Origin of the sequence: Mesorhizobium sp. M1423 (assembly GCF_040317575.1) — a bacterium.
GTDB lineage: Bacteria > Pseudomonadota > Alphaproteobacteria > Rhizobiales > Rhizobiaceae > Mesorhizobium.
The window spans coordinates 113943-226949 of sequence record NZ_JAMYKU010000004.1; the positions used below are offsets into that span (position 1 = coordinate 113943).

The window sequence follows — 113007 nt, forward strand, 5'->3', positions numbered from 1 at the left end:
GCGCTTGGGCCAGGTCGCGACGGCGCTTGATTGGCTCGCGATCAGCTCGTTTTGAGACCCAGAATTTGTGAGCGGCAAAAATACGCGGATCGGGAACCACGAGCCGCAACGGTCCGCCTTTTTCATCGATGGCGATTGCTTCGAAAGCAGGGGCATTTTCCAACCATGCCAGGCCGGCGATCTCGGCGGGCACCAATTCGTCGTCGGCCTTCCCGACAGTTTCCCGGCTCGGCTTCCACGCCGGGTTTGCAAGCGGTTTGATCAGATCCACGAGGTATCCGTCGCGGTTCACCGCGCGGAACGTGGCGGATGAACGCTCGAAAGACCGATCGACCTTGCGCAAAAGGTTGATGAGCGCTCCATGTTCGACGTTGGCGCCAGACATGATCCGGAGGGACTGGCGCGAGTCCATGAGGAGATCGATATCTTGGGTCGATGTGATTCCGGGATCCACGAACACTCCGGCCGCCGCCTCATAGGCGTAGATCGCATTCGTGCCGGCAATACGAATGCCTTCCCCGAGAAGACCGGCGTTATCTATTGCCCTGATAATTCTTGCGGCGATCAGGGGAACACGTCCAAGTCGGAGCGCGCGATTGACAGCAGATTGGCGCTCCATCTGCTCCTGTCGCGCAGAGAGCGTTTCTTGGGCGGACGCGCGAGCTGTTTCCCAATCCGCCTTGACAGCTTCGCTCGCCGGCGAGCGCCGACCCTCTGCCTTTTGGTGTCGCACGCCAGCGGCGTCGTAGTAGCTTCGCATCAAGTGGTCAATGCCGTTCACGGTGTGCCAGACGAGGGATCCCCGAAAGCTCTTCGCCTTCCTTTGGGCCTCCTTGAGCGCAATGAAGCGTTGGTCGGAATTGACTTTTTCCCGACGCTGATCGTTATTTAATTCAACAAAATCAGCCAATTCAACAGTTACCCTGCATTTAGCTCCGAGCTGTTGCAATACACAATAGGCGGCGGAGCGGCCAGTTGCAACAGCTCTCACGTGATTCCATTGCGACTGTTGAAGTAGCTGTATTAATTAAAAAATATGACGACAGAGCAGCTTTTCTACGGCAACGCAGTCGAAGCAAAAGCGCCGCTCGGACACGGCCTTCGCTGGTTCCATTCGATCCGCAGACCGGGCCAGTGCAAACGGTGTGAGAAAGCCTACCAAAGTGGCGGAACAAATCATGATCATTTCTCATTGTGGTGATCATCAAGGGAGATTGATCATGGCCGACCGGCACAACCCAAAAATCGAGACATCGGCAAATGTCGAAAAGAACCCGGAAGATTGGGTCAGCGGAGATGACCCAATGACTCCCGCACAAGCCTCCTATTTGAAAACTCTGGCCGAACAGGCCGACGACCCTGACGCCTATGCTGACGGCCTCAGCAAGGCGGAAGCTTCTAAACGCATTGATGTACTCCGGGAGAAGTTAGGCCTGTAGCGTCCGCTTGTGGCTTTTCGTCTCCCGGCGAAGGACAGCCGATCGGGTCGGATTGGGACAGTTTTGCTGCAGGTTGTGACTCGCGCAATTAGTTTTTCTGAATTGAGCGCGTTGCTGCTCGACTTGCGATCGAGACGACAAAACGGCGGAAGGGAGCGGCTTATGGGGTGCAGCAGCCCGGCATCCCTCTACGCTCGCCAAGACCTCGCGCCCGCTGGTCCAATCCTGCAGTCGAAACAGATCAGGACGTCCCGATGAGGGATATGGCCAGCAGCGCCACAAAAAGGACAAGGGCGATTGCAGCGCCCCAGATGAGGACTTTTTCGGCGCCGCGTTGCTCTTCCTCGCGAGTATGTCTTTCGCCATTGCATGCATCCTTTGCGAAGGCAACGACTTAGCAACGTGCCGCGCCAAGGCTGAGTTCCCGGCAAAGCTCTCGGACTCAAACTTCGTGTTCTCCAACCGTCGGTTGGTGGACGCATTGCAACTGATGCATCTAAAGTTTCCTTGATCCGCGCGCACCGGGCATGCCCGACCCCGAGCCCCCGCCCTGCAACAGCGCTTGATCGGCCCCGCCGCATCAAACTGTGCGGCGGGTTTTTTTCCTCACGCGATGGAACACCGGCGCGCAGGGAAAGTTCTGCCCACGCAGCAAACTCTTTCCCTCATATTTTTGCTGCCAAATCGGATAGCTCCGATCGGCCCGCGTCGTTCTTTTCCTCCGGCGACGCGGGCTCGCCGTCCTCGCTATCGGTTGAGTAGCCACAGAACAAACGAGAGCACGATGCTGATCAGAATCCCGGTGCCGATCGGAGCATAAAACGTGAAGTTCTCACGTTGGATCACGATGTCAGCGGGCAATTTGCCCAGACCGACCCGCGACAACCAGGGCCACAATAGGCCGATGGCAACTATGATCAAACCAATGACAATCAGAGTTCTGGACATGGCGGCATCAGCTGTCGTCCTTGTAAGATTTGGCGGCTTCATCGATCTTACGCCAATCGTTTCCGTGGCGCCGCACAAGCTCCCGCGCCTGGACTGGCGATATACTTTGCGTTTCGACGATGTGGTTCACTTCCGTCTCCTCACCTTTCAAGGGACGCGAACGAGGGCTCGTTGGCTGTCTGGCCGCTGGGTTTTTTGCATCTCGTCTGGGCATGAATGGACCTCTCCTGGAGCAGAATAAACGGTCCGGCGCGGCGAAGGTTTCTCCACGCTGGCGCGTTGAGCAGTTCACCGATCGCCTCATTGGCTTCCCCTTGCGGGCAGAACATACGTTCTGGTGGTCTTGGACCCAAATGACCTGCACCGCGTTCTTTGCGAGCAGTGCTGTGCTTCGCAATCTGATGGAAAAATCTGACGCCCCTGCTGCACCGCAGACAGCTCCTGGTGCCGAAGCGCGCTTTCCGTACGATCGAGCGGCGGTTGAGCGGTTTCGACAGACATTCCCGCGCGCCAGGTGGGGCGACGAGCGCAGAAGCTGGTTCGTGCCGGGAAAGACTGCAGCGCGGCGGATCCAGCCGCTGGCTTGCGCAAGAGGCGGATCTACGAGGAGCACATGATGACAGGAAGGGACGGGATGCTTTCGCCTTCGATCCCCTGTCGAGCCGGTATCTGGAAATCGCGGACGACCTGCGCATCCGCACGCCATATTCGCGGACGGTCCTCGAGGAACTGCGAGCCGTTCCTGGGCGAGCTGGGACGACGAACTGCGGGCCTGGAGGGTGCCTTTCCGCTCATACGAGGAGTTGAGGCGCCATTGGCCTGCATCGAAAGGGCCGCAGGCCGCGCAGAACCGGACGAGAGGAAACGGCGACGGGAAGCGTCCAAAGACTCCGAGGAATATAAAGCCGCTAGATTGCGGTATGCCGAACGCAGGCGACGTCGCTATCCATTGCCTGCTGACGATTTACCCCGGCTTGGCCTTACGGTGGCGACGGAGCAATACGGCATCGTCGTCTTCACCGACATTTCGGGTGAACTCGTAGACGCCTCGGAATTAGCAGCGTTCTATCCGCATTTGATCGAGGCGGACGTCGACCATGTCTGGGGCAGATGGCGTCCGGCGACGTTGGCTGAATTGATTAGAACATGGCCCGCTCGGCGTGCTGCCGAGTTAGCGGAACGGCAACGAGGCTGGTGGCAGCCAACGCTGCCCGAGCTCAGGATCGCTCGCCAAAAAGCTCGAAGCCTGGCGCGAAGAAGGGCAAAGCTTGTGTCATCGTTCTAGCCTTTCAGGCCCGGCGCTTCCAGCGTCTGTCCGGTTGCCATTGTGATTGAAATGTCCCCCGATCGGAGCCTCCCATGTGCAACGATAGCGAACAACATATGGCCTGGCTGAATATTACCGGATGATAGCGCCGCTGGCCTTGAATATCCCGAGCCTGAAAACGAATTTGACTTGCGCTTAGGCGCACGACACCCGCATTGACTATTCGGCTCCAATAACCAGCGTGGCAGGTAAAGCCGTCGAGCGGCTTCTATGACGTTTGGAAGCCGGACCTAACGGCGGGCCTGTGTTCAACTTCCGCTCCGAGGGAGCCGTCACTTTGGGAACAGCACGCGATACCTATTTCCGGCGTCGGCGTTCCTCCGCTCCACGCACCCTTTATGGCCATCGCCGGACCGAGAGGAAGTCCGTCGCTCCGCTAACACGTGGTTGGGCAAGCGCGCCAAGGTCATCGCTGAAATGTTAAACCATTTCTGCAGAATTTGACGCACACAAAGGCCGATCCGAGGCCAACTGGGAGTGCATACCCCAGCTTGGAATTGTGCGGAACCGTACGAAGTCGATTGCAAGCAACCAACCTGGTTGGCCGGGCATTAATTTAGCAAAGCGTGAATTAGGAAAGCATCGGGAGGAACACCATGCTGCACGTTAACATGCCTGGTGAATTTGAGGTCGGCGATGAGGTTGCGCTAGCAGGTATCGTCATCGCGATTCTCCCCAGCGGGCGCGCCAGGGTGAGCATTCCTTCGTATGACCATCCTTATACGATTGATCCGCCACCGAAAGTCCGGGCCGGCGACCGAGTGGTTCTTGTTGGGGACGTCACCCGCATCGATTGCGGAGGGAACAAACTCACTGTGCGCATTGACTGCGGCGGGGTGATTACTGTCGACAAGTCGGCGATCACTAGGCTGAGAAAGCCCCGCCGGGCTTCAACGGGTTAACGCTCCGGCGAGACAACAGCCGGTGTCGGCGCGGGGAAGATGCAAGCGCCTTTGAACAGCCCAAGGGTGCCGCGCTGTCCAGTCGGATATGGAGCGGACGAACGGATAAATGGGAGCTCGACGCTAGGGCAGGCGCCCAGCGTAGCGCGTTCCTGGCGCTTTCGGATTACCGGTGAAGCAAGTCAGATCTTCGCATTCGCGATCGTCGCTCTCGGCAACAGCCGGCGCGCCCGTCCAGGACGCGTGGCACGTGTGCGCTGTGGAAGGAGACGACCAGCACATCCCGTGTGAAGGCAACCCGGCATCCCGCTCGACGGGAACTTTTCTCTGCAGCGAGCGCTTGGTCGCCGGTCAGACGCGATGGGCGCCGGCTCGTATCCATTATGGAGATCACATGTTCGTCCCGCCACCGATGCCCGCAAAAAGTCTGCTTCGGTGCGTCGCGACGGAACTGGACGACATGGTTGCGGTGGAGTAAGCGCCCTCCCCTGGGTTAACAACCGGTCGGTGACAGCCACGGCCACATCGACAACAACCGCAACGGCAATCAAGTCGTCGCTGAAAGCCTGCAAGGTGTCTGTCACGACACAGCGTGCCGGCAAAGCTACGCCCTCGCGACAGGGATTCGTTGTAAGCTGACCCGACGGCAACGCCGGCGACTACGAGTCGAGGTCGTAGGGCTGATGGCCCAGCTCGTTGTGATGAAGCGCCTCTGCCATACACCTGATGTCGAACGCCTGGCCGCACGCCGGGCAGACGACGAAATACTCCTCCTCCCGAAGTGGCAATGCGTCGTGGTCTTGGGGGATGACGATGTCATTGTATTCGTCGGGCATTGGGTCCTCCGGAAACCCGCCCGCTATGCTGGAACGCCTGCCAGCAGGATTTGTTTCAAAGTTATTGCGCCAAGGAAAGACCTGATGTCCGGTTCGGCAGCGATACCGTGCCACCGGGCAGTTTCAAAGTGGTTATCAATCTTTGGTACGGCGCGGGCAAGAACCTGTTCCTCGGGGCGGCGAGGCTCGAATTCAACCAAGCATGCGCGGTCGAAAGAACTCCAATCCGGCAAGGCACACTGCTAGCCGAGATCGACTGTGGAGACGAATGCCGAGGTCCGCCGCTCCGATGAAAGGTGATCTGATGGGTATCAGCTGCGCAAAATAGCTCCGCAATCGGGCACCGGGGTTGGGCTTTTGAAGCGCCTGTCTTGCCGGCAGCTCATCCAGTTGCCGGCGGCGCTGGCGGAACATCGTCGGCTATCTCCTGCCTGAGCCTTGGTCCTTTGCTGAGCCGGCGACCGAGCGCATCGACGAAATTGTCGTAGCGCTGCAAGCCCTTGGCGCGCGCCTCCGCTTGCGCCGATTCCGGCAAGGCTGGAGTCGAGTTGAGCCAAAACCGGACGAACAATGCTAGCGTCTCAATAGCAATTCCGACGTCACGCTCGACCCGCTGCACGCGTCGATCGATCTGGTCGAGGCGGCGAGTGATCGCCGCTTGCTTTCGTTCTTCGGCGTCCGGCGACAGGAACGACGCGAGCGCAGCCTCGGCGACCAGTGACAGCGAGACCTCGCGCCGCCCAGCGTAATCTGCCAGTGCCCTCATTACGTCAGGGTCGAGATAGGCAGACAGACGTCTTTTCTTGGCGTTCTTCATGCGCTCAAAGCTCAATGCCATCATTGGGGTCAAGGGCGGCCTGACGAGCTGCGCGTCTCATGGCTTGATCGACACTGCGGCGACGAACGGCGTCATCATCGGGCTCGTCCCTGTCGAGGTCGAACTCATCGTCGCAGCGTGGCGTTCGTTCCGGCGCGATGTCTTCGTGTTCGGGAAGCTCGGGCTGGCGGCGAATGCCGCCATTGGCCGGATCCTCGTCCTGCTGATCCCTGGCAAGCCTCAGCTTGCGAGATTTGCCTTCCGGCTCAGCAAGAAGTGTCGTGTCGGTCCAGTCCTCAGAGCGAGCGTTCTGCATTGTCCCTCCGGTCCTTGGCGGCGGCAAGACACGCTCGGCAAGACGCGGGTCGGCAAAGTAGCGTGCCTTCGTCGCACGGATTGGGAACTGGCCCGAGATCATAATGATCGCCTCGGTCGGGGGCAGCTGCATGATCTCGCCCGGCGTCATTAGTGCACGCGCCGTTTCCTGCCGCGAGACCATCAGATGCCCGAGCCAGGGCGACAATCTGTGCCCCGCATAGTTTTTCATGGCGCGCAACTCGGTCGCGGTCCCCAGAGAGTCTGAGACGCGCTTGGCCGTCCTCTCGTCATTCGTGGCGAAGCTCACCCGCACATGACAATTGTCGAGGATGGAATTGTTCGGTCCGTAGGCCTTCTCGATCTGATTGAGCGATTGTGCAATCAGGAACGACTTGATGCCATACCCGGCCATGAAGGCCAGCACGCTTTCGAAGAAATCGAGCCTGCCGAGCGCGGGAAACTCGTCCAGCAGCATCAAAAGACGCTGCCGGTGATCCTTCGCGTGAAGATCTTCGGTGAGCCTGCGGCCGATCTGGTTAAGCACGAGTCGCATCAGCGGCTTTGTGCGACTGATGTCCGATGGCGGCACGACCAGATAGAGCGTCGTCGGCCGTGCCTCCTCGACAAGGTCTGCGATCCGCCAGTCACAGCATGACGTCACCTTGGCCACAACTGGATCGCGGTAGAGGCCCAGAAAACTCATGGCCGTCGAGAGCACGCCGGAACGCTCGTTCTCGGACTTGTTAAGCAGTTCCCGAGCAGCCGACGCCACGACGGGATGCGGGCCTGCATCACCCAAATGCCGCGTCAGCATCATGGCGCGCAGCGTTGCCTCGATTGGCCGCTCTGGATCGGAAAGGAAGTTCGCCACGCCTGCGAGGGTCTTGTCTTTCTCCGCATAGAGCACGTGCAGTATTGCGCCGACCAGCAACGCATGGCTGGTCTTCTCCCAGTGGTTGCGGCGTTCCAATGTGCCTTCTGGGTCGACCAGGACATCCGCCACGTTCTGCACATCTCGAACTTCCCACTCGCCCCGTCGCACCTCCAGCAGAGGATTGTAGGCTGCGGATCCAGCATTGGTCGGGTCGAACAGAAGCACCTGGCCGAAACGGGCCCGCCATCCGGCCGTCAGTTCCCAGTTTTCGCCTTTGATGTCGTGGACGATTGCCGAACCCGGCCAGGTCAGTAGTGACGGCACGACCAGGCCGACGCCTTTGCCGCTTCGGGTCGGTGCGAAACATAGCACGTGTTCCGGACCGTCGTGGCGCAGATAGTGTCGGCCCAACATACCCAGGATCACCCCATCCTGACCGATCATCCCAGCGGCCTTGATTTCGTCTCGCGTCGCCCAGCGCGCCGAGCCGTAAGTCGTGGTATCCTTTGCCTCGCGCGCCCGCCACAGCGACGTCCCGATCGCTGCGACGATAGCCATGAGGCTTCCGCTCGCCGCAATCGCCGCGCCCTCCAGGAAGACGTTCGGCGCGTAGGCGTCGTAGAAAAACCACCACCAGAAAAAGGCTGGCGGCGGATAAACGGGGTGTCCAGCCAATTCGAACCACGGCGGACCGAGTTGGCTTTGAAAGCCGAGCCGCCCTGCCGTCCACTGTGTTGCTCCCCATGTTGTCGCGACGACGATCAGAAAGGCGGTGAGGATCTGGCCCCATAAAACCTTGCTTGCCGGCATCGGTCGTTTCCCAAATGGATGATCGGAACAACCGAAAAGCTCGAATCCTAAATCCGCAAGAAAAAAGGGGCGGTCGAAGCAGCATGGCGTACCCGGACGTGGAAAGACTTGCCCGATGCGATCTCGAATGTTGAACGAGCATAGGGGGGCTGCTTTCTTCTGGAGCGTTGAGCCGCTACTTGCCCAATGATAGTTAGTTGTCTCGGCTCAGATGGCATTTGACGAGATGGACGGGTTCTTGGAGAACCACGGATTGCGCATGACCAAATGAACAAGAGTCCTCAGCGGCGCGCCGAGCCGGAGAACACTCTAGTCCCGGCAAGTGGTGGTCAGCCGTTCTGCTGAGCTCGAATCTTACCGCCTCCCTGATCGGTAGCGCGATAGATCCAGAGCCGACTCGATGAGCAGACCCATCAAGTCTGTTCAATTTTGTTAATCAATTCAGTCCATCAACTATTGCCATGGACTTTCGTTGGAACTGTTGCAAGCCGCGCCGGCCTCACGGATCGCGGAATCTATTGGGCCGCACCTAAGTTCCAGATGTCCCGATGCAGGCGCCATGTCCCGTCGCCCCCTTTTTTCCAAACGACAATGTACTTGCCCGCAACGGTGGAAGGGGCACCGCCTTTGCTCGGCACACTGAGCGTAAATGCGCCAACTTCGTAGGCGAGATTCCCGCTCCCTTCCACTTCCAGCGCCTTCAGGGTGAGATTCTTCATCCCGGCCTTGATTGCGCCCTGCCAGAATTCTTCCACGCCCTTGCCCGCCGCGGCGTTCGATGGCTAGGCGCGGATTATATTAGACTTATCTGATATGACGGCGCAAGCGCAGCTGCGACCCTCTGAACGACCAGCGTAGCAGCTGCCGGAGAGCTTCAAAGCGGCGGCTACCGCCTCACTGCCCTCCTCGTCTCGACGAAAGAGTTCGTTCGAATGATGCTTTTCCGTGGCTTTGCTCGCAAGTTTTCGTCAGCCAGCGCATGGCCTCCTCTTACGCTCGCTGGTCGTCAAGGCCCAGCCTAGCTGACAGTCCCCCCGCAGCCAAGCCGCTGGGCCCTCGACGTGGGGAACGAGCATTGGAGACGATGTCGCGCTTTCCGTTACAGCCCGAAGGCGGGTGACAGATGACCGTGTCAGCCTCTCCACCCCGAGCTACGATTTCACGCATTCGATCAGGCACAGCTCTCTCGGGCTAGCGCGCCAAGCATGAGTTAGCTCCCGAATGAGCAGGTGCCACCCAGTTCAGCTTCGGCCCTTGCGCGCGCAAAGTATTGGGCGAGATCGATCGGCAGTCCGGTCGGCAAATTGGGGCAGCGATGGCGAGAATGAATGCCAGGAACTTCCCTTCGGTGCCGCTTCGTCGATCTGTTTGCCGAGAAGACGCGCGCGCTGCGTGCCGTCCCCCATACCGCAGAGAACTCACTTCAGGTCACACACACACGACGCCACCGAGATCCTGCATCAGTTTTCTACTCCGACGCCGCCACGTCACCAAGATCAGCCGCGAGCGTGATCGCGGCTATCAAATCGGGATCGCGCGCCGGAGCGCTCTATGAGTGAGCCCCGAACGGCGCGGTTCTCCTCGAGCAATCCGGCTCGACGTAAGGCGGGCCATCCGTGCCGGCCTCGTGACTAAGAGACGGGCGAATGGCGGTTCCTGGACTCACCTTTTTGTCTGAAGTCGCTTCCTTTAGCCGGTGGCGGAGTTCTTGCTTCATGACTCCAGCACCGTTTAGAATCGGTTTTCGAAAAATTTGTCTTGTGGCATCAATTTTCATGGAATAGGATCATTTTTCATAGGTGTTGGCCCAACTGGACCAAAATTCGATGAAAGGATTCGCTTTTCATGCCTGCGGTGCAAGAGCACCAATTTTCAGGTCCTGTTACCGTTTTTCAGGAAATCCGCCTTCCTGAAACGGCGACCCCGGCCGGGTACAGCGCCCTGGTCGGAGCCTACAGGCTCGCCGTGCCCTTGCCCCGTAGGTTGTTCGCCACGGGCGAGCATCATCGCATTACCGAACGGGATGGCTGGCGGATCATGACCCCCCGCCACGCCCCAAATCCTACCCTCGAAGGCCACCTGACCTTTGCGCTCAAGTACGAGGGACTGGACCTTGCCGTCCTCAAGCGGCTGTTCCAAGTGACCGGTCCCGCGCCGATCGAGGCGCTGGTCCGTGAAAGCCCGACCGGCAGTTATGCCCGCCGCATCTGGTTTTTATATGAATGGCTGAGGGGCGCCCGTATCGATCTGCCGGACGCGGCGGCCGGACGATACATTCCGGTTGTCGATCCCGAGCTGCAGTGGCCCGGACCCGACAAGACCGCTTCGCGCTACCGCGTAAGGGACAATCTCCCCGGCACGCGTGAGTTCTGCCCTCTGGTGTTCCGCACCAAGATTCTCGAAAAATTCATCGGCCTTGAACTACCGCGGCGCGCGGAGGCAATCGTAGCGGACGTGCCGCGCGACCTTCTTGCTCGGACCGCCGCCTTTCTTTTGCTCAAAGACTCGCGATCAAGCTATGCGATCGAGGGCGAGCACCCGCCGCAAGATCGCATCCAGCGCTGGGGCCGCGCCATCGGCGAAGCCGGCCGCTGGCCGATCGATCGCGATGAGCTGCTGCGTCTGCAAAGAATTGTACTTGGCGACGCCCGTTTCGTAAGACTTGGCTTCCGAAAAGAAGGAGGTTTCGTCGGTGAGCATGACCGAGACAACGGCACGCCCTTGCCCGATCACATCAGCGCTCGGCCCGAGGACCTGCCGCGGCTAATCGATGGAATGGCGGCGTTCGATCAGGGCCCCGCGCAAAACCTTGATGCAGTCGTAGCCGCCGCAATCCTCGCCTTCGGCTTTGTCTACATTCACCCGTTCGAGGACGGAAACGGCCGCATTCACCGCTACCTAATCCACCACGTCCTTGCCATGCGCGGCTTCAATCCGCCGGGAGTGGTCTTTCCCGTCTCGGCCGCGATCCTGGACCAGATCAACGAGTACAGGGGCGTGCTCGAGAGCTATTCGCAGCGCCTTCTGCCGTTGGTGGAATGGGAACCGACGCCGCAATTCAACGTCCGGGTGCTGAATGACACCGGTGATTTCTACCGGTTCTTCGATGCAACCCCGCACGCCGAATTCCTCTATGCCTGCGTTCAGCGGACGATCGAACGGGACCTTCCCGAGGAAACCGCATTTCTGCAGCGCTACGATCAGTTCCGGCAGCAGGTGGACGCCTTTATTGACATGCCCGAGCGGTTGACCGATCTGCTCTTCCGTTTTCTTCACCAGAATGATGGACATCTATCGAACCGCGCGCGCGAAAAGGAATTCGCCACGCTGACCAGTGACGAGGCAGGAAGAATCGAGGCGATCTACGCGCAAACCTTTGGTGCCCATTGAAGGTGTGATCATCAGGATCGATTTTTAGTCCGACGGTTTGGGATTCCCTTGTCCCTGCCTTCATCTCCGAGGCTTGACTTGTCGCCGAGACATGCACGATTTTTTCCGCACGGTCTGACCGGCCGCCGATCAGCCGCGGCCAGAACGCGCTTGACAAACCGGAGCCGTCCCGTCCAACCTCACGCATTCACCAGGGGAGTCCCGGCAAGGGGCTGAGATACTGCTGGCTTTCGCGGCGCAGTGACCCGTTGAACCTGATCCAGTTCATACTGGCGTAGGGACGGTGCAAGCGCTTTGCGGGAGTTTACGCCCGAGGTCCTGTTTCGGCAGGTCGACAGAAGCGTCTTTTCATCCTTCCGGCACAGAACTGGGTCTCCAATGCAACGAGCAAAGGAGCCTCAAGATGAATGCCCTCACTCCCGCCGTCTCGACGGGACCGTTGCCTGCCTCACGGAAAATCCACAAGCCCGGTGCCATCCACCCGCAGATCAGGGTGCCGATGCGCGAAATCTCCGTCCATCCGACGGCCGGCGAGCCGCCCGTCACCGTCTACGATCCGTCCGGCCCATATACCGACCCGACTGTCGAAACCAGCATCGAAAAAGGCCTAGCCCGGCTTCGCCATGAATGGATTGCAGCACGCGGCGACGTTGAAGCCTATGACGGCCGCCATGTCCGGCCGGAAGACAATGGAGTTGCGGCGGGCGAGCGCCTGACACCGGAATTTCCCATTCGCAACCGGCCACTCAGGGCCAAGGCACGCAAGGCGGTGACCCAGCTTGGCTATGCGCGCGCCGGCATCATCACCCCCGAGATGGAGTTCGTCGCCATCCGCGAGAACCTCGGCCGTCAGATGTCGCGCGGCAAGCTGCAGCGCGACGGCGAAGCCTTCGGCGCGGCCATCCCCGATTTCGTAACGCCGGAGTTCGTGCGGGACGAGGTGGCGCGCGGACGGGCAATCATTCCCGCCAACATTAATCATCCCGAGAGCGAGCCGATGATCATCGGCCGCAATTTCCTGGTCAAGATCAACGCCAATATCGGCAATTCAGCGGTCACCTCCTCGATGGCCGAGGAAGTGGAAAAGATGGTGTGGGCGATCCGCTGGGGCGCCGACACGGTGATGGACCTGTCGACCGGTCGCAACATCCACAACATCCGCGAATGGATCGTGCGCAATGCGCCGGTGCCGATCGGCACGGTGCCGCTCTATCAGGCGCTGGAGAAGGTGGGCGGCATCGCCGAGGATCTGAGCTGGGAGGTCTATCGAGACACGCTGATCGAACAGGCCGAACAAGGCGTCGACTATTTCACCATCCACGCCGGCGTGCGGCTCCACTATATTCCGATGACTGTTGACCGGGTCACGGGCATCGTCTCGCGCGGTGGCTCGATCATGGCCAAATGGTGCCTGCACCATCACAGGGAGAGCTTTCTTTACGAGCATTTCGCGGAGATATGCGACATCTGCCGGGCCTATGACGTGTCCTTCTCGCTCGGTGACGGGCTTCGTCCGGGCTCCATCGCCGATGCCAATGATGCGGCGCAATTCGCCGAACTGGAAACGCTGGGCGAGCTGACGCAGATCGCCTGGGCCAAGGATTGCCAGGTGATGATCGAGGGGCCCGGCCACGTGCCGATGCACAAGATCAAACAGAACATGGACAAGCAGCTCGCTGTCTGCGGCGAGGCGCCGTTCTATACGCTTGGACCGCTGACCACCGACATTGCGCCGGGCTACGACCACATCACCTCAGGCATCGGCGCCGCCATGATCGGCTGGTTCGGCACGGCCATGCTCTGCTACGTCACGCCGAAGGAGCATCTCGGCCTTCCCGATCGCAACGACGTCAAGACCGGCGTGATCACCTACAAGATCGCGGCGCATGCCGCCGACCTGGCGAAGGGCCATCCGGCAGCGAAAGCCAGAGATGATGCCCTTTCCCGCGCGCGCTTCGAGTTTCGCTGGGAAGACCAGTTCAACCTGTCGCTCGATCCCGAAACCGCGCGGTCCTTCCACGACCAGACCTTGCCCAAGGAAGCGCATAAGGTGGCGCATTTCTGCTCGATGTGCGGGCCGAAATTCTGCTCCATGCGTATCTCCCACGACATCCGCGCCGAGGCACAGAAAGAAGGCATGGCGGCGATGGCGGCGAAATACCGTGAAGGCGGCGATCTCTACATGCCAGCTGACGAGACCGGCGCACCGCTCGTGCCGGAGGCGCACGAGCGACCATGAGGATGCTGGTAAAAGGGGCCGGCGTCGCCGGCCTCACCGCGGCCTTCGAACTCGCCGTCCGCGGCGCGACGGTCACAGTCGCCGAGACAAGACATGCCCTCGGCGGCAATGCGTCGTGGTTCGCCGGCGGCATGCTGGCGCCATGGTGCGAGTGTGAAAGCGCGGAGCAGCCGGTGCTGGATCTCGGACGTGACGCCGCCGACTGGTGGGATGCGGTACTGCCGGGTCAGGTGACACGGGCCGGAACACTGGTCGTGGCCGCGCCGCGTGATGCCGGTGAGCTTGACCGGTTCGCCAGTCGCACGTCAGGGCATCGGCGTGTCGATGAAGACGAAATTGCGCTCCTGGAACCCGACCTCGTCGGCCGCTTCCGGCGCGGATTGCTCTTCCCCGATGAGGCTCATCTCGACCCGCGTCAGGCGATGGCAGCACTTCATGACAAGCTTGCAGCCATGGGTGTCGAATTCCGCTTCGGCGCCGATGCCCGGCACATTTCCGGCTTCGATCGTCAGATCGATTGCACGGGGATGGCGGCAGAAGACGACGGGCTGCGCGGCGTTCGCGGCGAGATGCTGATCCTGCGCACGCCGGACATTTCGCTGTCACGCCCGGTCCGGCTGCTTCATCCGCGCTTTCCGCTCTACGTGGTACCGCGTACCGATCACCGTTTCATGGTTGGCGCGACGATGATCGAAAGCCAGTCCACAGAACCGGTCACGGCGCGTTCGATGATGGAGTTGCTCAGCGCCGCCTGCGCGCTCCATCCGGCATTCGGCGAGGCCGAGATCGTTGAGGCTGGTGTCGGCGTTCGTCCGGCCTTTCCAGACAACCTGCCGCGCATCGAAACAAGCGGAAACACCGTCGCGATCAACGGCCTCTATCGCCATGGCTTTCTGCTCGCCCCAGCCATGGCCCGCCAGGCGGCCGAACTGTTTTTTAATCAGGTCAGAACCAAGGAGCTTGCTCATGAAACTGATGGTCAACGGCGAGGCGCATGAGGTTGCCGCCACCACGCTGGCTGAGCTGCTTGCCGCGCTCGACTATGAGGGCGACTGGCTCGCCACCGCCGTCAACAGCGACCTCGTGCACAAAGCCAACCGGGCAGAATTCCGTTTAAGCGACGGCGACCGAATCGAAATCTTGTCGCCTATGCAGGGAGGTTAGAGCATGTTCGACTTTCTCGGGACGACGCTTCCTTCCCGCCTGCTTCTCGGCACGGCACAATATCCTTCGCCCGCCATCCTTGCCGATGCGGTCCAGGCATCGGGCACGTCGGTGGTGACCGTGTCCCTGCGGCGTGAGATGGCGGGCGGCAGGGCTGGCGAAAAATTCTGGTCGCTGATCCGCTCGCATGGCACAAGAATCCTGCCCAACACGGCCGGCTGCCACTCGGTCAAGGAAGCGGTCACAACCGCGAAAATGGCGCGTGAGGTGTTCGGGACGACCTGGATCAAACTCGAGGTGATCGGCAACGACGACACTCTGCAACCTGATGTGTTCGGCCTGGTCGAAGCCGCCCGCATCCTGTGCGAGGACGGCTTTTCGGTGTTCCCCTATACGACCGACGACCTTGTCGTCGCCGAGCGGCTGCTGGAGGCGGGCTGCAAGGTCCTAATGCCGTGGTGCGCACCGATCGGTTCCGCCCTCGGACCGATCAACATAACGGCGCTGTGCTCGATGCGCAGTCATTTCCCCGAAGTCCCACTGATTGTGGATGCAGGCCTCGGGCGCCCATCGCACGCGGCAACGGTCATGGAACTCGGCTTTGACGCCGTGCTCCTGAATACCGCAGTCGCCAAGGCGGGCGATCCGGTCGGCATGGCGCGCGCATTCGGCAAGGCGGTCGAAGCCGGCCGTGAAGCCTTTCGTTCCGGAATGCTCGAACCGCGCGAGGTCGCGGTGCCGTCGACGCCGACATTCGGCAGGGCGGTTTTTTCATGAAGCTCGATCCCTTCTACCTGATCGTCGACAGCGCCGCCTGGATCGAAAGGTTGGCGCCGCTCGGCGTCAAGCTGGTTCAGCTTCGCATCAAAAGCATGAATGAGACCGGGTTGCGCGCCGAGATCCGGAAGTCGAAGGCCTTGTGTGCCCAACACAAAAGCCAGCTCATCGTCAACGATCATTGGCGCCTGGCAATCGAGGAGGGTTGCGACTTCGTGCATCTCGGCCAGGAGAATCTGCAAACCGCCGACCTCTCCAGGATACGGTCAGCCGGTGTCAGGCTCGGGTTGAGCACGCATGATCATGTCGAGCTGGAAACGGCCATGTTTGCCGAGCCCGACTATGTTGCGCTCGGTCCGATCTATCCCACCATCTTGAAGAAGATGAAGTGGGCGCCGCAAGGACTAGAGCGGATCGGCGAGTGGAACCGTCGGGTGGCGCCGATCCCATTAGTCACTATCGGCGGCCTCAACCTTGACCGCCTCGACGGCGTCTTTGAAGCCGGCGCCAACAGCGCCGCAGTGGTCACCGACATCACGTTGAGCTCCGATCCCGAAGCACGCACGCGAGAATGGATCGAAAAGACGGACCGATGGCGATGAGACGAGAACCGCATGTGCTTGTCGTTGGCGGATCAGATTCCAGCGGGGGTGCTGGAATAGCACGCGATATCGAAACGATCGCTTCCATTGGCGTACGCACCTGTCTGGCCGTGACAGCGCTAACGGTGCAAACGCACGACGCCGTGATGGAAATTCATCGTTCGCCACCAAGCCTGGTGGCCGATCAGATGCGCGTCGCGCTGCAGGCCAACGAAGTGGCGGCAATCAAGATCGGCATGTTGGCGAGTGCCGATATCATTGTTGCCGTTGCCACTGTGCTGCGCAAATGCCCGCAAGTGCCGGCAGTATTCGACCCTGTGCTGGCCTCCACCTCAGGCCGGGCGCTCCTAGAAGCAGACGCTATCGCTGTCATGAAGCACGATCTGATGCCGCTTTGCTGCCTTGTCACGCCTAACCTTCCTGAATTGGCGCTCCTTATTGGCTCAGAACTGGCAATGGATGAGGACGGTGCGCTCCTACAGGGACAAAGACTGCTGGCCGCCGGCCCTCAGGCCTTGCTGATCAAGGGAGGCCACGCATCAGGACCTCGATCAACCGATATTCTGTTGCATTCCGATCAAGAACCAATCCGCTTCGACGCACCGCGCCTTGCCGGATCAATGCGCGGGACGGGTTGCATTCTGGCCAGCGCGATTGCGGCCCATCTGGCGAAGGCGAAGTCGCTCGAAGACAGCGTGCGCGAAGGCAAGCGGCTTGTCTTCGATACGTTTCAGAAGAATGGAGCAGAATGAACCCGGTTAAGCGGTACAAGCAGCTTTGGCTGCTGTTACGCTGCATCCTGAGCGTCTTGCTCGCTGGCGCAAACTATCCGATGAAACATCGCAACAACACGACAGGTCAACCCGAGCTCGTGGCAGTAATTTCACCAGGGATCGCGCCAAAATGCGTTAAACGACAAGGCTTGAGCTCTAAATCGGCTGGCCGTGCTCTTCGCTCCTCCCGGAAGGTGATGATCTCGCCGCCTTAATAGAGTCGGGACGGAACCGAGTAGACGGCCATATTGGAACAGTCGTCTGGCCCTCTGCATAACCTTCAGATGCGTCTTTGATCATTGCTTGAGGAACGCGCCCGTGTAGGTCTGGCCGGCAAGCGTAACGGTTCCGGCCAGTGCTCCGTCGGGGGCCATGACAAAACTGACGTCCGCGCCATTCGGTAGGCGCTCAAGCTTCAACGTGCTCCCTACAATTCTTCCAGCGCCGGCGGCCTCTCCCGGATAGTTGTCGCCCAGATTTCCCCACGCATAGGTGACCGTCACCTTCCCATTGGAAGAACCGTTTGAACAGCGAGTTTGGCGTCATACATCCCCTCCAATCGACCGGCCCATAGTCCGGAAAAAGCAGCGTACTTCGGTGGAACGCCCTTGCCAGGTGGAGTGACCACTCCGGATTGGTCATTGATTGCCGAGCCAGAAGGAACAGCGGCAGGAACCAAGGCAGGTTCTGGAGGAATGATACCAGGTTCTGACGCACGTTCGCGAGTGGCGGGTTGCGGCGTTTCAGGAGCCGATTGGCACGCGCTTAAGGCAAGCGCCGCGAAGCCAAGCACTGCGTTGCGCGTTCGGCGTGCCATCTTCTGGTGCCCTGCCATTTTTGAGTCTAGCGCAGGCCGACCTTATCACGCGTTTTCACAATATGTGTCCATGAAAGGTATGGCGTTCACGCCAGCGGCTCGTCGAAGAACCCGCCGCGGCGGTCGTGAGTGAATGCCTCCCTTGGTCGCCCAAGTAGCCGCCTGGAGCGCCAGTCGCCCGCACCCGATGATTCTTCCAGTGGGTCGAACGGGAGGATCAGCAGTTGACCTTGTTGGAGGCTCCAGATCAGATTGTGAGCCAGTTGCGACTGTATCCTGAACCTTCGAACAAACGAGTACACGCTGGACGACGGATCGAACAAGCTGCTGAATGAACCGCTCTAAATGAAATCGACAGGCCTTGACCGACGACAGCTTGAGCTTTGGCGAGGATAGACGGTTCAGCGAATTCTCACGCCTCGGCGATGCGCGCGCATCCCGGCAGGAACCGAAGCGTGATGGTCTCACCGAAGCGGGGCACCTCACACCGTTCAGCGCTCAGCAGCAAGGCGAAATCACTCGCCGTGATGCCCTCTCTGATGGACGGCAGGTCAAACGCGCTCGGATAACATCGGGGATCCGCATGCCACCGTCAAGCCAAGCATCACGACCTTTGCCTCTAATCCTCCGACACTCAATGTCGCTTTCGGGACCCGGCAAACCGATCCACGGCACGGCTGGGAGCACGCGCCCCGGGAGCCGGAGTAGACCTTTTAGCGGGTGCGGATGGCAGTTTTGAACGTGCGATCCCATCGTCCCGAACGATGTGGATTTACCAGCAAGCCGCTATGTTTTTGGGCTCCTTCGCCACGTTCGCTCACGACTGGTCACGTTTCCTTTCGCCGTCTCTGTGGGAAACCTGTGGGATGAGCACACCGCGTTCGTGTCTTGCGATTTGAGTTATACTGGGAACGGTTTGCGGCGACTTGGAGAAAACCGGCTTCTTCGTGATCTTCTCGGCGGCGTCTGCCAAGAAATTAGGATGATGATGACCGTAAGTTTCGATCAGGACATCCACCGTAATGCCAAGAAAGCCCGCAGCCTGCCACATATCGGTGCCGGCCTGCATCAACCAAGTCGCCGCGGTGTGGCGGAACACGTGCGGAGTGACGTCGGGCCTCAGGCCGGCGATTTCGCGCGCCGTCTTGAAGCTCTTGTCTATCGACTGCACCGGCTTTCCATTCCATTCCACGACAAAATCCTGCGATATCTTGCGACCGATGTTCGCACTTTTGCCGCGCGATTTGGTCTCGATGTGGAGATCAGTGCGCGCCCAGCGCCGGAGGTGCGCCAGCAGCCGCTCCGGCAAGGGTACGGGGGGTTGCCGCTTCTTGGTCTTCCTAGCGCCGGTGGCACCGCGATAGAAGATACCGCGGTCTAGGTCCACATGACCGCGCCCTTTGGTTGGACGCATGGCGGCACCGCAGATTGCGGCCGAGCGCGTTCCTGTATAAAGCGCGACGAGGATGAAGCGCGCGAGATGTCGTCCAGTTCGCCGGCCACTCTCTTGGCCCTTCCATGTCTGCTTCATACGCCAAGCGGCCCAGATCAGTGCGGCCGCCTCACTGCGGGTCAACCAGCGTTCGCGTGCGGCGGCCTTGTCAGGCAGGATGATGGTCGGTGCGGCGGTTGTATAACCCTCCTTGCGGTAGTAGTTGATGGCGGCACGAAGATCCTCGAGTTGGCGGCGCGCCGCGGCTTCGGTGGGGCGCGACGCAACGTATTCGCGGCAGAGTTTGCCATTGATGGCGGCGAGAGTCTTTTCCCCGAAGAAATCAAGGACCTTGTCCAGCCGAGCCGCCGTCTCTTCTGGTGTGGCGTGCTTCGGTGCAACCTCTTTAAGGTAGAGGTTGACCACATCGGCAATTAAGACGTCCTCGGCTCCCCGCGCTCGGTGGTATTTGCTTCCGATGTAGGCGGCGAGCGCCTTCTCAGCTTCAGTTCCCGGACGGCCTTTTTCGCCGCCGCCAGCGCTGATGAAGCTGGTTCCATCGCGGATAAACCATCCAGCTTTGTTTCGGCGCGTTCCATCTTTTTTCCAGCTTTCGTCACGCCATACCAGGCGTGGCCCTTTCGACGTCCGCGGCATAGTTCCCTCATCCTCGCGATTGCCATCAAGCTCACGTATTCCTTTCCGGCGATTAGCTCCGTTTCAAGTCGACCGGCGTCACGTTCCTTGCGTAGGCCTGCTGCGCTCATCGAGCCGTCGGGAAAGGCAATTCGCGCAGCGATTTCGACGCGCAGTGGCGTGGTCTCGTCGAATTGGTCGGGGATTTTCAATAGGAAGTCCTCAGCAGTTCTTAGGTCCGAGCTGTTCGCGGACCTCGTTGAGCACTCCGTCCTGTCTCGCCGTTCTGGACATGGTCCTGCCGGAGGACTCTTCTCCAAAAAACCGGCTGCGAAAACCGCCCGCCGGAGGTGCTGCGGCGAAGGGGCGCCTTCGACCTGTCAATCGGAGTGGTTGCGCCAACAAGTCTTTGGCTGGCCTCTGCTTCCAGTCCGGCCAGACACACTCCTAAGGGGATTCGACCATCGTTTCAGTATCGATACTGCCGGCAGGGCCTATTGCGTCGCAACGCCCGCGCGCCCCGCGCCGCCTTTCAGGCGAGCAGGGCAGCGGAGTATCTCCTTCGCTTCTTGGCTGGCAACGTCATTGCTGGCGACGATTGGCGGTAGGCCGCGCGTGATGACTACCCACGTCCAAATCGATTACCCGTCGCAAAAAGCGCTCTGTTCGCCATCGAACTCAGCCGCATGCCCTCGGTGTCGCACGCCACAGCGCCGAAGGCGTGATGAAGAACGGAGATGCTTCCAATGGGGGCGACCGGCCGCGCTCGTCGTTCATCGCCGCGCTGTGGTCCTTAATTGCCACTGCTGCACGTTTGTATGTTGCAGCCGCGTTTGTAAACAGGAACGCCGTGACTGAGTTGCTATCCCGCGACAACCTCGGTTGGCTGGCAAGCACAAGAGGACGAGGAGTGCCGGAATCTCCATGACGGGTTTGAAAATCGAGAGAGAGGCTCTCGACTGCCCGTCTCGGAGTACATCCCCATGGCGACTACCGTTCAGAAAATTACCCTTCTGTCCTCGCGAGACTTCGCCTTCAAGAAGGTGGCGTTCTCCACGTCCCAGGCCCGCGTCAAAGCTGACATCTGGATCGAGGACCGACCTGACCTCATAGCTGAAGTGACGACCCACTCGCACCTCATGGTGCGCGAGACCACCAGTGGACGCATCGCGCGCCTTGCCGTCGAGATTCGCGCAGGGTCGGCCACTCCCACTGAGCCGCAGGCGCTCGGACCCGCAATTCTGGGCAAGCTGCTGGAGCGCTATCCCGTGCGCCGCATCGAGACGCGGGAGGATGCATGATGCCCCGGCACGACGCGTCCAACCTGGCGCAACGCTTGGGCCGGCAGGCCGAGGCGGTTTGTCGCCACTATCTATCTAACGGACATCGCGAGGGCCGCTACTGGTTTGTCGGCGATGTCCGAAACACGCCGGGCCGCTCGATGTTCGTGCGGCTCGTCGGCCCGCAGAGCGGAAAGGGCGCAGCCGGCAAGTGGACTGACGCGGCGACCGGGGAGCATGGCGATCTTCTCGATATCATCCGCGAAAGCCGCGGCTTGAGCGACTTCAGGGACGTTGCCCATGAGGCAATAGCGTTTCTCGGGTTACCGCATCCCGAACCAGAGCAGACATCAACCCGGTCGAAGTTGGTGGCCGCGCCGTCGGAAACGTCGGAGAAAGCGCGTCGGCTGTTTGCGGTGTCGCGGCCGATTGCGGGCACGGTCGTAGAGACGTATCTGCGCAACCGCAGTATTACTGCTTTGCATGGGACTGAATGCCTGCGTTTTCACCCCCACTGCTATTATCGGTCCGACCAACACTCGCCGACTGAGACCTGGCCGGCGATGATCGCTTCCGTCACCGATGTCTGCGGTCATTTGACCGGCGCACATCGCACCTGGATTGACCCTTCCGGCAAGGGCAAGGCACCAGTAGATACCCCGAGGCGCGCTATGGGCGACCTTCTCGGGCATGCGGTTCGCTTTGGTCGGCCCGGCGAAGTCATGGCGGCCGGCGAGGGCATCGAGACGGTCCTGTCGCTTCGGTGTATCTTGCCCGACATGGCCATGGCCGCAGCACTCTCGGCCGCGCATCTTGCTGCCATCCTGTTCCCCGTCACCCTCAGACGGCTCTACATTGTCCATGACCCCGATCCAGCCGGTGACGGCGCGCGTGATGTCTTGATCGAAAGAGCAAATGCTGCCGGGATCGAGGCGATCGTGCTCTCGCCGGCATTTGGCGATTTCAACGAAGATCTCTGTAAGTTCGGCATTACTGATCTTCGAGCGCGCGCGCGGGTCCAACTCGCCCCGCAGGACATCGCCCGATTTATGCCAGTGGCGGCATAGCCCGGAACCGGCAGCTCCCCGCGTCGTGGCATTGCTCGGGTGCTCCTGAGATCGGAGAGAAACCGCGCCTCCGGCCTTCAAGAGGGCGATCGGCCAGCAAACGACCCGGCCTCGCAATGTCTTCGGCCGACTATTTTCCGGCGCGCTCCCAAGGGAGCGCTTTCCATCGCGAAGCAAAATAGCCGGCCTGCGCCCTCCTCCGCTGACGCTCCGGCCCTCCGCTTCGCTGCGGGTGCAGGACCGTCCCGCCCGCCGGCTTTCGTCGCCATGAAGGCCGCGAGGGTCGCGGTCCAACCGACGGAGCATCCAAATGAGCGAGCATGACGACTACGAACCGCAGCATGCGTCTTCACCGATCGACCACGCTCTCACCGAACTCCAGCTCTATGGCTACCGGCCCTTCGCGAATGAGCCGGATCCCCGACCGCTTCCGGACGGCCACCGCGTCGCCGGCGCGATTGCAGACATCTTCGACGCGTTCGTCGCCACCCTGCAAGATACCCGCCTCGAGCCCGACCTCGACGATCTCCTTTGGTCGACCGTCAACGTCTTTCACCGCGCCGCAGATCGGATTGAGCGTGAACTTGACCATAACCAGCAGGCGCAGCGCCGCAGCCAGCGTGAGCAGGACGGCAGCGAAGTGAAATCGGTCGAGCTGGAACGCCTGACGGCCGAAGGACAGACTCTCATCGAACGCCAGAACGCCTTGGAACTGATGCGCGATCAGGCCGCCGAGCACTATGAGCGCCACACCGGATCGAGCTGGCGACCGCGCAGCGGATCAATGGTCAACCACCGCAACCTGACCTCTGCGGTGGTCGACAGCCGCGATTTTCTCAGCGCCAAGAAACGCGCCTCGCAGGAAGTCCTTTTGCCACCAGGCCCGAAAATCGCCTTCACCGCCGGTCTCGACTTCAATGATCACCAGTTGATCTGGGCCAAGCTCGACCAGGTCCACGCCAGGCATCCTGATATGGTCTTGATGCACGGGAAATCGCCGAAAGGTGGCGAAAAGATCGCCTCCTGCTGGGCCGACCATCGTAAGGTACCGCAAATCGGCTTTGCCCCCGATTGGACGAAGCATGGGAAGGCCGCCCCGTTCAAGCGCAATGACGCAATGCTGGACGTGCTGCCGATCGGCGTCATCGTCTTTCCCGGGACTGGAATTCAGGACAATCTTGCCGACAAGGCCAAGAAGCTCGGCATCCCAGTCCTCGACTTCCGCCCCAAGGGAGGCGGCGCATAGCGCCGCTCTCCTATCTTTTTGTCCGTTGCACGACACGGCCGCGGTCGGGCCGGGCGGCTTCTTTCCAATTCGGTGGATTGCGTGGGTTCGGGATGGCGGATTTTCCGCTCCCGGCGCCCCCCGTCTGTTGGGGTATTCAAATCCACGTCCATGCGCAGGTGCGCGACGCTATCTCGCTTACCTTCCGCGTTTCAGCTGCTTCGCAGCCGGCATCACAGGCGAGATGGTGACGTCCGTTCAACCGGACGGGGCGTGGATCGGGGCGAACGCACCGAAGGACCGAGGCGGATCCGATGCTGTTTCTGACCAGCCTGTGCATTGCTTCCGTTGTCGCTGACGCGACATCGCGCGACGCACGCTTCGGGTTCGCCACGACTGCCGTCCCGTTCCAAAGATGGCGAATATCCGGCGATGCACGTCAGCTGGAGCTGAGCCACGGCATGCACGTGTCAAGCGCGGAGCTAGCACCAGCTTGCTGTTCCCTGAAGCCTGCTCAGGGGAAGCATCGACAGCGGTGATCGTGGTAACCGGGCTCTCGCCAGTGCGATGGTTTCGCCTGAAATCCTCCGTTGATCCCTCTATCTGGTCGGCCGCTCCAAACGACCTCTTCGATGGGCTGATCTGGCCGAAGGTCGGCTTCGCCTCAATCGCCTAAGCCGCAATGGCGCCGATCGACTTTCTTCCCCTTTCGGCTTCGCCGTCATTCCTCGCGAAACAACAAAGTCGCTTGGCTGCCATCCTCCGCTGACGCTGCGGTCGCAAGCGATGCGGCGTCGATCGCCTCCGGCCCGCAGATCGCCGTCGAGGCCGCAATGGTGCGGGCTCGAAACAGAGTTCAAGGAGAAAGCTCATGGCGACCATCGGAACGTTCAAAAAGACCGGCAACAACGAGTTCAGCGGCGAAATCGTCACCCTCTCGCTTCGGGCCAAAAACGTCCGCATCGTGCCCGAGGCAAACCGCTCCGGCGACAGCGCCCCCAGCCATCGCGTCTTCGTAGCGCAGGTCGAGATCGGCGCCGCCTGGGCCAAGCGCTCCAGTGAGGGCCGCGACTATCTTGGCCTGAAGTTGGACGATCCAAGCTTCACCGCTCCGATCTACGCCAACCTCTTCGACGATGAGGACGGAGAAGGCCACAGCCTCATCTGGTCCCGGCCCAACGGCCGCCGCAACGGCGATTGAGAAGCCGCGAGCTCCCGCCCGCGAACCGGGCGGGAGCCGTCTTTTGCTTGTGAACGCTGCAGCGGAGTGCAGTCGCAGTTCACAGCGGCCATCAAGATCGCAATCCGAGAATCGTCCTCATCATCTTTGAACAATCGGTGCAGGACGTCTGAGCAGATCTGCGGCCTCGATGCCGAGAACGTTTGCCAACTTGTCGACAACGTCTATCGTCGCGCCGTAGACGCTGCGTTCCAATGCACTGATATAGGTGCGATCAACGTCCGCGCGATGGGCAAGTTCTTCTTGCGAAAGCCCCGCCGCCTTTCGGTACCGCCTCAGATTGCGCGCAAATACCTCGCGTATTTCCATGTCCGCGAGTGCAATGCCTTGTCGAGTATTCAGCCACGGAGTATTCTCAACAAATTGACTTCGAGGATTGGAAATCGCTTGCTCAAGCCACTGCTCGATCCTGATGTCGCCGACACTGCGCCGAATGACCCGATCCTGACCGGCTATGATGAGGAGCGGCTACTTACCTACATTCGCCTGCTTGACGCGGCGGCGGAAGATGCCGACTGGCGAGAGGTAGCCAGGATCGTCCTGCACATTGACCCAGAACAGGAGCCGGAGCGGGCGTTCCGGTCTTGGGAAACCCATCTTGCACGCGCGCGATGGATGACGACCAGCGGCTACCAGTATCTTCTCGCAGGCGGCGCTCCCCATTGAGCGCCTTGTCATGCTTTGCTGAATCTGCGCAACGATTTGCCGACTCTCCAACTATTCACATTTCTCTTCACCCTGAATGTTGATGCCGGGGCCTCAGATGCAGTTATGCGGAGAGGACAGGAACCGTGCAGGACGATTGGACCGAACCGGCGGCCTACGTGCACATGTGCAGCTACCAAGCTGAGGAGTTCGCCGCCGAGTATCTGATCCGGAACGATAAATTCATCGCCGAGTGCCGCCAGATCGCCTCGCGGCTCTCAGGTTCCGGAGATCCTGTCGATCAGCGCGACTTCGCTGCCCGTTGGGGTGCGCGATTTCAAAACTGCCGGTGCCGGATTTCCGCAGGCTGAGAATATCATCTGGACAGAACAGGCCTCGCCGCGCGTGCTGCGGGCCACGCGGATGTCTGCCTCGATCAGCCCCTCTCATCAGAGAATTCGGCCTTCCAGACTTATCGGAGCCAGCGTTTGGCAGCAGAAGGAAGGACTTCACATTCTTTGGTCTGCTTCAACCGGGAAGAGCCATGTGGTCTGCGAAGACCACTCCGGCGAATTCGATGCTATCCTTCTGCCCCTAGACGCTGCATTTGAGACGCGGCTCGATGCGGCGCGCCGGCTCTGGCGCGCGCTGAACGGCCGAGCGGCCGGTCCATCCTACGGCGCGCTACCGCAACAGACCAAGACCAGGCATATCCTCAATTTGCGCGCGCATGATGGTCACTACATGGGTGCAACCTATCGTCAGATCGCGGAGGTGTTATTGTCGCGCGAGCCGATTGTGCCGCGAGATTGGCGTGATCATCACCTCCGGCACAAGGTCCGGGCTATCTTGCGCCGTGCGGCTTTTTTGGTCGCAGGCGGCTATCGCGATCTTCTCTTCTACCCCCACAGTCGCAGCGGGAAGTCCGGCCGCCGAAGTCGTTCTTCGGGGTAGCAATAACACGCCCCCCGATCTTTGCCCTCCCTCCCCTTTCCCCATTTCGAGCATGGTCCGCTTTGCGCGTCCCGGCAGGCCAGGATGACAGCACAACCGAATGGAGATCGAGCAATGTCGAAGGGTCCCGCGGACGCGCCCCGAAAGTACCTGCGCACGAAGGAGGCAGCACCGATCGTAGGACTCTGCGCCCGTACACTCGAAAAGCACCGGACCTACGGCACCGGGCCAAAATACCGAAAGATTGGCGGACGCGTCCTCTATGACATCGACGACTTGCATGCCTGGATAGAGCTCGGCGCACGCACCTCCACCAGCGATGCGAACGCGACCAAAGTTCCGCCGGCAAAACCACATGCAGCCCGCGCGCCGGCTTATGTCGGCAAGCGCGACCGCAGCTTCTGATCTGTGGTGCAACAACAATGCAGTGCCGTGAGACCGTTCAGCAGCAGCTTGCGCTGCCTCATGCCCACTCATCCGGCTTCGCCCCATACCGCACGCGGGACCTCGTGGCGTGGTTGCCGGCCTTATTGGTGAAATCCCGCGGCCTGACAACGATCCACTCTGATGCGGAGAAGGAAACGTTCCGCGTTGAGGCGGCGAATGTGCATGGCACGGCAACGATTTGGAACGCTGACTTCCTGGCCTGGGCTGCGTCGCAAAGCATCCACGCCCATGCCAGGAGATTGCGACCGCGCGTGCCAGCGGCGAAACAGCACCTAGCGCCGACCTTCGTTTGGCCTGGTCAACGGCGGCACATCCACAGCCGGATGGCCGTATGCGAGCAGCCGAGTCCATACAGGCGCAAGCGTCGTAACGTTTGCCTGCTGCGCCCCAGGATCGAGTCATGAGCAAGCGCACAAAGGTCATCGCGGCGATGATTGGCGGCTCAGTGCTCGCCGCCGCGCCGGCATGGATTAGCCACCCGCCGCTGGCCATCTGGAACGCATCCGCAAGCGTCCCCATCGGGCTCTATCGCATTCTGCCGGCCGACAAAATCCGTGCTGGGAGCATCGCCGTCGTGATGCCGCCCGAGCCATTGGTGGCGTTCATGGCAAGACGCGGATATCTGCCGAAAAACGTGCCGCTCCTGAAGCATGTTTTGGCACTCGGGGGCGCAACCGTGTGCCGCGAAGGTACAGCGATCATCGTCAACGGCAGGACCTATGGACATGCTCGCGAGCGTGACAGCCGCGGTCGATCCCTGCCCAGCTGGCGGGGCTGTCGCGAGATCGCCGACGACGACGTCTTCCTCATGAACCCGAACGCAGCCGAAAGTTTTGACGGCCGCTATTTCGGCCCCCTGCCGCTCGCATCGATTGTTGGCTGCGCGGTGCCCGTCTGGACCACGGAGCGCGCGGCTCCGGTGCTGGATGTCACCAACGACGTTTCCCGGCGAATACCGTCACGGCTCGTCTCAACGCTCACTAAACGCTCATGAAAGGAGCACTGCAATGCCCCAGATCGGCACCTTCACGCGCAATGATGACGGCTTCTTCGGCAATTTCTCAACGCTCACAATCGAGGCGAAGATTGCCATCCTGCCTGCCGAGAAATCCAAGACCGAAAACGCGCCCGACCACCTCGTCTATTGCGAGGGAATGGCGGTCGGCGCGGCGTGGGACCACACCGGAGACAAGGCTGGGGACTATGTCTCGGTCTCAATTGACGACCCATCCTTTACGCAGCCGATCCGCGCGAAGCTGTTCCAGTCCGACGCCGAGAACAGCATCTGGAGCCTGCACTGGAACCGGTCATCGAAGCGCGACGGACGAGGCTGAACAGATGCTGTTTGAGCCCTTCGACGAATCTCTTTCGTCAACGCCCTTGATCGATCGGGCGGTCAAACCCTTGGACAGGATCGCCAGTCCGACAGCCGCGCGCGACGAACATCAGGGGCGGCCGGACGCTTGCTTGTCGCTCCAGAGGCCCATTTCATCACAGTTTTGGCAAGGCTTGTCCGGCCGACGAGGCGTTGCGCTTAACGGAGGTGAACACCGTGGCGGACTGGCGGCGCATCGGTTCCGGGGTCCGCGGGATGCCGTCCATCGAGGTATGACAAGGATTGCCACATGCGTCGTGCTCGCCTTCGCGACGCCCGAAGCTCGTGCAGACGCATGCTCTCATGGTGAACTGTCGGCGCACTCCGAGAGCACGATCTTGTCGGCTGGCCCGTGGACGCGACATATCCAGGAAGCGGCTAAACGGTTCGCCATTCCAGACCGTTTGCTTAGCGGCGTCATGCATGTCGAGAGCGTCGGCGATGTTCGAGCGCTTTCAAGCAAAGGCGCAATGGGGCTGATGCAGATAATGCCGGCGACGTGGGAAGAATTGCGCATCAAGCATCGACTCGGCGACGATCCCTATCAGCCGCGTGACAATATTCTTGCAGGCGCTGCGTATCTTCGCGAAATGCTCGACAGCTTCGGGCGCAGCGGCTTTCTTGCCGCTTACAATGCCGGCCCTGGACGGTACAAGGAACATTTGTCCACCGGCCGTCCGCTGCCACGCGAGACGGTCGACTACGTCAGGAAACTCGCGCCGCTGATCAATGACGCAGTTCCCAGTCCGAGGTGTGCACGGCAAGGAAGAGACAGAGCCAGCTCACGCAGTACCGCGCTTTTTGCGCATACCAATGACATTCGGAAGGCCGCTGCATTGAATGGCAATGGTTATGCAGACACGACCTTTGCGGCGATTCATTCGTCCGCAATGCAGTCGCTAATGGGCAATTCTGTTGCTGACCTGACCGCGATCGAGCCATGGCCAGGTGAGACCCGTTTCTGGCCGAACCCCGCTGTTCCCGGTCTATTCGCTCAGCCGTCTTTGACTATATCGCGATGACCGGGAGCTTCCTCCTCGATTGCGTTCCGGCCTGTTCCGTCGCGGACATTGCCGCGGAAGGGTTGGCCACGGATAAGGGCGCAAAGAGTGGCAGGATAAAGAGCCGCGAGGTGCGGCTCGGTCGGCCGATTGTTTTCCTTATGAGTTTCAGCTCAATTCGCGATGTGCTGGCACAAACGGCGATGTGCGCTATTCCCATTTTTCGGTTTTTCCAACGGAAACCGCACCTCGTGGCCGCCTAGCATGAAACGTGACGATAGCTTTCGCGTCCGCCCTGGTCACATCCGCTCCCGCGCCGGGCAGCGCGCGCGACCCTTCATCTTCCAGGCGCTTGCGGCTACACAGCGCGCTGGCGGCCATCTTACAAGCAAGGGCCGGATCACCTCCCCACGAGCTTCAACATTTGGCCGCGGCAGGTCGGCGGCCATCCGCGCCAGTCACCTCATGTCTGAGTGCTCACGAGGCGCCGTCGTCAAGACCCGTGTGGTGCGGCAGTTCAGAGGGTCTCCACCACTCGCCACCTATCTCAAGTACCTTCGCCGCGAAGGTGTAACACGTGATGGCGAGAAGGCGAGGATGTTCGGTCCCGACACCGAAGAGGCAGATGATGATGCCTTCTCCGACCGCTGCAAGGACGATCGGCATCACTTCCGTCTCATCGTTTCACCGGACGATGCAATGGAACTCGGTGACCTCAAGAACTTCGCTCGTGAACTGATGGTCGACATGGAACGCGACCTCGGCACGAGGCTCGACTGGATTGCCGTCGATCACTGGAACACCGAGCATCCACACGTTCACATCCTCGTTCGCGGCGTTGCCGACAATGGCGAGAATCTTGTCATCTCTCGCGACTATATCCGCCAGGGCATGCGCGATCGGGCGAGCGACATTCTCACCCAGACGCTGGGGCTCCGCACCGACCTCGACATCCGCCAGGCCATCGAGCGGCAGGTCGACACTGAGCGCTGGACGCAGCTCGATCGCCAGCTTGCTCGCGACATCGACCGTCATGGCATCATTGCAGTGGCACCACATCCTGGTGACCAGCCAGACGAGTTCATAGGACTCAAGGTCGGCCGGCTCCGGCAGTTGGAACGGCTAGGCCTCGCGTATGAGATCCATCGGGGCCAATGGATGGTGGCCGAAGAAGCCGAGGCGACTTTGCGCGCCCTCGGCGAACGCGGCGACATCATCAAGCGCATGCACCGCAGCCTCACCGCGCGGGGGCTGGAAAGAGGGACAACCGAGTATGTGCTCGCGGCCGAAAAGATTGATGCGCCGGTGATCGGCCGACTGCTCGAACGCGGCCTGGACGAACTGCGCGGCTCGGCCTACGCCATCGTCGACGGCATCGACGGTCGCCCGCACCATATTCGCTTCTATGACCCTGACGCGGCCGGGGACTCTGCCCCAGGCTCGGTCGTGGAGCTGTGCCGCGATGCGGGTGCAAATGGCTCTTGCAGGGTCAGTCTCGCCGTCCGCTCTGACCTTTCGATCGAACAGCAGGTCCATGCTTCCGGAGCGACTTGGCTCGATCGGCAACTTGTTGCGTGCAAGCCAGCCGAACTCCGCGACGGCGGCTTTGGCAGGGAGGTAAGACAGGCACTCGAAGATCGGGTCGACGAGCTTGCCAGGCGCGATCTGGCCAGGCGCGAGGGACAGCGCGTAATTCTAGCGCGCAATCTGATCGATACGCTACACGTTCATGAGGTGGAATCGCTCGGTATCCGCCTCGCCGCCGAGACCGGCATGTCATTCAGAAACGCTGCCAACGGCGATCATGTGGCTGGGATTTACCGGCAGCGTTTCTCGCTGGCTTCCGGCCGGTTCGCGATGATCGACAATGGGCTGGACTTCAGGCTCGTGCCCTGGTCGTCATCGCTCGAAAAGCGCTTTGGCAATCAGGTTTCCGGAGTCGTGTGTCCGGATACAGGGGGCATGGATTGGAGCTTTGGAAAGAAGCGCGGCATCGGGTTGTGAGACGACACGCGCAGATTCTGTCTGATGCTAGTCTCAGGAAGCCAGCACCGGGCGTCTCACATTCTGTATGTACCTCCCCAACCGACCGCCATGGCCTCTTTCAAAACAGGCCTGCAAATTCTCAATCAGTCCGCAATCAGCACGACCTTGACACTCTGAGTGCGGTCGGCGGCAAGTCGGAACGCATCGGGGGCCGAAGAAAGCGTGCGCTCCGCTGTCACCAGCTTCAGGACGTCCACCTCCCGCGACACGATGAGGTCGACTGCGCGACCGAACTCTGTACCGAAGCGGAAGGTGCCTTTGAGGTCGATCTCCTTGGCCATCACCGCATTGGCCGGCAGCGGGACCTGGCCACCGGGAAGATTGCCGACCTGGACCACCGTACCGCCGCGCCGGACGCTGGCGATCGCAGCGGCAAGGCCGGCCGCGCTGCCCGAAATCTCGAACGCCACATCGAGCGAACCGCCGGCCGAGAGCGCGTGAAGCTCGGCGCTACCGCCGGAAAGGTCGGTCGTGCTGTCAGCGCCAAGCCGGCGAGCGAAGGCGAGCGGCGCGGCGGCGATGTCGGCGACGGTCAGTTCAGCGCAGCCGGCAAGCCTGGCCGCGAGCATGGTCAAGAGACCGATGGGACCGGCACCGAACAGGACGACGTTGCGGCCTCTGATGTCGCCGGCCCGCGCGACGGCGTGCAGGCTGACCGCCAACGGCTCGGCAAGTGCGGCCGCCTGGTAGGCCACGTCAGATGGAACCTTGAAACATTGCGCGGGCGTGGCGTCGAACAGACTGGCAAAGCCGCCCTGCATATGCGGTGTCTTCGATGCCGAGCCCATGAAATAGATGTTTTCGCAGAGATTGGCGCGGCCTTCCAGACATCGCGCGCAATGCCCGCACCAGCGCGACGGATTGACCGCGACGTGGTCGCCGATGCCAAGGCCGGGCGCGGCGCCATTGATCTCGACGATTTCGCCGGCGATTTCATGGCCGAGGACAAGTGGCGAGGTGACAACGAAGTCGCCGGTGCGGGCATGGCGGAAATAATGCAGGTCGGAGCCGCAGATGCCCCCTGCCCCGAAGCGCACCCGCACCATGCCTGGTGCCAGCGGTTCGAGCGGACGCTCCACGACGCGCAGGTCCTGCGGGCCGAACAGCGTCGCGGCAATCACCTGGCCACTCACCGGATCAAGCCCATCTCGGTCGGCAGCCAGAGTGTGATGGCGGGTATGAAGGTGATCAGAAGCAGCGCCACGATAAGCGGCACCAACCACGGCAGGATCGCCATGGTGGTGCGTTCGACCGAAAGCTTGGCGACACGTGACAGCACGAACAGCACCATGCCGAGCGGTGGGTGCAAAAGCCCGATCATCAGGTTGAGCGTCATGATCAGCCCGAAATGCACCGGGTTGATGCCGTAGACGGCGGCGACCGGCAACAGGATCGGCACCAGAATGGTGATCGCGGCGATCGTATCGAGGAAGCAGCCGACCACCAGCATCAGGATGTTGACCAGGATCAGGAAGACCCACTTGTTTTCGGTGAGCGCGAAGATGAAGGTCGAAAACAACTGTGCCGCCTGGCTGACGGTGAGCAGCCAGGCGAAGATCGATGCGGCGGTGACGATGAACAGCACCGAGGCGGTTGTTTCGATCGTGTCGAAGCTGGCCCTGGCAAGCAAACGCAGCGTCATCGTGCGGTAGCGCACCAGCCCGAGGAAAAGCGACCAGATGACAGCCGCCATCGCCGCTTCGGTCGGCGTGAACCAGCCCATCGTCATGCCGCCGATCAGGATGACCGGCGTCATCAGCGCCATGACCGCGGAGAAGTCGAAATACCAGTCCGTCGCGATCAGCACCACCAGCGCGATGCCGACCGCGATGTTGATCGACAGGCCAAGCTGCACAAGCACGTAACAGCCAATCGGAAAGGCAGCCACCACCAGCACCTCGCCCGCCGCTTCGGCGAGCCGCCGAAGCTCGAAAGGTGTGTCGGAGCCCCAGCCGCGACTGTAGGCAAAGATGGCAACCGTAATCATCATCAGCACGGTCATGACCACGCCGGGCAGGATGCCGGCCATGAACAGCGCGCCAATCGAGACATTGGCCATCATGCCGTAGATGACGAAGGGCAGCGAGGGCGGGAAGATCGGCCCGAGCGTGGCGGAAGCGGCGGTGACGCCGACCGCAGCGTCGATCGGATAGCCGTGGTCCTTCATCGCCTTGATCTCGATGGTGCCGATGCCGGCGGCGTCGGCGAGCGCGGTGCCCGACATGCCGGAAAAGATCACCGATCCGATGATGTTGACCTGCGCCAGGCCGCCCTTCATCCAGCCGACCAGGGCAAGGGCGAAAGAATAGATGCGCCCGGTGACGCCGGCAATGTTCATGAGGTTGCCGGCCAGGATGAAGAAGGGAACGGCGAGCAGCGGAAAGCTCTCGACCCCGGCGATCATGCGCTGGGCCGCGATGATATCGGGCGCGACGCCGTAGATGACGAGGTAAAGGATCGAGGCGGCCGCCATCGAAACAGCGACCGGCACGCCGATGAGCATCAGGACAAGAAAGCCCCCGACCAGAAGCAGCATCGCTCAGACCCCCGCCGTCTCGAACGCACCGGGACGCTCGAGCACCGAATAGCCGCGCCTGTAATTGCCGATGAAGACCTGGATCGAGCGCAGAAGCATCAGCACGAAGCCAGCCAAGACGGCGTAGAAGAACCAGCGCCGCGGCAGGTTGACTGTGACCATGCGCTCATGCGCCACGATCGTGACGTAGCGCCACATCAGCCATGTTCCGTAGGCGAAGAATGCAATGCGGATAATATCGACGGCGAGCGCCAGCCAGCGGCCAACGCGCTCCGGCAGATAGTGGTAAAGCACATCGACATGGATATGGCGCGAAAGGCGCACGCACATGGCGGCGCCGAGAAAAACGACGACGACGAGCGCGTTGATGGCGATCTCCTCGGTCCAGGCAAGGCTGTTGTTCAGCGCATAGCGGGTGAAGAACTGCAGGAAGACACACACGACCATGCCCCAGAACACGGCAAGCGTAATCCAGTCCTCGATGCCGTGGTCCGACAGGTCGACGTGTACCGGCACCTCCTCGAAGGCGTGGGCAATTTCTTCGACGGTGATCTCGGTGTGGTGTTCCTCGGCCATTGGCGCGGGCTCCCGAAGCTGGTGGGTCGTCAAGGATTGGAAAGGCCGTCCGGCACAATTTGAAGCCGGACGGATGGGCAGGTTAAAGCGGCGAATCCGATTGCCGCCCTATCCTCTTGATTGAGCATCCGATTTCCCGATGCCTTATTTGATGGCGCGGATCGCTTCCCAATCGGCCTTGTTGTAGCCGAATTCCTCGAAGGTGACCTTCTCCAGCACATTCTTCTCGAAGTCGGCACGGTCGACATCGGTTACGCTGATGCCGCGGTCCTTGAATACCTGCACCAGTTCCTTTTCGCGGGCGACGATCTTCGCCGTGGCGCGGGCGGCGGCCTCCTGCATCACCTCGGTGAAGATCTTCTTGTCCTCGTCGGATAGCGAGGCCCAGCGCGACGCCGATACGATGGTGTTGAGATGATCGACGATATGGCCGGTCAGCACGATGTTCTTCTGCACCTCGTAGAATTTCTTCGCCTCGATGGTGGTCAGCGGGTTCTCCTGGGCCTCGACCGTGCCGTTCTGCAGGGCGAGATAGACCTCGGCGAAGGCAATCGGCGCGGTGTTGGCGCCGCAGGCACGCGGCATAGCTAGATAGGCCGGCACGTCGGGGACGCGCATCTTCAAGCCCTGCATGTCGGAGCACTTGGCGATCGGCCGGTTCGAGGTGGTCTGCCGCGTCCCGTAATAGGTGGTGGCGGCGATGTGATTGCCGGTCTTGTCCTCGTAGCCCTTGGTCAGGGCCTTGTAGACGTCGCTCTTGGTGTATTTCAGCAGATGGTCGGCATCGCGGAAAGTGTATGGGAAATAGGTGACGCCGATCGGTGGATATTCGCGCGCTGCGAAGCTCGATCCGGAAATGATGATATCGACGGTGCCGAGCATCAGGCCCTGGTTGATGTCTGCTTCCTTGCCAAGCTGCGAGGCCGGATAGACGTCGATGGCGTAGCGGCCCTGGGTGCGCTTCTTGATCTCGTCGGCCGCCCACACGGATTCGGTGTGGAAGGGCTCCGTCGTCTCGTAGACATGTGCCCATTTCAGGACTGTTTCCGCCGAGGCCGACGCCATGGGTATGGCAATTGCGGCGATCGCACCGAGCAGAACTGCGTATTTTCTCAGCATCTAATTCCTCCCTGGTTGGATTTGACGGCCGGATCTCCCCCCGGCCAACTGCTATTCCGCAACCTCCTTGGCTGCGGCTCTCTCATCGAAATTGCGTGAGAATCTGATTTGCGACTGGCGCAGATGCTGCTGCATGGCGGCCTTGGCCCGCTCGGGGTCGCGCGCGGCAATCGCATCGCGCACGGCACGATGCTCCTTTGCCGCTATCTGCCAGGAATCGTTGGTCTCGAAATAGATCGACAGGCGTTCGAAGTACGGGTTCATGCGCTGGTCGAAGAGCTCGCCGATGAAGCGCACCAGCACCGCGTTCTCGAGAATGCCGGCGACTGCAGTATGGAATTCCCGGTCGAGCGTAATGGTCATCTTGTTGGGGTGACGCATGGCCTCCATCCGGCGCAGCACGTCGTCGAGCCGTTCGATATCTGCAGACCGGACGTGGAGAGCAGCCTCGGCGGCGATCGCGCCTTCGACGAATTCGCGCGCGCGCAACAGCTCGAACGGGCCTTCCTCGATTTCGGGTTCGGAGGCGGGGGCGCTCGGCGGATCGGTGACGTAGATGCCCGAGCCGACGCGGATGCGTATGCGGCCTTCGACCTCCAGCGCTATCAGCGCTTCACGGACCGTCGGGCGGGAAATTCCGAGCTGGTCGGCCAGATCCCGCTCGGTCGGCAGACGGTCGCCGACGGAAAACTCGCCGGCATCGATCAGTTGCCTGAGCTGATCGGCGACCTGTCGGTATAGCCGGCGTGGTTCAACGGCCTGGATCGGCATGCGTGTTTAGTTCCCTCCCCGGCTCGCCCCTGGTACATTGGTCTGACCCATTGACCGCAAGCTTAGACAGACCATGCAGAGAGTCAAGCTCGACAGAACCGCGGCCCGCGCAGCGGAAGGCGGCGGCATTGGGCAGGCATTCCATGCGTCAGCGCCGTCCTCCGCGAATGACCAGGACGTTCCCGGCGGCGACGAGGACGAGCCCGATGATCGCGTAAGCGGTCCAGGCATAGCCTTCCAGCGCCGTGGAGATCAAAAGCGCAAAGACGGGAAATATGACGGTCGCATAGCCGGCGCGGGCGCCGCCAATGCGTCCGAGCAGCGTCAGGTAGGCGGCGAAAGCCATGACCGTCGATATGACGGCGAGGAAGACCAGCGAGCCGATATAAGAGGCGGTCGTCGCGAACACGAACGGCTCACCGAGCAGGAAGGCCAGGAACGCCGACCACAGAGTGCCATAGAGCATGCCCCAGGCGCTGGTTGAAACGAGCGGCAGGCCGCGGCGCTGGTTTGCGACGGAGACGAGATTACCGGCGCAGAAGCTCAGCGTGCCACAGAGGCACAGCAGAAGGCCCACCAACGTCCCGCCTGAAAGCCCGTTCGCGGCAATTTCGGGAAAGAACATCAGCGCTATGCCGGCGAAGCCAATGACGCCGCCAGCGAGAATGCGCGGCGCCGGGCGCTCGCCGATGACCAAGGCACCGAGCAGCATGTTGATGACCGAGGCGAGCGAGAAGACAACCGAGAGCAATCCGCTGACGAGATAGCCGGCGCCGTAATAGAAAAACAGGAAGTTCGATGAGAGGATGAGGATGCCGAGCACAGCAAAGCGCAGATGATCGGTGATCGGAAAGCGGAGCCGCCCGCCGGAAAAACCCGCCCAGGCAAACATCAGCAGCGTGGCGATGGCGAAGCGCCAGACCAGATTGACCTCGTTCGATACGCCGCTGCCGACCTGAAGTTCGATCGCGAACCACGATGCGCTCCAGGCGATGACCGTCAGCGCGTAAAGCCCGTAGTCGACGGGTTCGAAGGGGCGGTCGCGCGTCGTCGTGCGCTTTTCCGCGGTAGCCGGCTCCGGGGCGCCGTTTGATTCTCTTGTTACCGACATGCTGGCCAAGACTCTTCCGCTCATAAGGCGCTTATAGACCAACTGTCCGCCTTCGCCGCTTCTGACCCCAGACGACGAGACCGAGCAACAGCAGAGCCGGGATGGCGAACCAATAGCGCGACGGCCGTTCCGCAGGCACTAGCACCTGATTGATTTCGTCGCCGGGCTGCAGGCCGAATTTGGCCGCCTGGCTGCCCAGTCGCACCACGCCGACCGTCACGTTATCGCCAAGCGCACTGACGTCCAAGCCCGCGGCCTTCAGGCGTTCGGCCGATGAATTTGCAGGCCCGAGTTGTAGCCGCACCAGCTTCGATATCTCATCGCCGTTGAGGTTCAGTGTCGTCAGGCGCAAGCGAACTGCGCCCCCCTCGGCTGTCTCGTCGACGATACGGCCGAGTTCGGAGGCAGGCACTGCCCGATAGGGTTCGCTCACCTGATCGAGCAAGAGTCCCGGCCTGAACAAGATGAAACAGGCCAGCAGCAACGCAATCGTCTCGTACCAGCGGTTGCGCACGAGCATCCAATTCTGCGTCGCTGCTACAAACGAGACCATGGCCAGCGTCGACGTCACCACCATCGCGACGAAGTCGAACGGACCTTCGAGATCGATCATCAGCAGTCCGGTGTTGAAGATGAAGATGAACGGCAGCAGGCCGGTACGGATCTCGTATTTGAAACCCTGAATCCCGGTCTTCACCGGATCGGCGCCGGAAATTGCCGCAGCAGCATAAGCCGCCAGCCCCACTGGCGGCGTCACGTCTGCCATCAGCCCGAAATAGAAAACGAACATGTGGACGGCGACCAGCGGCACGGCAAGATCGTTCTGCGCCGCCAAATCGACGATGACCGGCGCCATCAAGGTGGCGACGACGACATAGCTTGCAGTGGTCGGCATGCCCATGCCGAGAATGATGCAGATCACCGCGGTGAACAAGAGCATGACGATGAAGCTGCCGCCCGAGATGAATTCGACCAGCTCGGTCATCACCAGCCCGATGCCCGTGAGCAGAACCGTACCGACGATGATGCCGGCGGTCGCAGTGGCGATGCCGACCGTCGTCATGTTCCGTGCAGCGGCGGACAGGCCACCGACCAGATCGTCGAAACCGCGAAGCCAATGCCGTGCCAGCGCACGGTCCTTGCGGAAAAAGGCGGTGAGCGGCCGTTGCGTCACGATCAGCGCCATCAGGGCGACAGCGCCCCAGAATGCCGACAGGCCGGGCGACAGCTCCTCCACCATCAGGCACCAGATCAGCAGGATCACCGGCAGCAGAAAATGCAGGCCGGTGCGCGCCGTCTCGCCGAAATGCGGAATCCTAACGATCTCGCCCTCCAGATCCTCCAGCGGCAGGTCGGGATAGCGCGCACGGTAGGCGACAAGGCCGATGTAGACGGCGATCAGCGCGGCAGTGATCATCCAGGTCGCGGCCGCGCCGAAAACGATCTTCGTCCAGCCAATGCCGTAATAGACAAGCCCTGCGAGGACGATGAAGCCGCATATGCCCATCAGCCCACGCAGCGCACCCTGAAATGCGGAGTGCGTGCTGCGTGACGGCAGGCCCTTCATCCCAGTCTTCATCGCCTCGATATCGACGATGTAGAACAACGAGCCGTAGGTCAGCAGCGCTGGGTAGAAGGCGTGCTTGACCACCTCGGCATAGGAGATGCCGACATATTCGGCGATCAGGAACGCGGCGGCGCCCATCACCGGAGGCATCAGCTGACCATTGACGCCGGCCGCACATTCGATGGCGCCCGCCTTGACCGCAGAATATCCGACCCGGCGCATCAGCGGGATGGTGAAGGTTCCGGTGGTCACGACATTGGCGATCGACGACCCAGAAATCATGCCGGTCAGGCCGGAAGCGACGACGCCGGCCTTGGCCGGACCGCCGCGATATTTGCCGAGCAGCGAGAAGGCAAGCTGGATGAAAAAGCCGCCGGCGCCGGCGCGCTCCAGCAATGTTCCGAACAGAACGAACATGAAGACGACATTGGTGGACACACCGAGGGCAACACCGAAGACCCCCTCCGACGTCAGCCACATCTGCGAGGCTGCGCGCGATAACGTCGCGCCCTTGTGGCCAAGCAGGCCAGGAAGGTGAGGCCCGGCGAAGATATAGATCAGCATGATCGCCGCGATGACGGTGATAGCAGGCCCGACGGCGCGACGCGCGGCCTCGAGCAGGATGAGGACGCCGGCGATCGAGACGACCAGGTCAGCCGTAGTCGGAAGACCCGGCCGATGGGCGATATCGCTGTAAAAGACCAACAGATAGAGGGCGGACGCCGCCCCGGCGATGCCTAGCACCCAGTCGGGCGGCGGCACCCGGCTGCGCGACGAGGTCTTGAAGGCCGGAAACGTCAGCATCGCCAGAAACAGGGCGAAGGCCAGATGGATGGAGCGGGCGATGCCGTCGCTGACAACTCCAAAATTGAGCATGAACGGAAGGGGCGAGGCATACCAGAGCTGGAACAGCGACCATGCCAGCGATACGCCGAGGATCAGCTTCGCGGTGCGGCCGGTCGGCTTGCGCCCACCGGTGTCGGCCTCGGCGACGATCTCGCTGAGCTTGTCAATGTCGATAACGGGTTGGTCAGGCGCTGCCGCCCGCTGGCTTTGATCTGTCATCGTTCCCCACAATTATTTGCGATGCGAGGTGCCCGTTGCGCCTCGCATCGGAGGCCTCAGAGCCAGCCCTTTTCCTTGTAGTAGCGCTCCGCGCCCGGATGTACCGGCGCCGACAGACCGGTCTTGATCATCTCCTTGGGATCGAGATTGGCGAAGGCCGGATGCAGTTTCTTGAAGTCGTCGAAATTTTCGAAGACCGACTTCACCAGTTCGTAGACCACCTCATCGGGCGTGCTGGCGTTCGCCACGACAGTGGCGCGGACGCCGAATGTCTTCACGTCGTCCGGATTGTTGGCGTACATGCCGCCCTTGATGGTGGCGACTGAAAAGTAGGGATGGGCTGCTAACAGCGCGTCCACTGCCGGACCGGTCAGTGGGATGAGTTTGGCGCCACAGGCCGTGGTCGGATCCTGGATCGCGGCGGAAGGATGACCGACGCCATAGAAGAAACCATCGATCTTGTTGTCGCACAGCGCGCTGCCCTGCTCGTCCGCCTTCAGCTCAGCGGCAAGCGAGAAATCGCCGAGCGTCCAGCCAATCTGCTTGAGCAATTCCTCCATCGACGAGCGAGTGCCTGATCCGGGATTGCCGACGTTGAAGCGTTTGCCTTTGAAGTCCTCGAATTTGGTGACGCGGGCGTCCGGCCGCGCCAGCACGGTAAACGGCTCGGGATGGACGGAGAACACGGCCCGCAGATCCTTGAACGGCTTGCCGTCGAAATTTCCAGTCCCCTTATAGGCCTGGTACTGGACGTCCGATTGGGTCAAGCCGAAATCGAGGTCGCCGGTCTGGATGGAGTTGACGTTGAAGACGGAACCGCCGGTCGACTCGGTCGAGCATCGGATGCCGGTTTTCTGCCGGTCCTTGTTCATCAGTCGGCAAATGGCGCCGCCCACAGCGTAGTAGACGCCGGTGACCCCGCCGGTGCCGACCGTGACGAAGCGCTGCTCGGCTCCGACGGATGGCAGCGCCAGCAGCATGCAGGCCGCCGCGCCGATCAGGGTTTTCATCGAACTATACATGGTTGCTACCTCTCTGGTGGTTGTCCCGGCCCGTCGCCGATGACGCGTTGGAATTGGGTTGAGGCGATCCGCGTCGTGCGGGTCAGGCCGCTGAAGCGATCGCAGCGTCGATCGCCTCACCGAGCCGTTCGACGATCCGATCGATATCCTGTTTGGAGATGATGAAAGGCGGCGCCACAAGCACATGAACGCCGCGCACACCGTCAATCGTCCCGGCCATCGGGTAAATCATCAGGCCGCGGGCCATTGCTTCGCGCTTGATGCGGGCGTTGAGTTCAAGCCTCTGGTCGAACGGCTCCTTGGTGGCGCGATCAACCACCAGCTCGATTCCCCTAAACAGACCCCGCCCGCGAATGTTGCCGACGTGATGGTGGTTATCGAAGCGTTGGTGCAGGCGTTCGTCCAGCTGCGCGCCCATTGCGCTGACGTTGTCGAGCAGACGGTCACGTCGGATGACCTCCTGCACGGCAAGGCCGGCCGCGGCCGCCATTGGATGCCCCATATAGGTATGCCCATGCTGGAAGAAGCCCGAGCCTTGGGCAAAGGCGTCGAAGATATGCCTGCCAAGCAGCACCGCGCCAATCGGCTGGTAGCCGCCGCCGAGCCCCTTGGCGACGGTCAGCAGGTCGGGAGTGATGCCGTCCTGTTCGCACGCATGCAGCGTGCCGGTACGGCCCATGCCGCACATCACTTCGTCGAGGATGAGCAGCACGCCGTAGCGGTCGCAGATCGCGCGAATGTGCTTGAAATAATTGGCAACCGGCGGCACGGCGCCGAGTGTGGCACCCACCACCGGCTCGGCGACAAAGGCGATGACCTCGTCCGGGCCGAGTTCGAGGATCTTGTCTTCGAGCTGCTGGGCGGCGCGCGCCGCATAGGCTTCGTCGCTTTCGCCATGCTTTTGATAGCGATAGGCGTAACAGGGGTCGATGTGATGGGTCTCGATCAGCAACGGCCTGAATTGGGCGCGCCGCCATTCATTGCCGCCGGTGGCGAGAGCACCGAGCGTATTGCCGTGATAACTCTGCCGGCGTGCGATGAGATGGCGCCGTTGCGGTTCGCCTTTCTCGACAAAATATTGCCTGGCCATCTTGAGCGCGGCCTCGACCGCCTCCGAGCCGCCGCTGACCAGATAGACATGGTCCAACCCTTCCGGCGCGTCCTCGACCAGCCGATCTGCCAAGCGCTCCGCCACCTCGGTGGTGAAGAAGCTGGTGTGAGCGTAGGCGATGCGGTCAAGCTGGGTGTGCAGTGCAGCGATCACGTCGGGATGACCGTGGCCGAGACAGGACACGGCGGCGCCGCCCGACGCGTCGATATAGGACTTGCCCTCGGCATCGAACAGTTCGATGCCTTGGCCGCGAATGGCGATCGGCAGCGTCGAGTGGATGGTTCGATGAAGAATGTGTGTCATCGACGGTCCCTCATGGGCATTTTCTTCGGCGGACGTTGGTTCAGATGGGTCTTGAGGGCGGCGCCCTGCTCATCGAAACGTCGCAGCGACTCAACAGCGCCCTCGCCTGCCTGCCCTGCGACAAGAGCACCGAGGACCTCCGCAACGATGAAAGCTGGCGTCATGGTGTGGAAAAAGGACGGGCTGCCCGTCGGCACGATGACCAGGTGATCGGCAAGCAGCGCCAAGGGCGCTACCCCGCTGTCGGTGACCGCAACGATCGGTACGCCGCGGCCGGCAGCATACTCGACAAGCTCGATGGTGAAGCGCGTGTAGGGCAGGACGCTGGCGGCGATCAGCACGTCGTCCTTGGTCGCGTGGGCCAGAGCGTCGCCGTCGGTTCCGCCGATGCCGTGCAGCAGCACCGACTTCTCGCCGATCAGCGACAGGATGTAATGCAGATGCCAGGCCACTGCGTGGCTCGAGCGCAGGCCGAGGCAATAGACACGCCTTGCCGCACTCAGCGCCCTGGCCGTGCCGACCAGACGGTCGATCGACCTGCTTTCGGCGAGATGGGCAAGTTGGCTGGAAATTGAATCCAGAATATCGGCCGCCAGCGCGTGGTCGCCCTTGAGCTTTTGGCTGGCCACCTGGAGGCCCGCCTTGCCGGCGAAACCGATTTCGCCGTCCCGGATCGCGGCGGCGTAGATATCGCGTACGGTCTCGTAGCCATCAAGGCCGAGATGCTGGGCCAGCCGCGTCATCGTGGCCGGCTGCACTCCCGCGTGCCGGGCCTGCTCGCGCATGGACAACAACGCGACATCATACGGCTTATCAAGGACATAGCGCGCGGCGGACCGAAGCTGCGCCGACATGCCGTCGAAGGCACTGACGATCTGTCCAGCAAGCTCTCCCTGGTCCATGGATATTGCTAGCTCGCCAGACCAGCGATTGCAACGTCTGTTTCAGTGTGGTCAAAGATTGATTCATATGAATCTTGTCACTCACAGAGCGTCTCCATGAAGCCGGCCCATGGTCTCGATCGCGTCGCCATAGCTGTCGCGCCGAACGGGGGACGTCGCAGCAAGGCCGACCATCCGGCGATTCCGCTGACACCAGCCGAACTTGCGCGGACGGCCGCGGAATGCGCCGATGCCGGTGCGGCTATGATCCACGTCCATGTCCGCGACAGAAGCGGCAATCATCTGCTCGACGCCGACGCCTACCGCCAGGCGATCGCCGCCATCCGCGGTGCCGCCGGCGACCGCTTGGTAGTTCAGATCACTTCCGAAGCACTCGGTATCTATTCGCCGGCCCAGCAGATGGCCGTCGTACAAGATGTGAAGCCGCAAGCTGTCTCCCTGGCGCTTCGCGAAATCGTTCCTGATGCCGGATCGGAGCTCGCATTCGCGCGCTTCATGGCCTGGCTGCGCACCGAGGGAGTAGCGCCGCAGATCATCCTCTATTCGCCCGAGGAGGCCGTCAGGCTTTCGGACATGCAGCAGCGCGGACTGATCCCCTGGGCAAGCATACCGGTTCTCTACGTGCTGGGCCGCTACACGCCGGGACAGACGTCCGTTCCTGCCGATCTCCTGCCATTCCTCGCGGCGAACACGCCGCGCTTCGACCATTGGAGCGTCTGCGCCTTCGGCCGCAACGAAGCGGCGTGCGTGACCGCCGCCGCGTTGCTTGGCGGCCATATCCGGGTCGGCTTCGAAAACAATCTCTTCCTTCCGGACGGCAGAATAGCTTCGTCCAACGCCGAACCGGTAGCGACGGTCGCACGCATACTCGCCGACTGCGGCGTCAAGATCGCCTCGGCCGCCGAGTTGGCGGCTCAATGGAACGCGCCGTTTCGTTCCATATGACAAACCAAGGCCTATTTTCGGCGGCAAGCTCGCGTAAGGCATAGAGAGGCGGCTGCAATGTCATCGCCACGGAAGAACGACGTGTCCCCGCCCGCGGAGATTGCAACAACAGTGCCGGTCGTTGTAACCATTCCGGCCGCTTGATTTTGGAGGAGACGCAGCATGGACCGATTCACCGGCGGGTGCCTGTGTGGCAACGTCCGAATTGTCGCGTCGGGGCGCCCATACCGGGTCGGCCTTTGCCACTGTCTCGACTGCCGCAAGCATCATGGCGCCCTTTTTCACGCTTCCGCGATATTTCCTGAGGATGCGGTGACGATCGACGGCGAAACACGCGACTATGCCGGGCGGTTTTTCTGTCCGCGCTGCGGCTCGTCGATTTTCGGACGCACCGCCGACGAAATCGAAGTGAACCTGGGATCCCTGGATGCGCCTGACCAACTGATGCCGACCTACGAAAGCTGGATCGTCCGTCGCGAGTCCTGGTTGCCGCCGTTTCCGCTCACCAGACGATACGAGCGCGATCGTGACGCCACGGGTCGCTTTGAGGAATAGGTCGCACGAACGGTGCGCCGGCGCGTCACTCCGGAAGGCCGGCCTTGCGGAAGCCGTCAACGAAATGCTCAAGCGTCCCAGCGTCGCGGAATGGCTCCGTCGTCGCCCAGTGCCGGGTTGTGAAATGCGGGTTGCCGACGAGGAACAGTTCGACCTCCGCACGCGCCTCGTCGAGCCGGCCGAGTTGGGCAAGGCTTGCCGCCAGGAAACGGCGTGAGCTTGTACGATAAGTCTCGTCCCTGCGCAGTGTCTCGACAGCAGCCTCGTATTCGCGGGCCGCGTATTGCGCCTGCCCGAGCGTCAGATAATACCAACTTGCCGGAAACGGGTTCAGCCGGAAGGCCTTGCGGATGTGCTCAAGGCCCTCCTCGACCTTCCCCGCCAAGATCGCGATATCGGACAGTGCCGCCCAGGCATCGGCCTCGTTCGGGTCGAGCTCGATGGCCTTGGCGAATTCCGCATCCGCCTCGGCGAAGCTGCGCTCATAGGCAAGCAGGTAAGCCAAGACCCAGCGGCAGCCGGCATCGTTGGGATCGATCGCCACGGCTTTGCGCGCCAGCTCCAAAGCAACGCTACGGGACGTTTCGGTTGGTCCGCCGGAATGCACCCATCCCATCCAGTGGTTCATGGCAAGCCAGCGATAGGCCTCGGCATATTCCGGATCGAGCGAAACCGCGCGGGTGAGCATCAGATGCGCTTCCCGCGCCGTCTGCGGCGAATCATCCATCAGCTTGCGCGCGCGCACACACAGATCGTAGGCCTCGAGATTTTTGGGCCGATTGCGCGGCGGTGGTGCGCGTAGCCGGCCGAGCAGCGCCTCGACGATCTTGCCGGTGACCTCGTCCTGAACGGCAAAAATATCTTCCAGGCTGCGATCGAAGCGTTCCGCCCATAGATGATCGCCACTCGCCGCGTCGACCAGTTGTGCATTGATGCGCACCTGCCCAGCGGCGCGTCTTGCGCTTCCCTCCAGCAGGTAGCGCACGCCAAGTTCCCCAGCGATCCCGCGCACGTCCATCGCCTTTCCTTTGTAGGCAAAGGCCGAGTTGCGTGCGATGACGAACAGGCCGGAGATCCTCGACAGGTCCGTGATCAGGTCTTCGGTCAACCCATCGGCGAAGGATTCCTGCTCGGGATCGTTGCTGACATTAACGAAGGGCAGCACGGCTATCGATGGTTTGCCGGGCAGTGGCAAAGGTTTTCGCTTCGCGCCGCCGAGCTGTTCGACGGCGCCCGTGAAGCGGTAGCCGATGCGCGGAACCGTGACGATCCATTCACCGCCGTCGGCGGCCGGACCAAGCAGCTTCCGCAGCAGCGCTATCTGGACGGTAAGGTTGCCCTCCTCGACGGCGGTGCCCGGCCACGCCGCGTCCATCAACTCAGCCTTGCTCAGGATTTCGCCGGACCGTCCGACGAGCGCCGCAAGCAGCTTTAGCCCGCGGTAGCCAACGGCAACGGGGACACCGTTCCGGAGGAGCGTTCCCGCGCCCGGATCAAGCGCGAACGGTCCAAAGGCAAAGCGCGATCCCTGCATACGGCGCATCTATAGCCCGTTTGGAAGTTTAGAGAACTATTTGGGAGAGCTTAATTACGGCGCTGTTCGTATCCTGCAGAATTCCTCCTCTTACAGGTCGAGGGTCCTCCCAAATCGTATTGGACCTCAAACCATATGGAGGTTTGCCATGAACGATATTCCTACCTTTGCCTCGGGCCAGCATAAGGCAGCTCGGCTGGCGGAAGTGTCGCGTCGGCACCACAGCCTGGCGACGCTGCGAAACATTATCGCGGCCAGGCGCGAGCCGACACGCTTTCGCTGGGACCTCAAGCGATTGGCGGAGACCAATCCCCATCTGATCGACGATATCGGTCTGACGAGACGACAGGCCGAGGAAGAGATCGCCAAGCTGCCCTTCTGGCAGCGATAGGCGAATGCTGCAAAGACACGGATCGCCAACGACCGGCGGCTGATGGCAGATGAAGACGAAGCCGCCGCCTCGAAACGATGATCACAGGCTAGTAGTCGCGGCGACAATCAACCCGCCCAAGACGGCAACATTGATGGTGAAGCCGGTACGAAGGGCTTCGCGTTCATAGCCGCTGTAGCGCCAGAAATTGAGCGCCATGAAAGACGCCGAGATGGTGAAGACGGCCAAAGCCGCGGCGGGAAAGGGTCCACCAAGGCCCGTTGCGAGGCAAAAGCCGCCGCCGATCTCAAGCACCGATCCGGCCGCGAGAAGAGGCTTGGGAGCAGGAAAGCCCCGTTCGGCCAGGGACGCTGCAATCGCCCGGAATCTGAGGAAATGCTCGGCGCCTGCCCAGATAAAGACGCCGCCGAGCAAAACCAGTCCGAGGTGGTGGAGGACCGCGATCATTCCTTGGTGCCGTCTTCGGTGTAAACCGCTAGCTCGTAACCGTCCGGGTCCGCAAAATGAAAGCGCCGGCCGCCGGGGAACCCATAAATCGGCCTGACGATCTTGCCTCCCGCTTGCTCGACACGCTTGACCGTTGCCGGCAAATCATCGGCATAGAGAATGACGAGCGGGCCTCCTCCGGACCTCGCTGGGCCAGCTGCAAAGCCGCCTGACAAGCGCCCGTCGTTGAACTCGCAATATTGCGGGCCGTAGTCAGTGAAGGTCCAGCCGAAGGCCTTTCCGTAGAAGTCGCGTGACCGCTGAATGTCTTTCACGTTGAATTCGACATAGTCGATCCGTTGGTCGTTGTTGTTGCTCATGACGCATACCTCTCGTGTGATGTACGACGCCGAAAGATAAGCACGCATCTCGCTTGCCGGATTGAACAAAACGGCCATCGACGTATGAGCAGCAAACGGCGCTGCCGATGGCGATGCACGTGACATCACCCCTCATCTGCCCTCTTCGTTCCGGCCGGAAGAAAACAACCGATTCTTGCAACCGTTCTCGATTGGCAGACGTTGTCGGTCGTGCAGATTGTTGTCTCGAGCGACGGCCGGGCGCAGCCGCTGCGCCGTAGGTTCACCGCCGCCGCTAATCCGAAGGGGAGCGAGATGAGCGATCCCGTCCCAGCGCAGGCAACGGGCACATTTCAGCAACGTCCAGTGTCGGCGCGGCTTCGCGGGACCTTCGCTTCGGTGTGGGTGCATCGAATGGACCCGGCGGGCTCACCGCCAATCGTCGTCATGCCCGACGCAACGATCGATCTGCAATGGATCGGAGGCAGCTTCCGAATTGCCGGACCTGACAAGGAGCCGCAGACCGAGGTTCTAGCGGCGGACGAGGTCGTGATCGGCTTGCGCTTCCATCCTGCCACGGCGGCGGCATGGCTCGGCGTGCCGCAAATCGAGCTGGTCGGTCAGCGGCTGTCGCTCGACGATTTGTGGGGAGCGCGAGCTCGGCGCCTCGCCAGCCGCGTGCCCGCCAGCGACAATCTCGAAGATCTGGCCTGCTCGCTCCAACAGGTCGTCGCCGAGGAGATGGCCTCCGACGCCCCAGACGTTCCCATGCAGGCGGCATATCGCTTGATCGAGCGCGCTCCGCCACCCGACGCGCCTCTCGTCCCTTGGTTGATGCGCGCCCTCGAGATGAGCGAAAGGACGTTGCGCCGGCGCTTCGACGAGAGCTTCGGCTATGGCCCCAAGACGCTTGAACGTATCCTCCGCTACCAGCGCTTTCTGCGGCTTTCGAACCAATCGAACAGCACTACGGCCATCCTGGCAGCCGAGGCGGGCTATTCCGACCAGGCGCATCTTGTTCGCGAGAGCCGACGCCTGACAGGAAGCACCCCGCGACAGATTCATCACCTGCTGCACGGCGAGTGAAACCTCGGCGCGTTCTTCGACTTGGCGGCACGCTTTTGGCCGTTTTGTTCAAGTCTTCACTGTCGCCCGACTTTATCCTGGTGTCTCCGACAACCAGAGGAGACTGCCATGAAACCGCGCATTTCGGTTTTGACGATCGCTGTCGCCAACCTCGAGAGTTGCCTCGTGTTCTACCGCGACGGCCTCGGCTTGCCGACGGAAGGGATCATCGGCCGCGAATTCGAGCATGGCGCCGTCGCGTTCTTCACGCTGTCCGGCGGGTTGAAGCTCGCGATCTGGGCTCAGGACGACCTCGCCTACGACACCGGCCTGCCCAAAGCGCCGATCAGTTCGACCTCGTTCACAATCGGCCACAACGTTGTGCGCCGCGAGGAAGTCGATCAAGTGATGGATGAGGCCGCCCGTGCCGGAGCCGAGATCATCAGGCCTGCCCGGGACACGTTCTTTGGCGGGTATGCCGGATACTTCCGCGACCCGAACGGACACCTGTGGGAGGTCGTCTGGAACCCCGCCAACATACCGAGTGAGGATCCTCTTTAGGGCGGCGCGGACCTGCAGTATCGAACGGCGTTAGTCATCCCCAGTGCTGGCAAATTCTGTCGGCATCGGGGCGGGCGGCCATGCTTTCCCTGGCAAACGAAGCCAGCTCGACGGCAGTCCACCAGTCTTAAGGGGCTGATTGTGTAGCTTTATCCAGATTCGCCTCGCCTGCATGGCGCATCATGCGGCGGAAGCTCATTGAGATATGCGCCCGCCTTATGTGCCCTATGGACTCCCAGTCGCCGATCTCGGCGGCGGCAAGGACCTCTTCCATTTCGCGGCGGAACGCGGTGAATTCCTCGACAAGGCCCAATTGCGGCATCAGCTTCAGGACGACGCGCGCAACCTGAAAATACAGGCGCTCGCTGATCTCGCGCAGTGGCTGGTTGCCGGTCATCGCCGTGAGCTCGTAAAAAAAGTCCATGTTGAGGCGCAGGAAAGCGCGCTGGTCGGGATTGAGTATATCGGCATCGCAGCGCGCGATGAGCGCCCGTATCCGGTCGAGGTCGTCCGCCGTGCGCGGGATCGGTGAAAGCTTGCCGACGAGGAGCGCCAGCTCCAGGCGCAAATGATAGACCTGCTGCAATTCCTCGATATCGACGTCGGTGACGATCGTGCCGACGCCGTGGACGGATTGAACCAGACCCTCGGATTCAAGGCGCGCCAGGACACGCCGGACCGGCGTGCGGCTGATCTCGAATTCCTGGGCAAGTTCTTCCTCGGACAGACGGCTTCCCGGCGCATAGACGAGCAGACAGATGCGGTCGCGCAATATCCGGTAGATGCGCTCGAACCGCTCTCGCGCGGAGAGCGGGCGCGGCGGCGCGGCGGTCACCGTCGTGGGCGGCTTGGCCTTTGTCTCGATCGTCACCCGGCCTCCAGGACAGCGTGTAGGAATTGCCGTGTCCGCTCGTTCTTGGGAGCACCAAACAGTTCGCTTGGCGGCCCCTGCTCGCAGATCTTGCCTTGATAGAAGAAGCAAACGCGGTCGGAAAACTCCTTGGCGAAGCCCATCTGGTGGGTGACCATCAGCATGGTTAGATCATGCTCGCGGCCGATCTGCCTTATCACCTGCAGCACTTCGCCGACAAGCTCCGGGTCGAGCGCAGACGTCACCTCGTCGAACAGCATGATCTTGGGCCGCATGGCAAGCGCCCTGGCGATGGCGACACGCTGCTGCTGGCCGCCGGAAAGCTGTGACGGATAGTGGTCCTTCTTCTGGGCCAGACCGACCAGCTCCAGCAGCTCCGCCGCTCTTGCCTCGGCGTCCGCCCGCTTCATGCCGAGCACCGTTATCGGCGCCTCGATGCAGTTCTGAATCGCCGTCATATGCGGAAACAGGTTGAACGACTGGAACACCATGCCGATCTTGGCGCGGATTTTACGGATATGGGCGAGATCGGCGGGAACAAGCTTGCCGTTCCTCTCCATATGGGTCAGCGGCTCGCCTTCGACCCAGATGACGCCGTCATTGATCGTTTCCAGCGTCATCAGCATGCGCAACACCGTCGTCTTGCCCGAACCCGACGGACCGATGACGGAGACTTTTTCGCCGCGCGCTATTTCGAGATTGAGCCCGTCGAGAACGGTTAACGTGCCGTAGCGTTTCGATACATTGTCGAAGCGGACCATCGGTTGTTCCGTCATCGCGTGGTCCTCCGGTTGAGCAGCCCTTCGAGGGAGCGGATGAGCGCCGCCGAAACCAGGCTCATGGCAAGGAAAAACAGGCCGACCAGCGTGATCGGCTCGGTGTAGCGGAACGTTTCGGAGCCGATGATCTTGGCAGTCTGCATCAGTTCCATCACGGCGATTGCGGAAAGCAACGGCGTCTCCTTGAACAAGGCCACCAGATAATTGCCGAGCGCCGGAACGATCGGCGGGATCGCCTGCGGGATGATGATGTCGCGAAACGTCGTCCAGGACGAGAGATTGAGCGCGATCGAGGCTTCCCACTGGCCGCGATGGATGTTGTCGAAACCGGCGCGATAAACCTCGGAGCAATAGGCGGCGTAGTGGATACCGATGGCCAGCACCCCGGCGGTGAAGGCGTCGAGCACGACACCGAATTTCGGAAAGACGAAATAGAGAAAGAATATCTGGATGAGCAGCGGGGTCGAGCGGATCAGCTCGACCAGCACCGAAATCGTCCAGCTGGTCCATGGCACGGCGATGCGGACGACCGCCAGCACCAGGCCGAGCGAGGCCGCAAGCGCAAAACCGATCAGCGTCGCCTCGATGGAAATGATGGCGGCGCGGGCGAGCACCGGCAGGATTTCCAGGGCAAATCCCCAATCCCAGATCATGCCGCCTTCCCCCGCGCCAGTCCGAGCGACGCCCGCCTTTCGAGAAGCCGCATGCCGATGGTCACAACCAGCGACATTGCCAGGTACATCAAAAGGACGAGGGTGAAGATCGGAATGGTCTTGAACGTGTTCTGGTTCATTTGCTGCGCCTTGAAGGCGAGGTCCGAAAGCGTGATCAGCGAAACCAGCGCTGTCGATTTCAGAAGCTCGATGAACAGATTGCCCCAGGGCGGGATCATCGCGACAAAGGCCTGCGGCAGGATGATCCGGCGCAACATCTGTGGGCGGCTCATGTTCAATGCCGTACATGCTTCCCACTGCCCGCGGGCGACGGACAGGATCGCGCCGCGCACGCACTCCGATCCGTAGGCGCCGACATTCAGGCCGAGTGCGAGCACCGCCACAACGAACGCGTTGATCGTGACGCCGAATTGCGGGAGCACGAAAAACAGCCAGAACAATTGCACCAGTGCCGACGTTCCGCGGAAGATCTCGACGTAAACCGTGGCCAGCCATCTGAGCGGCGTCGGGCCGTACATCCTTGCAAGTGCTGCAAGCACGCCCATGATAATTGCGAGCAGGCTGCCGAGGACGGCGATCTCGACTGTCAGGACCGCGCCTTGCAGCAGCCCCGGCATGAACACTCGGTAGCTTTCCTGTGTTGCCAAGGCGCCGATCACGACGAGCGCGATGACCAGCATGGCAACGAGCGTACGGATACCCATGCGATTCCCCCGGGGAAAAAGGGCGGCGCTTTCGCGCCGCCAGCAGTTGGGAACCTATTTGCCAACGCAGAGCTCTGCGGTGGTCTTGTTGGGGAGATAGTCCTTGCCGAAGCCGAGTGGCTCGACCAGCGCGATATGCTCCGGCGAACCGAGGAACTTCTTCAGCTCGGCGTTGAACGCCTCCTGCAGGTCGGTGTCTTCCTTGCGGAAGCCGAAGCCGCCATGACCTTTCACCGACTTGCCGGCGACCTCGCCGAAGGGCTTGGTCGATTCGACGCCGTCGGCCTTCTTCGCCATGTCCGCGATCGAAAGAGCGGTCAGTGCGGCAGCGTCGGCGCGGCCCGACTGGACGGCGGCGACCAGGCTGGACTGGTCGGGCAAGGAGACGATCTGCCCACCGGCAACGCCCGCTTCCTTGGCGAAGCCGCCTTCGACGGCGCCGGCCATCACGGCAAGCTTGAGATCCGGATTGTCCTTGATGCTGGAAAAATCCTTGATGCCTTTCGGATTGCCTTTTGCCACCAGCATAGCCTCGCCGATGCCGTAGGACGGCTCGGAGTAGTTGATCTCAGCGCAGCGCTTCGGAGTGATGAACATGCCGGCGGCGATGATGTCGAAGCGGCCGGCCTTGAGACCCGGAATGAGCGAGCCGAATTCGGTCAAAACACCGTCGACCTGCGGTATGCCCATCTTGGCGAGCACCGCCTTGGCGACTTCCGGCGCTTCGCCGGTCAGCTTGCCGTCTGGCGTGGCGTAACCGAACGGCGCCTCGTTGGCGAAACCGACGCGGATGTAGCCGTCCTTCTTGGCCCGTTCGAGGGTGGTTTCCGCGTGAGCGGACAGCGACGTCAATGACGTCGCGGCGAGCGCGATGCAGGCAGCCGCTTTCACGACCATGCGGCGCGATATCGATGATTTGAGCATGCTTTTCTCCCATTGAACAACTGTGGATGGTTCCCAGGGCGCGGCCTTCTTCGAGGTCGACGCCTGCTTGATCAGACGTATACAACTGCCCTAGACATTTCGCAAGCAGAGATATAGAAACCGTGTAGATTCGGCGCTAATTCGTAGTTGTCCAACAAACTTGACGTCGAGTTGTGCACAATTTCGCCTGGTTTGCCCATTTACAAGAGGGCAACAGCATACCCAGAAGGCAGGACTTCGGTGGCGACCGCGAACGAGTTCGGGACATTCACGCAAGCGGAGTATGGGCAGCGCCTGGCCGGCGTGAAGACACGCATGCAAAAAGCCGGCTTCGATCTCGTCGTCTGTCAGGATCCAGCCAACATGTGCTGGCTGACCGGCTATGACGGATGGTCGTTCTACGTTCCGCAGTGCGTGCTCGTCCATCTGGAGGAGGACCGGCCGATCTGGTTCGGCAGGGCGCAGGATGCCAAGAGCGCACGCCTAACCACCGGCCTGCCCGAGACAAACATCGTGCCGTTCTCGGAACGGCTGGTGCAGCAGCCGGTCGAACACCCATATGACGAACTCGCGCAACTGATCCGGTCGCGCGGCTGGGGAAAGGCCCGCATCGGCGTCGAGATGGACGCGCATTATTACACTGCGCGCTGCCACGCCCACCTTGTCGAGGGGCTCCCCGACGCGCACTTCGCCAACAACCACGATCTCGTCAATTGGGCGCGGCTGGTGAAATCCGAAGCCGAGCTGGTGCTGATCCGCGAGGCGGGTGCGATCTGCACGCATGCAATGAACCGCGCCATCGAGAAAATGCGACCCGGTGTGCCTCAGAACCATGTCATTGCGGAAATCTATCACGCACAGATCATGGGCGTGCCCGGAGCGGGCGGCGACTATGCCGCGATCTGTCCGCTGATGCCCGTTGGCGAAGGCACCAGCACGCCGCATCTGACGTGGTCCGACGCGCCGCTGCCGGACAGCGGCCTCGCCATTCTGGAGATCGCCGGCGTGCGCCGCCGCTATCATGCAGCCCTGACCCGGACGGTACATTTCGGCAAGCCGCGGCAAGCCATCCTCGACATGGCCAAGGCGATCGTCGAGGGCGTCGACGCTGGCCTCGAGAAGGCGCGCCCCGGCAACACCGCCGAAGAGGTGGAAGCCGTCTGGCAGGCAGTCCTGCGGAGGAACGGACTGAAGAAGGAAAGCCGCGTCGGCTATCCGGTCGGGCTCGCATACCCGCCCGATTGGGGTGAACGCACCGCAAGCCTTCGTCCCGGCGACACCACCGAGATGCAGCCTGGGATGTGCTTCCATTTCATGGCCGGCGTTTGGCTCGACGATTTCGGCATCGCCATCTCGGAATCGTTCGTCGTCACGGAACGCGGCGGCGAACGCCTCTGCGATGTGGCGCGCGAACTCATCGTTATCGATTGACATGGCGGCCGGGAAGCCGGCTGCCGAAAAGACCATGCCTGCCACCAAGCCGGCAACAAGCACGAGGACGCCCGATGGACCGTAATCCCTTTTCCGAAGCCGAAATCGCCGGCCGCCTGGCCAAGGTCCGTACTACACTGGCCGAGCGTGAGCTCGACGCGGCGGTCTTCGCCTCGCCGGAGAACGTCTTCTATCTCATCGGGCTCGATCACTGGGGGTATTTTGCCCCTCACCTGCTGATCGTCCCGCTCCAGGGAAAACCTGTCCTGGTCACCCGCTCGATGGAAAAGGTAACGATCGAGAAGCAGGTGAAGGCAGCGGAATTCCGTGGCCACTCCGACAGCGAAACCGCGGCCGACCTTGCGGCGCGGGTGCTTGCGGAGCTCGGCCTGTCCAGCAAGCGGATCGGCCTCGAATACTGGACGGCCGGCCTTAGCCATGGACTTGCCGTAGCACTCCAGATGCAAGCGGATGCCAAGTGGAGCGACGTCTCCGGTCTGATCGACAAGATGCGGCGGGTGAAGAGCGCCGAGGAACAGGTGCTGATGCGGCGCGCCGCAAAGGTGACGGACGCCGCCGCCGGTGCCGCGATCGCCGCGATCTCGGATGGCGCTTCCGAACAGGAGGTCGCCGCCCAATGTGTTGCGGCAATGATCCGCGCCGGCGGTCATGCGCCGGGCTTCGGACCGTTCATCCGCCCGGCCGCGCGCCTCGGTGAAGAGCACACGACCTGGGGCGACGGTATCTACCGCAAGGGCGAGCCGGTCTTCGTCGAACTGTCCGGCTGCATCTCACGCTACCACGCGCCGCTCGGCCGGCTCGTTCGCATCGGCCACATCAGCGACGAAGACGCCACAATGGCGACGGTGACCGCCAAGGCGTTCAACGCTGTCGTCGAGGCGCTGCGGCCGGGCGCCAAGGCGCGCGATGTCTACGCCGCCTGGCAGGCCGTCGCCGACGAGGCCGGTCTTTCCCACTATCGCCGCCATCACTGCGGTTACCTAGTTGGCGCTGGCCAGCCGCCATCATGGACCGGCGGCAATTCGGTGACCGGCTTGAGGCACGATTCCGACCTTGAGATCGAGACCGGGATGAGCTTCCACATCCTGTCGTGGCTGATGGGAACCAGTCGCGGCGATGACTTCGTCTCCAACACGGTGCTTTTGACCGACGCGGGTGCTGAAGTGCTCACCCGCACGCCGGCCGGCCCGATCGTTCGATAGGCCCGCACGTATGGCGCGCTACTCGGCACTCTCGATTTTCCGCAACGCGCTGTCTGGCCAGAAGAATTGGCAGCGCGCCTGGCGGGCGGCGGAGCCAAAACCGTCCTATGACGTGATCGTCATCGGCGGCGGTGGACACGGCCTCGCCACCGCCTTCTACCTTGCCGATAACCACGGTATCCGCAACGTCGCGGTGCTCGAAAAGGGCTATGTCGGCGGCGGCAATGTCGGCCGCAACACCACCGTCATCCGCTCCAACTACCTGCTCGACGGCAACACCCAGTTCTACGAATTCTCGATGAAGCTCTGGGAGACCATGTCGCGGGTGCTGAATTTCAACGTCATGTTCTCCCAGCGCGGCCAGCTCGTCACAGCGCATTCGGCCGATCAGCTCGACGGTTTCAGCCACCGCGCCAACGTCATGCGGCTGAACGGCATCGATGCCGATATCCTCAACCGCGAAGAGGTGCGCCGGCTGGTGCCCTATCTCGATTTTTCCGACACTGCCCGCTTCCCGATCCATGGCGCCATCTTCCAGGGCCGGGCGGGCACGGCACGCCACGACGCCGTCGCCTGGGGCTATGCGCGCGCCGCCGATAGCCATGGCGTCGACATCATCCAGAACTGCGAGGTGACAGGCTTCCTCCGCGACGGCGACAGTATCGTCGGCGTCGAAACGACGAAAGGCCGGATCGGCGCCGGCAAGGTCGGCCTCGCTGTTGCCGGGCATACATCCGTGCTCGGTGCCAAGGCCGGCCTTGAACTGCCGATCGAAAGCCACGTCCTGCAAGCCTTTGTCACCGAACCGCTGAAGCCGCTGGTAGATCACGTCGTCGCCTATGGCGCCGACCACTTCTATGTCAGCCAGTCCGACAAGGGCGGGTTGGTCTTCGGCGGCAATCTCGACGGCTACAATTCCTACGCCCAGCGCGGCAATCTCGGCGTCGTGCGCGAGGTGGCGGAGGCGGCGATTGCATTGATGCCGTGCATTTCGCGCGTCCGCCTGCTGCGCCACTGGGGCGGCGTCATGGACATGACCCCCGATGCCAGCCCGATCATCTGCCCGACGCCGATCGACGGCCTCTATCTCAACGGCGGCTGGTGCTATGGCGGCTTCAAGGCAACGCCAGCTTCCGGCTGGTGCTTCGCCCACACGATCGCCACCGGCAAGCCGCATCCCTTGATCGCGGCCTACGGGCTCGATCGTTTCCGCACCGGCCACACGCTCGATGAGGCCGGCGTCGGCCCTTCCGCTTGGCTGCAATAGGAGGCGGAACAAAATGCTGCGCATCGAATGCCCCTGCTGCGGCCCGCGCGACCATGACGAGTTCCGCTACGGCGGCGATGCCTCGGTCACGCGTCCGGCCCATGACGATCCCGATCCGGAGGCCTGGTACCGTTACGTCTATATCAGGACAAACCCGGCCGGCCCGCACCGTGAATACTGGCAGCACGTGACCGGTTGCCGGCAATGGCTGGTGGTCGAACGCGACACCCGCAACCATGCCGTCGCATCAGTCGACTTCGCCAGGAAATCAACTCTCAGGAAATCACCGGCATGAGTTCGAACCGCAAACGCCTGCCGGTGGGTGGCCGTATCAGTCGCGAGGTGCCGCTCGATTTCACCTTCGACGGCCGCAAGCTGATTGGATATCGCGGCGACACCCTTGCCTCCGCGCTGCTCGCCAACGGCGTCACTCTCGTCGGGCGCAGCTTCAAATATCATCGCCCGCGCGGCATCTTTTCCGCCGGGCCGGAGGAACCGAATGCGCTGGTTACGCTCGGGATCGCAGGCAGGCGCGAGCCGAACCTGCCGGCGACGACACTGGAACTCGCCAACAGCATGGACGTGGAAAGCCAGAATCGCTGGCCATCGCTGGCCTTCGACGTACAAAGCGTCAACGGGCTGTTGGCGCCGTTTCTGTCCGCCGGCTTCTACTACAAGACCTTCATGGGCCCGACGCGCCGCGCCTGGATGTTCTACGAGCACTTTATCCGCAAGGCGGCCGGTCTGGGCAGAGCCGGCACCGGCCCGGATCCCGACCGCTACGAGGTTCGTCATGCTTTCGCCGATGTCGCAATTGTCGGCGGCGGCCCGGCGGGATTGTCAGCAGCGCGGGCAGCCGCCGCGGCCGGGGCGCGGGTCGCGCTGATCGAGCAGGATTTCCTGCTTGGCGGCCAGCTTCTGGCGGAACCGTCCGACAGCGCAGCGGCCGCATGGTTGAGGCAGGCCGAGGCCGAGTTGAAGGGCTTCGAAACCGTCGTGCTGATGAAGCGGACAACCGCTTTCGGCAGCTATGACGGCAATGTCATCGGGCTGGTCGAACAGCGCGATCCAACCGGTCCGAAGCCGAACGGCGAGGCGCGGCAAACGGTCACCATGCTGCGCGCCCGCTCGATCGTTTTCGCCACTGGCGCCATCGAGCGACCGATGGTGTTCTCGAACAATGACCGGCCCGGCGTCCTGCTTGCCTCAGCCGCCCGGACCTATCTCAACCGTTTCGCTGTCCTGCCGGGCAAGAAAATCATTGTCGCCACCACCAATGACGGTGCCTGGCGCACCGCCTTCGACTATGCCGCAGCCGGCGCGGAGGTGACGGTTGCGGATACGCGCGCAGTCCCGCCCGCAGCACTTGCCGCGGAAGCCGCACGGCTCGGCGTAATGATACGGGCCGGGACGCGGATCGTCGACCTGCACGGCGGCCATGCCGTCAGGCACGTAACGCTCAACGGGCCGGAGGGCCAGTCCTCGGCCGCCTGCGACCTCGTCTGCGTGTCCGGCGGCTGGTCGCCAACCGTGCATCTCACCTCGCACCTCGGTGTCAAACCTGTCTATCGCGACGATATCGGCGGCTTCGTGCCGGGCGCGTTTCCGGCCGGCCGGCTAGGTGCCGGCGCGATGATTGGGGCCTATGCAACTGCCGATGCCATCGAGGACGGTCATCGCGCCGGCATCGACGCGGCAGCCTCCGGCGGCAAGTCGGCGCCGGTTCCCGCTCCGGCCAAACTCGATCTCGGCGACACCGCCACGACGCTACTTCGCGAAGCGCCTTCCGTCGGACATGGAAAAGCCTTCGTCGATTTTCAGATGGATGTGACGACGAGGGATATCGAACTCGCCCATCGCGAGGGCTATGAATCGGTCGAGCATCTGAAGCGCTACACCACGCTCGGCATGGGTACCGATCAAGGCAAGACCAGCAATTTTCCGGCGCTTGCCGCGATGGCGGCGCTGCGCAACGCAACGATTCCCGAGACCGGCGTCACGACCTTCCGCCCGCCCTATACGCCGGTTGCCATCGGGGCGCTTGCCGGGCGCGCCATCGGCCATCATTTCAAGCCGATCCGCCGCACGCCAATGCACGACTGGCACATGGCCAACGGCGCCGAGATGCTCGAGGTGGGGCTCTGGATGCGGCCCTATTTCTACCGGCAGTCCGGACATGACGTGAATGAAGCCTATGTCGCCGAAATGCGGAATGTACGTCAGGCCGCGGGGCTGATGGACATCTCCACGCTCGGCAAGATCGACGTCCAAGGCCCGGATGCGGCAATCTTCCTCGACCGCGTCTACGCCAACGGCTTTGCCAAGCTGGCGGTCGGCCGCGCCCGCTACGGCGTCATGCTGCGCGACGACGGCATCGTCTTCGACGACGGCACCACGACGCGGCTGGCGGAAAACCGGTTCTTCATGACCACTTCGACCGCCAAGGCCGCCGATGTGCTGTCGCGTCTCGAATTCCTGCTCGACACGGCCTGGCCGGATTTGCGCGTGGCCGTCACTTCGGTCAGCGACGAATGGGCGGCGATGTCGGTTGCCGGGCCTAACAGCCGCGCGATCCTGAATGCAGCGTTTCCCGCTCTCGACGTTTCCGACGCGGCGCTTTCGCATATGGGACTACTCGAAAGCGAATGGGGGGGCCGTGCGCTCCGCATCCTACGTCTCAGTTATTCCGGCGAGCGCGCTTACGAAGTCTATATCGGCGCCACTGCCGGTGAACAGCTCTGGAGCCGTCTGCTCGAAGCCGGCAGACCATTCGACCTGAAGCCTTACGGCGTCGAGGCGCTAGGTGCGCTGCGCGTCGAAAAGAGCCATGTCGCCGGACCTGAAATCGATGGACGCACGACGCTCGACGATCTCGGCCTCGGCCGCATGGCCGGCAAGCGCAGCGGCTTCGTCGGCGACGTCCTGCGACGGCGCCCTGCCCTCCACGCGCCCAACCGGCAGCGCCTGGTCGGACTGGTATGCATCGAGGACGGAAAACGCCTGCGCGGCGGCGCCATCCTGTTCCTGCCGGATGAGAAACCCTATGGCCATGGGCGCGGTCGCATCACCTCCGTCACTTTCAGCCCCGAGCGCGGCCATTATGTCGGGCTGGCCCTGCTTGCCGGCGATGTCGCGGCAGAAGGAAGCGAGGTCGTGGCGGTCTATCCGATGAAGGCCGAAACAGTTCGCGCCCGCATTGTCTCGCCAGTATTCCTCGATCCACAGGGAGAACGGCTGCATGGCTAGCTTGACCTCTTCTCGGGATTTCAGCCTATCCGTGGCCGATTGTCCGCTTATCCAGATCGAGGGCTGGGACGGGACACTGAGACAATTCGAAAAGAGCGTCTCGGCGTCGCTCGGCACGAAACTTCCCGCTTCGGTCGGAGAGACCGTTCGCCACAAGGGGCTTCTAATCATCCGCATTGCACCTCGCCGCCTCTGGCTGGTTCTCGACGAAGGCACGCAAGCGCCCGCGCTTTCCGTCGACCCCGATCTCGGCTGTTCTGTTCCCCTCGGCGAGGGTCGTGTTCGTTTGAAAATGGCCGGCCCTGACATCGCAAGGCTTCTGTCCGGCTGCATTACCGTCGACTGGCACGCGCCGGCCGCCGCTCCGGGCCGCGCCGTGCAGACATCCTTCCATCATGTCTCCGTGCTCTTCCTGCGCACCGGCGAGGCCGCGTGCGAACTCATCGTGCCGCGAAGTTTTGCCCGCAGCCTCTCGGATTGGATTGCGGATGGCTAGCCAATGGTGGTTTCTCGGGCAAGGATCGGCTTTAGCGGCCGATCCAAGCCGGTATCACGAAACCGTTTACTCTCTTGCTGGCCAGTCTTGCAGAAGCGTAATCCCAAATTTCGGCGCGGCTGCTTTGAGCCGCTCGATATCGGCAGGCGTCGGCGGCCCGACCACCTCTCCCTTGCCGAGTTCATGGCCACCTTCGGCGAGGAACTGCTCGAACACACTTGGCGTGTCTATCAGGATGTAGCGAACGGGCTGGTTGCCGGGATTCACGAGCTGGTGCGGGATGCCGCGCTTCAAAAACATGCTCTCACCGGGCGAGAGCGTTCGGACCTCGCCGGCCACAATTGCGGTCAACTGCCCTTCGATGACGTAGACTGTCTCGTCGTCATTCGCGTGAACATGGATTGGTGTTTTCGCCTGCCCGTCGCTTCGGTTTTCGAAGAGACTCAACAAGCCTCCCGTCTGTTCGCCGGAGACCAGTCGCTTCATGACGATGCCTGCGAGCACGAATTCCCGAGCACGAATTCCTTTGGGTCAACATCTGTCATTGATCCAATCTGCCAGGTACATTCGGAGTAGGCCCGTACCGTGCCGTCAAGCAGACAAACTGCGCAGCGACATCCGGCAAACGTCGAACGGGCTCACGGGTTCCCGGTCGCCGGAGTTCCCTCTTCCCAAGCTCACTTTGGACGAAAAGCCGGCTAACCGGACATGCTGGCCGACACCGACATACGCCAACTCGAGGGCGCCGCAGAGGTCCGTCTAGTTGACGGCGAAGCTGCAACGGGCTGCCAGGCTCTCGCCAGGCCCAAGCACCGACAGTCCATTCCATTTGTCGATCGAACCACGATTGTGAGCATCGACTGCATGACTGACCGGTTCAAAACAGAAGAAGTCGCTCTCGTCCGATGGCGAATAGACCAGGTAGAAGTTCAAGGGCGATGAAGCTTCAATCCGCAGGCTGCAACTGTGCTCCGGCCACGATATGGTAGCGACGCCGTCCCAGCCGGCAAACAGATTGTTTATCCATCCGCTCGGCAATACGGCCGGGGCGCCGAAATCCCAATCGGGACGGGTTTTGACATCCACAAACCGTTCGGGGAGATGGCTGGGCAGTTCGAGACAAACCTGCGAGGCCAGCGCATGAAGCGCGGTTCGTGCCGTTCTCGTGAACCATGGATGGATGCCAAGCCCGAACGGCAATCTGATCGAGGCCCGACTGACGATGCGAAGCTTCAGCTCGAGCCCCTGTCCGGTCAGAGCGTAACTCACCTCGGCGCGATATCGATATGGGCTGGGTCCGTTGCTGATGAGCGACAGCTTTGCGTTGTCTTGCGCTACGCTGTCGATGTCCCACTCGCTCGAAAATCCATTGCCGTGAATGGGAAATGGCTCGCCTGCAACATTGGCAGGCAGTTGGTGGAATTTGGAGTCGAATGTGAATCCGCCGCCTGAGATGCGATTCGACCACGGCAAAAGCAGGTTGCAGGCCAGATCGACGGGGTTGCTGCTCCCGCCGTCCGGCCATGGCCGGAACAGCGGCACGCGCCCATAGTCCAGTCGCGCAAGACCTGCCCCAAGCGACGGGACGATTTCAGCGGACAGGTCTCCGCTTCTGATCTTGATCGTCCCGACCATCAGCTTCAGACGGTATCGGCCTTGGCAGCGGAATGGCGGCCTTTGCGAGCCACTGCAAGAAGGTCGTTCGACGCGATCCCGATGAGCGCCTTCATCTGATCGTGAGCGTCGTCGGCCCTGCGCATCCGGATTGCCTCAAGCACGTCGCCATGCGCGCTCAGCGTCTGCTGGTAGTTAGCGGTGGCTGACGTGGTCAAGCGGAAGGAGAAACTGAGGGCGGCAGCAAGCATATTGCCGAGATTGGCGAACACCGGGTTCCGGCTGGCACGAAGGATGGCCGTATGAAACCTGACGTCGGCATCGAGACACGCAGCAAGGTCGTCCTGCGGAGCAATGCGCATGGCCTCATAGGCGGCTTCGATGACTGCGAGATCGCCTGACGTCGCCATCTTGGCCGCAAGGTGGGCGGCCGCGGGTTCGATGATCAGCCGCGCCTCGATCAATCCGCGGACGAAATCGAGATCGGGCTCGATATCGCGCATCCATTCCAGAACCTGTGCATCCAGCCTGTTCCATTCGCTCGACACGCGCACACGCGTCCCGGCCCGCTTGCGTGCCTCGATCAATCCTTTCGCCGAAAGCGTCAGAAGAGCATCGCGAAGCGCCGTGCGGCTCGCCCCGTAGATAACGCAAAGTTCAGCTTCCGTCGGCAAGACGGAGTGCTGCGCGTAGGAGCCGGCGAGGATTCGCTGTCCGAGATCGCGTGCGATGCGATCCTTGAGCGATGACGTGGCGCCATCTGCGGCAGGAATGTCCTGCTTGCCTTGGCCAGTCGAAGCGATCGCCGTGTCCATCGTCATGTCCTGTTCAAGTGGTACTCGGCAATTACCACAGCAAGTATCAGCAGCGAGCCCTTGGCAAGCAACTGATAGAAGGTTGGCACGGACGTCAGTATCATTCCGTTGTTGAGGACACCAATGATGGCGACGCCCAGTAGTGCGCCGACGATCGTGCCCTTACCGCCCTGCAAGGCGCAGCCACCCAGAACGGCCGCTGTGATGGCCTCGAGTTCCAGGCCTTGGGATCCGGATACGGGCTGCCCCGAGCCGGTACGGGCAGCCAACAGAATCCCGGCCAATCCGGCCGCCACTCCACTCATGATGTAGATGCCGACACGGTAGCGGTTGATGTTGATGCCGGAGAAGCGTGCAACAACGGGATTGCCGCCCAGGGCATAGATGTTGCGGCCAACGATCGAGCGGGCAAGGAAGAGATGGAACACGATCGCGGTCAGCAAAAGAATCCAGATCAGCAGAGGCAGGCCGAGGATTCGTCCGATCCCAATGAAGCGGAAAGTGTCGCTGAAAATCGCGATCGATTGCCCATCGGACATGATGAACGCGATGCCGCGGAAGATCGCCATCGTACCGAGAGTCGCGATGACAGCGTTGACCCGCCCATAGGTGATGATGATGCCGTTCACGAGGCCGGCAAGGCCGCCCAGGACAAGGCCGGCAAGAATGCCCGCCGCCGGCGATCCGGTCGCCTGGATGGCCATTGCCGTCGATACTGTGGTCAGACCGACGATTGCGCCGACGGCAATATCAAGCCCGCCGGCGACGATGACCACGGTCTGGCTCATCGCCAGGACGCCCAGGATGGTAATGCCCAGACCGATGTTCAGCAGGTTTCGGCTCGAGAAGAACACGTCGCCTCTCAGGGTGCCGAAAATGAGCACGAGAATGGCGAGAGCAACCAGGAGGCTTATGTTGTGAATGCCGATGCGCTCTGCGATGCGCAAGGAAGCGCGCCTGTTGTCGGTTTGTGTTGTTGCTGTCCTGAGCTCAAGGCTGTTCACTGAATTTGTCCTCCGAGCGATGCTACAGATTGCGGCATGGCGTGTTTCAGGATCGTGGCCTCGTCGATGTCGGGGCGAGAAAGTTCGGCCGTGACCCGGCCTCCAGCCATGACAAGCACCCTGTCGGCGAGCCCGATCAGTTCGGGCATTTCCGAGGAAATCAGGATTATGCCGATGCCGCTCGCGGCGAGTTCATCGATCAGGCGATAGATTTCCGCCTTGGCGCCGATGTCGATGCCGCGGGTCGGCTCGTCGAGGATGAGAAGCATCGGCTGCCGGGCAAGCCAGCGCGCGAGAACGACCTTCTGTTGATTGCCACCCGACAATTTCGAAACCTGTTCGTCGAGGTTGGGCGCCTTGATCGACATCTTTGCTGCAAGCGGTGAGACGATCTCCAGTGCCTTGCGCCGGTTGAAGAAGCCGAAGGTCGACGTCTTGTCGGGCACGCAAAGCGAGGCGTTGTCAAGAATGCTTCGGAACAGCAGCAGGGCCTCGTGCTTGCGGTCTTCGGGGGCGAAGCCGATGCCTGCCACGATCGCTGCATGCGGACTGTTGGGGCCAACGGGCACGCCGCTCATCGTTATGGTTCCGTCGAGGCGCCGATCATAGCCGACAATTGCCTTTGCCAGCTCGGATCGACCCGCACCCATCAGGCCGGCAATGCCGAGCACCTCGCCGCGGCGGACCTTGAGGTTCACATGGGTGACGTGGTCGGTGGTCAGGCCCGTCACCTCCAGCAACGGTTGCCCCGATTGCCACGTCTCGCGCGTAAACAGATCGGCGATGTCACGGCCGACCATGAGCTTGGCTATGGTCTGCTCGCTGGCACCGGCCGCGGGGGAATCATTGACCAGCCGGCCGTCCCGCAAAACGACAATGCGATCCGCAAGGTCGATGACCTCGTTCAGCCTGTGAGAGATGTAGACGATCGAAGTGCCCTCTTCGCGCAGCCGGCGAATTACTGAAAACAGACGGCGCGCTTCGTCGTCGGTCAGCGACGAGGTCGGCTCATCGAATGCGATCAGCCGGCCGCCGGCCCGTATGGCGCGCATGATTTCGATCATCTGACGCTGCGCCGGACCGAGCGTGCTGCAGAGTTGACGCGGCCGCATATCCTGCTGCATGCCGAAGGTCGCAAGCACCTTGTCGGTCTGCTCCTCGAGCCTATGCCAGTCGAGCAGGACGCCTGCCAGCCGCGGCAGTTCGCCGACGAAAATGTTCTCGGCCACGGTCAGGTTCGGAACGATCTCCGGCTCCTGATGGATGACGCGTATTCCGGCTCTGTGGCTGTCGCGCGGTTCGCTGAAAACGATCGGCGTGGAGCCATGCAGCACGGTGCCGGTGTCCGGTGCGAACACGCCCTCGAGAATTCGCATCATTGTCGATTTGCCGGCCCCATTCTCGCCAACCAGGGCGAGCACCTCTCCTGGCCGAAAGGCAATCGAGACATTGTCGAGGGCCTGCACGATGCCGAAGCGCTTCGATATCCTGTCGAGCGAGAAGAAATCCGATTGCATCAAAGCTCACTCCCGAGAAGCGATCCCGTGTCGGTGGCGTGTGCCCGCTGACGAACTGCCGATTTGAGCGTCATGCGCCTTGCGGCGCATGCCGCGTGGCCGGTTCAGTGGCAGAGCTTGGCTTTGTAGTCCGACGCAAAATTTTCGGCGGTGATGTATTCCGGGTCCGTGAAGGACTGAACGGGAAGCTTCGTTCCGTCCTTGATGGAGGCCAAGAGAATCTTCACCGCCAGCGCGCCATGATTTTCCGAATTGAGCCACATCGTACCACGGAACGCCGAGGGCTTTCCGGATCCGAAAGCGTCACAAGCGCGGCTCCCGTCGATGCCGATCCCCATGCCCTGGTCTGCGGTATAGCCGGCGTTTTCCAGGGCTCGCGCACCACCCAGCACGCCATCATCGTTGCATGAATAGAATATCCAGTTCGTGACGCTGGGATTGGCCGTCAATGTGGTGGTCATCACGTCGATGGCGTTGACCATCGTATTGTCGTAGGGGACGCGAACGATATTGCCCGGCTTGAAATCGGGCACCGCCTTCAGGAATGCTTCTTCCGCGCCCTTGTTGCGCTGCATGCAGGTATCCGCTTTGCGGTCCTCGATCGAGGCGATGCGCACCTCTTTGCCGGCCCAGCCGTCGGCCTTGTAGAGCTTGGCAAGTTCTTCGCCCACCCGCGCACCGATGTTGTAGGCATTCATGCCGACATAGGGGACCTGAGTGCCGTCCTCGTAGTAGATGTCGTCATCGACCGCCACCAAGGGAATTTTTGCGGCCTTTGCTTTCTCGGCGATGACCGGTCCCAGCGCCTTGTCGGGGACGACAATGGCGATGCCTTTTACGCCATCGCCGACCATCGTATCGAAGGTCGTGATCGTCAAATTGGCGTCGAACTGAACGTCCTGCGACACGAACGCAGCCCCTGCCGCCTCGGCCGCTTTCTTGGCGCCGCCGACTTCGGCGACAAACCATGGATGGTCTCCCATCTTGTTGATGTAGCCGATCTTGATGTCGTCTGCGCTTGCTGCGCCACTCATCAGTCCGGCAGCCAGTACCGCAAATGTCGCCAAAGCCTTTGTTGTGGTTTTCATGAAGATCCTCCCTGAGAGCTCGATGGTCGTTGCTAGTCGTGGTAGAGAACCGAGCGCCCACCATCGATGGTGATCGTCTCGGCATTTATGAACGGCGCTTCGTCCGAAGCGAGGAAAACCGCCGTCATTGCAACCTCGTCCGGCCGGCCAATGCGCTTGGGCGGATGAAGGTCGTAGGCTCGCCGCTTCTCCTCGGCGGGGTTCGGGAATGTGTTCCAGTAGGCTTCCGCGATCGGCGTCTCGATATAGCCGGGGGCGATCGCGTTCACCCGGATACCGCGCGCGGCATATTCGATGGCCAGCGAACGGGTCAGGCCCAAAAGTGCATGCTTGGCGACCGGATACGGGAATGTATGGGGAATGATCTGGAATGCGTGACAGCTCGCTATGTTGACGATAGACCCCGAGCCCTTCGCCAGCATCGTCGGCAAGACTGCCTTGGCGCAGAACCATGCGGCCTGGAGGTCTAGCTTGAGACAGCGGTCCCATTCCTCATCCGGCATCGCCAGCGGTTCGTAGAAGACGTTGGCACCGGCATTGTTGACGAGAACGTCGACGCCGCCATAGCTCGTGATCGTGCGGGCGACCATGTCCGCGACCGCGGATGCGTCCGTGACATCCGTCTCGACGAACGATACGTCGGCGCCTCCGACACGCAGTTCGTCGGCGATCGCTTTGCCGCTTGCCGCATTCAGTTCGGCAATGACGGTCTTTGCCCCATGCATCGCAAAAGCCCGGGCGGTGGCGGCACCGATGCCTTGGCCGGCGCCTGTGACGATTGCGATCTTTCCTTGCAGCCGGCCTGCCATTGCATTCACCAGTCGACCACGGTGCCGTCCGGCATGACGGCGTTGCGGGCATGCAGCACTTCCTGCTTGAAGGGGTGGCGCGCGATAACGTCCTCATTGACGGTGACGCCAAGGCCCGGCAGTTCGGGCAGATCCCAGCGGCCTGGCTTGCGCCGAATTGGCCAGGTAACGACATCGTCGTACCAGGCGACGGCACCGGACATCTCCTCCTGAATGACAACGTTTGGGGTCGATATGCCGAAATGAAGAGCAGCCACACCGGCGATCGGACCGAGCGGGTTGTGCGGCGCAAGGCCGATGCCTGCGGTTTCCGCCATGGCCGCGATCTTCTTTGTCTCGAGCAGACCGCCAGTGTGGCAAATATCCGGCTGGGCAATGTTGAAGGCGCGGGCTGCGATCGAGTGCGTGAATTCGCGACGTCCAATCAGCCGCTCGCCGGAAGCGATCGGCACGGCCGATCGCGCCGTAATGTGCGACAGTCCGGCAACATCTTCGGGCGGCACGGGTTCTTCCGCGAACATGATGCGGGCCGGCTCGATTGCCTTGAGGTAATCCATCGCCGCGTTAACGGATGCAGGGCGTCCGTGGAAATCGACCATGATGTCGATATCCGGGCCAACCGCCTCGCGAAGTGAGCCAACCATGTTGGCAACAGAATCGACTGCCTTCGCAGGAGACACGTAGTGGGTGTAGGGAATGCAGACGACCTTGACCGCATCGTAGCCTGCTTGCGTCACGATGCGTCCGCGTTCCACGATGGCATCCGCGGATCCGGTCTCATAGACCGCCTTCATGTCCCCGAGGCCGAGATGCGTATAGGTGCGCAGATAGTCGCGGACCCGACCGCCCAAAAGGCGCCAGACGGGGACGCCCAATGACTTGCCCAATATGTCCCAGAGCGCGATCTCGATGCCGCTGACGGCGGACATTCCCTCGACGCCAAGACGCCAAAAGCCGTGCCGCGTAAGTATCTGGTAGCACTGCTCCACATTGCGCGGATCTTGCCCGATGAGCAGGGCCTCAAGGTCCTGAAGCGCCCCAACGACGGCTCGGGTCTTCCATTCCAGCGTTGCCTCACCCCAGCCAAACAGCCCGGGCTCGTCGGTTTCGACCCGAACGAAGACCCAGTTGCGCATTTCCGCGTTGCAGACGCGCGCCTTGATGGCCGTGATTTTCATTGGTCCTCCCAGACCTGCCGTCTTTTTTCGAGGCAATATGTATGATTTATTACGGATAATATGGACGAGTCAAGCGCAACATCGATGTGGACCAGCGCCGCGCCTCGATGTTCAGCTCGCAACCATCATGTCCTCGCCACCCATCCAGCGCAGGCATCAGCAGCTCACTCGGCTTGCCTGATCAGTATTCGCCAACGTCGATGACGGCCTGGGCGAAGGCCTGCGGGGCTTCCTGCGGCAAGTTGTGGCCAATGCCGCCGGTGACGATCCGGTGCGTGTATCTGCCCGAGAATTTCTTGGGGTAGGAACTGCTGTCGGGATGGGGTGCGCCATTGGCATCACCCTCAAGGGTAATGGTCGGCACTGTGATCACGGGAGCTTCTGCCAGCCGGTTTTCCAGAACGTCATATTCCGGCTCGCCATGTGCCAGGCCGAGCCTCCAGCGGTAATTGTGAATGACGATGCTGATGTGATCCGGGTTGTCCAGGGCTGCGGCGCTGCGCTGGAAGATGTCATCGTCGAAATTCCACTGCGGCGAAGCGAGTTGCCAGATGAGTTTGGCGAAATCGCGCGTGTATTTCTCGTAGCCGGCGCGGCCGCGATCCGTGGCGAAGTAATACTGATACCACCATTGAAGCTCCGCCTCCGGTGGCAGCGGCACCATGCCGATCTGCTGATTTCCGATGAGATAGCCGCTCACCGAGACGATCGCCTTGCAACGCTCCGGCCAGAGCGCGGCGACGACATTGGCCGTTCGGGCGCCCCAGTCGCAGCCGGCGATCGTGGCCTTTTCGATCCCCAGCGCATCCATCAGGGCAATCGTATCCGCGGCGAGAGCCGACTGCTGGCCGTTGCGCATCGTCTCGTCCGAAAGGAAGCGCGTAGTACCGTAGCCGCGCAGGTAGGGCACAATCACGCGGTACCCCTTTGCGGCAAGCAGGCGAGCGACGTCGGTGTAGGTGTGAATGTCATAAGGCCAGCCATGAAGCAGGATCACTGGGGCACCTTCGGCGGGCCCTAGCTCCGCATATCCGACGCTCAGCTTTCCGGCATTGACCTGCCTGAGCGAGCCGAATGATTTCTGCCTGGTTTGCATCGCGGATGCCTTCGCCTTGACCGTCCAAGTGGCTTGCCGGCGCGCTCAAGCCGAGTTCGGTGGCGGCGAACGTCATTGCTGTTGCACCAACAATGCGCCGGCGGCGATGATCGACCGTCTCGGGAGCCTTATTCGCATTCATGATGAAGCCTCTATGATGACCAACAAGCGGGAACGACCAGAACCCGCCGCCGTATCGGCCGACAGGAAATATTGCGCCTATTTCGACGGTGACTGCGACGAATCCAGGATTGTAACCGCTCGGCCAGGAGGCAGTGCGGCGAGTTCTGACCGGATGCCGGTAAGGTCCAGCGTTTCCTCGATTTCCCTCCTGAGAAATTCGAGACGTAGGCCGTCCCCGCGCTTGGAAGCGGCTGGATGTAGCATCCGCAGAAACGGCAGCATGAGAATGACTCCTGATCTTTGTTGGGGTGAGAGGATATATTGCGTCTGATCTTATGCTCGGAGCCACCCTCGGCTTTTAGACGAGGCCCTCACGATCCATTGCGATGCGCACGGCCGGTCGCGCAGCCATTCGGGCGCGAAGCGCTTGCAAAGGCGCGGGAACAGGGACGTGGAAGCGGGCCGCCCAAAGCAGCATCACGAAAAGATAAAAATCCGCGACGCTGGGTTTGTCGCCGAACAGATAGTCGGTCTCGAGCCCGTCAGCGAAGAACTCGAGTTGGCTCGTAATCGCCGCGCTCGCCTTGGCCTTCTCGGCATCGCTGCTTTGGTGCCACATCGGCTTGAAGCTTCGGTGTATTTCAGTTGAGACGTAGGCCAGCGCTTCGAGAAGGCGGGTTCGGCCCAACGGCCCCGCCACTCCCAGTGCCGGGTACTGTGACGCAATCCAGTCGAGGACGGCGATATTTTCCGTCAGCGCTTCGCCGCTATCCAGCACGAGGGCTGGAACATAGCCCTTGCGCGTGACGGTGGTGAAATCATCCCCGGAGCTCGTTCGTTTGGTTTTGAGGTTCACGCTTTCGCGCTCGAAGGAAACACCCGCCTCTTCCAATGCGATGTGGTCCGCCAGGCTACAGGCGAGAGGGCTGTAGTAGAGTTTCACCGTTTTCCCTTTCTGAACCCCGATTGAGTTCCGCAATTGGTCGTCGCCAGGCGAAAACCTGCCCAGCGCCACGCGAGACAACTGCTCCAAAAACTCGCACTTGGCGGGGACGACGACTACGACCCCGACAGCTAGGCGTGCCTATGCCGAGGTATGATCGGGCTGAAGTTCGGGATCGCCGTGCGCAATGCCGGACGGTATCCCAGCCCAGTGGCCAACGGTTACCTGGAGGAATTCAGAACCTTCCATGATGGCGTCATCGCCAGCCTGCCAGTCCTTCGCTCAGGAAATCATAAACGAAAGTATTGGACGCACGCGCCGTTGGCACGATGGCTCACACCCGGCCACGGCCGGCATATTCCGCGCGGCATGAGCAGACTGGAAAGGCGAAGGCCGTGGCCTGCTTTTGCTCGATTGCCACCAACGCGATGACGCAGCTTCCAACATAGGAGTCGCCATCATGGCCGACCTTTCCGAAACCTCCACAGCCGAGCACGCATTGCGCGTCGAGGCGCCCGCCGCGATCGAGGTCGACGTCTCCTCGCTGACGCCAGGAATGTCGCTCGTTGTGAAGTGGCGGGGCAAGCCGGTGGTCGTGCGCAACCGCACTGAGCAAGAGATGAAGGACGGCGAGGCGGTCAATCTCGCCGAGCTCAAGGATCCAATTGCCCGCAACGCCAACCTGCCGGCCGACGCGCCAGCGACCGACGCCAATCGCACCATGCCAGGCAAGGAGGCCTGGATGGTGATGGTCCAGGTCTGCACCCATCTCGGCTGCATCCCGCATGGTCAGGAAGGCGATTTCGGTGGCTGGCTCTGCCCTTGTCACGGTTCTCAATACGACACCGCCGGCCGCATCCGGAAGGGGCCGGCACCCGAGAACATGGCGGTACCGGTGTTCCAGTTCGTCTCCGACACCAAGATCCGCATCGGCTGAGGCAGGAGGGCATTTCGATGAGCGACAAACACTCGACCTATACGCCCAAAACCAGAATCGAACGCTGGTTCGATGCCCGCCTGCCGCTGCCGCGGCTGGTGCACGACAGCTTCATCGTCTATCCCGTCCCGCGCAACCTGAACTACGCCTATACGTTCGGCGGCATTCTCACGATCATGCTGGTTTCACAGATCCTGACCGGCATCGTGCTGGCCATGCATTACGCTCCTGATACGGGGCTGGCCTTTAATTCAGTCGAGGAGATCATGCGCGACGTGAATTCGGGCTGGCTGCTGCGCTACCTGCATTCGAACGGCGCGTCGTTCTTCTTCGTCGCCGTCTACATCCATATCTTCCGTGGCCTCTACTACGGCTCCTACAAGGCGCCGCGCGAGCTGCTGTGGGTGCTCGGTTGCACCAACCTCCTACTGATGATGGCGACGGCCTTCATGGGCTACGTGCTGCCTTGGGGACAGATGTCGTTCTGGGGCGCTACTGTCATCACCAACTTCTTCACGGCCGTCCCACTGATCGGCGACTGGCTCCAGCAGCTTTTGCTCGGCGGGTTCGCGGTCGACAATCCGACGCTGAACCGCTTCTTTGCGCTGCATTACCTGCTGCCATTTGTGCTTGCGGGCGTGGTGACCTTGCATATCTGGGCGCTTCACGTCGTCGGCCAGAACAATCCGACCGGCATCGAGGTCAAATCGAAAACCGATGTCGTGGATTTCACGCCCTATGCCACCGTAAAAGATGCCTTCGGCATCCTCGTGTTCCTGTTCTTCTTCGCCTACTTCGTCTTCTACCTGCCGAACTATCTCGGCCATCCCGACAACAACACGATCGCCAATCCGCTGAAGACGCCGGCCCACATCGTGCCGGAATGGTACTTCTTGCCGTTTTACGCGATCCTGCGGGCCATCACCTTCAATATCGGGCCGATCGATTCCAAGCTCGGCGGCGTGCTCGCGATGTTCGGCTCGATCGCGGTGCTGTTCCTGGTGCCGTGGCTCGACACCTCGAAGGTGCGCTCGGCGGTCTACCGGCCCTGGTACAGGGTGCTCTTCTGGCTGTTCGTTGCCAATTCCCTCTTTCTCGGCTGGCTCGGCTCCCGACCGGCGGAAGGCGCCTACGTCGTCATGTCCCAACTGGCGACGCTTTACTATTTTGCGTTCTTCATCATCGCCATGCCGGTGCTCGGGCTGATCGAAAAGCCGCGACGGCTGCCGAATTCGATCACCGAAGCAGTTCTCGAAAAAGACAAGGCCAGCGGCCGAGGCCCGATCGCCGGGCCGGAGGCCAAACATTGAACTGTGAATGGCGGTGATCGTTCATGAACTGGTGGAACTCTCCTCTGGTCTACATCGTGTTGCTCGGCCTCGCCGGGATCGTCGTTTGGACCCTCATCCCCAGACGCTTCGCCAATGCGAAGCTGGTCGTCCAACTCAGCTTTTTCCTCGCGATGTCGGCCATGGTTCTCGACCTGCGCGTCGTGCCATACGAGGCCGCAGGGGACAACGAGACAACCGGAGGAGCGATCCTCATGGGCTCGGTCAAGCTGCTCTGGTGGGTTCACCTTGCCTGGGCGCTAATCGGATTTGTCCGTATCTATCTCGTTTTTGAGCGAAAGCCGCGCGAGGCACGTCTCCTGCAGGACGTCGTGGTCGGTATCGTCTATGCTGGAATGTTCCTGTCGATCCTGGCGTTCGTCTTTGCGGTGCCGGTCGGAACGCTCATTGCCACGTCCGGCGTGTTTGCCGTCATCCTGGGACTGGCGCTCCAGAATACGCTCGGTGACGTATTTTCGGGGATCGCGCTTAACCTCGGCCGCCCTTACGTACTTGGAAACTGGATCATTCTGAGCGACGGAACCGAAGGCCGCGTTGTCGAGACCAACTGGCGGTCGACCCAACTCCTGACCCCGACCCACAATGTCGTCGCGCTTCCGAACAGCCTTCTCGCCAAGATCGGGGTAACAAATCTAAGCGGTCCGGACGAGAGCCATGGACTTGCCGTAACCGTCAAGATGGCGCCAACGAAGACGCCGGCGATCATCGTAGACCTCATGCGCACCGTCTTGCTGAGCTGCAATTCAATCCTCCAGGACCCTTCGCCTTTGGTCACAATCAGAAGCCTGGATGCGGCAGCTATCGAGATCGAGTTGTTTTTTCGCGTCGCAAATCTTGACCAGCGAAGTGCCGCTCGGAACGAAATCTTCGATCTCATTTATCGCCATTCAAAGTCGACCGGCATGCTGCTGGCGGAGCCACTTTCGGCTTCGATTGCCATGACCAACCGGCTGAGCGACGAGAAGGCAGCCTCCCAAAGCTTCACCCCGATCGAACTCATCAGGTCCATACCGGTATTCTCGGCGCTAACGGATACCGAGCAGGAGTCGCTCGCCGCAGCGGCCTCGGTTCGCACCTACCATAAGGGCGAGATCATCGCACGACGGGGAGAGATGCTGCCGTCGCTCATGATCGTACGGACGGGAGTTATCGTCCGGCAAATTGGCGAGGACGATGCTCACCTGCAGGAGATCGGCCGGCTTGCACCCGGCGATTTCTTCGGCGAGACCGGCTTGCTCGCCGGCATTGGCGAGATGTCGAGTTTGCGGGCAATGACCCCCGTCGAGGTTTACGAGATAGACCAGGAAAGCTTTGCGCCGCTGCTGCACGAAAGGCCCGAAATGGCTGAAGATCTTGCGGCGATCCTGTCGAAGAGGGTGTCGGCTCTCAATGAAAGCGGCATCGCCGGACAGAACCACGCGAGCTCCAAATTCGCGCTCCTCAAAGCCATTCAGACAGTCTTTCGCGCCGCTCCGTTCAAGCGCGTTCGAGCACCTGGCTGACAAGGCATGCAGAAGGACAGAGATCCATGACCATCCGCCAAAGCGATATCACAGGCATCGATACAATCATCCAGCCGGCTATCCGTGATTTTGCCGACGGACTGAAGATAAGGCGCGTATTGCCCTCCTCGAATCGCCTGATGATCGGGCCCTTCATCCTGTTCGACCATTTCGGCCCCGCTATATTCGACGCAGGTCACGGTTTCGATATGGGACCGCATCCGCATATCGGCGTTGCGGCCGTGACCTACCTGATCGACGGCGAGATCGTCCACCGCGACAATTTCGGTAAAGTGCAGACCATCCGTCCTGGCGAGGTCAACTGGATGACGGCCGGGTCGGGCATCGTCCATTCCGAGCGCACGCCACCGGAAGTCCGGGCGTCGGGAAGCAATCTCTTCGGCGCTCAGGCTTGGATCGCCCTCCCCTCCCGCTATGAAGAAATTGCCGCCGACGTCGCACATTTTGGCGCTCCCGAAATAACCAGGATCTGTGCCGACGGCGTCGAGCTTACGTTGATCGCCGGCGCGTCCGACGGGTTGGTCTCGCCGGTAAGGACGTTCTCCGACATGGTCTATGCCGAAATTGTGCTCACGAGCGGTGCGCGATACCAGGTGAAACCCGAACACCGTGAGCGTGCAATCTACATCGTCGCCGGTGAGGTTGGAATTGTCGGCCAGTTCGGGACGTTTCATGAGGCCGAATTGATAGCTCTGGCGCCCGGCGCTGAGATTGTGCTCCAGGCGCCTGCCTTCCATGCGGCGAGGCTGATGCTGATAGGAGGCGAGCCCTTTTCCGAGCCACGTCATATCTATTGGAACTTCGTCTCCTCTTCAGCCGAACGGATCGAGCAGGCAAAGGCGGATTGGCGCGAACTCCGCTTCTCCGGCGTGCCGGGAGACCACGAGTTCATGCCTCTGCCAGATCGCAGCGTGTGAGGGATAAGGCAGCGGATGGTGACCTCAGCGCCGCGACAGCTTTACGCCGGTGGCGTAGGCAGACCACTACGATATCAAGTAGAGATCGTTCATCGTTTCCTCGTCGAGCAAACCGTCGAACCAGACGTCGAAGATTGTCTCGAGCAGGAACTCGTCGTTGCTTGCTTCGGAAAACAGCGTGAGGGACGCGTGCAACTTCTTCGCATCAACCTCACCGAAGACAGCGCGATCGCTTAGGCCGGAGAGCCGCTGCAGGGTGCCAACACATTCCCGATAACGGCCTCCTAGGATCGGAAATGAGAGATAAGCGCTGGCTTCGTCGAGCGATGTGATTGAATATGGCTCAGGCGCAGTACCGCTTCGCCTGGTGGCCAACCTTGGGAAGATGAACTCCATATAGGGAGTGCACATCATTCCTTGACGGAGAATAGCCAGCGCGTCGTCGTAGACCGGATCCTGTGCGCTGACGAACCTCTGCAAATCATACTCGTCGTGCATTAGGATAGATTCCTGGGAAACCCTCAACATTCGTGCCCTGACTAGCCGTCGACGACATCTGCATAGTCCGGGTGCTTGGCGAAAAAGCGGCTCATGAAGGGACATTTCAAGATCGCTTTACGGCCGGTTTTGCGGAGCAGCTCGAAGGTGCCCTGCGCCAATCGCGACGCGATCCCTTGTCCGGAAAATTCCGACGGGACTTCGGTGTGTATCAGCGCGACCTTCCCGCCCTCGAGCCGATAGTAGGCCGCCGCAAACATATCGCCGGCGATCGGCAGCTCGAAACGGTCCTGTTCGACGTTTTCAACGACTTGTGCATCCATCTTTATCTCTCGATTGTATGTCACGTTTGTCACCGGAGGGAGATTGGCCGGCCGCTATCGCACCGCAGGCAACCGCAGAGTGACGGTCGTGCCTGCCCCAAGTGTGCTCTGAATATCGATGCTTCCGCCTGACTGCTCGGCAAAGCGCTTCACCATCGGCAAACCGACGCCGCCGAGGCCTTCGCTTTTGGTGGTGAAGAACGGATCGAAGGCGCAGACCATCGTCTCGCTGGTCATCCCGATACCGCTGTCCGCGACACGGATATCTACCTGACCGGCGGTAGAGCTTTCAGAGGCCAAGCCGGCATCGATCGAGATGAAGCCGCCGTCAGGCATTGCATCGCGCGCGTTGAACAGAAGATTCAGAACCGCATTTTGCAATCCAAGGCGATCGCATCTCACCAAAGGCAGGTCCGATCCAACCCGAAGCTCAAGACCGAAATTGGCATCCAAGGCGCTCCGCACGAGGGTTTCGATCTCAGCCAGGCAAGCACCTACGTTTGTGTATTCGATTTCCGCGGGGCTCTCTCGGGCCAGGCTGATGGTTTGCCGGACAAGGCCACCAGCCCGTTCCAAAGCCGTTTTGGCGCCGGCAACTACAGGCCCAAGCGCCGGAGCCGCTTGGATGCTCGGATCGCGGGCCAGGTGGTTCAACGCCGACGAGGCGACCTGAATGAGATTGCCCAGGTCATGGACGATGCCGGCCGTCGACATTTGCACGGACATACCACTTCCAGGACCATCGGATGGGCTGTCGAAGACATCTTCTTTTATGTCCGGACGAAACATTTCATTACCCCGTTGGCTCAGCCGACACCTATTTGCTTCAATACACTATAATTTATGGTATTTATTATCCATTATGTCTAAGAAGACTCCGATACATACTTCTGTATATCCAAACGCGAGACCATGATCTATTGATAGCCGATCCCGCTGATGTAGTTGGCAAGCAGCCGTTCCTGCAGTTCCTCTTGTTTGAAGAGCGCCTTCATCGCATCACGGATATCGAGGACGCCTAGCGGTTTCGAGTCAGCCCCGAGCACCGGCACATTCTGCAGGCCTTGCGCGGCCATGGTCTGCCAGACTGAATGAAGATCATCATCGGGACCACAAGACACGATGGACCGGCTCATCAATGCCGCAATCGGCGCTTCTGTTGGCCCTGAATTCGCTAGATGGCGGACAAGGTCGGACTTGCTCAGCACGCCTGCCGCCTCCCCACTGCCGTGGCACACCACGACCAGGCCTATTGCGGGCCTGGAAAGTGAGAGTGCTGCACTGCGGAGTGGAGCGTCGACGTCGATCACCATGAGACGGGCCGATATTACTGGATGCAGACTGTCAATGCGCATGACGCCCTCCTGAGAGCGCCTCGCGGCCGCGGCCGGGAGGCTGGGATCGGTTCCAGGGTTTGGTCGCCGAGGTCGGCGCCTTTGCCTGGCCGGTCAGAATGGCGCGAAAACAAGCGCCATTCTGACCCATTCCAAAGATTAGCTTAGCGCTGCTTTGCTCAGGCCAAACTTCGCATCCCCCGAGCCCGGGACCGGTTTGAAGCCGATGTTCAGACGGTTCCAAGAATTGACCGCCATGACGACGAAGGTCAGATCGGAGATTTCCTTCTCGGAAAGCTGCGACCTGACCCGATCGTAGATCTCGTCCGGGACACCCTGCTCGGGCAGCTTGGTCAAGACTTCCGTCCATGCCAAGGCTGCACGCTCGCGAGGAACGAACAGGGTCGAATCCCGCCAGGCTGCCAGGTGGTAAAGGCGCAGTTCGCGCTCGCCATGAATCTTCGCCTGTTTGACGTGCATATCAAGGCAGAAGGTGCACCCGTTCAGTTGCGCGGCTCGGACTGCAACAAGGTCGCGGATCGGTTCTTCGATTGACCCCTCTCGCGTCGCACCAAGAAATTCAATAAATTTCTTCAGAAGTTCCGGCGACTGCTCCGCATAACTCGCGCGTTGGGCGACGGCTTTTCCTTTCGGAGCGACCGGTGACGCTGCAATATTCATTACTTATCTCCTTGAGGTGTTTGCAATCCATTGCATCGTAAGAATGACCGGTGAGCCAAACTGTTGCTATCGTGCCGATGATATGTATTGCCATTCGATCGGTTTGGGGCGCCTAAACCGAAGTATAGGAAGCGGTGGAAATTGGCACCCTGAACGCTGCCCTCGGCAATTCGCTTTGCCGCAGGCATGCGACAGGTGCGCGGCGTTTGGGTCACTTGAAGGGCGAGGCTGAACCGACCGGTGTCGATAGAACCTGGATCGAAACTGCGCTCACTCTTCGAAGGGAGCGTTCATCACAAGATCAACTGCCGAAGTCGCCTTGTAGCCGGAAACAAAGCGCTCGCCGAAGTCCCGGGCAAAGTTGTCGTAGGTGGTTTCCGGCCTCACCTCGGCGATATGGCAAAAGCATCGGGCCATCCGTCGCTTCATTTGGAGGCGTGGAAACTCACCGATGATCTTTGCAATCTCGGCTGACGAAACGAGGCTGTATTGCAAGCCGACGACATCGAGGCAGATGCCAGCTGTGCAAAGCGCCACCTCAGCCTCCTTGTAGAGGCCGATCGACGGCGTCGAGTTGAGGGCGATGCTGTCCCAGATCAATTGGGCGCGCCGCTCGTCGAAGCCGCCTTCCCGAACGAAAGTGCGGGCAAGATCGGCGCCTTCCACTTCGAAACGGCGCGGCCCGGCGAAGTCCTCATTGAGCGTGACGTCATGCAACAGGGTTGCAACGGCAACAACCTCCGCGTCGTGCTGGATATTCTGAATCTGTCCGATCCGGGCCGCGAAAAGCCAGGATCGGACTACGTGGTTGAACAAGTAAGGTTCACATCGCTGGCGGGCATGTTCGATCGCCCGGCCAACAAGCGGTGTGTCGGGGACCGAAATCCCCGCAAGTGTGCGGCTGGCGATCGAATTCATGTCACTGACCGTCCCTTCGCATACGCCCCGATGGTCCGGGGGGCCACGATTTCATTTCGCGTTCGTCGTCAGTTCCTTTTCGCTGGTGTCGACGACGAAAATAGCAAGCAGACGAGCGCCTTCCGTGTTGCTGGCGTTTTCGCTGACGGCATGACGGTCGCCCGGGAATTCCGAGAAACTCTCGCCGGCGCGATAAGTCTTCACCGGCCCATCGTTGACCTGGCTTCGGATCGCCCCCTCCAGGACCGTGGCATAGATGAACGCGGATTTGGGATGGGTATGGGCCGGCGACGTACCCCCCGGCGCGTACTCGACGAGCACGGCTTTCATGCTCTTGCCAGGCACGTTTGGAAGAGCCTGGTCGTAGACAAGCTTCACGCTGGCGGCGTCATTGGCCATTGCTGCGGTGACGGAAGCGGCGGTGAGCGCGGCGCAGAGAAGTGTTTTGATCATGTCTGGTCTCCTTGTTGTAATGCGAATGGTGGGCCTATCCGATGATTGCTTACTTCGGTGGTGTGTATCGGCTGAGCCAATCATCGAAACGCACGGCGCCGATGCGCGCATTCTCGCCGGGCACAAGCGTTCGATCGTCGATTGCCACCTGGCCATAGTAGAGCGCGCCGGGATCCGAGACGACTTTGCGAGGGTCGTTGGTGGCCTTCAGGAAGCGCTCGACAAGTTCGCTCATGCGAACGCGCTCCGGGCCGGCAATTTCGATCATGCCGTTCAACGGCGCGGCAAGCGCGACGTCCGCCATCGCATCGGCAACATTATCAGCCGCCATGGGTTGGAAGTAGGCCGGTGACATATGAATGGTATCCCCGACGGCGCCTGTGTTTGCGATGGCGGCGGTGAATTCGAAGAACTGAGTGGCGTGAACGATCGTGTAGGGAATTCCGGACTCCCTAATCAGCTTTTCCTGAAGCAATTTGCCGCGGAAATAGCCCATGCCCTGCAGCCGGTCGGTACCGACGACCGACAGCGCCACGTGATGACGGACACCGGCAGCCGTTTCGGCGGCAAAGAGATTACGCCCGGATACCTCGAAGAACTCCAAGGCAGCCTTTTCCTCGAACGACGGCGAGTTCGCGAGGTCGATGACGACCTGCGCACCGGCAAGCGCGGCGGCCAGACCCTCTCCCGTAACGGTGTTGACGCCCGAATTCGGCGACGCCGCAAGCACGTCGTGTCCTTTGTTTCGCAGTCTCTCCACGGTCTTTGAACCGATCAGCCCGGTTCCGCCGATTACGACGATCTTCATGTCTAGTCTCCTGGTGTTCGTGTCTATTTTCGTTGTCGATCGGATGCTGGGCGTTCCCGGCCTGCTACTGACTGACCGATGCAGCAGCATCCTCGATGAGTGACGTGACCTCGTCGGGATGCGAAACCATGAGCGCGTGGGACGCACCCTCGATGACGACGGTCTTTACCGCGTGCGCACGCTTGGCCATGAAACTCATGACGGCTGCCGGGATGTTCCGGTCATCTGAGCCGTAGATCATGTAGGACGGCAGCGTCTTCCATGAGGCGACGCCCGAGGCTTCAGCCAGAGCTGCCTGCGCAACAGGGCGTTGAGTGGCAGCCATCAGCAAGGTCTGCTCTTCCGGAACGTCGGCGGCGAACTGGGCGCGGAACTTGGCCGGCTGGATGAAGAGGTCTTGTCCGCCGTCCGGCAACGCGACTGGAGCAAGCGCGCTACCCAAGGTGCTGCCGGGAAACATGCTGGACAATGTAAGGCTCGATTCGCCGGTATCCGGCGCGAATCCCGCCACGTAGACCAAGGCCTTCACATTAGCATTGCCATTGGCGGCCTCGGTGATGACAGGCCCGCCATAGGAATGCCCCACCAGCACGACCGGCCCGGACACCGACCGGACGATGGCTGAGACTGCTTTCGCATCGCTGGCAACGCCGCGGAGCGGATTAGCTGCAGCTATCGCTACATAACCGTCTTTGCTGAGCTTGGTGATGACTGCGTCCCAGCTCGACGATTCCGCGAAGGCGCCATGCACCAGTACGATCGTCGGCTTGGGCTGAGAATTCGCGGCCTGCGCCATCCCGCTGCCCGACGCGGCAAGCGCTGCGGTGAGCGCCAGGACTCGAGTTACGTTTCGCATTTGCTTTCTCCAGTGTGGCCTGTGGTGACCAATGCTCAGGAGAATGCGCCGACGCGGCCCGCCAACCTATTGTGCGGAAGGGTCTGTCATACAATGCCAAGGTGCAGGGTAGGTCACCAGGGAGATCAGGTGCCTTGCAGCATGATTGAGGTATCTATGCCGAGTGTGCACTGTCGGCAGCCGTCTGAACAGACACTGAGGGCGCGCGCGGCCGGAGAGTGTTTGCAAGACGCCGCTGCCGCCGTGGCGAGAACCTGGCGCGGTCGATCCGTTGAGCGCTGGTGAGCCGGCCGGATCGAACACGGCGGCAAAGCCTCCTCTCGTCAACGACATAGTTCCTGGCCTTCGGCCCGCATCGCCCAATGCCTTGGTATGGGTCAAACCGCCGGACCGTCTGATCGTGTCGCTGCGTCACGACATTTATATTTGTATGGGTGAATACCATCCAAGCTATTAATGGAGTTACTGAAATGAAAATGACAGTCCTTGCTGCCGTCGCGCTTGTTATTACAGCAGGAAGCGCCATTGCCGGAAGCGACCACTATGGATCAAACGGAGCCCAGCAGCCTGCGACTGCGTCTGACAACATGTATACATCCTCGATCAGAAAAATGAACAGCGATACCGGGGTGCCGAAAACCGTACGCAAGCCGACTGTTCCCAACGATGAATATGGCCAGGGCATCTGGGGTCACTGATCCCGACCTACAGAAAATTGAAGGACCGGGGCGAGACCTCGGTCCTTCAGCCGTATCGGCGAGCCGACTTCTCTCTTGCGCGTCGATCCCTGCAATGCGACTTGCCGCTTACAATTTGCACCACGTCGGCGAAACGTCTCGCCTCCGACCTATTTGGAGGGATTCGTGCGGCAGCTTCCCGGAAAATCGTCGTGAGGAAGACCGATTGCTCAGGCATTATTCGGCCGTCTATTGGCGCGACGACTTCGCAGTCGTGGCTCAGAGCACTGCCATCCCGCCGTCGACCCGCAGATTGATGCCCGTGACGAAACTGCTCGCGTCCGAGGCAAGGAACAGAGCGGCTTTTGCCAGCTCTTCCGGCTGCCCCATCCGGCCCAGGGGTATTGCCTCCGCCATCGCCTTTTCAAACAGCCCGCGCTGCTCAAACGGTATGCCTAGCTTATCGAGAATAGCCGTATCTACCGGACCTGGGCTAAGCACGTTGACCCGGATACCGCGAGACTTCAGTTCGATCGCCCAAGCGCGCGCAAAGGCATTTATGGCCGCCTTGGAGCCCGCGTAAACAGCATGACCGTCCAGAACCTTCTCGCTGGCCAGCGAGCCTGTGAGGATGATTGCGCCGCCGTTCCGCATGATCGGAATCAGCTTCTGGACGCCGAAGAAGACGCCTCGCGTGTTGACGGCAAATTGCGCATCATATTCTGCCTCGGAGACGTCGGCCGAGTGGGTGATGGTGTTTATGCCGGCGTTCGCCATATAGATGTCGAGCGCCCCGAACCTCTGGAGGATCTGCTGCGCCACCTCATCATGGTGCGCCACGTCGGCCACATTTCCCTGAATGCCCAGCGCGCCTGCCCCGATCTGCGCGACCGCTTCCTCGACCGCCTGCCGCCGGCGGCCGGTAATGACGACTTGCGCGCCCTCGGCGGCAAAGATTTTTGCAGCCGATAGTCCGATCCCGCTGTTTCCGCCGGTGACCACCGCGATCTTGCCTGAGAGTGCGCCCATGTCGTTCCTGCCTTCGAAAAATTGTGCCGGTGCTGCTGCGATAGTCGCAACCGCTGGCCAAGAAAATTTCACGCCGAATTGAGACCGCCAAAATGAGCGGCAATCGCAAACGGCTACCGATTGATAAACTCCCGGCGCTTAGCCAGTTTGACGTCTTGGAGAGCGCATTGGCCTTCAAGGCAGAACAAGCGCGCGGCGGCGACCCCCGACAGCGCGACGTAGTGTCGAACACCGGCGATCGCCTCCGCGCTGCACAGGCGCGGTTGCCCGAATGGCAGCCGTGTCGCAGCACATGTTTCGCGCCTTTGCCAGCGCTCCAGCTCGATGGCGCAGTGATTCGGTTCCACAATCCGGGACATGAGCCGGCAGAACCAGCATTCAGGCCACCGCTCGGCTATGCGAGCGCACAAGGTTTGACCTGGCGCGCCACCCGAAATGCGGTTCAGGACGCGCGAAATATTGCCAAAGGTGGTCATCGGCGGCTCCAAGGAATTGCGGACAACATGCGGTCGCGATTGAGGGCGTGCTATCCTTTGATGAAGGCGAGCAGGTCAGCATTGACCTGATCCTGGTGCGTGGCCGTAATCCCGTGGGGCGCGCCGGGGTAATAGATATCCTTTGCGCCTTTGATCAATCGGGCCGACTTGACTGCCGAGTCCTTGACGGGGACGATCTGATCGTCCTCGCCATGCAGGACCAGGGTTGGTACGTCGAACTTCTTGAGGTCCTCGGTAAAATCGGTCTCGGAAAACGCCTTGACGCTTTCGTACGCGTTCACGAGACCCGCCTGCATGCTCCAGAGCCAGAACTGATCCAGAATCCCCTGGGAAACCTTGGCGCCTGGCCTGTTCGCGCCATAAAACAACGGTGCGAGGTCCCGGTAGTACTGCGAACGATCCTTGACGAGGCCAGCCCTTATGCCGTCGAATACCTCGATCGGCAGGCCTTCCGGATTGGCCGGCGTCTTCACCATGATCGGCGGAACAGCGGCCATAAGAACAGCCTTGGCCACCCGCTTCGTCCCGTGCCGTCCGATATAGCGAGCGACCTCGCCTCCTCCGGTTGAATGTCCGACCAGCGTGGCGTCCCGGAGATCCAGCGCCTCGATCACGGCTGCAAGATCGTCCGCATAGCCATTCATGTCGTTGCCGGACGTGGCCTGGCTCGAGCGGCCATGGCCGCGCCGGTCATGCGCAACCACGCGAAAGCCGTTATGGGCAAGAAAGAGCATCTGGCCGTCCCAGGCGTCGGAATTCAGCGGCCAGCCGTGCGAGAAGGTTATAGCCGGGCCCTTGCCCCAGTCCTTGTAGTAGATTTCGGTGCCGTCCTTGGTCGTGATGGTGCTCATCGTCTTGGTTCCTTTGGTTGAGGGGGAAGAGGGAAGGTTTTGTTTTCGGCTCACGGCCGAAGCAGCGCGGGGCAGTCCGGCGGCAACGGTGGCGATCAGGCCGGCCAACAAGACATCGCGACGAGATCCGCCGACGGAGAAAAGTCCGTCTTTGTTCATCATGTCCATCCATGTGCTTTGAACATCCTGCTCACCGTCACGACCGTCGAGTCGGCCCGTGCGGTCGCGTTCGGGGAGGAGCGAGCGAGGAGCGGTAGAAACGCGACGGTCGTGATGGCTTGCGAGGAACAGGATGCACCGATCCGGGCCGCGAACCTATTCTACGGAAGCATCTGTCATACGATGCCAAGGTGCAGGGCAGGCACGCCGAGTATTGGGGACGGGCCGAGGCAAGCTCTTATAGACATAAGTCAATTTAGGCTTGGGTAGCGCGCGGGACCGACGCGGCATGGCCGGCGTCAATTGCTGTTGCATGAAATGTTGCGAGTTTGTCGGTCAGGCTGGCGCCGCAAAAGAGCGCCGCTCAGTGGTGGCGATGTTGGCGCGGGCCTTGCCGCAAAACACCCAATAGGACCACCGATGTACATCAGGACCACCCGCAGCAGCAGCGTGCCGACGGGCAGGAAGGCCTGCGCGCGCTGAAGAAAGCAATTTCCCACAGCCTGAAATGGCCGGGCGCGCTGGGCGATCCTATTGGATGGAGCATGGATCGGCTTGTGCCAATTCTAGACCTCGCGCATCGGCGCGGGCAGCGTTTCCCACGCCCGGATCAGCTCACCGATGGAAGCGGCTTCCATCTTGCGCATGACATTGCCGCGGTGAAGCTTGACGGTCACTTCACTGATGCCGAGGTCGAAGGCGACCTGCTTGTTGAGGCGCCCGCGCGCCACTTCACGCAGGACCTCGCGCTCGCGCGGCGTCAGCGTCTCGACGCGCTCGATGTTGCGCTTGATGATCACGGCATCCGCCCGCCGTTTGGCATCCACCGCAATGCCGGCGATCACAGCGTCAAGCAGCGTCTGATCCCGCACCGGTTTGGTGAGAAAGTCCACGGCGCCGGCCTTCATCGCCTGGACAGTCATCGGGATGTCGCCATGCCCGGTCAGGAAGATGATGGGTTTGGGGTTGCCGTTTTTCGCAAGATGGTGCTGCAGATCGAGACCGCTCGTCCCCGGCATGCGCACGTCGAGGATCAAGCAGCCGGGGCTCTCCAACACGTCGGCGTCAAGCAATTCACGGGTTGAGGTAAAACACACCGGCAGGAAACCCGCCGACAGGATCAATTCAGACAGCGCTTCCCGAACAGAGGCATCATCGTCGACGATAATGACCAGCGGCTGCTCGGCTTCAGCCCTTCGCTGCTGTGATGACGGTATCGATCTCGATAAGGGCAATTGGTCAACTCTCATGTTTAGCCTCCGTTTCTGGGTTGCGTAAAGCGTCGCCGATCGCCGCAAGCAGTGCCTGGCCATCGAATGGCTTGCGAAAAAGCCCGCCAATGCCCTTGGCGCGGTGCTGATCCACTATCTCGTGGCGGCCGGTGATCAGGAACACAGGCAGGTCCGGACGCGCCTTCTTGACCAGGTCACGAAGTTCAAAGCCGTCCATGCCGGGCATCCCGATGTCGGTGATAAGCATGTCCAATCCAGACAGGCCGCTGACCAGCAATGCCCCCGCCGACGAGAAGCTGCGTGCCACATAGCCGGCGGACTCCAAGAGGTCCTCCAGCGACTCGAGCAGTCTTGGGTCATCGTCGACAATCGCCACGACAGGCCTCCGCTTGCTCACCCTCAGCTCCCCCCTGCCCGGCGCGAGTGCGTGATCGGTATTCCCAATCGCTCGGCGATGCGAACGAGGTCGGCGAGCGACGCCGCGACCATCTTTTGCATGACGTTCCTTCTATGAATTTCCAGCGTAACTTCGCTGATCCCCAGTTCAGCGGCGGCCTGCTTGTTGAGCAAGCCGCTGACCACCAGCGGCAGCACCTCACGTTCGCGCGGCGTCAGCTCGAGATAACGTTGCTTCAACGCGCCCAGCTCAGCGCGCTCCGATCGCTGTACCCGATCCTGGGCAATCGCTGCATGGATTGCGGCCATGAGGTCTGCATCGCTGAAGGGCTTAGTCAGGAAATCTACGGCGCCGTGCTTGATCGCACGCACCGAGGACGGGATATCGCCATGTCCTGTCAGGAAAACGATCGGCGGATGATCGCCCTCGGCAATTTGCCGCTGCAGATCGAGGCCATTGATATCCGGCAACTCGATATCGAGGATGAGGCAGGCAGGGACGTCCGGCTTGTCAGCGCGGATATAGTCGCCTGCCGATCCGAACGCCACGGCGCGCATGCCGTGTGCAGCCAGCAGCTCACTGAGCGCCTCCCGGATGCGTTCATCGTCATCTACAATGAAGACAATTTGGCCGTCCGTCGTCATGACGCCGCTTTCGCTTCAATCGGCAACGTGAAGATAAACGTCGCTCCACGTGGTTCGTTCTTCTCGACCCATAAACGGCCGCTGTGCGACTCGATGATCGAACGGCAGATCGCCAGTCCCATGCCCATCCCTTGCTCTTTCGTGGTAAAGAACGGTTCGAATATCCGGTCGGGAAACTCGATGCCCCGGCCGCGATCGCTGACTTCGGTCTGGACAACATCCCCGATATGGCGCACGCGGATGCTGATAGCTCCGTCGTCCGCACCAGAGTCCATCGCCTCCATGCCGTTGCGGATGAGATTGACCAGAACCTGCTGGATTTGGACGCGATCGAACGCGACTAGCGGAATGTCGCTTCCGACATCAACGCTGATGCGAACGCCCCGCCGCATCGCTTCCTCGGCCACGAGGTCGCGTGCCTCTGCGATGACACTGCTGAGCATCGCATTGGTCCTCGTCTCTGTGGATTGCTTGAACAGCGCGCGGATGCGGCCGACGACGTCCGCCGCCGAATTTGCGTCCCGGATGATGCGCTCGGCCGTGATCTTCGCGCGTTCGACGTTCGGCGGGGCGGCGGACAGCCAACGGTGGCATGCATGGGAATTGGCGACGATCGCGGCCAGCGGCTGATTCACCTCGTGCGCGATCGAAGCGGAAAGCTCGGCGAGACTTGCAGCCTGAGTGGCTTGCGCGAGTTTGTCGGAGGCTTGTCGCAGCGCTTCCTGGGCGCGCACCTCTTCGTCGATGTCGAGGGAAACCCCGTACCATTGCACGACCGCCCCGTCCTCATCACGCCGCGGCTCGACCCTGCACTCCGCCCAGCGATAGCCATCTGTTTCGCGCCAGCGAAACCGCATCGCGGAACCGCCGCCTGTTTCGAAACAGGTCAGCAACGTGCGCAGCACCTCGGGAGCATCTTCGGGATGAACCAGTTCTTGCAGCAATTCCTCAATGCGCGGCTCTCCGAGTGCTTCGAAGTCAGCGATCACGGAGCGGAAATGGTCCTGGTACCGCTTGTTGAAGTAGACCGGCCCGCCGGTCGGCACCGCGCTCCAGATGCGGACCGGCACAGCGTCAATCATCTGCTGAAGCTGCAATTCGCTCCGCCGCAGGGCCTCTTCAGCTTGCATTTGATCGTCTATGTCGTGACAGAGGCCGTACCACTGGACGATGCGGCCAGTGTGATCGCGCATCGGCTCCGCCCGGCTCGACATCCAGTGATAGACGCCATCGGCGCGGCGCAAGCGATACCTCATGGAGAAGCGCTCGCCGGTGGCGAGGCAGTGACTGAGCGTATCGCCGAATGCTGCTGCGTCGTCCGGATGGATGCCGGCCTCTATCATCGCCGCCAGCCGGCTGATGCCCGGTTTGTCCAAATCCGTTACGTCCAGGCCGAGAAAGTCGACCATGCGCTTGTTGAAAAAGGTCGGATCGCCATCGGGCCTCAGGCGCCAAACGTGGCTCGGAACCATGTCGACAAGCTGCGAGAGCTCCCGCTCCCGGTCGCCCAATGCCTCAAGGCTTTCACGCAAAGTGAGCACCGCCGCCTGATGCTGCCGGGATATGGCGGCCACGACGAGCGCCGAAAATGCCGAGATGGCCAGAAAAAGCTGCAGCATGATCTGGTTGTGCTTCTGGGACTCGGGATCGCCGGCAAATTGGCTGGCGCCGGATATCGTGAATACCGCCGTGATCAGAGCGAGGACGGTCAATGCTACGGCGGCGCCTCTGAACTCAAAGCGCACTGCGGCCCAAAGAAGAGGCGGCATGATGATGTAGGCGAAGGGCAGATAGCCGCTCAAGGAAAGGGCGGCGATACCAAGAAAGATCAGCCCCAGGACGCAAGCTTCCATCCACCGCGCTGCTGAGAGCTGCGCCTTGCCGCGCCAGTTCTGGAACACGACCAGCGCCAGTGGCGCTACGATCAGGACTCCCGTCGCGTCTCCGATCCACCACAGCGGCCAAGCCGTCGCAAAGGTTTGCGATTGTATGCCAAACCACGCAAGCGCCGCACTTCCCACCGTCGCGCTTGCAACTGGCGCAATTCCAGCGGCCAGTACGACGAATGCGAGAACGTCGCGCAAGGTTTCCAGCCGAACTGGGCGCTTGCAGGTCTGGTTCACGAGCCATGCGCCGGCCACCGCTTCAAGAGCGTTGCCGGCAAAGATCAGGAAGGCCGCGGGCAGCGGAGTGTGGAACCACAAGAAGTTGCTGAACAGTTCGGCCAGACAGGCCCCCAGCACCCACCACGGCCAGCTATACCTGGAGGCGAAGACAAGCGTAGCGATGAACAGCCCGCTCGGAGGCCAAATGGAAATCCCTGTTCCAGGTATGATTGCGAGCGACTGGGCGAAGCCGCAGCCCAGGACATAGGCCGTAATAAAAAGCCCCAGATGCAAGAATTGGGGACGGTGCGACCAGACGCGCGATAACCTGCCTCTTTCAAGATCGCTGATCATGTTGCCGCGAATCAGGCCCGGTTCATTCGTCGCGAAAGGTCGGCCACTTCCCGGTCCGGATCGGTCCAAGTCATGCGTTAACGCGCGCGTTGCGTTGGAATCGGTCTCGCCAAGTGAGTTGGGCGCTGTCGTCATCGGGTGCCCCTGACGGACAAACAAACTCTGGGGATTGTCGGCGCTTCGTATAGCACTTGCTCTTGGTAGCTGGATCTGGGCTGACGGACTCACACCGCCACCCTAATCCCGCCACGCCCCAACCGCACCTCATGGAAATCCATGCATTGCGCGGGGCGGCGAGGCCCTTCACCGAAAGGAGAATAAACCAAGCGTTTGCTGAGCGCCGGATACGTTCAGCATCGTCCAAGATGAGGACGATTGTCGTCGTCCGGCATCATTGCACAGCTTTCGCTTCAACCGGGAGAGTGAAGATGAATGTCGCTCCATGCGGCACACTGTTCTCCGCCCATAGGCGTCCGCCGTGAGACTCGACGATCGAACGGGAGATCGCCAGCCCCATGCCCATCCCGTTCCCTTTCGTCGTAAAGAACGGCTCGAATATCTTATTAGGACGTTCGATACCCGGGCCGCGGTCGCTGACCTCGGTCTGGATCGTGTCCTCTATCCGGCGCACGCGCAGCCCGAGAACCTTGTCGCCCGCGGTGGAGTCCATCGCCTCCATGCCGTTGCGAATGAGGTTGACCAAGACCTGCTGGATCTGGACGCGATCGAACGCAACCAGCGGAAGGTTGCTTTCGACGTCGATGTCCATGCGAACGCGACGCCGCATGGCTTCCTCGGCCATAAGGTCACGTGCTTCGGCAACCACGCTGGGGATCGGCGTGCTGGTTCTCATTTCAAGCGAAGGTCTGAACAAGGCACGGATGCGGCTGATGACATCCGCTGCCGAGTTGGCATCGCGGATGATGCGCTCGGCCGTGATTTTCGCGCGCTCGACGTTCGGGGGCTCGGCGGACAGCCAGCGGTGGCATGCATTGGAGTTGGCGACGATGGCGGCCAGCGGCTGGTTCACCTCATGAGCGATGGATGCGGAGAGTTCGGCAAGGCTCGCCGCCTGGCTCGCACGCGCAAGTCTCTCTTGTGCCAGCCGAAGCTCCTCTTGTGTCCGCACCTCATTTTCGATGTCGAGGCAGATAACGTTCCACTGCACGATGGCACCTTCAGCGTTGCGCATCGGCGCGGCGCGCGTCTCGACCCAGCGATATTCACCATCGAAGCGCCGCAGACGGTGCCGTCGCGCATACGGCTCGCCTGTGGACAAACAATGGGCATATCTCTCTTTGACACCTGTCAGGTCGTCGGGATGAACACCGGCGTCGAGTGTGCCGGCCAGCCGGGACTTTCCCGCTTCGTCCAATTCCTCGAGATTGTATCCGAGGAATTCGCGGAGCTGCTGGCTACGATATATCGGCTCGCCATCCGGCGCGGCGCAATCGATCATTGCCGGCAGCGTTTCAACGAGCTGCCAGAGCGCGCGTTCTCTCTCGCGCAGCGCCTCTTCGACGCGCAGCTGATCGTCGATGTCGTGCGTAAGGCCGTACCACTGGACGATGCGTCCACCCGGATCCCGCAGCGGCTCCGCGCGACCCTCCATCCAGCGATAAACGCCGTCGGCACGCCGCAGGCGGTACTTCATGAAGAAGCGCTCGCCGGTGGCGAAGCAGCTGTTGAGTGCTTCCCTCAGGCTGGCGGCATCGTCGGGATGGACGACGGTCGCAATGAAGGCCGCCAGCCGGCTCGTGTCCGGCTTTTCCGCGTCCGCTATGTCCAGGCCGAGAAAATCTATCAGGCGCCTGTTGAAGAAGGTCGGCTCGCCGTTCGAAGACAGCCGCCAGAGGTAGCTCGGAACCATGTTGACGAGCTGCGAGAGCTCTCGTTCGCGGTCGTGCAATGCGGCTTGCGTGGTCACCAGGTCATGGATGTCGACGCTTACGCCGTACCACTGGAGGATGCTGCCATCTTCGTCGCGCAACGGCTCCGCGCGAGTCTCGGTCCAGCGATAGCCGCCGTCGGCCCGCCTCTGGCGATATCTCTGAACGTAAGGCACGCCCGTTGCGAATGAATGGCGGATCGCCTGCCGTGCCGTGTCGATATCGTCGGGATGGATCACGCTCAGCGACGGCGAGCCGTCCGGGGCGGTGATGTCACCGAGCGTGGCCCCGGTTACGTCGGTGAACCGCTTGTTGACGTAGGAAGGCGTCCCTTCCCGTGTCGTACTCCAGATCAAAGCGGGCACGGTATCGATAAGCTGCTGAAGGCGCCGCTCGCTTTTGCGCAACGCCGCTTGCGCGCGCACCTCATCGTCGATGTCGAGAGAAACCCCGTACCACTGCACGACCGTTCCGTCGTCATCGCGCCGCGGCTCGACCCTGCACTCAGCCCAGCGATAGATGCCGTCTTTTTCGCGCCAGCGAAACCGCATCGCGGAGCCGCCGCCTGTTTCGAAACACCTCAGCAACGTGCGCTGCACCTCGGGCGCATCTTCGGGATGAATCACCTCGTGCAGCAACGTTTCGATGCCCGGCTCGCCGAGCGCATCAAAGTTGGCGATAACGGAGCGGAAATGGTCCTGGTACCGCTTGTTGAAGTAGACCGGCCCGCCGGTTGGCATCACGCTCCAGATGCGGACCGGCACGGCGTCGATCATGTGCTGAAGTTGCTGCTCGCTCTGCCGCAACGCCGCTTCAGCGTGCATCTGATCGTCTATGTCGTGACAGAGGCCGTACCACTGGACGATGCGGCCAGCGTCATCGCGCATCGGCTCCGCCCGGCTCGACATCCAGCGATAGACGCCATCGGCACGGCGCAGGCGATAGCGCATGGCGAAGCTCGCACCGGTAGCGAAGCAACCACGGAGTGCATCGCCGAATGCTGCCGCGTCGTCCGGATGAACGGCGGCCTGTATCATCGCTGCCAGCCGGCTCATGCCCGGTCGGTCCAGATCCGCTGCGTCGAGGCCGAGAAAGTCGACCATGCGCCCATTGAAGAAGATCGGCTCGCCGTCGGGATCGAGGCGCCAGATGTGACTCGGGACCATGTCCACCAGTTGCGAGAGTTCCCGCTCGCGGTCACGCAATGCTGACTCGGCCCGCTTCTGGTCCTCAATGTCTATTGTCGTGCCGTACCATTGAACGATGCGGCCCTGGCTATCGCGAAATGGTCGTCCTGAGCTTCGAAACCAGCGATAGACGCCATCGGCGCGCCGCAGACGATGCTCGGTATCATAGGGATCGCCGGTTTCGAGGCAATGCCGCCATCTGGCGGCTACAGGATCATAATCGTCGGGATGGACGGCTCGACGCCAGCCGAACTCATCGTCGTCTTCGGAAGTGTTGAGATCCTCATGCGTGTTGCCGAAGAACGCCACGGTGGTTGGGCTGACATAGGTGAATCTTCCGGCGGCATCGGCTGCCCACGCGTGGCCGGGCATGCTCTCGATGATTTGCAGCGCGAGCGTTGCTTCGGGGTCGATTTCGCCAAGTGAGTTGGACGCTGCTGTCATTGGCTTCTCCTGTCGGACAAAAAAGCCTGGGGACGGTCAGCGCCTGATATAGCACTTGTTTTCAATATCTGGACAGGCGAACTCACCGCCTAAATCTAGTCCCGCGATGCCCCGGCTGCATCTCATGGAAATCCATGCATTGCGCGGAGATATCGCCGCTGCGGCGGCCCGGCCGCTACGGCGCGCCTAACGATCGCCTCGGGCAAGAAGCGACGCGGATCGACGCGTCAACACCCACCACTGGGAAATACGAGCCGGACAGGTAAGACGCTCGGCTGCCTCTTCGTCGGCTGCAGAGTGAAACCGGAAAAACCTCTGCATTCGTCATCCCTGTCTCGTCCGGTTAACACGGCTCATGAGATAATCTGGAAGCCTCGCCCGACCAAAACATCTGTTCCAAAGTATAGGGCCTGGACGCGGTTTTAGTTCTGCGGAGCGGCTTGGCGGGCGAGCAATTGTTTGGCGACAATGAGACAGGGCGCAGCGACCGCGAACAGCAGGACGAGCGCGAAGAAAGCTTCGTCGAACGAGATCGTGGCGACCTGCTTCTCAAGCGCGCGCTGCAGCAGCGGCAGCGCGGCCTTGGTTGCCGCGGCGCTGTCGATACTATTCGCCAGAACGTTCGCAGTGGCTCTCAAGCGCTGGTCCACGGCTGGATCGCCATTGACGAGGTGGGACGTCAGTATCGTCCGGTTGTGGACATTCTGGTGATCAATATACGTCTGCAAGAGGGCTGTGCCGGTCAGACCGCCCGCCTGCTTGCCGAAGTTGAACAGCCCGATGCCGAACGGCAGCGCATCAGGGGCAAGGCCCTGCAGTGTAATCAGCGTCAGTGCCACGAACAGAAGGCCGAGGCCGAATCCTCGCAGCAGCAGAGCAAGGGTCAGGTCCGGTGATCCGCTACCGCTCGTCGAAGCGGACAGCAGCCACATGGCGCCTGCGAAGAGCAGAATGCCAAACGGCGCAAGCGTGATCGGGCGCATCCCGGTCTTTTGGATGACGAAGCCGGACAACAGAAGTCCAAGCGCGAGCATGGCTCCGCTAGGCAGCAGAAGCACTCCTGCGCCCGTGGCGGTAAAATCGAGCACGTTGAGGGCAAAAGCCGGAATGAGATAGGCGCTGCCTGAAAGGGCAGAGCCGGCGACGAAGCTGACGAGAAGGCCAAAGCGAAAGTCCGGATTGCCAAGGGGCGAGATGGCCAGCAGTGAGCCTTCTGAACGAAGGCGGGTCTCCCAGACGGCCAGAAGGCCGGCGGCCGTCATACCAGTTGCGGCAAGGAAGGTGATGTCGGTGTCGTCGAACCAGTTGAACCTGCTGCCTTGCAGCAAGACGTAGGTCAAAAGCGCGGCGCTGATGCCGAGCAACAATATCTCGACGGCAGGAAACCTGGTTTTCCGCCAAAAGGTCCGATCGCCGTCCGCCGCCAACAGGACAAGGGAGACGATGCCGAGCGGAATGATGCTCAGGAATATCCACTCCCAGGTAAGATGGTCGACAAGCCAGCCCTGCAGGGCCGGCGTGACGGTCGTCGGAGCCATGACGGCGCCTACGGCAAAAACTGCCTGAACGACCGGCTGATGCCGATGCGGGAAGCGAAAGAACAGCAGCGTCTGGCCGGCGACGAGAATTGTGCCGCCGGCCAGCCCCTGGACAATGCGGCAGATGCAAATCCAGGTGAGGTCCACCGACAACGTCAAGGCCGCGGATGCCAGCAGAAGGGCGACAACCCCCGCGCGGAGGCAGGCGGTCGGCCTGGCTGCCGTTACAAGAAGCGGAGCGACAAGGAACGCCGTCAGCTTCGCCGCGATGAAAACCACGTCGACCATCGCCAGCTCGTCCGACGTTGCGTAGGTGTCGCCAAGCATGTCGATCCGGCCGATGGACAGTGCGGTGGATGCGACCGCGTCCATGAAGGCGGCCAGCACGACGCCGATTGCTATCAAGGAAGCGCGCAGGGTGCCGGGATGGCGCTGCACAGCCGCCGTTTCGGCGAGGTGCATCATTGCGCTGAGCGCCCGTTCGCGGTCCTGCCTGTCTGCATTTCCTGCGCTACGGCCGGAGCATCCCCGGCGCCGACGGTGATGGCAACGCGAGCCGAGAGTCCCGGAACCAGGCGGCCGGGCAACGGATTGCGCGTCATCCTGATCTTGACCGGCACGCGTTGGACGACTCGAATGAAATTTCCGGTGGCATTGTCCGGCGGCAGCAGGCTGAAGGCTGCGCCGCTGCCAGGAGCGAAACTGTCGACAACACCGTCGATTTCAAGATCTGGATATTGGTCGACCATGGCGCGGACCCGTTGGCCGATCTCAACCTGCTTCAGCTGTGTTTCCTTGAAGTTGGCGACGATCCAGACATCGTTAACCGGAACGATGTCCAGGGCTGCCGTCCCTGGAGTAACATAGCGGCCGACCCGGATCTGGCGATTGCCGACGATGCCGTCGACCGGGGCCCTCACGACGGTGTTGGCCAGGTCTAGCATTGCCAGGTCGAGCGCTGCCTGTGCCTGCGACAGGGCTGCCTGCGCGCCGGACAATTGTGCATCCAGGACGCCGAGCTTCAACTTCTGAGCCAACAGATTGGCCTCTGCGCCGTCCAGCGATGCCCTTGCCTTGTCATGGCCGGCCTGCGCATCCTGCAGCTTCTGATCGCTTGCGGTTCCGTTCTTCTGCAGCGTGACGTAGCGGCTTAAGTTGGCGCGGGCGAATTGCAGGTCGGCTGCGGCAGATTGCTTCTGCGCCTCGGCCTGCGCGATCAATGCGTCCTGCAGTTCACGGGTCGCCTTGATGTTGGCGATTTCCGCCTGCCGGGCGGCGACGTTGGCTTTCGCCTGCTCCGCCTTGGCCTTGTAGTCGCTGTCGTCGATGCGAAACAGGACAGCACCTTTTGACACACTGGCATTGTCGTCTATGTCGACTTCGACGACGTAACCGGCGAGCTTCGGAGCGATGCTGGTAATGTCTCCACGGAGATAGGCGTTATCGGTCGTTTCCTCGAACCGGCCCCTTGTAAACCACTGCCAGCTCCAAATAGCTGCCATTGGCAGCACCATAAGGGCAACGAGGGCGATCGCGATCTTGCGGGTTGGCTCATGATTGCCTCGACCCCAAGTCGACGCGCGCACTATCGAAGGAGATCTCCGCCTGCCGAAGAGCGAGCCGTTCGGCAAGGCTGCAAACCCACGGTGCGCAATAGAGTCTCACGAGAACGTCTCCTTCGAGCTGCGGCTCTGCAACAAGGCAGAACTGAAGAACGATCGCGGATTTCACGACCTCGCCGCTATCATGCGGACGAACATCCCATTTGCCCTGATCGGTAGTTCGTACTGAACCTCAGCACAGGTCGTATTGTCAGTCGGCCGGATTCAGGCGCGCGAACGTGGCGGCGCGGATCTCCGTATTGCCGAAGACCGTCCACGAGAAAATCCACTTTGAAGTAAATTCCGGACATCCCGTGGCAGCAATGATCGCAGAGAGCGCCCTCTTGAAGAGTTTGGTTGTCTTAACGTTCACCTATTTTGTATTTGACAAGCGCGCAACACGCGTTCGCCGTGCGGCAGTTGCGACAGTTCATGAAACAACCCGCTATCTTGCCTCCGGCTAACGCGGTGCGACACGCAGCCCGGCGGCATCGAAGAGATGCATGCGCTCCGGCGGCAGAGCGAGGTGGATCGGCGGCCCTTGCGATTCAACGCCCTGCTGCTTGAGAACGGCGATAAGTTTGCTGTCGCCGGCAATGGTGGCGTGGACAACGGTTTCCGGTCCCAGCGCCTCGGCCAGCGTTATCCGCGCTTCCACCGATCCCTTGCTGCCATCCGAAAGTTGGATGTCGTGTGGTCGGATGCCAAGCGTCGCGTCGTCTCCCGGTTTCAGCGCGACCCCGTCGGCGGCGACCGAGGCCGACAGCCCGCCCGGACCTTCGACACGCACCTCGGCGCCGCTTGCCGAACGCACCTTCACCGGCAGCAGGTTCATCCGCGGCGCGCCGATGAAGCCGGCGACGAACAGGTTGGCCGGCGCGTTGTAGAGATCGAGCGGCCGGCCGACCTGTTCGATCCGCCCCGAGCGCATGACCACGATGCGGTCCGCCAGCGTCATCGCCTCGATCTGGTCATGGGTGACGTAGATCATCGTGGTTGCCAGCCGCCGGTGCAGGCCCGCCAGTTCAGCGCGCATGGTGATGCGCAGTTCGGCATCGAGGTTGGACAGCGGTTCGTCGAGTAGAAAGGCGGTCGGATTGCGCACCACCGCACGGCCGATCGCCACGCGCTGCTTCTGGCCGCCCGACAATTGACCGGGCCGGCGGTCTAGATAGGAAGCAATTTCCAGCATGCGCGTCGCTTCCGTGATCCGCGCGTCGATCTCGGCTTTCGGCATACGGATGTTTTCGAGCCCGAAGGCGAGGTTCTGGCGCACGCTCATGTGCGGGTAGAGCGCGTAAGACTGGAACACCATCGCCAGACCGCGCTGCGCGGCCGAAACGTTGGTGACGTCGACCCCGTCGATCTCGATCTTGCCGTCGGTCGGCCGATCGAGCCCGGCAATCAGCCGCAGCAGCGTGGACTTGCCGCAACCCGACGGGCCGACGAGGACTAGCATCTCGCCGTCCCCGACGTCGAGGTTGATGCCGTGCAAGATCTTCATCTTGCCGTAAGCGCGATCGATGTTGGTCAGCGTTATCCGTCCCATGACATCCTCACTTCAGTCCGGTGCCGGCAATGCCGGAAGTGATGTAACGCTGCAGGAAGACGAAGACGAGGACGACGGGGATCATCGTCACCACGGTCATCGCCAGGATGTAGTGCCACTGCACGTTTAGCTGGCCGGCATAGGTGTTGAGGCCGACCTGGAGTGTGTAGAGTTCCTTGCGCGACAGCACCACCAGCGGCCACAGAAAGTCGTTCCAGCGCCAGACGACCGAGAAGATCGCCAGCACGGCGAGCGCCGGTGCTGCAAGCGGCAATACGATGCGCCAGTAGATCTGCCATTCGGAAGCGTTGTCCATGCGCGCCGCATCGAGCAGCTCGTCCGGGATGGTCAGCATATATTGGCGCAGCAGGAAGACGCCGGTCGGCGTCGCCACGGTCGGCAAGATCACGCCCCACAGCGAATCGAGCAGTCCGACGGCGCCCACCACCGAATAGAGCGGCACCAGGATGACCGACAGCGGCACCATCAGCGTACCGACGATCACAAGCATCGTCAGATCGCGGCCGCGGAACTTGTATTTCGACAAGGCGAAGGCGGCCATCGAATTGGTGAGCAGCGTGATCAGCGTCGCCATTGCCGTCACAAAGACCGAATTGCGCAGATAGCGCAGGAAGTCGAAATGGACGAAGGGCTCGGTGTAGTTCTCCGTTGCGAAGCCGATTTCGCGCACCGGCTGCCGGTCGGCGATGTTGACCTTGACGATATCGTTCGGCGCCTGCGGGTCCACCATTTGCGCCATGATGCCGATGCGCCGCACCTCGGCCAGCACCTTGGTCGAACCATCCGGAAGCTTCACCCTGTAGAGGGCCAGCGGCTTATCGTAGCCTTCGACCCTCGCCTGTTGGCTGACATAAGGCATTATGGTCGGCGGGAACTCGGCGAGCTGTGCCGGTGTCTTGAATGACGAACCCACCAGCCAAACGGCCGGACCGAACATGATGACAACGCCGCCGAGCAGCCACAGCCAGCTCACGATATCCGTCCAGTGCCAGCCGCGACCGCCGCGCCGGCGGGTCAGGAATGTCATGACGCTGCTCATTCGCGGGCTCCTTTCCGCTCACCCCGGCGTCCGACCTGCAGCTGAACTAAGGTGAGCACGACCAGCACCAACCCCATCAAGATCGAAGCCGCCGAAGCCAGCCCCGGATTGCGCAGCAGGGAGGCGAAGCCGATCTCATAGATGTACTGCGTGATATAGAGGGTCGAGGTTCCCGGCCCTCCACCCGTCAGCACATAGACTTCGTCGAAGATCTGCACGGCGCGGATCAGCGTCAGCACGATGACGACAAGCAGGTTAGGCATCAGCAGCGGCAGCGTGATGCGCCAGAACACCCGCGCCGGCTTCGTGCCGTCCATCTCGGCCGCTTCGTAAAGGTCGCGCGGGATCGCCTGCAATCCGGCAAGCAGGATAAGCGTATAAAAGCCCATATGGGCCCAGACCGAAACGCTGACGGCGGCGGTGAAAGCCCAGAAGCGGTCGGTCAGCCAGTTGTGCGGCTCGCCGCCCAGATCATGGACGATCAGGTTCAGCAAGCCCTGGCGTTGCAGGATCCAGCGCCAGATCAGACCGGTGACGACGGGCGACAGCAGCACCGGAAAGAAGAACACCGCGCGCCAGAAGCTGCGCCCGACGATCTCACGGTTGAGGATCAGCGCTGTCGCCATCGACACGACCGTCATCAGCGCCACCTGCACGACGACGAACAGGCCGGTATTGTGCACGGCCTTCCAGAAGAGATCCTCGTGGCAAGTGGCAGTGTCCAGGTAGTTGCCGCAATCGAGCAGGCGCTGGTATTGCTCGAGCCCGACATAGGTTCGGCCCTGCAGGAAGTAGGCCGTTCCTGACGTGGCCGAATAGAAGAAGTTGATGATCATCGGCACCAGGACGAAAATGCCGAAGATCGCCATGTTTGGGGCCAGGAAGAACGCGGCCATGCCGCCGGTGCCCGTCGCGCGCTGCCAGAACTTCAGCGGCACGTTGACGATCGATGCCAGCCACACGACCGGCGCCGCGAGGGCGGCGCCAATCCATGCCTTCAGTGTCGCGGCGGCGGTCACTTCGCCTCGGCAACCTTGTCGGCGATATCCTGGTCGATCCTGCCCCAGGCATCGTCGAGGCTGAGCTCGCCGGCCATCACCTGGCTGACGCGCGTCACCAGCGCGGCGAAGTAAGCATTGGCCCACTTCCACGGCGGCAGCGCATCGGCCGCCGGCAGGGTTTCACCCGCCGCCTTGACGAATTTGTCGAGCGCCGGACCGACATTCTTGTCGGCCGAGACCCATTTCAGCCCGCCCTTGTCTACGACGCCCTTGTGCGCGGGCAGAAACAGCGTGCGCTCGCTGAACTCTTTCACCACGTCTTCACGGGCCAGATAATCCATGACCTTAGCGACGTCCTTGGGATTCTTCGTGTATTTGATGGCGACCAGCGCCGCGCCGCCTTTCACGCCCGAACAGCCTGCAGTACCGCAGGGCGAGCCGGTTGCCACCCAGTCGAAACTGTCGCCGATCTTGGTCGACAGATTGGCGACCTGCCAGCTGCCCGAATAGTAGAACGGGATCTGGGCGTTGATGAAGTCATCGGCGGCCGCGCGATAGGTCGAGCCTGCCGCTGACACCCAGGTATCCTTCAGCATCAGGCCCTTGGCGGTCCAGTCGACGAGCTTGCCGACGAACGCCTTAGTGCCGTCGTCCACTTTCGCCGGCATGCCATCGGGGCCGATATAGTTCGCTCCGAAGGAGACATTCGGACCCGAAATGCGGTGACCGGAACGGTCGATGGCGAAGGCAGCCGGAAGCTGCTGGCTCTTCGCCACCTCGGCGGCGGCGTTGATCCAGTCGTCCCAGGTCGCCTTGTCGCCGGGCAGCGGCACGCCGGCCTGTTCGAACAGCGTCTTGTTGGCGAAGCCGCCGGTGAGCGTGAGCTGGGTCATGAAACCCGGGATGGCGTTGGAGCCGTCGGGGCGCATCCAGTCCAGCGTGTCAGCGAAATTGTCCTCCCAATATTTCGGATCGACCACCAGTGGCCTGAGATCGAGCCAATGCTGGGCAAGCTCCTTGATATTGGTGACGCGGGCGATGTCCGGACCCTGGCCGGCTTCGAGCTGGATGGGCAACTGCTCCTGGATCACCTTGTAGGCGACGTTGTCGAGGGTGACGTGGATGTCGGGATTGTCTTTCATGAAGCGGTTCAGAATGTCCTGGATGACATCGCCCTCGACACCGTCCGAATACCACATGATGCGCACGTCGCCGGCGAATGCGCTGGTCGATGCGAGCAGGCTGACCGATAGCGCGGCCAGCAAAGTGCGGGTCTTATTCATGCTTCGTCTCCTCCTTTAGCGGGGCGGCGCCCCGATGGTTCAAGCGGCCACGCCCTCTCCTCTTGAGCGTCGCAGCCGATTTCCTCCCTACTCTCTGTGCTTCATGCGCATCGCCTCACCGCGCACGGTCCAGTTGGCCGGATCGAGTGTACGTCCCTCAGCCACGATCCTTGCGTCGGCGAGGAAATGCACCGTGCCGTACTCCGGATCCTCGACGATCAACTCGCCGTCGGGACCTGGCCGCACCGACAGATCCCCAAAAACGGCAGTCCAGGCGTCAAGGGCCGACAGATTGGCATTCCGGTCACCGAGGCGAACGAGCCACGTCGTCCTGCGTCCCGCCGCCCGCAACTCGTTGCCGGCGGTCGGGCCGGCCACGACCTGCGTGAGCGACACATCCGTCTTGAGCATGACGAAGGCGTCGCCCGATTGCGCGAACGCCCGATCGCCACCCATTTGCACGGCATCGAAGGCACGTGCGGGGAACCAGGCGTGCGTGAAGTCGGGCTGTTCCGAGCAGGAGAAGCTGACGACGGCGAGGTCGCGGTATTGGTGAAGCCGGGGCAAAGTGCCTGAGCCGCCCCAATATGATGGTCTGCCATATCCCGACTGAAGCACTTCGCCGGGGTGGTTGATCCAGATCTGCGCATCCGGATTCTTGCCCAGCCGGGCGTGAATGACGGTCTCCTGATAACCCCATTGATTCCAGCGATAGCCAGCGGCGCTGCCCATCGCATGGCCGCGCGTCTTGTAGTGGTAGAGCCGCGCGAAGCGGTCTTGTCCCTGCGCGAAAGTCCATTCCCACGCCGTATCCTCGGTGAGGGAAGCAATTGCTGCCAACCCGTCCGGAACGCTCAAATCGTGATCTTGCAGGCAGAGTGCCAGCTGCGGCAGCGCGTGAAAGCGCATGCCGTAATTGCCCCTGCCCCAAAGCATGCGGCAGATGCCGGATAATTCCAGGGAACGCGCGGCGCGCAGCGTGTGCTCATAGGAGCGGCCCTGCGCCCCGGTGAGGATGCCGCGATGCGCCGAGCGGGCGACGATTTCAAGCAGGCGTATGATTGCCTTGCCGGCACGTTCGGCGATGTCCTTGTCCGGGGCCAGCGCGTAGAGTGCGCACAGGCCCTTGAGGTCGATCGGAAAATAGGGTGCCGAGTTGAACTCGGCCATCTCCCATGCCTCGAAATGGTCGAGCCAGGCTCGCACCCGCGCGGCCCCCACCGCGGACTGTTCGCGGCCAAGGCGGCCCGACCGCACGAACCGTGCATCAGGCAATAGGCCCCCAGCAATATAGGCGGCGGTGTGGAAGAGCAGCGCGTGGTTCTCGGAGAAGTACCACTGCACATCATTGCCGGGCTCGTCCATCCAGTAGCGATAGGCGAGGATGGCGTTGTCGACGCGCGCGCGCAGGCTCACTTCCAGCCGATCGCCATAGGCCTTGCGGCACCACAGCAGCGGCACCAGGATGAAGTCGGCGCAATCGTGACAATCCTCGATCGCCGGCAGCGCGCCGGAGATCATGGCGTCGGTCTCGGCGCCCTGCTGCCCGATCGCCAGGCGCGCCAGCGCGCGCACCGTATCGGCCTCGGCGTGACCGGCGACCTCGCGCAGAGCCTCATCTATACGCGCGGCAAGCGTTTCCGGTGCCTCGCCCTGACGGCGCGCGTGGCATATCTCGACGCCGAAGACACGCGTTACGGCATGGTCTGCGACCCTCAGCGTTACCTTGAAATGGCGAAAGTCGGCCGGCAGCTGCTCGGTATCGGCGATCGGCAGCCGCGTCTGGCCCGTTGGCAGATCGAAGGCGAAGCGCACCGGCGTCTCGATCGACATGAAATCGCCTTCGATCTCGATCTCAACTTGCGCGTCGCGCGGCAGGGCCACGCCGGTGACGAGCGCCACCTCGCCGCCGTCATAGGCGGGACGGTCGAAATGCATGTCGTCGAGGGCTGCTTCCATCGCATCGGCAACGCCGCTCTCGACTTCGATCGGCAGTGCGACCGAAGCAGCCGGACCGGATAGATAATCGAGCTGGAAATAGTAGCGGGCGTCGCGCTCGGCGAGATCGTCGAACCATATGCGAATGTCGTTGCGGCCGACCCTCAGCACGATCTTGAAGTGCTCGGCACTTTCCAGATTGCGGCCGTAGGGCGCCATCCAGCCGGCTTCCTCGCCATTGGCAAAGAGTATGGCGCCGCCGCATGTACGCAGCCGTACCATCACCTCGCCACTCGAGGCCGCCTCGATGGTGGTCTCGGCCCAGGTTCCAAGCACCGTCGGCCGGAACCAGAAGCCCGACAGGTCTATGCGTGGCGAGGCGAAGGGCAGCCAGATGCGCTCAGCGCCGAATTCGGCGCTGACCTGTGGTCGCTTGCCGCGTCGTTCCGCTGCGAACTGCGTGCGGCACGGATATTCATGGGGAATGAAATTCTTGTGCTTGGTAAGGAAGAAGAAGGGATCCATCTCGCCTTGCATGGGCTGGTCGGCCACGTCGTAGCGTTGCTCGGCGATAGACCCGAGCCGCCAATAGACGATTGGCTGCCCCGCCACGAGCGGCCGGCGCAGCGTAAAGTCCGTCCGAACGCTTTGCGCGGCCTCGCTCATCGCAAATCCTTCACGGGTACTGGATCGACATCGGTGTAGGCCTGGTTTTCGCCGGTCATGCCCCAGACGAAAGCATAGGGCCGGTGCCGGCACCCATATGGATAGACCAGGCGGGCGACAGGACAACGTCACCGTCCGCAACCATCAGGTGGCGCGTCTTGTCAGGCCGGCCCATCAGATGGACCACACGGTCGGCCTCGGCGAGGTCGAAGTAGCAATAAGCTTCCATGCGCCGCTCATGCAGATGCGGCGGCATAGTATTCCACACACTGCCCGGCGCGAGGTCGGTGATCCCCATCAGCAAGAGGCAGGACGGGGCCACTTCGGGATGGATGTACATGCGCAGCGTGCGCTTGTTCGCACGAGCCTCCTCGCCGAGCACAAGCGGCTTGGCTTCGCTGCTGACGATGAGACGGTGCGCAATATCGGCGCCGGCCGGCACCGAGTTCATATAGAAGCGTGCCGGCCTCTCCGGATCGTCGCTCTCCAGCGTCACCTCGCGTGCTCCGCGTCCGACATAGACGATGTCGCGGTTAGCCACGGGAAAGCGCCTGCCGTCCACCGCGACCGCGCCATTGCCGCCGAGATTGGCAATGCCCATCTCGCGCGCGTCAAAGAAGAGCGCGGTGCCGACTTCGGCCCCGTTGCCGAATGTCAGCGGGTTGGCCAGCGGCACCGCGCCACTGACGATCATGCGGTCGACATGGGTGTAGACGAATTCGATCGCGCCAGGCCGGAACAAGCCGTCGACCAGGAACTCGGTCCTCAGCCGGTCCGTGTCCATGCCGGCAATGTCGGCCGGCGACGCGCCATAGAGCGTCCGCATCATGCCGCCTCCACCTTCGGCTGCAGATGCCGCGCCCCTTCGGTCAGGCACAGAATGGCCAGCGCCTGCCCGTAGCCCGTCGGATGGATGGGTATACCGCGATAGAACTGCAGGTCGGCGCCCATGCGTGTGCCATAGGACACGTTCGCCACCACACCTTTGTCATCGATGTTGGCCACCACGGCTTCCAAGGCGCGGAGCCCGGCGGCACGGCACTCTGTCGAGCCGATTCCGAGCCGCGCGGCTTTCATCAGCCCGTAGCCGAAACCGGCCGTGGCAGAAATCTCCTCGTAAGACGTCGGGTCGTCGAGCAGAGTGTGCCAGGCGCCCGAACCTGCCTGCACCTTGAGCAGGGCGTTGATCTGCGTCTCCAGCACGCCGAGCAGATAGGCCCGAACCGAAGGCGCAATTTCGGCGAACTCCACCAGGTCGAGGATACCGACCGTGATCCAGGCATTGCCTCTCGCCCAAAGCGCGCGGGCGAAATTGTGCCGTCCCGCGAACGTCCAGCCGTGGAACCACAGCCCTGATGCCGGGTCGGCGAGATAACGGGCGTGGACCAGGAATTGCCGTTCTGCTTCCTCGACGAAGCGACGCTGGCCGGCAGCCTGGCCATACGATGCGAGGAACAGTGCTACCATGAACAGCGTGTCGTCCCACAATTCGTCGTCGTTGACCCGGTCCGAAACATCATGCTGGAAACCGCCTTCTGGCGTCCGTGGCAAGACGGTGGCTACCTGCTCGGCCCATTCGCGCAGGACCGGCTCGAAACGCGGCTGGCGGCGGCGCCGCCACAATTCACTTAGCGCCAGCAGAGGCGCGGTGGTGTTGACGTTCATCGCAGGGAGACCGGCAGCGATGCGTCGGTCGTACCAGGCCTCGATCGTCTGCAGCAGCCGATCGTCGCCGGTTTGCGCCCACAGTCGAACCAGCCCGTAGAGCCCGACGCCTTGCGGCCATTCCCAGCTGTCAAAGCTGACATAGTCGCCCGGCGTGCCGTCGAGATTCGGCTCATGGAACCGCCCGTCATGACGCAAGCCGGTCATGCCGGCCACGAGGCTGGCAAGCGCGGAATTCAGGCGTTCGGCCGATAGCGGCATCACTCCTCCGTTTCTCCCGCTTCATCGGAACTGTTTCACAGCCATTTTTCTTGCGCAATCCGAAAATTTTTTGCATTAATCGGATGACTTTGCCGGAGGTGACGGAGCGGATGAATATCCAGGGCAAGCGCGGCCGCCCCAGCCGCCGCATTCGACTTGAGGAGATCGCGGCGCGTTGCGGCGTGTCGGTCAGCACCGCCTCTCGTGCGCTGAGCGGCGTCGGCGGCGTGAGGGACGAGCTTCGCACCAAGATCATCGAAACGGCGAAGTCGATGAACTATGCCATTCCCGCCTCGGTTGCCGGCCGCAAGGTCATCCTGGCCGCAAGCAGCGTGGCAATGGTGGACAGTGCCCGCAATCAGTTCACCTACCATGTCCTTGACGGGCTCAACGAGCGCGCCCGGTTGCTGGGCGTCGAACTGGTGACCCGGCCGGTTTCGGCGCCCGAGGACGAAATCGCGCTGCTGCGTGAATCCGAGCACGACGACAGCGTCGCCGGCTGCCTGTTTCTGACGCTGGACGACGATGACGTGCTGACGCTGACAGCCGGATTCGCCAAACCGATCGTGCTCGTCAACGGCGACGATCCCTCGATGCGCCATTCGAGCGTGACGCCCTGCAATCGCTCTGCCGCCATGCTTGCCGCGCAGCATCTGATCGGCCTCGGCCACCGCCGCATCCTGTTCCTGATGCGGCGTGGCCGGCGCACGATCGAGCGGCGCTACGAAGGTTGGCGCGACGCGCTGATCACGGCCGGCATTGCCGGCTTCGACGACTTCGTGGTCGAGGTGCAGGACTGGCTGCCGGAACTTGCAAGCAGGGCCGTGACCGAGCGCATCGCGGCCCGCGGCCTCGATTTCACCGCCGTGCTGACGGCTGGCGACAGCCTGGCGTTTGGTGCCATCGCCGGCGTCCAGGAGGCCGGATATTCGGTGCCTGACGATGTGTCCGTGGTCGGCATGGACGACTTGCCGCTCGCTGCCTTCTGCAACCCGCCGCTGACGGCGATGCACATTCCCATGCGCGAGATCGGATCGGCGGCGCTTAGCCTGCTGCTCGACGACATGGCCCATTCGGGGTCGCCGCCGCGTCGCGTCGAACTTGCTTGCAATCTCGTGGTGCGCCAGTCGACGGCACCAGCCCGGAGCGGCGCCGGCGATCATCAGCTGGCCTCTTGAGCGCGCGACTTGCCGCCAGCAAAGAGCAGCGGCAAACCCTCTTGCGTCTGCAGTTCAAGGACACGTCCAAGCAGGATCATATGGTCGCCAGCCGGGAAGCGGTCGGCGACGCTGCATTCGAACCGCGCCAGTGCTCGCGGCAGCAATGGCACGCCGTGCTCGCTCCACGACAGGTCAAGATCGGCAAAGTCCGTCCCCGACTTCGAAAAACGCCAGCACAGATCGATTTGATCTTCCGCCAGCACGTGAATGGCGTAGTGCGCGGAATTAGCGAAGGCTTCGAACCGGCGCGAGTGGCGGCCGATCGACCAGAGCACCAGCGGCGGGTCGAGCGACACGGATGAGAAGCTGTTGGCAGTGATTGCGACCGGGCCGTCGGCCGTGCCGGTGGTGACGACCGTGACGCCGGTGGCGAAACGCCCGAAGGCATTGCGCAAAAGGCCTGGATCGCACACGACATGCTCCATCAGCGGCGCTCCCCCGTTCCCAGTGGTGTCGCCGGGATCCGTTCGGGCACCCGGCCATAGGCGTGCGGGAGCGAGCATGTCTTGAGCTGGGGCAGGACCTTGGTGCCGAAACGACGCGCCTCGTCGAGATGGGGGTAGCCGGAAAAGATGAAGGCGCGGATCCCCATCTTCATATACGCCTCGATTTCCGACAGAACCTGATCGGTCGAGCCCACCAGCGCCGCGCCGCAGCCAGAGCGCGCTCGCCCGACCCCCGTCCACAGATGCGGCTCGACATAGCCTTCGGCATCGGCGATCTGGCGGTTCCTGGCCTGGTGCGATACGCCGAGCGATCGGGCGTCGAGCGCGCGCTCGCGGATCGCCCTGCCCTGCTCGTCGTCCAGCCTCGAAACCAGCTCCCGGGCATATTCCTTTGCCTCTGCCTCGGTATCGCGCACGATCATGTGGACGCGCAGGCCGTAGTCGAGCGTCCGCCCATGACGCTCGGCGCGCTCGTGGACTGCTCTCATGCGGCCGGCAAGCTCCTCCTTGGTTTCCGGCCACATCAGGTAGACGTCGCACTGTTCGGCGCAAAGCTCGAGCGCGTCGGGCGAATAACCGCCGAAATAGAGCAGCGGGCCGCCATTCTGCTGATAGGGCTTCGCCGGCGCCGTCGAGAGCCCTTTGTAGCGATAGACCCCGCCCTCGAAATCGATGCTGTCCCTGGTCCAGGCCTGGCGCAGGATCTGCACCACCTCGCGGGAACGCTGATAGCGGTAGGCGCTGTCGGCTGTCTCGCCCGGAAAGTCCGACGAAATGACGTTCAGCGTCAGCCGGCCTTCCAGCATGTGGTCCAGCGTCGCAATCGTGCGCGCCAGCATGATCGGCTGCATCTCGCCGCAGCGCACAGCGGCAAGCAGATTGATCTTCGACGTGATCGGCGCGCAGCCGGCAACGAAGCTCAGCGTGTCCTGGCCGACCTGATAGGACGACGGACACAAGATGTTGCGGAAACCGAGTGCCTCGGACGTCTTCACGATCTCGGAGCAATGCGCCCAGCTCGAGCGCAGTGCGCCGTCCGGAACGCCGAGATAACGATAGTCGTCCGAGCAGAGTGCGGCGAACCACGAGACTTCGGCAGCATCGAGATCCGGCGAGGTGATTGGGACGATGCTCATTGCCACTCTTCAGAAAAGACGTCCGGGCCACTCTTCAATGACGTCCGGAGCTGCGAATAAGGCTTGCGTAGCATTCGTTTTTGTGTAGATCAATACTGTATCAATTTTGGAGCCAAACCCGAAACCGGGATGCGATTGGAACACCGGATGCATTTGACAAGGGCGGACCCCGGCCACCGATCCAGCCAGATGCGCGGGCCCTTGCCTGTGCACTTGCAGACCAGCGAAATGCTGATCCGCGAAATCGCGGCCGGACGGCTGGCCGACGGGGCGCGGCTGCCGCCCGAGCGCGAGATGGCCGCGAGCCTCGGAATTGCCGTCGGCACGCTCAGGCGCGCGCTGGCAGATTTGACCGAAAAGGGCCTTCTCGACCGCATCCAGGGCTCGGGTAACTATGTGCGAGCGCGCGGCGACTTGCTCGGGATCTATGCCTTCTTTCGCCTGGAGCGCATCGGCGGTGGCGGCCTGCCGAGCGCCGACGTGCTGTCCGTCGAGCGGCTGCCCAAGCCCGCCGACCTGCCGCAATTCGGCAGCGCCGGCGAAGCCCACCGTATACGCCGGCTGCGGCGGCTCGACGGCGAGCCGGCCGCGGTCGAGGAGATCTGGCTCGACGTCAGCCGCGCCGAGCGGCTCAAGCGCGAGGACCTGTCGGAATCCCTCTATCTCCACTACCGGCTCGCGCTCGGCTTTACGATCGTTCGCGCCGAAGACCATGTTGCCGTCGCACCCGCGCCGGACTGGGTCCCGCTCGAGTTCAGGCCATCGCCGGGGACGGTCGTGGGTTTCATTGAACGTATCGCCTGGGCTGGCGACGGCGCCAGCGCGGAATATTCCCGCAGCTGGTTCGATCCGGGCGCGGCGCGCTACGTCACGCGTTTCAGATAGGCCGGAGGAAGTCGCAGCGTGACCAGATCATCGATCGGCTACGGCATCATCGGCTGCGGCATGATGGGCCGCGAGCACATCCGCAACATCGCTCTGTTGCCCGACGCGCATGTGGCCGCGATCTTCGAGCCGGACCCCGGCATGTTGGCGGCGTCGCTGGCGACGGCGTCGGGCGCGCGATCGGCGGCATCGATCGCCAAACTGCTGGCCATGGACGAGGTAGACTGCGTCTTGATTGCCAGCCCCAACCACCAGCACCTCGGTCAGATGGAGCAGATCGCCGCACTTCGACCACTGCCGGTGCTGGTGGAAAAGCCGCTCTTCACCGACGCCGCTGGCGAGGGGCGGATCGCGGCGCTGAAAGCTCGGCTTCCGCTCGTGTGGGTGGCCATGGAATACCGCTATATGCCGCCCGTCGCCGCATTCATCGAGCAGGCGCGCCACGCCACCGGCGGCATCCGCATGCTGACGGTCCGCGAGCACCGTTTCCCGTTTCTGACCAAGGTCGGCGACTGGAACCGCTTCAACCGCAACACCGGCGGCACGTTCGTCGAGAAGTGCTGCCACTTCTTCGACCTGATGCGGCTGATCCTCGGATCCGACCCCGTCCGCGTGATGGCGAGCGCTGGACAGGCCGTAAACCATCTCGACGAACGCTACGGCGGTGAGAGGCCGGATATCCTTGACCATGGCTATGTGCTGGTTGATTTCGCGAGCGGTGCGCGCGCCATGCTGGAACTCTGCATGTTCGCCGAGGGCAGCCGCTACCAGGAGGAACTCTGCGCTGTCGGCGGCGACGGAAAGATCGAGTGTCTGGTGCCGGGTCCCGGTCGCTTCTGGCCGACCCACCTTGGCCCTGCGCCAGTGCCCCAGTTGATCGTCAGCCCGCGCAATCCGCCTGGACCACGCCTGCTGGAGATTCCCGTCGACCCCCGGCTGCTCGAGGCAGGCGACCATAACGGTTCGACCTATTTCGAGCATGTCCGCTTCACCGCTGCGGTGCGCGGACAAGGCAAAGTGGAAGTGACCTTGCAAGACGGCTGGTGGGCCGTCGTCATGGGTCTCGCCGCCCAGAGATCGGCCCGCGAAGGCCGCGCCATCGAACTTGCCGTTGAATTCGCGTTGCCGACCTGAGGCCGACCACGCATTCACCAGACCATAGGGTCAGATGCGCCGACCGGTTGCTGCGTCGAACAGATGCGCACATGCGCGGTCGATCTCGATCCGCACCGGCGCGCCCTGCTTGAGCGGAAGCCGTTCGCGGAAAAGGCAGGAAATTTCCTCGCCGGCGCAGTCGACCTTGGCGAAGATTTCCGAACCTGTGGCTTCCAGAAGCGTGACCGTGCCTGGCATTCCCCCGGCAGTTGCGCGGATATGTTCGGGGCGGATGCCGTAGACGAGTTCGCGTCCTGCGGCATCCGCCGGCTGGGCGCCTTCCGGCAACGGCAGGATCAACCCGCCGGCGCTGCGGAACACGCCCTCCTCGATGCGGCCGGCAATGAAGTTCATGGCGGGCGAGCCGATGAAACCGGCAACGAAGAGATTGGCCGGATGGTCGTAGAGGTCCAGCGGCGCGCCGATCTGCTCGACCAGGCCGTCATGCAGTACGACGATCTTGTCGGCCATAGTCATGGCCTCGATCTGGTCGTGCGTGACATAGATGGTCGTGGTACCCAGCCGCTGGTGCAGGGCCTTGATCTCGCCGCGCATCTGGACGCGCAACTTGGCGTCGAGGTTGGAGAGCGGCTCGTCGAACAGGAAGACCTGCGGGTCGCGTACGATCGCGCGGCCCATGGCGACGCGCTGGCGCTGGCCGCCGGAAAGCTGGCGCGGATAGCGGTCGAGCAGCTTTTCGAGGCCAAGAATGCCGGCTGCCTTCCTGACCCGCCCAGCGGTATCGGTCGGGTCGGCTTTCTTGATCTTGAGGGCAAAGCCCATATTGTCGGCCACAGTCATATGCGGATAGAGCGCATAGTTCTGGAACACCATGGCGATGTTCCGGTCTCGCGCCCGCAGATTGTTGACCATACGCTCGCCGATTGCGATGCTCCCGCCCGAGATCGTTTCAAGTCCGGCAATCATACGCAGCAGCGTCGACTTTCCGCATCCCGACGGGCCGACCAGGATGACGAACTCGCCGTCGGCGATATCGACACTGACGTCGTGAATAATCTTGGTGGCCCCGAAGGCCTTCTGCACGTTGTTGATCGTTACCGATGCCATTGGATCTTTCCTGGAAAAAAGTGATGTCCGGACGCGCCTCAGCCGCCCTTGACGGCGCCGGCGGTCAACCCCGCGACGATCTGCCTTTGCGCGAACATGGTCAGGATCAGCACCGGCAGCGTCACCACCAGCGCCGCCGCGGCGAGCGGCCCCCAGCTGACCTGCTCGTAGGACAGCATGTTGTAGACGGCGACCGGCAATGTGCGCGTCTCCCGGCTGGCGAGCACCACGCCGAAGACGAAATTGTTCCACGAGAAGATCACGGACAGGATGAAGGCGACGACGATGCCCGGCTTGGCGATGGGCAGGGCAACCAGCCGGAAAACCTGCCAGGAGCTGGCGCCGTCGATATTGGCTGCCTCTTCCAGTTCCATCGGCGTGGTCTCGAAATAGCCGATCATCACCCAGACCACGATCGGCACCGTCACCACCAGGTGGATGATGATCTGCGGCCAGAGCGTGCCGAGAATCCCGATCCATTGGAACAGCAGAAACAGCGGGATGAGATAGGATAGCCCAGGCGTCATGCGGGCGATCATGATGACGACGGCGGATCGCTCGGCCTTGAGCCGCGCGATGCCATAGCCGGCCGGTACGCCGATCAGCAGCGCCAGCAAGGTCGCCGTGCCGGTCACCAGAACCGAATTCCAGAGATAGAGCAGGAAATTGTTCTCCTCGAACACCTTTACATAGTTCGACCAGGCGAAACGTTCGGGGATCAGGATCGGCGGATAGGCACCGTTGTCGATTTCGAACTTCAGCGACAGCGAGATCATCCAGAGGAAGAACAGGATCGCCGGCGAGACGAAAACCAGGGCAGCGAAAAACAGACCGATCTGGTTGAGCAGCCGTGAACTCATCTATTTGCCCTCCGTATCGATCCACTGCGAGCGTTGGCGCAGCATCAGCAGGACAAAAGACAGGGCCACGATGACAATGAAGAACACCACGGCCATGGCCGAACCGTAACCGATATCGTAGTAGGAGAAGGCGGTGTTGTAGAGATAGATGTTGATGGTTTCCGAGGCCGTGCCCGGCCCGCCCTGGGTCATCGCGTAGATGATGTCGAAGCTCTTCAGCGCATCGATGGTGCGGATGATGACCGCGATCATCAGGAACGGCGCGATCATCGGCAAAGTGAGATAGCGGAATTGCTGCCAGGCATTGGCGCCGTCGATCTCGGCGCTTTCGAAGGGCTCGCGCGGCACCGAGGCCAGCCCACCCAGCACAATCAGCATGACCAGCGGCGTCCACTGCCAGGTCTCGACCGCAACCAGCGACGGGATGACCGTGTTGGCATTGAAGATCCATTCCTGAGCCGGGATGCCGACCAGCGACAGCAGGTAGTTGAGCACGCCGAGTTGAGGATGG

At 61.7% G+C, this 113007-nt stretch carries 108 protein-coding genes, 4 pseudogenes and 1 riboswitch (2 of these 113 running past the window's edge); of the genes and pseudogenes, 42 read left to right on the forward strand and 70 right to left on the reverse strand.

Translation table 11 applies throughout. The annotated features are described in order from the left end of the window. Positions 1 to 910, reverse strand: the 5' portion of a protein-coding gene (locus NKG95_RS07125) for a GSU2403 family nucleotidyltransferase fold protein (RefSeq protein WP_352589134.1). 131 nt of this gene lie to the left of the window's left edge; the window shows 910 of its 1041 coding nt (coding positions 1–910); it begins with the start codon at positions 908 to 910; its stop codon lies off the left edge, out of view. A gap of 268 nt (positions 911 to 1178) precedes the next feature. On the opposite strand from NKG95_RS07125, the gene NKG95_RS07130 reads away from it, so the two are divergent. Then, positions 1179 to 1439: a DUF3072 domain-containing protein gene (locus NKG95_RS07130; RefSeq protein ID WP_352846195.1), complete on the forward strand. Its 261-nt coding sequence runs from the start codon at positions 1179 to 1181 to the stop codon at positions 1437 to 1439. A 747-nt stretch (positions 1440 to 2186) separates the two neighbouring features. On the opposite strand, the gene NKG95_RS07135 is transcribed toward NKG95_RS07130, so the two are convergent. Beyond that, the gene (locus NKG95_RS07135) at positions 2187 to 2429 is read right to left on the reverse strand and encodes a DUF2905 domain-containing protein (protein ID WP_353040307.1); all 243 of its coding nucleotides are present in this window, start codon (positions 2427 to 2429) and stop codon (positions 2187 to 2189) included. Between the two features lie 359 nt (positions 2430 to 2788). Here NKG95_RS07135 and NKG95_RS07140 point away from each other — a divergent pair. Then, positions 2789 to 3672, forward strand: a pseudogene (locus tag NKG95_RS07140) (hypothetical protein). A 638-nt stretch (positions 3673 to 4310) separates the two neighbouring features. Then, positions 4311 to 4616, forward strand: coding sequence for a hypothetical protein (locus tag NKG95_RS07145; RefSeq protein WP_352494340.1), 306 nt, complete (start codon positions 4311 to 4313; stop codon positions 4614 to 4616). 659 nt (positions 4617 to 5275) lie between these two features. On the opposite strand, the gene NKG95_RS07150 is transcribed toward NKG95_RS07145, so the two are convergent. The 4 genes from NKG95_RS07150 to NKG95_RS07165 form a co-directional block, all read right to left on the reverse strand. Next, positions 5276 to 5452: a hypothetical protein gene (locus tag NKG95_RS07150; protein ID WP_352479403.1), complete on the reverse strand. Its 177-nt coding sequence runs from the start codon at positions 5450 to 5452 to the stop codon at positions 5276 to 5278. Between the two features lie 382 nt (positions 5453 to 5834). Beyond that, the gene (locus tag NKG95_RS07155) at positions 5835 to 6269 is read right to left on the reverse strand and encodes a CopG family transcriptional regulator (RefSeq protein WP_352494341.1); all 435 of its coding nucleotides are present in this window, start codon (positions 6267 to 6269) and stop codon (positions 5835 to 5837) included. A gap of 4 nt (positions 6270 to 6273) precedes the next feature. Continuing rightward, positions 6274 to 8271: a conjugal transfer protein TraG gene (locus NKG95_RS07160; protein ID WP_353040308.1), complete on the reverse strand. Its 1998-nt coding sequence runs from the start codon at positions 8269 to 8271 to the stop codon at positions 6274 to 6276. A 515-nt stretch (positions 8272 to 8786) separates the two neighbouring features. Beyond that, positions 8787 to 9026, reverse strand: coding sequence for a YybH family protein (locus NKG95_RS07165; RefSeq protein WP_353040309.1), 240 nt, complete (start codon positions 9024 to 9026; stop codon positions 8787 to 8789). A gap of 1090 nt (positions 9027 to 10116) precedes the next feature. On the opposite strand from NKG95_RS07165, the gene NKG95_RS07170 reads away from it, so the two are divergent. From NKG95_RS07170 to NKG95_RS07200, 7 genes are all read left to right on the forward strand, one after another. Then, complete coding sequence (locus NKG95_RS07170; RefSeq protein ID WP_352547681.1) at positions 10117 to 11661, forward strand: Fic family protein; 1545 nt, start codon at positions 10117 to 10119, stop codon at positions 11659 to 11661. A 182-nt stretch (positions 11662 to 11843) separates the two neighbouring features. Next, a riboswitch (TPP riboswitch) is annotated at positions 11844 to 11960 on the forward strand. 104 nt (positions 11961 to 12064) lie between these two features. Further along, a complete protein-coding gene (gene thiC, locus NKG95_RS07175; protein ID WP_353040310.1) occupies positions 12065 to 13900 on the forward strand; it encodes a phosphomethylpyrimidine synthase ThiC in 1836 nt (611 codons plus the stop codon). After that, positions 13897 to 14898 carry a glycine oxidase ThiO gene (gene thiO, locus NKG95_RS07180; RefSeq protein WP_353040311.1) on the forward strand — a complete coding sequence of 334 codons (1002 nt, stop codon included), beginning with the start codon at positions 13897 to 13899 and terminating at the stop codon, positions 14896 to 14898. The genes thiC and thiO overlap by 4 nt, the downstream gene beginning before the upstream one ends. After that, positions 14867 to 15064 (forward strand): sulfur carrier protein ThiS, encoded by a 198-nt coding sequence (gene thiS, locus NKG95_RS07185; protein WP_126104944.1) that lies wholly within the window; start codon positions 14867 to 14869, stop codon positions 15062 to 15064. The genes thiO and thiS overlap by 32 nt, the downstream gene beginning before the upstream one ends. Positions 15065 to 15067: 3 nt before the next feature. After that, positions 15068 to 15841: a thiazole synthase gene (locus tag NKG95_RS07190; protein ID WP_352547675.1), complete on the forward strand. Its 774-nt coding sequence runs from the start codon at positions 15068 to 15070 to the stop codon at positions 15839 to 15841. Then, the gene (locus NKG95_RS07195; RefSeq protein WP_353040312.1) at positions 15838 to 16443 is read left to right on the forward strand and encodes a thiamine phosphate synthase; all 606 of its coding nucleotides are present in this window, start codon (positions 15838 to 15840) and stop codon (positions 16441 to 16443) included. The genes NKG95_RS07190 and NKG95_RS07195 overlap by 4 nt, the downstream gene beginning before the upstream one ends. After that, positions 16434 to 17195, forward strand: coding sequence for a hydroxymethylpyrimidine/phosphomethylpyrimidine kinase (locus tag NKG95_RS07200; protein WP_353040382.1), 762 nt, complete (start codon positions 16434 to 16436; stop codon positions 17193 to 17195). Before NKG95_RS07195 ends, NKG95_RS07200 begins: the two co-directional genes overlap by 10 nt. Positions 17196 to 17512: 317 nt before the next feature. Here NKG95_RS07200 and NKG95_RS07210 read toward each other — a convergent pair whose 3' ends face one another. Beyond that, positions 17513 to 17719, reverse strand: a complete 207-nt coding sequence (locus tag NKG95_RS07210) for a hypothetical protein (RefSeq protein ID WP_353040313.1) — start codon at positions 17717 to 17719, stop codon at positions 17513 to 17515. A 1131-nt stretch (positions 17720 to 18850) separates the two neighbouring features. Beyond that, a complete protein-coding gene (locus NKG95_RS07215; protein WP_353019400.1) occupies positions 18851 to 20122 on the reverse strand; it encodes a tyrosine-type recombinase/integrase in 1272 nt (423 codons plus the stop codon). A 962-nt stretch (positions 20123 to 21084) separates the two neighbouring features. On the opposite strand from NKG95_RS07215, the gene NKG95_RS07220 reads away from it, so the two are divergent. The 4 genes from NKG95_RS07220 to NKG95_RS07235 all read left to right on the forward strand — a co-directional run bounded on the left by NKG95_RS07220 (position 21085) and on the right by NKG95_RS07235 (position 24874). Further along, on the forward strand, positions 21085 to 21402 hold the full coding sequence (locus NKG95_RS07220; RefSeq protein WP_353040314.1) for a hypothetical protein: 318 nt from the start codon (positions 21085 to 21087) through the stop codon (positions 21400 to 21402). After that, complete coding sequence (locus NKG95_RS07225) at positions 21402 to 22448, forward strand: DUF7146 domain-containing protein (RefSeq protein WP_353040383.1); 1047 nt, start codon at positions 21402 to 21404, stop codon at positions 22446 to 22448. The genes NKG95_RS07220 and NKG95_RS07225 overlap by 1 nt, the downstream gene beginning before the upstream one ends. 310 nt (positions 22449 to 22758) lie before the next feature. Next, positions 22759 to 23694 (forward strand): DUF2493 domain-containing protein, encoded by a 936-nt coding sequence (locus NKG95_RS07230; RefSeq protein ID WP_353040315.1) that lies wholly within the window; start codon positions 22759 to 22761, stop codon positions 23692 to 23694. A gap of 850 nt (positions 23695 to 24544) precedes the next feature. Continuing rightward, positions 24545 to 24874, forward strand: a complete 330-nt coding sequence (locus NKG95_RS07235; RefSeq protein WP_352547664.1) for a DUF736 domain-containing protein — start codon at positions 24545 to 24547, stop codon at positions 24872 to 24874. A 120-nt stretch (positions 24875 to 24994) separates the two neighbouring features. Here the strand turns inward: NKG95_RS07235 and NKG95_RS07240 are convergent, their stop codons facing one another. Then, positions 24995 to 25222, reverse strand: a complete 228-nt coding sequence (locus tag NKG95_RS07240; RefSeq protein WP_352547663.1) for a helix-turn-helix domain-containing protein — start codon at positions 25220 to 25222, stop codon at positions 24995 to 24997. Between the two features lie 78 nt (positions 25223 to 25300). Here NKG95_RS07240 and NKG95_RS07245 point away from each other — a divergent pair, with 78 nt between their 5' ends. The 8 genes from NKG95_RS07245 (at position 25301) to NKG95_RS07280 (ending at position 31339) form a co-directional block, all read left to right on the forward strand. After that, complete coding sequence (locus NKG95_RS07245; RefSeq protein ID WP_352547661.1) at positions 25301 to 25579, forward strand: DNA -binding domain-containing protein; 279 nt, start codon at positions 25301 to 25303, stop codon at positions 25577 to 25579. Between the two features lie 125 nt (positions 25580 to 25704). Then, positions 25705 to 25929, forward strand: a complete 225-nt coding sequence (locus tag NKG95_RS07250; protein ID WP_352547659.1) for a transcriptional regulator domain-containing protein — start codon at positions 25705 to 25707, stop codon at positions 25927 to 25929. Beyond that, positions 25886 to 26512, forward strand: a complete 627-nt coding sequence (locus NKG95_RS07255; protein WP_352547657.1) for a DUF2285 domain-containing protein — start codon at positions 25886 to 25888, stop codon at positions 26510 to 26512. The genes NKG95_RS07250 and NKG95_RS07255 overlap by 44 nt, the downstream gene beginning before the upstream one ends. Before the next feature lie 114 nt (positions 26513 to 26626). Beyond that, positions 26627 to 26917 (forward strand): helix-turn-helix transcriptional regulator, encoded by a 291-nt coding sequence (locus tag NKG95_RS07260; protein WP_352639202.1) that lies wholly within the window; start codon positions 26627 to 26629, stop codon positions 26915 to 26917. Between the two features lie 442 nt (positions 26918 to 27359). Then, a complete protein-coding gene (locus NKG95_RS07265) occupies positions 27360 to 27953 on the forward strand; it encodes a S26 family signal peptidase (RefSeq protein ID WP_353005948.1) in 594 nt (197 codons plus the stop codon). A gap of 13 nt (positions 27954 to 27966) precedes the next feature. Then, positions 27967 to 28293, forward strand: coding sequence for a DUF736 domain-containing protein (locus NKG95_RS07270; protein WP_353040316.1), 327 nt, complete (start codon positions 27967 to 27969; stop codon positions 28291 to 28293). Between the two features lie 298 nt (positions 28294 to 28591). Further along, on the forward strand, positions 28592 to 29356 hold the full coding sequence (locus NKG95_RS07275; protein ID WP_502913927.1) for a lytic transglycosylase domain-containing protein: 765 nt from the start codon (positions 28592 to 28594) through the stop codon (positions 29354 to 29356). 243 nt (positions 29357 to 29599) lie between these two features. Then, entirely contained in the window at positions 29600 to 31339 is a 1740-nt protein-coding gene (locus NKG95_RS07280) for a relaxase/mobilization nuclease domain-containing protein (RefSeq protein WP_352547649.1), read from the forward strand. Positions 31340 to 31464: 125 nt separating this feature from the next. Here the strand turns inward: NKG95_RS07280 and NKG95_RS07285 are convergent, their stop codons facing one another. The 10 genes from NKG95_RS07285 to NKG95_RS07330 form a co-directional block, all read right to left on the reverse strand. Continuing rightward, on the reverse strand, positions 31465 to 32514 hold the full coding sequence (locus tag NKG95_RS07285; protein WP_352547647.1) for an L-idonate 5-dehydrogenase: 1050 nt from the start codon (positions 32512 to 32514) through the stop codon (positions 31465 to 31467). Continuing rightward, the gene (locus tag NKG95_RS07290; protein ID WP_353040317.1) at positions 32511 to 33917 is read right to left on the reverse strand and encodes a TRAP transporter large permease; all 1407 of its coding nucleotides are present in this window, start codon (positions 33915 to 33917) and stop codon (positions 32511 to 32513) included. The genes NKG95_RS07285 and NKG95_RS07290 overlap by 4 nt, the downstream gene beginning before the upstream one ends. Positions 33918 to 33920: 3 nt before the next feature. Next, the gene (locus tag NKG95_RS07295) at positions 33921 to 34493 is read right to left on the reverse strand and encodes a TRAP transporter small permease (RefSeq protein ID WP_023717040.1); all 573 of its coding nucleotides are present in this window, start codon (positions 34491 to 34493) and stop codon (positions 33921 to 33923) included. Between the two features lie 144 nt (positions 34494 to 34637). Beyond that, positions 34638 to 35612: a sialic acid TRAP transporter substrate-binding protein SiaP gene (locus NKG95_RS07300; protein ID WP_502896347.1), complete on the reverse strand. Its 975-nt coding sequence runs from the start codon at positions 35610 to 35612 to the stop codon at positions 34638 to 34640. A 51-nt stretch (positions 35613 to 35663) separates the two neighbouring features. Further along, the gene (locus NKG95_RS07305; protein WP_352918587.1) at positions 35664 to 36383 is read right to left on the reverse strand and encodes a FadR/GntR family transcriptional regulator; all 720 of its coding nucleotides are present in this window, start codon (positions 36381 to 36383) and stop codon (positions 35664 to 35666) included. A 148-nt stretch (positions 36384 to 36531) separates the two neighbouring features. Continuing rightward, positions 36532 to 37494: a DMT family transporter gene (locus NKG95_RS07310; protein WP_353040318.1), complete on the reverse strand. Its 963-nt coding sequence runs from the start codon at positions 37492 to 37494 to the stop codon at positions 36532 to 36534. 31 nt (positions 37495 to 37525) lie between these two features. Further along, positions 37526 to 40126, reverse strand: a complete 2601-nt coding sequence (locus tag NKG95_RS07315; RefSeq protein ID WP_353040319.1) for a TRAP transporter permease — start codon at positions 40124 to 40126, stop codon at positions 37526 to 37528. 56 nt (positions 40127 to 40182) lie between these two features. Then, positions 40183 to 41136 carry a TAXI family TRAP transporter solute-binding subunit gene (locus NKG95_RS07320; protein WP_353040385.1) on the reverse strand — a complete coding sequence of 318 codons (954 nt, stop codon included), beginning with the start codon at positions 41134 to 41136 and terminating at the stop codon, positions 40183 to 40185. A gap of 94 nt (positions 41137 to 41230) precedes the next feature. After that, positions 41231 to 42562, reverse strand: coding sequence for an aspartate aminotransferase family protein (locus NKG95_RS07325; RefSeq protein WP_352589094.1), 1332 nt, complete (start codon positions 42560 to 42562; stop codon positions 41231 to 41233). Continuing rightward, positions 42559 to 43464: a MurR/RpiR family transcriptional regulator gene (locus NKG95_RS07330; protein ID WP_352483855.1), complete on the reverse strand. Its 906-nt coding sequence runs from the start codon at positions 43462 to 43464 to the stop codon at positions 42559 to 42561. Before NKG95_RS07330 ends, NKG95_RS07325 begins: the two co-directional genes overlap by 4 nt. Positions 43465 to 43560: 96 nt before the next feature. Between NKG95_RS07330 and NKG95_RS07335 the strand changes: the two genes are divergently transcribed. After that, positions 43561 to 44409, forward strand: a complete 849-nt coding sequence (locus tag NKG95_RS07335; RefSeq protein ID WP_353019378.1) for a beta-keto acid cleavage family enzyme — start codon at positions 43561 to 43563, stop codon at positions 44407 to 44409. Positions 44410 to 44571: 162 nt separating this feature from the next. Continuing rightward, positions 44572 to 44964 carry a GFA family protein gene (locus NKG95_RS07340; protein ID WP_352589085.1) on the forward strand — a complete coding sequence of 131 codons (393 nt, stop codon included), beginning with the start codon at positions 44572 to 44574 and terminating at the stop codon, positions 44962 to 44964. 25 nt (positions 44965 to 44989) lie between these two features. Here the strand turns inward: NKG95_RS07340 and NKG95_RS07345 are convergent, their stop codons facing one another. Continuing rightward, positions 44990 to 46498: a winged helix-turn-helix domain-containing tetratricopeptide repeat protein gene (locus tag NKG95_RS07345; RefSeq protein WP_353040386.1), complete on the reverse strand. Its 1509-nt coding sequence runs from the start codon at positions 46496 to 46498 to the stop codon at positions 44990 to 44992. Positions 46499 to 46646: 148 nt separating this feature from the next. On the opposite strand from NKG95_RS07345, the gene NKG95_RS07350 reads away from it, so the two are divergent. After that, positions 46647 to 46889 (forward strand): DUF1127 domain-containing protein, encoded by a 243-nt coding sequence (locus NKG95_RS07350; protein ID WP_353040320.1) that lies wholly within the window; start codon positions 46647 to 46649, stop codon positions 46887 to 46889. Positions 46890 to 46970: 81 nt separating this feature from the next. On the opposite strand, the gene NKG95_RS07355 is transcribed toward NKG95_RS07350, so the two are convergent. Then, a complete protein-coding gene (locus NKG95_RS07355; protein WP_353040321.1) occupies positions 46971 to 47336 on the reverse strand; it encodes a DoxX family protein in 366 nt (121 codons plus the stop codon). Then, entirely contained in the window at positions 47333 to 47695 is a 363-nt protein-coding gene (locus tag NKG95_RS07360; RefSeq protein ID WP_031193399.1) for a VOC family protein, read from the reverse strand. Before NKG95_RS07360 ends, NKG95_RS07355 begins: the two co-directional genes overlap by 4 nt. A gap of 210 nt (positions 47696 to 47905) precedes the next feature. Between NKG95_RS07360 and NKG95_RS07365 the strand changes: the two genes are divergently transcribed. Beyond that, complete coding sequence (locus NKG95_RS07365; RefSeq protein WP_353040387.1) at positions 47906 to 48760, forward strand: AraC family transcriptional regulator; 855 nt, start codon at positions 47906 to 47908, stop codon at positions 48758 to 48760. Positions 48761 to 48868: 108 nt separating this feature from the next. Then, positions 48869 to 49300: a VOC family protein gene (locus NKG95_RS07370; RefSeq protein WP_023717026.1), complete on the forward strand. Its 432-nt coding sequence runs from the start codon at positions 48869 to 48871 to the stop codon at positions 49298 to 49300. Between the two features lie 127 nt (positions 49301 to 49427). On the opposite strand, the gene NKG95_RS07375 is transcribed toward NKG95_RS07370, so the two are convergent. The 5 genes from NKG95_RS07375 to ehuB are packed head-to-tail and all read right to left on the reverse strand — an operon-like array spanning position 49428 to position 53252. Next, on the reverse strand, positions 49428 to 50171 hold the full coding sequence (locus NKG95_RS07375) for a GntR family transcriptional regulator (RefSeq protein WP_023717025.1): 744 nt from the start codon (positions 50169 to 50171) through the stop codon (positions 49428 to 49430). Further along, positions 50168 to 50947 carry an ectoine/hydroxyectoine ABC transporter ATP-binding protein EhuA gene (gene ehuA / locus NKG95_RS07380; RefSeq protein WP_353040322.1) on the reverse strand — a complete coding sequence of 260 codons (780 nt, stop codon included), beginning with the start codon at positions 50945 to 50947 and terminating at the stop codon, positions 50168 to 50170. The genes NKG95_RS07375 and ehuA overlap by 4 nt, the downstream gene beginning before the upstream one ends. Beyond that, positions 50944 to 51603 (reverse strand): ectoine/hydroxyectoine ABC transporter permease subunit EhuD, encoded by a 660-nt coding sequence (gene ehuD, locus NKG95_RS07385; RefSeq protein ID WP_352547624.1) that lies wholly within the window; start codon positions 51601 to 51603, stop codon positions 50944 to 50946. The genes ehuA and ehuD overlap by 4 nt, the downstream gene beginning before the upstream one ends. Next, on the reverse strand, positions 51600 to 52328 hold the full coding sequence (gene ehuC, locus NKG95_RS07390) for an ectoine/hydroxyectoine ABC transporter permease subunit EhuC (RefSeq protein WP_352788277.1): 729 nt from the start codon (positions 52326 to 52328) through the stop codon (positions 51600 to 51602). Before ehuC ends, ehuD begins: the two co-directional genes overlap by 4 nt. 54 nt (positions 52329 to 52382) lie before the next feature. After that, entirely contained in the window at positions 52383 to 53252 is an 870-nt protein-coding gene (gene ehuB, locus NKG95_RS07395; protein WP_352813447.1) for an ectoine/hydroxyectoine ABC transporter substrate-binding protein EhuB, read from the reverse strand. A 240-nt stretch (positions 53253 to 53492) separates the two neighbouring features. On the opposite strand from ehuB, the gene NKG95_RS07400 reads away from it, so the two are divergent. From NKG95_RS07400 to NKG95_RS07425, 6 genes are all read left to right on the forward strand, one after another. Further along, positions 53493 to 54683 (forward strand): M24 family metallopeptidase, encoded by a 1191-nt coding sequence (locus tag NKG95_RS07400; RefSeq protein WP_023717020.1) that lies wholly within the window; start codon positions 53493 to 53495, stop codon positions 54681 to 54683. A gap of 74 nt (positions 54684 to 54757) precedes the next feature. Further along, the gene (locus tag NKG95_RS07405; protein WP_353040323.1) at positions 54758 to 55906 is read left to right on the forward strand and encodes a M24 family metallopeptidase; all 1149 of its coding nucleotides are present in this window, start codon (positions 54758 to 54760) and stop codon (positions 55904 to 55906) included. A 10-nt stretch (positions 55907 to 55916) separates the two neighbouring features. Beyond that, positions 55917 to 57173, forward strand: coding sequence for a sarcosine oxidase subunit beta family protein (locus NKG95_RS07410; RefSeq protein WP_353040324.1), 1257 nt, complete (start codon positions 55917 to 55919; stop codon positions 57171 to 57173). Between the two features lie 13 nt (positions 57174 to 57186). Then, positions 57187 to 57468, forward strand: coding sequence for a sarcosine oxidase subunit delta (locus tag NKG95_RS07415; protein WP_023717017.1), 282 nt, complete (start codon positions 57187 to 57189; stop codon positions 57466 to 57468). After that, a complete protein-coding gene (locus tag NKG95_RS07420) occupies positions 57465 to 60419 on the forward strand; it encodes a sarcosine oxidase subunit alpha family protein (RefSeq protein ID WP_353040325.1) in 2955 nt (984 codons plus the stop codon). Before NKG95_RS07415 ends, NKG95_RS07420 begins: the two co-directional genes overlap by 4 nt. Then, positions 60412 to 60915, forward strand: coding sequence for a sarcosine oxidase subunit gamma family protein (locus NKG95_RS07425; protein WP_023717015.1), 504 nt, complete (start codon positions 60412 to 60414; stop codon positions 60913 to 60915). The genes NKG95_RS07420 and NKG95_RS07425 overlap by 8 nt, the downstream gene beginning before the upstream one ends. Positions 60916 to 60981: 66 nt before the next feature. Here NKG95_RS07425 and NKG95_RS07430 read toward each other — a convergent pair whose 3' ends face one another. From NKG95_RS07430 to NKG95_RS07475, 10 genes and pseudogenes are all read right to left on the reverse strand, one after another. Beyond that, positions 60982 to 61401, reverse strand: coding sequence for a cupin domain-containing protein (locus tag NKG95_RS07430; RefSeq protein ID WP_353040326.1), 420 nt, complete (start codon positions 61399 to 61401; stop codon positions 60982 to 60984). A gap of 273 nt (positions 61402 to 61674) precedes the next feature. Further along, positions 61675 to 62550, reverse strand: coding sequence for an aldose 1-epimerase (locus NKG95_RS07435; protein WP_353040327.1), 876 nt, complete (start codon positions 62548 to 62550; stop codon positions 61675 to 61677). A 5-nt stretch (positions 62551 to 62555) separates the two neighbouring features. Next, positions 62556 to 63344, reverse strand: coding sequence for a FadR/GntR family transcriptional regulator (locus tag NKG95_RS07440; protein WP_352788295.1), 789 nt, complete (start codon positions 63342 to 63344; stop codon positions 62556 to 62558). A gap of 2 nt (positions 63345 to 63346) precedes the next feature. Further along, a complete protein-coding gene (locus NKG95_RS07445; RefSeq protein ID WP_352592539.1) occupies positions 63347 to 64291 on the reverse strand; it encodes an ABC transporter permease in 945 nt (314 codons plus the stop codon). Between the two features lie 53 nt (positions 64292 to 64344). Continuing rightward, the gene (locus NKG95_RS07450; protein WP_353040328.1) at positions 64345 to 65865 is read right to left on the reverse strand and encodes a sugar ABC transporter ATP-binding protein; all 1521 of its coding nucleotides are present in this window, start codon (positions 65863 to 65865) and stop codon (positions 64345 to 64347) included. Between the two features lie 104 nt (positions 65866 to 65969). After that, a complete protein-coding gene (locus tag NKG95_RS07455) occupies positions 65970 to 66953 on the reverse strand; it encodes a substrate-binding domain-containing protein (protein ID WP_353019352.1) in 984 nt (327 codons plus the stop codon). Positions 66954 to 66985: 32 nt separating this feature from the next. Next, on the reverse strand, positions 66986 to 67762 hold the full coding sequence (locus tag NKG95_RS07460) for an SDR family oxidoreductase (RefSeq protein ID WP_023717008.1): 777 nt from the start codon (positions 67760 to 67762) through the stop codon (positions 66986 to 66988). Between the two features lie 5 nt (positions 67763 to 67767). Next, a complete protein-coding gene (gene dgoD / locus NKG95_RS07465) occupies positions 67768 to 68940 on the reverse strand; it encodes a galactonate dehydratase (RefSeq protein WP_352494356.1) in 1173 nt (390 codons plus the stop codon). 181 nt (positions 68941 to 69121) lie between these two features. Continuing rightward, positions 69122 to 70178, reverse strand: a pseudogene (locus NKG95_RS07470) (alpha/beta fold hydrolase). Positions 70179 to 70517: 339 nt separating this feature from the next. Further along, on the reverse strand, positions 70518 to 71102 hold the full coding sequence (locus NKG95_RS07475) for a glutathione binding-like protein (protein ID WP_352918613.1): 585 nt from the start codon (positions 71100 to 71102) through the stop codon (positions 70518 to 70520). A gap of 460 nt (positions 71103 to 71562) precedes the next feature. Here NKG95_RS07475 and petA point away from each other — a divergent pair, with 460 nt between their 5' ends. The 4 genes from petA to NKG95_RS07495 are packed head-to-tail and all read left to right on the forward strand — an operon-like array spanning position 71563 to position 75828. Further along, entirely contained in the window at positions 71563 to 72039 is a 477-nt protein-coding gene (gene petA, locus NKG95_RS07480; RefSeq protein ID WP_353040330.1) for a ubiquinol-cytochrome c reductase iron-sulfur subunit, read from the forward strand. Positions 72040 to 72056: 17 nt separating this feature from the next. Further along, positions 72057 to 73349, forward strand: a complete 1293-nt coding sequence (locus tag NKG95_RS07485; RefSeq protein ID WP_353040331.1) for a cytochrome b — start codon at positions 72057 to 72059, stop codon at positions 73347 to 73349. Between the two features lie 23 nt (positions 73350 to 73372). After that, the gene (locus NKG95_RS07490) at positions 73373 to 74890 is read left to right on the forward strand and encodes a mechanosensitive ion channel family protein (RefSeq protein ID WP_023717001.1); all 1518 of its coding nucleotides are present in this window, start codon (positions 73373 to 73375) and stop codon (positions 74888 to 74890) included. Positions 74891 to 74916: 26 nt separating this feature from the next. Then, positions 74917 to 75828 carry a pirin family protein gene (locus NKG95_RS07495; RefSeq protein WP_353040332.1) on the forward strand — a complete coding sequence of 304 codons (912 nt, stop codon included), beginning with the start codon at positions 74917 to 74919 and terminating at the stop codon, positions 75826 to 75828. Between the two features lie 66 nt (positions 75829 to 75894). On the opposite strand, the gene NKG95_RS07500 is transcribed toward NKG95_RS07495, so the two are convergent. The 9 genes from NKG95_RS07500 to NKG95_RS07540 all read right to left on the reverse strand — a co-directional run bounded on the left by NKG95_RS07500 (position 75895) and on the right by NKG95_RS07540 (position 81699). Continuing rightward, positions 75895 to 76326 (reverse strand): DUF1810 domain-containing protein, encoded by a 432-nt coding sequence (locus NKG95_RS07500; protein ID WP_353040333.1) that lies wholly within the window; start codon positions 76324 to 76326, stop codon positions 75895 to 75897. Between the two features lie 41 nt (positions 76327 to 76367). After that, positions 76368 to 76649 carry a GNAT family N-acetyltransferase gene (locus tag NKG95_RS07505; RefSeq protein ID WP_352483845.1) on the reverse strand — a complete coding sequence of 94 codons (282 nt, stop codon included), beginning with the start codon at positions 76647 to 76649 and terminating at the stop codon, positions 76368 to 76370. Positions 76650 to 76703: 54 nt separating this feature from the next. Continuing rightward, positions 76704 to 77438 (reverse strand): sensor histidine kinase, encoded by a 735-nt coding sequence (locus NKG95_RS07510; RefSeq protein ID WP_023716997.1) that lies wholly within the window; start codon positions 77436 to 77438, stop codon positions 76704 to 76706. Positions 77439 to 77566: 128 nt separating this feature from the next. Further along, entirely contained in the window at positions 77567 to 78004 is a 438-nt protein-coding gene (locus tag NKG95_RS07515) for a CBS domain-containing protein (RefSeq protein ID WP_352483844.1), read from the reverse strand. A 138-nt stretch (positions 78005 to 78142) separates the two neighbouring features. Beyond that, positions 78143 to 78664, reverse strand: a complete 522-nt coding sequence (locus NKG95_RS07520; protein WP_023674208.1) for a carboxymuconolactone decarboxylase family protein — start codon at positions 78662 to 78664, stop codon at positions 78143 to 78145. A gap of 270 nt (positions 78665 to 78934) precedes the next feature. Continuing rightward, entirely contained in the window at positions 78935 to 79582 is a 648-nt protein-coding gene (locus NKG95_RS07525) for an HD domain-containing protein (protein ID WP_023716994.1), read from the reverse strand. 51 nt (positions 79583 to 79633) lie between these two features. After that, entirely contained in the window at positions 79634 to 80035 is a 402-nt protein-coding gene (locus NKG95_RS07530; RefSeq protein WP_353040334.1) for a cupin domain-containing protein, read from the reverse strand. 49 nt (positions 80036 to 80084) lie between these two features. Further along, positions 80085 to 80843 (reverse strand): SDR family oxidoreductase, encoded by a 759-nt coding sequence (locus NKG95_RS07535; protein WP_353040335.1) that lies wholly within the window; start codon positions 80841 to 80843, stop codon positions 80085 to 80087. Positions 80844 to 80907: 64 nt separating this feature from the next. Then, positions 80908 to 81699 carry an alpha/beta fold hydrolase gene (locus NKG95_RS07540; protein WP_353040336.1) on the reverse strand — a complete coding sequence of 264 codons (792 nt, stop codon included), beginning with the start codon at positions 81697 to 81699 and terminating at the stop codon, positions 80908 to 80910. A gap of 470 nt (positions 81700 to 82169) precedes the next feature. Between NKG95_RS07540 and NKG95_RS07545 the strand changes: the two genes are divergently transcribed. Beyond that, a complete protein-coding gene (locus NKG95_RS07545) occupies positions 82170 to 82397 on the forward strand; it encodes a DUF680 domain-containing protein (RefSeq protein WP_352483839.1) in 228 nt (75 codons plus the stop codon). A 258-nt stretch (positions 82398 to 82655) separates the two neighbouring features. Here the strand turns inward: NKG95_RS07545 and NKG95_RS07550 are convergent, their stop codons facing one another. The 12 genes and pseudogenes from NKG95_RS07550 to NKG95_RS07595 all read right to left on the reverse strand — a co-directional run bounded on the left by NKG95_RS07550 (position 82656) and on the right by NKG95_RS07595 (position 96204). Further along, positions 82656 to 83405 carry a glucose 1-dehydrogenase gene (locus NKG95_RS07550; protein ID WP_352999346.1) on the reverse strand — a complete coding sequence of 250 codons (750 nt, stop codon included), beginning with the start codon at positions 83403 to 83405 and terminating at the stop codon, positions 82656 to 82658. 113 nt (positions 83406 to 83518) lie between these two features. Next, on the reverse strand, positions 83519 to 83881 hold the full coding sequence (locus tag NKG95_RS07555; RefSeq protein ID WP_353040337.1) for a hypothetical protein: 363 nt from the start codon (positions 83879 to 83881) through the stop codon (positions 83519 to 83521). 50 nt (positions 83882 to 83931) lie between these two features. After that, on the reverse strand, positions 83932 to 84915 hold the full coding sequence (locus tag NKG95_RS07560) for an alpha/beta fold hydrolase (protein WP_502913928.1): 984 nt from the start codon (positions 84913 to 84915) through the stop codon (positions 83932 to 83934). A 563-nt stretch (positions 84916 to 85478) separates the two neighbouring features. Continuing rightward, positions 85479 to 86162 (reverse strand): response regulator transcription factor, encoded by a 684-nt coding sequence (locus NKG95_RS07565; RefSeq protein ID WP_353040339.1) that lies wholly within the window; start codon positions 86160 to 86162, stop codon positions 85479 to 85481. Continuing rightward, the gene (locus NKG95_RS07570) at positions 86152 to 86541 is read right to left on the reverse strand and encodes a response regulator (protein ID WP_023716983.1); all 390 of its coding nucleotides are present in this window, start codon (positions 86539 to 86541) and stop codon (positions 86152 to 86154) included. The genes NKG95_RS07565 and NKG95_RS07570 overlap by 11 nt, the downstream gene beginning before the upstream one ends. Positions 86542 to 86543: 2 nt before the next feature. After that, positions 86544 to 87185 carry a response regulator transcription factor gene (locus NKG95_RS07575; protein ID WP_353040340.1) on the reverse strand — a complete coding sequence of 214 codons (642 nt, stop codon included), beginning with the start codon at positions 87183 to 87185 and terminating at the stop codon, positions 86544 to 86546. Next, positions 87182 to 87628, reverse strand: coding sequence for a sensor histidine kinase (locus NKG95_RS34260; protein WP_502913933.1), 447 nt, complete (start codon positions 87626 to 87628; stop codon positions 87182 to 87184). Before NKG95_RS34260 ends, NKG95_RS07575 begins: the two co-directional genes overlap by 4 nt. A gap of 36 nt (positions 87629 to 87664) precedes the next feature. Continuing rightward, positions 87665 to 87841, reverse strand: a pseudogene (locus tag NKG95_RS34265) (histidine kinase dimerization/phospho-acceptor domain-containing protein); the annotation flags it as partial. Positions 87842 to 87871: 30 nt separating this feature from the next. After that, a pseudogene (locus NKG95_RS07580) lies at positions 87872 to 89644 on the reverse strand (MASE1 domain-containing protein); the annotation flags it as partial. Positions 89645 to 90035: 391 nt separating this feature from the next. Further along, positions 90036 to 93164 carry a PAS domain-containing protein gene (locus NKG95_RS07585; protein ID WP_353040341.1) on the reverse strand — a complete coding sequence of 1043 codons (3129 nt, stop codon included), beginning with the start codon at positions 93162 to 93164 and terminating at the stop codon, positions 90036 to 90038. 422 nt (positions 93165 to 93586) lie between these two features. Beyond that, positions 93587 to 95167 carry an MFS transporter gene (locus NKG95_RS07590; protein ID WP_353040342.1) on the reverse strand — a complete coding sequence of 527 codons (1581 nt, stop codon included), beginning with the start codon at positions 95165 to 95167 and terminating at the stop codon, positions 93587 to 93589. Then, positions 95164 to 96204, reverse strand: coding sequence for an HlyD family secretion protein (locus NKG95_RS07595; RefSeq protein ID WP_353040343.1), 1041 nt, complete (start codon positions 96202 to 96204; stop codon positions 95164 to 95166). The genes NKG95_RS07590 and NKG95_RS07595 overlap by 4 nt, the downstream gene beginning before the upstream one ends. Positions 96205 to 96542: 338 nt before the next feature. Here NKG95_RS07595 and NKG95_RS07600 point away from each other — a divergent pair, with 338 nt between their 5' ends. Further along, positions 96543 to 96767 carry a hypothetical protein gene (locus NKG95_RS07600; RefSeq protein WP_353040344.1) on the forward strand — a complete coding sequence of 75 codons (225 nt, stop codon included), beginning with the start codon at positions 96543 to 96545 and terminating at the stop codon, positions 96765 to 96767. On the opposite strand, the gene NKG95_RS07605 is transcribed toward NKG95_RS07600, so the two are convergent. The 7 genes from NKG95_RS07605 to bglB all read right to left on the reverse strand — a co-directional run bounded on the left by NKG95_RS07605 (position 96764) and on the right by bglB (position 105726). Further along, the gene (locus NKG95_RS07605) at positions 96764 to 97852 is read right to left on the reverse strand and encodes an ABC transporter ATP-binding protein (protein WP_352483677.1); all 1089 of its coding nucleotides are present in this window, start codon (positions 97850 to 97852) and stop codon (positions 96764 to 96766) included. The genes NKG95_RS07600 and NKG95_RS07605 overlap by 4 nt on opposite strands. A gap of 7 nt (positions 97853 to 97859) precedes the next feature. Beyond that, on the reverse strand, positions 97860 to 98912 hold the full coding sequence (locus tag NKG95_RS07610) for a carbohydrate ABC transporter permease (protein WP_023716976.1): 1053 nt from the start codon (positions 98910 to 98912) through the stop codon (positions 97860 to 97862). Next, on the reverse strand, positions 98909 to 99931 hold the full coding sequence (locus NKG95_RS07615) for a carbohydrate ABC transporter permease (protein ID WP_502913929.1): 1023 nt from the start codon (positions 99929 to 99931) through the stop codon (positions 98909 to 98911). Before NKG95_RS07615 ends, NKG95_RS07610 begins: the two co-directional genes overlap by 4 nt. After that, entirely contained in the window at positions 99928 to 101196 is a 1269-nt protein-coding gene (locus NKG95_RS07620; protein ID WP_353040345.1) for an ABC transporter substrate-binding protein, read from the reverse strand. Before NKG95_RS07620 ends, NKG95_RS07615 begins: the two co-directional genes overlap by 4 nt. Before the next feature lie 87 nt (positions 101197 to 101283). Beyond that, positions 101284 to 103800, reverse strand: a complete 2517-nt coding sequence (locus tag NKG95_RS07625; RefSeq protein WP_353040346.1) for a hypothetical protein — start codon at positions 103798 to 103800, stop codon at positions 101284 to 101286. Positions 103801 to 103855: 55 nt separating this feature from the next. Next, positions 103856 to 104629 (reverse strand): 5-dehydro-4-deoxy-D-glucuronate isomerase, encoded by a 774-nt coding sequence (gene kduI, locus NKG95_RS07630; RefSeq protein WP_353040347.1) that lies wholly within the window; start codon positions 104627 to 104629, stop codon positions 103856 to 103858. Further along, positions 104626 to 105726, reverse strand: a complete 1101-nt coding sequence (gene bglB / locus NKG95_RS07635) for a beta-galactosidase BglB (RefSeq protein WP_353040348.1) — start codon at positions 105724 to 105726, stop codon at positions 104626 to 104628. The genes kduI and bglB overlap by 4 nt, the downstream gene beginning before the upstream one ends. An 83-nt stretch (positions 105727 to 105809) precedes the next feature. On the opposite strand from bglB, the gene NKG95_RS07640 reads away from it, so the two are divergent. Further along, on the forward strand, positions 105810 to 106904 hold the full coding sequence (locus NKG95_RS07640) for a LacI family DNA-binding transcriptional regulator (RefSeq protein ID WP_502913930.1): 1095 nt from the start codon (positions 105810 to 105812) through the stop codon (positions 106902 to 106904). Here the strand turns inward: NKG95_RS07640 and NKG95_RS07645 are convergent. Continuing rightward, positions 106889 to 107371 carry a flavin reductase family protein gene (locus tag NKG95_RS07645; RefSeq protein WP_353019299.1) on the reverse strand — a complete coding sequence of 161 codons (483 nt, stop codon included), beginning with the start codon at positions 107369 to 107371 and terminating at the stop codon, positions 106889 to 106891. The genes NKG95_RS07640 and NKG95_RS07645 overlap by 16 nt on opposite strands. Then, entirely contained in the window at positions 107371 to 108528 is a 1158-nt protein-coding gene (locus tag NKG95_RS07650; protein ID WP_353040349.1) for an LLM class flavin-dependent oxidoreductase, read from the reverse strand. The genes NKG95_RS07645 and NKG95_RS07650 overlap by 1 nt, the downstream gene beginning before the upstream one ends. A 228-nt stretch (positions 108529 to 108756) precedes the next feature. Between NKG95_RS07650 and NKG95_RS07655 the strand changes: the two genes are divergently transcribed. Together NKG95_RS07655 and NKG95_RS07660 are read left to right on the forward strand one after the other, a co-directional pair. Continuing rightward, positions 108757 to 109413 (forward strand): GntR family transcriptional regulator, encoded by a 657-nt coding sequence (locus NKG95_RS07655; RefSeq protein ID WP_353040350.1) that lies wholly within the window; start codon positions 108757 to 108759, stop codon positions 109411 to 109413. Positions 109414 to 109473: 60 nt separating this feature from the next. Beyond that, positions 109474 to 110547, forward strand: coding sequence for a Gfo/Idh/MocA family protein (locus tag NKG95_RS07660; RefSeq protein ID WP_502913934.1), 1074 nt, complete (start codon positions 109474 to 109476; stop codon positions 110545 to 110547). Positions 110548 to 110577: 30 nt separating this feature from the next. On the opposite strand, the gene NKG95_RS07665 is transcribed toward NKG95_RS07660, so the two are convergent. The 3 genes in view from NKG95_RS07665 to NKG95_RS07675 are tightly spaced (at most 38 nt apart) and all read right to left on the reverse strand, a layout consistent with a single transcriptional unit that may run on beyond the window. After that, positions 110578 to 111636 carry an ABC transporter ATP-binding protein gene (locus tag NKG95_RS07665; protein WP_353040352.1) on the reverse strand — a complete coding sequence of 353 codons (1059 nt, stop codon included), beginning with the start codon at positions 111634 to 111636 and terminating at the stop codon, positions 110578 to 110580. 38 nt (positions 111637 to 111674) lie between these two features. Further along, positions 111675 to 112496: a carbohydrate ABC transporter permease gene (locus tag NKG95_RS07670; protein WP_023674179.1), complete on the reverse strand. Its 822-nt coding sequence runs from the start codon at positions 112494 to 112496 to the stop codon at positions 111675 to 111677. Beyond that, on the reverse strand, positions 112497 to 113007 hold the 3' portion of the coding sequence (locus NKG95_RS07675) for a carbohydrate ABC transporter permease (protein ID WP_245274609.1). It continues 392 nt past the right edge of the window; 511 of the gene's 903 nt are visible here — the last part of the coding sequence; its start codon lies off the right edge, out of view — the gene reads right to left on this strand; the stop codon is at positions 112497 to 112499.

What these genes read in the sequence shown, in the direction of transcription:
- NKG95_RS07130 (WP_352846195.1), top strand. Translation starts at nt 1,179, where the DNA reads ATGATCATTTCTCATTGTGGTGATCATCAAGGGAGATTGATCATGGCC.
- NKG95_RS07135 (WP_353040307.1), bottom strand. Translation starts at nt 2,429, where the DNA reads ATGAAGCCGCCAAATCTTACAAGGACGACAGCTGATGCCGCCATGTCC.
- NKG95_RS07145 (WP_352494340.1), top strand. Translation starts at nt 4,311, where the DNA reads ATGCTGCACGTTAACATGCCTGGTGAATTTGAGGTCGGCGATGAGGTT.
- NKG95_RS07150 (WP_352479403.1), bottom strand. Translation starts at nt 5,452, where the DNA reads ATGCCCGACGAATACAATGACATCGTCATCCCCCAAGACCACGACGCA.
- NKG95_RS07155 (WP_352494341.1), bottom strand. Translation starts at nt 6,269, where the DNA reads ATGAAGAACGCCAAGAAAAGACGTCTGTCTGCCTATCTCGACCCTGAC.
- NKG95_RS07160 (WP_353040308.1), bottom strand. Translation starts at nt 8,271, where the DNA reads ATGCCGGCAAGCAAGGTTTTATGGGGCCAGATCCTCACCGCCTTTCTG.
- NKG95_RS07170 (WP_352547681.1), top strand. Translation starts at nt 10,117, where the DNA reads ATGCCTGCGGTGCAAGAGCACCAATTTTCAGGTCCTGTTACCGTTTTT.
- thiC (WP_353040310.1), top strand. Translation starts at nt 12,065, where the DNA reads ATGAATGCCCTCACTCCCGCCGTCTCGACGGGACCGTTGCCTGCCTCA.
- thiO (WP_353040311.1), top strand. Translation starts at nt 13,897, where the DNA reads ATGAGGATGCTGGTAAAAGGGGCCGGCGTCGCCGGCCTCACCGCGGCC.
- thiS (WP_126104944.1), top strand. Translation starts at nt 14,867, where the DNA reads ATGAAACTGATGGTCAACGGCGAGGCGCATGAGGTTGCCGCCACCACG.
- NKG95_RS07190 (WP_352547675.1), top strand. Translation starts at nt 15,068, where the DNA reads ATGTTCGACTTTCTCGGGACGACGCTTCCTTCCCGCCTGCTTCTCGGC.
- NKG95_RS07195 (WP_353040312.1), top strand. Translation starts at nt 15,838, where the DNA reads ATGAAGCTCGATCCCTTCTACCTGATCGTCGACAGCGCCGCCTGGATC.
- NKG95_RS07200 (WP_353040382.1), top strand. Translation starts at nt 16,434, where the DNA reads ATGGCGATGAGACGAGAACCGCATGTGCTTGTCGTTGGCGGATCAGAT.
- NKG95_RS07215 (WP_353019400.1), bottom strand. Translation starts at nt 20,122, where the DNA reads ATGCCGCGGACGTCGAAAGGGCCACGCCTGGTATGGCGTGACGAAAGC.
- NKG95_RS07220 (WP_353040314.1), top strand. Translation starts at nt 21,085, where the DNA reads ATGGCGACTACCGTTCAGAAAATTACCCTTCTGTCCTCGCGAGACTTC.
- NKG95_RS07225 (WP_353040383.1), top strand. Translation starts at nt 21,402, where the DNA reads ATGCCCCGGCACGACGCGTCCAACCTGGCGCAACGCTTGGGCCGGCAG.
- NKG95_RS07230 (WP_353040315.1), top strand. Translation starts at nt 22,759, where the DNA reads ATGAGCGAGCATGACGACTACGAACCGCAGCATGCGTCTTCACCGATC.
- NKG95_RS07235 (WP_352547664.1), top strand. Translation starts at nt 24,545, where the DNA reads ATGGCGACCATCGGAACGTTCAAAAAGACCGGCAACAACGAGTTCAGC.
- NKG95_RS07240 (WP_352547663.1), bottom strand. Translation starts at nt 25,222, where the DNA reads ATGGAAATACGCGAGGTATTTGCGCGCAATCTGAGGCGGTACCGAAAG.
- NKG95_RS07260 (WP_352639202.1), top strand. Translation starts at nt 26,627, where the DNA reads ATGTCGAAGGGTCCCGCGGACGCGCCCCGAAAGTACCTGCGCACGAAG.
- NKG95_RS07265 (WP_353005948.1), top strand. Translation starts at nt 27,360, where the DNA reads ATGAGCAAGCGCACAAAGGTCATCGCGGCGATGATTGGCGGCTCAGTG.
- NKG95_RS07270 (WP_353040316.1), top strand. Translation starts at nt 27,967, where the DNA reads ATGCCCCAGATCGGCACCTTCACGCGCAATGATGACGGCTTCTTCGGC.
- NKG95_RS07280 (WP_352547649.1), top strand. Translation starts at nt 29,600, where the DNA reads ATGAAACGTGACGATAGCTTTCGCGTCCGCCCTGGTCACATCCGCTCC.
- NKG95_RS07290 (WP_353040317.1), bottom strand. Translation starts at nt 33,917, where the DNA reads ATGCTGCTTCTGGTCGGGGGCTTTCTTGTCCTGATGCTCATCGGCGTG.
- NKG95_RS07295 (WP_023717040.1), bottom strand. Translation starts at nt 34,493, where the DNA reads ATGGCCGAGGAACACCACACCGAGATCACCGTCGAAGAAATTGCCCAC.
- NKG95_RS07300 (WP_502896347.1), bottom strand. Translation starts at nt 35,612, where the DNA reads ATGCTGAGAAAATACGCAGTTCTGCTCGGTGCGATCGCCGCAATTGCC.
- NKG95_RS07305 (WP_352918587.1), bottom strand. Translation starts at nt 36,383, where the DNA reads ATGCCGATCCAGGCCGTTGAACCACGCCGGCTATACCGACAGGTCGCC.
- NKG95_RS07310 (WP_353040318.1), bottom strand. Translation starts at nt 37,494, where the DNA reads ATGTCGGTAACAAGAGAATCAAACGGCGCCCCGGAGCCGGCTACCGCG.
- NKG95_RS07315 (WP_353040319.1), bottom strand. Translation starts at nt 40,126, where the DNA reads ATGACAGATCAAAGCCAGCGGGCGGCAGCGCCTGACCAACCCGTTATC.
- NKG95_RS07320 (WP_353040385.1), bottom strand. Translation starts at nt 41,136, where the DNA reads ATGAAAACCCTGATCGGCGCGGCGGCCTGCATGCTGCTGGCGCTGCCA.
- NKG95_RS07325 (WP_352589094.1), bottom strand. Translation starts at nt 42,562, where the DNA reads ATGACACACATTCTTCATCGAACCATCCACTCGACGCTGCCGATCGCC.
- NKG95_RS07330 (WP_352483855.1), bottom strand. Translation starts at nt 43,464, where the DNA reads ATGGACCAGGGAGAGCTTGCTGGACAGATCGTCAGTGCCTTCGACGGC.
- NKG95_RS07335 (WP_353019378.1), top strand. Translation starts at nt 43,561, where the DNA reads ATGAAGCCGGCCCATGGTCTCGATCGCGTCGCCATAGCTGTCGCGCCG.
- NKG95_RS07340 (WP_352589085.1), top strand. Translation starts at nt 44,572, where the DNA reads ATGGACCGATTCACCGGCGGGTGCCTGTGTGGCAACGTCCGAATTGTC.
- NKG95_RS07345 (WP_353040386.1), bottom strand. Translation starts at nt 46,498, where the DNA reads ATGCAGGGATCGCGCTTTGCCTTTGGACCGTTCGCGCTTGATCCGGGC.
- NKG95_RS07350 (WP_353040320.1), top strand. Translation starts at nt 46,647, where the DNA reads ATGAACGATATTCCTACCTTTGCCTCGGGCCAGCATAAGGCAGCTCGG.
- NKG95_RS07355 (WP_353040321.1), bottom strand. Translation starts at nt 47,336, where the DNA reads ATGATCGCGGTCCTCCACCACCTCGGACTGGTTTTGCTCGGCGGCGTC.
- NKG95_RS07360 (WP_031193399.1), bottom strand. Translation starts at nt 47,695, where the DNA reads ATGAGCAACAACAACGACCAACGGATCGACTATGTCGAATTCAACGTG.
- NKG95_RS07370 (WP_023717026.1), top strand. Translation starts at nt 48,869, where the DNA reads ATGAAACCGCGCATTTCGGTTTTGACGATCGCTGTCGCCAACCTCGAG.
- ehuA (WP_353040322.1), bottom strand. Translation starts at nt 50,947, where the DNA reads ATGACGGAACAACCGATGGTCCGCTTCGACAATGTATCGAAACGCTAC.
- ehuD (WP_352547624.1), bottom strand. Translation starts at nt 51,603, where the DNA reads ATGATCTGGGATTGGGGATTTGCCCTGGAAATCCTGCCGGTGCTCGCC.
- ehuC (WP_352788277.1), bottom strand. Translation starts at nt 52,328, where the DNA reads ATGGGTATCCGTACGCTCGTTGCCATGCTGGTCATCGCGCTCGTCGTG.
- ehuB (WP_352813447.1), bottom strand. Translation starts at nt 53,252, where the DNA reads ATGCTCAAATCATCGATATCGCGCCGCATGGTCGTGAAAGCGGCTGCC.
- NKG95_RS07405 (WP_353040323.1), top strand. Translation starts at nt 54,758, where the DNA reads ATGGACCGTAATCCCTTTTCCGAAGCCGAAATCGCCGGCCGCCTGGCC.
- NKG95_RS07410 (WP_353040324.1), top strand. Translation starts at nt 55,917, where the DNA reads ATGGCGCGCTACTCGGCACTCTCGATTTTCCGCAACGCGCTGTCTGGC.
- NKG95_RS07415 (WP_023717017.1), top strand. Translation starts at nt 57,187, where the DNA reads ATGCTGCGCATCGAATGCCCCTGCTGCGGCCCGCGCGACCATGACGAG.
- NKG95_RS07420 (WP_353040325.1), top strand. Translation starts at nt 57,465, where the DNA reads ATGAGTTCGAACCGCAAACGCCTGCCGGTGGGTGGCCGTATCAGTCGC.
- NKG95_RS07425 (WP_023717015.1), top strand. Translation starts at nt 60,412, where the DNA reads ATGGCTAGCTTGACCTCTTCTCGGGATTTCAGCCTATCCGTGGCCGAT.
- NKG95_RS07430 (WP_353040326.1), bottom strand. Translation starts at nt 61,401, where the DNA reads ATGAAGCGACTGGTCTCCGGCGAACAGACGGGAGGCTTGTTGAGTCTC.
- NKG95_RS07435 (WP_353040327.1), bottom strand. Translation starts at nt 62,550, where the DNA reads ATGGTCGGGACGATCAAGATCAGAAGCGGAGACCTGTCCGCTGAAATC.
- NKG95_RS07440 (WP_352788295.1), bottom strand. Translation starts at nt 63,344, where the DNA reads ATGGACACGGCGATCGCTTCGACTGGCCAAGGCAAGCAGGACATTCCT.
- NKG95_RS07450 (WP_353040328.1), bottom strand. Translation starts at nt 65,865, where the DNA reads ATGCAATCGGATTTCTTCTCGCTCGACAGGATATCGAAGCGCTTCGGC.
- NKG95_RS07455 (WP_353019352.1), bottom strand. Translation starts at nt 66,953, where the DNA reads ATGAAAACCACAACAAAGGCTTTGGCGACATTTGCGGTACTGGCTGCC.
- NKG95_RS07460 (WP_023717008.1), bottom strand. Translation starts at nt 67,762, where the DNA reads ATGGCAGGCCGGCTGCAAGGAAAGATCGCAATCGTCACAGGCGCCGGC.
- dgoD (WP_352494356.1), bottom strand. Translation starts at nt 68,940, where the DNA reads ATGAAAATCACGGCCATCAAGGCGCGCGTCTGCAACGCGGAAATGCGC.
- petA (WP_353040330.1), top strand. Translation starts at nt 71,563, where the DNA reads ATGGCCGACCTTTCCGAAACCTCCACAGCCGAGCACGCATTGCGCGTC.
- NKG95_RS07485 (WP_353040331.1), top strand. Translation starts at nt 72,057, where the DNA reads ATGAGCGACAAACACTCGACCTATACGCCCAAAACCAGAATCGAACGC.
- NKG95_RS07490 (WP_023717001.1), top strand. Translation starts at nt 73,373, where the DNA reads ATGAACTGGTGGAACTCTCCTCTGGTCTACATCGTGTTGCTCGGCCTC.
- NKG95_RS07495 (WP_353040332.1), top strand. Translation starts at nt 74,917, where the DNA reads ATGACCATCCGCCAAAGCGATATCACAGGCATCGATACAATCATCCAG.
- NKG95_RS07500 (WP_353040333.1), bottom strand. Translation starts at nt 76,326, where the DNA reads ATGCACGACGAGTATGATTTGCAGAGGTTCGTCAGCGCACAGGATCCG.
- NKG95_RS07505 (WP_352483845.1), bottom strand. Translation starts at nt 76,649, where the DNA reads ATGGATGCACAAGTCGTTGAAAACGTCGAACAGGACCGTTTCGAGCTG.
- NKG95_RS07510 (WP_023716997.1), bottom strand. Translation starts at nt 77,438, where the DNA reads ATGTTTCGTCCGGACATAAAAGAAGATGTCTTCGACAGCCCATCCGAT.
- NKG95_RS07515 (WP_352483844.1), bottom strand. Translation starts at nt 78,004, where the DNA reads ATGCGCATTGACAGTCTGCATCCAGTAATATCGGCCCGTCTCATGGTG.
- NKG95_RS07520 (WP_023674208.1), bottom strand. Translation starts at nt 78,664, where the DNA reads ATGAATATTGCAGCGTCACCGGTCGCTCCGAAAGGAAAAGCCGTCGCC.
- NKG95_RS07525 (WP_023716994.1), bottom strand. Translation starts at nt 79,582, where the DNA reads ATGAATTCGATCGCCAGCCGCACACTTGCGGGGATTTCGGTCCCCGAC.
- NKG95_RS07530 (WP_353040334.1), bottom strand. Translation starts at nt 80,035, where the DNA reads ATGATCAAAACACTTCTCTGCGCCGCGCTCACCGCCGCTTCCGTCACC.
- NKG95_RS07535 (WP_353040335.1), bottom strand. Translation starts at nt 80,843, where the DNA reads ATGAAGATCGTCGTAATCGGCGGAACCGGGCTGATCGGTTCAAAGACC.
- NKG95_RS07540 (WP_353040336.1), bottom strand. Translation starts at nt 81,699, where the DNA reads ATGCGAAACGTAACTCGAGTCCTGGCGCTCACCGCAGCGCTTGCCGCG.
- NKG95_RS07545 (WP_352483839.1), top strand. Translation starts at nt 82,170, where the DNA reads ATGAAAATGACAGTCCTTGCTGCCGTCGCGCTTGTTATTACAGCAGGA.
- NKG95_RS07550 (WP_352999346.1), bottom strand. Translation starts at nt 83,405, where the DNA reads ATGGGCGCACTCTCAGGCAAGATCGCGGTGGTCACCGGCGGAAACAGC.
- NKG95_RS07555 (WP_353040337.1), bottom strand. Translation starts at nt 83,881, where the DNA reads ATGACCACCTTTGGCAATATTTCGCGCGTCCTGAACCGCATTTCGGGT.
- NKG95_RS07560 (WP_502913928.1), bottom strand. Translation starts at nt 84,915, where the DNA reads ATGATGAACAAAGACGGACTTTTCTCCGTCGGCGGATCTCGTCGCGAT.
- NKG95_RS07565 (WP_353040339.1), bottom strand. Translation starts at nt 86,162, where the DNA reads ATGAGAGTTGACCAATTGCCCTTATCGAGATCGATACCGTCATCACAG.
- NKG95_RS07575 (WP_353040340.1), bottom strand. Translation starts at nt 87,185, where the DNA reads ATGACGACGGACGGCCAAATTGTCTTCATTGTAGATGACGATGAACGC.
- NKG95_RS34260 (WP_502913933.1), bottom strand. Translation starts at nt 87,628, where the DNA reads ATGCTCAGCAGTGTCATCGCAGAGGCACGCGACCTCGTGGCCGAGGAA.
- NKG95_RS07585 (WP_353040341.1), bottom strand. Translation starts at nt 93,164, where the DNA reads ATGACAGCAGCGTCCAACTCACTTGGCGAAATCGACCCCGAAGCAACG.
- NKG95_RS07590 (WP_353040342.1), bottom strand. Translation starts at nt 95,167, where the DNA reads ATGATGCACCTCGCCGAAACGGCGGCTGTGCAGCGCCATCCCGGCACC.
- NKG95_RS07595 (WP_353040343.1), bottom strand. Translation starts at nt 96,204, where the DNA reads ATGGCAGCTATTTGGAGCTGGCAGTGGTTTACAAGGGGCCGGTTCGAG.
- NKG95_RS07605 (WP_352483677.1), bottom strand. Translation starts at nt 97,852, where the DNA reads ATGGGACGGATAACGCTGACCAACATCGATCGCGCTTACGGCAAGATG.
- NKG95_RS07610 (WP_023716976.1), bottom strand. Translation starts at nt 98,912, where the DNA reads ATGAGCAGCGTCATGACATTCCTGACCCGCCGGCGCGGCGGTCGCGGC.
- NKG95_RS07620 (WP_353040345.1), bottom strand. Translation starts at nt 101,196, where the DNA reads ATGAATAAGACCCGCACTTTGCTGGCCGCGCTATCGGTCAGCCTGCTC.
- NKG95_RS07625 (WP_353040346.1), bottom strand. Translation starts at nt 103,800, where the DNA reads ATGAGCGAGGCCGCGCAAAGCGTTCGGACGGACTTTACGCTGCGCCGG.
- kduI (WP_353040347.1), bottom strand. Translation starts at nt 104,629, where the DNA reads ATGATGCGGACGCTCTATGGCGCGTCGCCGGCCGACATTGCCGGCATG.
- bglB (WP_353040348.1), bottom strand. Translation starts at nt 105,726, where the DNA reads ATGCCGCTATCGGCCGAACGCCTGAATTCCGCGCTTGCCAGCCTCGTG.
- NKG95_RS07640 (WP_502913930.1), top strand. Translation starts at nt 105,810, where the DNA reads ATGACTTTGCCGGAGGTGACGGAGCGGATGAATATCCAGGGCAAGCGC.
- NKG95_RS07645 (WP_353019299.1), bottom strand. Translation starts at nt 107,371, where the DNA reads ATGGAGCATGTCGTGTGCGATCCAGGCCTTTTGCGCAATGCCTTCGGG.
- NKG95_RS07650 (WP_353040349.1), bottom strand. Translation starts at nt 108,528, where the DNA reads ATGAGCATCGTCCCAATCACCTCGCCGGATCTCGATGCTGCCGAAGTC.
- NKG95_RS07655 (WP_353040350.1), top strand. Translation starts at nt 108,757, where the DNA reads ATGCTGATCCGCGAAATCGCGGCCGGACGGCTGGCCGACGGGGCGCGG.
- NKG95_RS07660 (WP_502913934.1), top strand. Translation starts at nt 109,474, where the DNA reads ATGATGGGCCGCGAGCACATCCGCAACATCGCTCTGTTGCCCGACGCG.
- NKG95_RS07665 (WP_353040352.1), bottom strand. Translation starts at nt 111,636, where the DNA reads ATGGCATCGGTAACGATCAACAACGTGCAGAAGGCCTTCGGGGCCACC.
- NKG95_RS07670 (WP_023674179.1), bottom strand. Translation starts at nt 112,496, where the DNA reads ATGAGTTCACGGCTGCTCAACCAGATCGGTCTGTTTTTCGCTGCCCTG.